We start from the raw sequence: 111,019 nt of genomic DNA on the forward strand, positions 1-111,019 counted from the left end.
TCTACTATAACAAATTTTGATAACTCAGGTATTCTTTCAGGAAGAGTAGGTATAAATATATCAAGCACTACTATAGATAATTTTAAAAACACTGGTACTATAGAAGGAACATCTGGAGCCAAACAATTATCAGGAGCAATATTCATTCAAAGTTGGCTTCAAACAAGCTCCACTATTAAAAATTTTGAAAACACAGGCCTAATCAAAAATCAAAACGGCAATGCTATCTTCATAGGTGATGGCAACAAGATAGAAACCCTTAAAAATAGTGGAACTATAGAAGCAGGCAACAATGGTATAACTTTTTATGCATTTGATACAAATAAAAAGCCCGTTAATATTGGTAAAATCACTATAGAAAGTGGTGGTGTTATTAAAGCAGGCAATGATGCAATCCATATAGATGGAAGTAAAAATGGTATTGAGGGTGAAGGTATTGAAGTTAAAGAAGGGGGTAGATTAGAAGGTGGTAATGCAGGTATTTATATAGGCGGTGGTAAGCAAGTAAATACTAGCATCAATGTATCTGGAACTATCCAAGGTGGTAATGGGGGTATTATAAATACTGGAACCATTGGAAAAGAAGGACAAGAAAAACAAGAATACGGAATCACTATTGAAAATGAAGGTCTTATTGCTTCGGCAAAAGGAAGCGGTATTTTAAATACTGACAATGGAATTATTTATGGTAATATTTTCAATAAAAGTAATAATAATTTAAGTTTAAAAAATGATTCTGATGCGACTATTACAAGTGGTATTAAAAATGAAGGTAGTGGAACCATCTTTGTTAATAACCAAGGAACCATAGATAAAGATAATAGTGGTAATCATTTAGTTAACAGCGGATCTGGTAGCATAGTCATAGAAGATTGGCTTGTTACTACAGATAAAGATACGGGTAAATTAGACACTATAGTTGTAGGTGGAAGCAATACGGATAATGTAAAAGTAGATAATATAACCGTTGATCAAGGCAATGCTGATCTAGATGGAATAGGAGATATAAATGATATCATCTCAGGGGTAAAACCAGATAATATTGGCAATATAGGAACCAATGGTAGCGGGGAAATTGATTTAATCTATGATCCAATAACAGGAAAAGTTCATAAAAGGTTTGATCTTAGTGCTTCCATATCTGGAGCAACCTTTAGATCTTTAATCTCTACTACTTCAAGAAGATCTACCTTTATAGACAATGTTATGGGTAATTCTATGCAAAGCTTTGCTTTAGCTTCTTCAAGTAAGTCTCAAAGCATTGCTATGTCTGAAAAGGGTAATTTATATGCAGATGCAAGTGATTATATAAAGAGTGATTTAAATAATGGAAGCTATGGTTCTAATAAAGAACATTCTTTATTCATCCTTCCTTATGCTTCTTCACAGAATGTTGAACTTTCTTTAAATGAAGAAAGCAAAGGACACACTAAAGGAACCATTATAGGTTATTCTACTTTAAAAGACAGTGGAATATATGGCGTGTATGCAGGTTATGAAGATACAAGAATGGGTTCAACTTATTTTGATATTAATAATAGAACCTATTATGCAGGTTTAAAATACTTTAATACCTTATTTACTACAGAAAAAGGTCAAGAAGTTTATATCAAAGCTCAAGGTAAAGCTGCTTTGATTAAAAATGATTTAACTAAAAAAATAGGAAATAATGAAGCTAAAGCTGAACCTAATTCTTATGCTTATGGAGTCAATACAGCCTTAGGTATGAATTTTATTTCTAATAAAGATATATTCTCCCCTGAAATAGGTCTTGCTTATGAAGGAGGTTATACTGAAGCTTTTTCTATGAAAGACACTATAGGACAAGCATCAGTTCAAGGTGGAGAAAGAACCTATGCAAACTATTTAAATCTTTTCTCTACTAAAACAAGTCTTACTTGGTTTAGAGATTGGTTGCCTAATTTAAAAACTTCAGTAGAACTTGGAGCTAAGTTTAATATCAATCCTAAAGTAGAAGCTGAGGCTAGATTTGGAAATATAAAAGTAAGTGATGAGTTTGATTTACCAAGAATACAAAAATTTGTAAGCACTTCTTTTATCGTTCCTGTTAATGAAGCTTTCTATTTTAGTTTAAACTATAATGGAATGTTTGATAAAGATGGCAATACCCATACAGGATTTGCTCAGTTTAATTATCTTTGGTAATCTTATAAAAGATCATACCTTAGTTTAATTAGTTTTTACTCTCCTACTTGTTAAAAATTTCATCCTGATAATTTTAAAATTATTAGGATGGATGTTTTTAAGGTTGTTAAACTCTTTTTAGATTGCAATCATTCTTTTAAAGTATTTTAAAAACTCAGCTAAGATTAACAATAAATCATTTTAAATCATTTTAAGACGATTAAAAAGAAGTGAAGAGGATTGAAGATTAATACATTTGGTTGCGAAGGGGAGATTTGAACTCCCGACCTTCGGGTTATGAGCCCGACGAGCTAACCACTGCTCTACTTCGCGGCATATAAGATATTTGAAATATAAAATAAGAAGTGGATGGGGTAAAGGGATTCGAACCCCTGAATGACAGGACCAAAACCTGTTGCCTTACCGCTTGGCGATACCCCAATAAATATTTTTTTAAAAGTGTAATTATAGTGAATTTTAATTTATTTGTCAAGCAATTTAAGTTATAATTTTAAAAATTTTAAGGAAATAAAAATGAAATTTGTTAGCGTAGAACAAGCGATTAGGGATTTACAAGCAGGGAAAATGCTTGTAATGGTAGATGCAGAAGATAGAGAAAATGAAGGCGATTTAATCTTTCCTGCGCAATTTAGCACTCAAGAAAAAGTAAATTTCATGATAAAAGAAGCTCGTGGTGTGGTTTGCGTAGCTTTAGATGAAACTTTGGCAAAAAAATTTGAACTTCCTTTAATGGTGCCTAAAAATACTTCAAACCACGAAACCGCTTTTACCATAACCGTAGATGCAAAAGATGCTACAACGGGAGTTAGTGCTTATGAAAGAAATATGACTATACAAATTTTTGCTGATGATAATGCTAAAGCGAGTGATTTTGTAAGACCAGGACATATCAATCCTTTAATCGCAAAAAAAGGCGGAGTTTTAGAACGCACAGGTCATACAGAAGGTACGGTTGATCTTTGTAAATTAGCAGGATTAAAAGGTGCTTGTGTGATTTGTGAAATCGTAAAAGATGATGGAGATATGGCAAGAAGAGAAGATCTAGAATTTTTTTGCCAAAAGCATGATTTAAACATGATAGCCGTAAGTGATCTTATAGAGTATCGCCTAAAACATGAAAGCCTTATTAAGCTTGAAGAAAAAAGTCAAAGTGTTTTAGCAGGCTTTAAAGCAGAAAAATTTATCTTTAGCGATCATAATCAAACCCAACACATAGCTTTTTGCTTTAAAGATATCAAAAAATGTGAAAATGTTAAATTTCATATCAGTGGTAGTGATTTTGAGCTTTTAACTTCAGATAAATTTTCAAAACTTTTAGAGCAAATCAAATTTCTTAGTGAAAATGGTGGCGTTATAGTTTTCATGCAAGGAGAAAAATCCAGTACCACTCAATACAAAAACTATGGTATAGGAGCGCAGATTTTAAGATATTTTGGTATAGAAGAAATTAAACTTTTATCTCAAAGTTGTGATAAAGACTATATAGGCTTAGAAGGTTTTGGTTTAAATCTTAAAGCTTGTAATTTTAACTAAAAAGGAAAAAAATGACTTTAAAAGAACAAATTTTAAACGATATCAAAGAGGCAATGAAACAAAAAGATGATTTTAAAAGAGATAGTTTAAGAACTTTAAATGCAGCTTTTAAGCAAATAGAAGTGGATGAAAGAATAGAATTAGATAATGAAAGAATTTATAAAATTATTGCAAGTGAAATCAAAAAACGTAAAGACGCAATCGAACTTTATCTTAAGGCAAATCGTGAAGATTTAGCACAAAAAGAACAAAATGAAATAAGTCTTTTTGAAATTTATCTGCCTAAACAACTAAGTGATGAGGAGTTAACTTTAGCCTTAAAACAACTTATAGAAGAATTGGGCGTAAGTTCACTAAAAGAACAAGGTTTGGTGATGAAAGAAGCTAAAATAAAATTAGGTGCGAGTGTTGATGGTAAAAGACTTAATTTAGCACTTAAAGAGCTTTTACAATAATTTTTTGGAGTGTTATTATGAAAGAGTTAAGCGGTTCAGCAATGATTTGCGAGGCTTTAAAAGAAGAAAATGTTAAAATTGTTTTTGGCTATCCTGGAGGCGCTGCGCTTAATATTTATGATGAAATTTACAATCAAAAGTATTTTAAACATATTTTAGTGCGTCATGAACAAGCGGCTTTGCATGCTGCTGATGCTTACGCAAGAATGAGCGGAGAAGTTGGCGTGGCTATAGTTACAAGCGGACCAGGTTTTACAAATACTATTACAGGCCTAGCTACGGCTTATAGTGATTCTATCCCTTTAATATTGATTTCAGGGCAGGTGGCAAATTCTCTTATTGGCACAGATGCTTTTCAAGAAATTGATGCAGTAGGTATTTCAAGACCTTGTGTAAAGCATAATTATTTAGTTACTTGCATAGAAGAGTTTCCACGCATTTTAAAAGAGGCTTTTTATATAGCAAGAAGTGGTAGACCTGGGCCTGTGCATATAGATGTGCCAAAAGATGTAAGTGCAACTTTGGGACTTTGGGAATATCCTAAAGAAATTTCTATGAAAACTTATAAGCCTGTTTATAAGGGTAACTCAAAACAAATTAAAAAATTTGCAGAGCTTTTAAAAGAAGCAAAAAGACCTTTATTTTACTTGGGTGGAGGTTGTATCAGTTCTAATGCAAGTGAGCAAATCAGAGAGCTTGTAAAATTTACAAAAATTCCAGCAGTTGAAACCTTGATGGCGCTTGGAACTTTAAGAAGTGATGATGTTTTTAATCTCAAAATGGCAGGCATGCATGGAAGCTATGCTGCTAATATGGCTTTAAGTGAGTGTGATTTGCTTGTGAGTGTAGGAGCGAGATTTGATGATAGGATTACAGGAAAAACAAGTGAATTTGCCAAACATGCGACTATAGTTCATGTTGATATTGATCCTAGTTCTATTTCAAAGATTATCAATGCGCATTATCCTATAGTAGGAGATATTAAAGAAGTTCTTAAAGAGCTTTTAGAAGAGCTTAAAAAGGAAAATTTCAACACAACTTTTAAAGAATGGCACGAAACTTTAAAGCGTTATAATGAACTTTATCCGCTTTCTTATGAAGATAGCAATGAGATTTTAAAACCGCAATGGGTGATTGAAGAATGTGCGAAAATGGCTCCAGATGCAAGGATTATTACCGATGTGGGTCAGCATCAAATGTGGGTAGCACAGTTTTATCCTTTTAATTATCCAAGACAGCTTGCAACAAGTGGAGGGCAAGGAACTATGGGATATTCTTTACCTGCTGCTTTGGGTGCAAAGCTTGCTGTGGATGAAGAAGTAGTGATTAATTTCGTAGGTGATGGATCGGTTTTAATGAATATCCAAGAGCTTATGACTGCTCATGAGTATGGTATAAAAACTATAAATATTATTTTAAATAATGCCTTTTTAGGTATGGTAAGACAATGGCAAAGTATGTTTTATAAAGAGCATTTTTCACAAACAGATTTAAGCGCTCAGCCTGATTTTATCAAAATTGCTCAAGGCTTTGGTTGCGAAGGTTATGAAATTTCAAACAAAGAAGAATTCATTCAAGCTTTTAGCCAAGCTTTAAAAAGCGATAAAACTTCTCTTTTAAATGTAAAAATTGATCGCTTTGAAGATGTTTTACCTATGGTGCCTGCAGGAGGTGCGATTTATAATATGATTTTACCAAAGGCAAAGGATAGACAATGAGAAGGGTTTTATCGGTAGTTGTTTTAAATGAGCATGGGGTTTTATCTCGTATAGTAGGACTTTTTTCAGGAAGAGGTTATAATATTGACTCGCTTACAGTAGCACCTTTGGAAAATAAAGAATTTTCGCGTATTAATATAGTTACTTCAGGAAATGAAAGAACTTTTGAGCAGATAGTCAAACAACTTCATAAGCTTATTCCTACTTATAAAGTGATAGAAAGTGAAGAATTTATTGACAAAGAAATGGCTTTGGTGAAAATTCCTTTAAATGAAAATTTAGGTGGACTTGATGCCGTTTTGAAAGCTTATAATGGTACTATTGCAAATAGCAATGAGAATTTTTTGTTTTTAATGGTTGCTGATGATGCAAATCGCATTGATAATTTTTTAAAAACAATTAAAAAATACAATCCTAGTGATATAGTTCGCAGTGGATCTGTTTTGATGGAGATTAAATGAAATTAAGTGAAATAGCAGAATTTTTAAGCTTAGAGTATAAAGGTGAGGATATAGAAATCAGTGCTTTAAATTCTTTATTGAAAGCAAATTTTACAGAGCTTACTTATTGTGATGGTGAGAAAAATACTAAAGATATACCTCACACAGGAGCTGCTGCTATTTTAGTATCTAAAGAATATGAAAATTTAGTACCTAAGGACACTAAAGCTTTGATTACTCAAAATCCACATTTGAATTTTGCTTTTTTAAGCAAGCTTTTTGCTAAGCCTTTGATAAGCACAGCTAAAGAAAAAGTGCAAAATATCGCAAAAAGCGCAAGAATTATGCCTAATGTCTATATAGGTGATAATGTAAATATAGGTGATAATGTAATCATTATGGCAGGAGCTTATATAGGCGATAATGTCAGCATTGGTGATGAGAGTATTATCCATCCTAATGTAGTGATTTATAATGACACTAAAATAGGTAAAAAATGTCATTTGCTTGCCAATTGTGTAATAGGAAGCGATGGTTTTGGTTATGCGCACAATAAAAACGGCGAACATTATAAAATTTATCATAATGGCAATGTGATTTTAGAAGATTTTGTAGAAGTGGGGGCTTGTACAACTATAGATAGAGCAGTTTTTGATAGTACTATTATCAAAGCAGGCACTAAGGTAGATAATCTAGTTCAAATCGGACATAATTGCAATATAGGTCAAAATTGTATCATTGTAGCACAAACTGGAATTTCAGGTTCAAGTGAGTTAGGACGCAATGTTATTATGGGTGGTCAAAGTGCAACGAGTGGACATTTAAAAATAGGTGATTTTAGTACTATAGCTGCAAGAGGCGGTGTGAGTAAAAATTTAGAAGGCGGGCGCGTTTATGGTGGTTTTCCTATCATGCTTCAAAAAGATTGGCTAAAACTTCAAGCTAAAATAGCAATAAATTTTAAAGAAAAATCACAAGATTAGCATCGCATCGCCATAAGAGTAAAAGCGATATTTTTCTTTTATGGCAAGTTCATAAAGTTTTAAACACTGTTCTCTACCGATAAAAGCTGAAACTAGCATGATAAGAGTAGATTTTGGTAAATGAAAATTGGTCAAAAGATGATTTTGTCTTATAGGTGGATTTTGCGGGTGTAAAAAAAGATCACAAAAACCATTTTTTGTTTTAGTTCTTGCGTAATATTCTATAGTTCTTGTTACCGTTGTTCCTACGCCTAAAATAGCTTGTTTTGAATCTATAATTTCACATGCTTGCTGCGGAATATTAAAAAATTCGCTATGCATTTTATGCTTTTGTATATTTTCACATTCCACGCTTTTAAAGGTTCCAGCTCCTACATGTAAGGTTAAATGATAAATTTCGTGTTTTTTTCTTAAATTTTCAAGCATAGTCTCACTAAAATGTAAACTTGCAGTTGGAGCAGCTACCGCGCCTAAATTTTTTGCAAAGATACTTTGATAATCTTTCAAATCACTTTTTTCATCCTCCCTTTTAATATAAGGAGGCAAGGGTATATGTCCTATCTTATCAAGCAGGTTGTAAAGATTTGAGGTGTCTAAGGTTTTATCATTTTGAAAAAATTGAACTTTTCGAAGACCATCATCTAAAAGTTCTACAACGCGTGCTTTTAAATCCTCCCTAAAATATAAGATTTCATCTTTTTTAACACGCCCTTTAATTTGAGCTAGAAAAAGTGGATTGTGAGAATTTAAAAAAGGTTGATGCAAGAAAAGCTCTATTTTTCCTCCGCTTGCTTTATTGCCATAAATTCTTGCTTTAATAACTTTAGTATCATTGAAAAAAATCGCGCAGTTGGGTAAAAAGTCTTGTAAATTTTTAAAAGTAGTGTGAAAAATTTCTTTGTTTTTGCGATCAAAAACCAAAAGCCTAGCATTTTCTTTTGGATTTGCAGGATAGTTAGCTATGAGTTCATTAGCTAGAGTGTAATCATAGCTTGAAAGAAGTAAGTCTTTATTCATCGCTTTCTTTATCTTTTGGGGCAGGATTTACCTTTTGAACAATTAAAATAGAAAGTCCATAAAGTCCGCAAAGTGGTCCTGCCATTAAAAATTGAGATAAAACATCAGGTGGAGTCATAAAGGCTGAAAAAACAAAAATAACTAAAACAGCTATGCGAAAATGGCGTTTTAAAAAACTATCATCTATAAGCCCGATTTTAGCAAAGAAAAAGGCAATTACAGGCATTTCAAAAGCTAAACCAAAAGCCACAACAACTTTTGTAAAAAAATCTACATAAGTTCCTATGGTAATCACAGGATTAAAATCTTCATTTAAACCAAAATTAATCAAAAATTTAAAAGCCAAAGGCACTACAACAAAATAGCAAAAACAAGCCCCTAAGGCGAACATAATGCTTGCAAAGCTAACAAAAGGCACCACAAGGCGTTTTTCATTATCATAAAGTCCTGGAGCTACAAATTTCCAAAATTGCCAAAAAATTACAGGTAAAGAAAAGATAAAGGCTGCAAAAAAACTAACTTTCATTGCAGTAAATAAGGCTTCTTGTACTTCAATTACATTCACATGTTTGGCTACTTCGGGCAAAACAGCTATAAGTGGAGCTTTTAGAATATCTAAGATATAGCTTCGTAGAGCAAAACATACAATAAACATAACTACAATGCAAGCAACGCTTATAAAAAGGCGTTTTCTAAGTTCTATTAAATGAGGTCTTAATTCTTCAAACATTTATTTTTCCGTTTTATCTTGTGTTTCTAATTTGCTAAGATTTGGTTTTTCTTCTGTATTTAAATTTTGTCCGCTAAGGTTATTTTTTGTGTTATCATCTCTGCTATCAAAGGTTAAATCTACCTTTGTTTTATCTAAAATATCTCTTTTAAGGTCATCAAATTCTTCAAAACTGAGTTTTTTGCGTATGTTTTCATTAGTGCTTGAAAATTCATCTTTGTATTTCTTAGCTTCTTCTTTTAAGTCATTGATGCGTATTTCTTTTTCTATGCTTGATTTTGCATCATCTATGTTGCGTTTTACAGCTTTTAGAATTTTTGCTATTTGTACTATAGCTTCTGGAAGTTTATCAGGCCCTAAGACTAAAATCGCTACAACTAAAATAACTATAATTTCACCAAAACTCATTAATCGTTACTCTTTGATTTGATATTTTAAATAAATATTTTACTTAAAAAACTTAAATTTAAGATGAGAGATATAAAGCAAGCTCATCGCTAATGAGAAAATTAGGATTGAAATATCTTTTATTTTTGTAAAAAAGTTTTTTTTCTTTTAATAATATATTTATTTTGTCTTTTTGCCATTGATTGAGTTTTGTTTCATCAATCCCCACTATACTTCTAAGTCCTAAAAATAGGTGTTCTAAATTCAAGTCTTTAAAACTTAGCTGCTCTATAGATCTAAAAGTGGGATTTTCTATGTAATTTTTTAAATTTTTTGCTGTATAAAAACGCTTGTTTTCATAAAATCCTACCGCACTTAATCCACAAGCTAGGTAGTTTTTTCCTTGCCAATAAGCAAGATTATGTTTGCAAATTTGGGCTTTGGTTTTTGAAAAATTACTGATTTCATATTGAAAAAAGTCAAGTTCTAGGAGTTGTTTGATGAAAAATTTCATTAAATTAGGAGCATTTTTTTTGAAATGTTCTTTTTTGGCAAAGGCTGTGTTTGATTCTATGGTTAAATTATAAGCACTAAGGTGTGTGATTAAAGCCTTGATTTGTTTTAAGTGTAAGAGTTCAAATTCAAGCATTTTTTTATTGTCTAATTTTGTATCATAAATAAGATCTAAATTGATATTTTTAAAACCTACTTTATTTGCGTTTTCTAATGCTTTGATAATCATTTCTTGATTGTGAATTCTTCCAAGAAAGTGAAGTTTTTTAGGATGAAAACTTTGAGCTCCAAAAGAAATGCGATTAACTCCTAGATTTTTCATATTTTTAAGCCAATTTAATGTTGCTGAGTTGGGATTAGCTTCGCATGAAATTTCTACATTTTTATCTAGTAAAGGATATAAAATTTTAAAAATATCTTCATAATTATACGCATCAACACAACTTGGTGTTCCTCCGCCTATGAATAAGGTTTTAATTTGATTTGATTGAATGTTAAATTGTTTTAATTGAAAAATAATATCTTCTTTTAAAGCCTTAAAATAGGCTTTTTCATAATCATTTTTTTTCAAACTTGTAAAAGCACAATAATTACATTTGCTTTCACAAAATGGAATATGGATATAAAAATGCATAAAAACCCTAAAATATTTTATTAAATTTTTTTAATGTATTTTAATAAAAATTTGATTTGATTTAGGTTAAAATTATTTCCTTTAAATTAAGGAAAAATATTGTGGAAAACGAGAAAAATTATAGACCAAATGTTGCAGCTGTTATTTTGTCAAGTTCTTATCCTTTTGAGTGTAAGATTTTTATAGCTAGAAGAAGTGATATGGATAATATTTGGCAATTTCCACAAGGAGGTATTGATAAAGGTGAAAGTGTCAAAAACGCTTTATTTAGAGAGCTAAAAGAAGAAATAGGCACCGATGAGGTTGAAATCATTGCTGAGTATCCAGAATGGTTGAGTTATGATTTTCCAAGTAAAATTGTTAAAAAAATGTATCCTTATGATGGACAGATTCAAAAATATTTTTTAGTGCGTTTAAAGCACAGTGCTACAATCAATATCAATACCAAGTATCCTGAATTTGATGATTATCAATTTGTGAGTGTTAAACAAATTTTTGAAATGATTAATCATTTCAAAAAAAATATTTATGTTAAAGTGATCAAATATTTTGAAGAGAAAGGTTATATCTAAAATGCTTATAGTTCAAAAATATGGTGGAACAAGCGTTGGAACACTTGAGCGTATCGAAGCAGTAGCCAATAGGGTTATTCAGAGTGCGCAACAGGGTAATCAACTTGTTGTTGTAGTATCTGCAATGAGTGGGGTGACAAATACTCTTATCGAGCAAGCTGAATATTTTAGTAAAACTCCTAATGGTAAAGATATGGATATGCTTTTAAGTAGCGGAGAGCGTGTAACAAGCGCTTTAGTTTCTATTGCTTTAAATGAAAAGGGTTATCCTGCTATATCATTTTCTGGGAGAAAAGCAGGAATTATTACAGATAGTGTTTTTACAAAGGCAAGAATTCATCATATTGATACAAAAGCGATAAAATCAGAACTTCAAAATGGTAAAATAGTTGTTATAGCGGGTTTTCAAGGTGTAGATGAGGAAGGTAATGTAACTACTTTAGGGCGTGGCGGAAGCGATTTAAGTGCTGTGGCAGTAGCAGGTGCCTTAAATGCGGATTTGTGTGAAATTTATACCGATGTTGATGGGGTCTATACAACAGATCCAAGAATTGAACCAAAGGCAAAGAAATTGGATAAAATTTCTTATGAAGAAATGCTTGAACTTGCAAGTTTGGGTGCAAAAGTTTTGCAAAATCGTTCTGTAGAGCTTGCAAAAAAATTAAATGTTAACTTAGTAACCAGAAGTAGTTTTAACAATAACGAAGGAACAATGATAACAAAGGAAGATGGAATGGAACAAGCTTTAGTAAGTGGTATTGCTTTAGATAAAAATCAAGCAAGAGTGACTTTAAGAAATGTAGAAGATAAACCTGGAATCGCAGCTGAAATTTTTTCTGTTTTAGCAAATGAAAATATTAATGTAGATATGATTATACAAAATGTTGGAGTTGATGGTGCTACAAATTTAGGTTTTACAGTTCCTCAAAATGAACTTGAATTAGTCAAAAATGCTATGCAAAAAATTTTAAGTCCAAAAACAACCATAGAAAGCGATAGCGCTGTGGTAAAAGTTTCCATAGTGGGTGTAGGTATGAAGTCGCATTCAGGGGTGGCAAGCAAGGCTTTTAAAGCTTTAGCTGATGAGGGTATTAATATCGGTATGATTTCTACTAGTGAAATAAAAATTTCGATGATAGTTCATGAAAAATACGGAGAACTTGCAGTTAGAGCGCTACATGAGTGCTATGGGCTTGATAAATAAATGAGTGATTTTTTAAGTTTTACTCTTGAAAATATCCGCAATGGCGGAGCTTTTATGGCATGGTTGGAGTCGCGTCGTTTAGAATGGGCTCCTTTGATGGCTGCAAGACTTAAATATCTTTTAGAAGGACGCACTTTTGTCTTAATGTGCGATGAGCAAAGATCTTGGTATGAAGAGTATTTTTTAAAAAATATAAATTCAAAAGCCGCTCGTCCTATGCTTCCTTTTGTGTCGTTAAATTCTTTATGCAAGAAGAAAGTACAAAGTTCAGAAGATATAGCTTTACTTAATGACTTGCTTGACATTTCTTTTCCTAATGGTTATGTGTATTTTTATATAGGAAGTGCTTCTGATAATAAATCTTTAATCGCTAAATCAAGAGATGATAGTTTATTGTGGCTTTTTGATGAGCAGTTACAAGATAGTTTTTATTTAAATTCTAAAGATAAAGACTTGGATATCAAGCTTATTAGTTTATATCAACTTTTTGATGTAAGTTTGGATGCAATATTATTTTCCAAGGTGCAATTAGGATAAATATTTTGTTTATTAGTAAGATTATTATCAGTGAAGATTTTTTAGGTATTAAAGAAGAAATGATTAATAATTTTGGTATTAAAAAATTAAGATTTTTTATGCCACAAAATGAATTTTTACTTGATGATGCAAGAGCAGTTGAAAAAGAAAGCTATATTGCAGAAACCGAAGAAAAAATTATTGTTTTAATGGCGGATTCTTATAGGATAGAAGCACAAAATTTTTTACTTAAACTTCTTGAAGAACCTCCAAAAAATATTAAATTTCTTATTGTGGTACCTTCTAAAAATTTACTTTTACCTACTATAAAATCACGTCTTATTTGTGAAAAAAGAAAAGTTGAAAAGGAAGTTAAAAAACTTGATTTAGATCTTAAAAGAATGGATTTAAGAATGCTTTTTGATTTTTTGCAAAAAAATGAAAATTTGGATAAAAATGAACTTATGGATCAAATCGCATTGCTTGCTAAAGAATGTGTGAAATATAAAGATTTTAACGCTGAAGAATTAGAGTTTTTTTATGAAAGTTATGAGCTTGCAAAATTAAATTCTAAAAGCGGGGTACTTTTGGCTACTCTTTTATTAAATTACTATACAAAGAAATAAAATGAAATTTTTTAAAATCAATCCAAATACCGATTTTAATTTACTTTGTTCTTTCATAAACCCTCATAAAATGGGGCAAAAGATTATGAGTAAAAAAACAAAAATTCATTTTATTTTTATCAAAGATATTTCTACTCCTGCAGCAAATATTTTAAAACAAGATGCCTTAAGAGTAGGAGCTGAGCTCATCACCCATAAAGAAATAATTACCGCAAAAATCACTCATTCAAATGCACTTTTAATGGCAAGTAAAGAACAAATTCAAAAACTTATTGCTAAAGAAAAACTTCAAGATTTTGGACTTAAAAATTTGGCTCTTTTTTTGCAAAAAGATTTTTTAAAACCAAAAAAAGCTGAGCTTATGGCAGTGATTAATGTCAATGAAGACAGTTTTAATGCAAAAAGTCGTGTGAGTGAAGAAGACTTTGAAAAAAGGCTTAATGATTTTCTTGCTTTAAAGCCTGAGTATATCGATATAGGTGCGGTTAGTTCGAGACCTGGGAGTGAGTATTGTGGCAAGGAAGAGGAATTTAAAAGACTAAAAAAAATACTTGACTTAATTTATGAGAAAAATTATCATGAAAAAGCGATTTTTAGTTTAGATAGTTTTGATGAATATTGCCTAGAATATGCTTTAAATAAGGGTTTTAAACTTATAAATGATATTACAAGTTTAAGAAATCTTAATCTGGCTAAACTTGCAAGTAAATATGAGGCAAAATATTGCTTAATGCACATGCAAAACAATCCGAATAACATGCAAGATAATCCTTTTTATGAAGATTTGCTCGATGAGATGACTTTGTTTTTTAAAGAAAAACTTGAACTTTTAGAAAGTTTTGGAGTAAAAGAAAGTATTTTAGATGTAGGTATTGGTTTTGGAAAGAGTGCGGAGCATAATATGATTTTAATCAAACACTTAGAGCATTTTTTGCAATTTAATAAACCTTTACTTATAGGTGCGAGTCGCAAAAGTGTGATTAATGCGTATTTTCAAAGCGAGATTAAAGATCGTTTAGCAGGAACTTTGTATTTGCATTTAAAGGCTTTTGAAAATGGTGCTAGTATTATAAGAGTGCATGATTTATACGAGCACAAACAACTTTTTGCTTTAGCACAAGCAATGGACAATATAGGAGTTTAGATGAAAAAAGAAGAGTATTTAGAAAAAGTTGCTTTAGCAAATTTGTGGATGAGGGCATATTATGAAAAAGATGAACCCTTGGCTAGCGATGAAGAATACGATGCTTTAATCAGAGAATTAAGAGTTTTTGAAGAACAAAACAAAGATGAAATTTCAAAAGACTCTCCAACGCAAAAAATAGCTCCTACTATACAAAGCGAGTTTAAAAAAATAGCTCATTTAAAGCGTATGTGGTCGATGGAAGATGTGTTTGATGAGAGTGAGCTTAGGGCTTGGGCAAAACGCACAAAATGTGAAAAAAACTTTTTTATAGAGCCTAAATTTGACGGAGCGAGTTTAAATTTACTTTATGAAAATGGTAAATTAGTAAGCGGTGCCACTAGGGGTGATGGCGAAGTGGGCGAGGATATAACGCTTAATGTTTTTGAGATAGAAAATATACCTAAAAATATAGCCTATAAAGAAAGGATAGAAATTCGTGGAGAAGTGGTGATTTTAAAAGATGATTTTGAGAAAATCAATGAAAAAAGAGCCCTTTTAAATCAAAGCTTATTTGCCAATCCACGCAATGCTGCAAGTGGGAGTTTAAGGCAGCTTGATACAAGCATCACTAAAGAAAGAAATTTGAAATTTTATCCTTGGGGAGTAGGGGAAAATACCTTAAATTTCACCAAGCATAGCGAGGTGATGCAATTTATCAGAGGGCTTGGTTTTTTAAAGGATGATTTTATTAAGCTTTGTGCTAATTTAGATGAGGTTTTAAAAGCTTATGATGAGCTTTTAGCTCTAAGAGAAAAAAAGCCTATGATGATGGACGGTATGGTGGTAAGAATTGATGATCTTGCACTTTGTGAAGAATTAGGCTATACGGTAAAATTTCCAAAATTTATGGCAGCTTTTAAATTTCCTGCACTTGAAAAAACCACGCGTTTAATAGGCGTAAATTTACAAGTAGGAAGAAGTGGGGTGATCACTCCTGTGGCGGTTTTAGAGCCTGTAAATTTAGATGGGGTTGTAGTAAAATCAGCCACCCTTCATAATTTTGATGAGATTGCAAGACTTGATGTTAAAATCAATGATTTTGTAAGCGTGATAAGAAGTGGCGATGTTATCCCTAAAATCACTAAGGTTTTTAAAGAGCGTAGAGAAGGTTTAGAGATGGAAATTTCACGCCCTAAGCTTTGTCCTACTTGCCAAAATGAGCTTTTGGATGAAGGAACTTTAATAAAATGTCAAAATATAGATTGTGAGGATAGACTTGTAAATTCTATCATTCATTTTGTTTCTAAAAAATGTCTTAATATCGACGGACTTGGAGAAAATATAGTAGAACTTTTATACAAGCACAAAAAAATCACTACACTTGAGAGTATTTTTCATTTAAAATTTAGTGATTTTGAAGGTTTGGAAGGCTTTAAGGAAAAGAAAATTAACAATCTTTTAAACGCCATAGAACAAGCAAGAAAATGTGAGCTTTTTCGTTTTATCACTGCTTTAGGAATAGAGCATATTGGCGAGGTTGCGGCTAAAAAATTAAGTTTAAGTTTTGGTAAAGAGTGGCACAAGCAAAGCTTTGAAACTTATGCCAATTTAGAAGGTTTTGGAGAGCAAATGACTTTAAGTCTTTGCGAATTTACGCGTGTTAATCGTACAAGAATTGATGAGTTTTACAAGCTTTTAAATTTGAAAATAGAAAAACTTGAAATTAAAAGTGATAGTGTGATTTTTGGTAAAACTTTTGTGATTACAGGCACTCTTTCACGTCCAAGAGATGAGTTTAAGGCTTTGATAGAAAAACTTGGGGGTAAGGTAAGTGGTTCGGTTTCTAAAAAGACTGACTATGTGCTTTTTGGAGAAGAGGCAGGTTCTAAGCTTAGCAAGGCTAAAGAGCTTGAAGTAAAATGTATAGATGAAAGTGCTTTTAATGAGCTTGTTAAAGAATAGTTCTTATATTTTAACGCTTTTAAGCCTTTTTGGCTTTTTGCTAACTTGGCAAAGGAGTGCTTTTTCTTTATTTTTTTTAATTCCTATTTTTTTAACACTTTTTTGGGAATTCTTTTTATTTTTAAAGCTTAGAAAAAATATTATAAAAGAAGCTACTTTGATTAAGGGAAGTTTGTTTTATCGTATTAGTATGGGGGATTTTTATCTTTATATTTTTAGTTTTTTCTTGGCGATTTTTGGACTTGTTTCTTTATTTTTAAATTTTTTAAATCTTGAAAAAATTGATTTTGTTTTTATATTTATAATTTTGCCTTTATTGATGATATTTTTAAAAAAAGAATTGCATTTGCAATTTGTAAATAATGCTTATAATGATTTTAGAATAGTTGTTATCGCTAGTTTTTTTACCGCTTTATTTTATGCATTTTATGGGCTTTTTTTTACTTGCAATGAGCTTTTAAATTTAGAACTTTTTTCTAGGAAAATCATCACTTATAAGAGTGCTTCTTTTGTTTATTTTGATTTTTTATCTGAATTTTTGTATTTTGTTTCAAATTTAAAACTTTTTATTTTTTCTCATTTTGGATATTTGAGCTTTAGAGCTTTAAATTTTATTTTTGATTTTTTTAATTTTTTTATGTTTTGCTCTCTTTTGGCTTTTGTTTTTAATTTTGTTTTGAAAATAAACATAAAAATAATTGTTTTATTTTTATGTTTTATCATGGTTTTAGGAAGTTATTTTTTAAAAGAGCAAAGAAATAATGCCTTAAAATCTGAACAAGAACAAATACTTTTATGGATGAATAATTTTAATTTTTTAAAAGATTATAATTTAAGTTTAATTCAAAAAGAAAAAGATCTTTTTGAAAAAGATCTTAAAGATCTTAGAGAAATTTTTAAAAAAAATGCTTTTGAAATAGGCATTTGGTGGTTTTCTAAAGAAAAAGAAGATTTAGAAAAAAGAATAAATGAGAGTTTAAAATGAGATTTGATTTTTTTGTTTCAAAGCGTTTAAATATCAGTAGAAATAAAGCCTTAGAGCTTATAGAAAATGAAGAGGTTTTACTTAATGGTAAAAGTTTTAAAGCTTCTTTTGATGTGAAAAATTTTTTAGAAAATTTAAAAAAAACGCAAGATTTAAATCCTGAAGATATACTTTTAGCCAATGAGTTAAAATTGGATCTTTTAAGTGAAATTTATGTTTCAAGAGCGGCTTTAAAATTAAAAAATTTCTTAGAAGAAAATGATATTGAAATAAAACAAAAAAATTGCCTTGATATAGGATCTAGCACGGGTGGTTTTGTGCAAATTTTACTTGAAAATCAGGCTTTAAAAATCACTGCTCTTGATGTAGGTAGCAATCAACTCCATTCAAATTTAAGAACAAATGAAAAAGTTATCTTGCATGAAAATACAGATCTTAGAGCCTTTAAAAGTGAAGGAAAATTTGAGTTTATTACTTGTGATGTGAGTTTTATTTCTCTTATTAATTTACTTTATTATATCGATAATTTAGCTTTAAAGGAAATTATTTTACTTTTTAAACCTCAGTTTGAAGTGGGAAAAAATATCAAAAGAGATAAAAAAGGTGTTTTAAAAGATGACAAGGCAATCTTAAAGGCAAGAATGGATTTTGAAAAAGCATGTGCTAAGTTAGGTTGGCTTTTAAAAAATACGCAAAAATCAAGCATTAAAGGAAAGGAAGGTAATGTTGAATATTTTTACTACTATATCAAAAATTAATATTACTTCTTTAGCTATAGGTTGTTTTGATGGTATACATTTAGGGCATCTAAAACTTGTAAAATGTTTAGATGAGAATGGGACTTTGTTAGTTATTAATAAATTTAAAGGTCAATTTCTTTGTTCAAATCGTCAAAAAGAAGAAATTTCAGGAAAAAAAGTTATAGAAGTGGATTTTGAAAGTATAAAATCTTTAGATGGTAAAGATTTTTTAAGCTTTTTGAAAAAAGAATTTATCAATTTGAAATTTATAGTAGTGGGATATGATTTTTCTTTCGGGAAAAATAGGGCTTATAGTGCTAAAGATATTGAGTCTTTAAGTGGGATAAAAACTATAATAGTTGATGAATTTAGTATAGGTGGAATAGGTGTTCATGCAAGTTTAATTAAGGATTTTTTATCAAAAGCAAATTTACAAAAAGCAAAAGAATTTTTAGGAAGAGATTATAGTATCAAAGGAAAGTTGATTAAAGGACAAGGTTTGGGTTCTAAAGAACTTTTTGCGACTATAAATTTAGATTGCGAAGGCTATTTTTTGCCTCAAAATGGTGTTTATGCTACTTTGTTAAAAAGCCAAAAAAATATTTATAAAAGTGTGAGTTTTTTAGGTGTAAGATCAAGCGATGAAAATTTTGCCATAGAAAGTCATATTTTAGAGGAATTGGGTGAAAATTTCACACAAGGGGAGTTTTTCGAACTTGAGTTTATATCTTTTCTAAGAGAGAATCAGAAATTTCAAGATCTAAAAAAACTTAAAAATCAAATTGCCAAAGACATAGAACAAGCTAGAGAATTATTAAGGAAAAATGATGAAAGATGAACTTTTTAAACAAAGCCCTAAAAAACAATTTGAATTTGATAAAAGCGTGGCTAGTGTTTTTGATGATATGATTAATCGTTCTGTACCATTTTATAGGGAAAATTTAAAACTTTGTGCTAATTTATTGGCTAAAATTTTACTTGCAAATGCAAGTATTTGTGATTTGGGCTGTTCAAGTGCTAATTTTTTGATTTTGTTGGCAAATCTAAGAAAGGATTTTAAACTTTTTGGCGTGGATAATTCTGCTTCTATGCTTGAAGTTGCAAAGTCAAAAACTAAAGCTTATGGACTTGATATAAGTTTTTTTGAAGCTAATTTATGCGAATTTGATTTTTTTACTTGCGATGTTTTTGTGGCAAATTATACCATGCAGTTTATTCGTCCTCCTAAAAGACAGGAATTGCTTGATAAAATTTATAAAAATTTAAATCCTAAAGGCATTTTGATTATGAGTGAAAAAATCCTTTATGAAGATGCTTTTTTGTCTAAAAATATCATAGAACTTTATGCAGACTACAAAGAAAAACAAGGTTATTCTAAATTTGAAATCGCAGCTAAAAGAGAGGCTTTAGAAAATGTTTTAATTCCTTATAGTCAAAAAGAAAATTTAAATATGCTAGAAAAGGCAGGTTTTAAAAAAATAGAAAGTATTTTTAAATGGGCAAATTTTGAAACTTTCATAGCTTTTAAGGATTAGAAATATTTTCATCTTCCCATTCATCTTTTGGAAAACCTACCTTATATGCATTAACACAATCTTGACTGATGATAGCTTTGTGCCTGCATTCTAAACTTCTTTTTTTTGCTTCTTCAGGGTGATTTTGATAATATTCTACACTTTTGGTTTGTTCGCATGCTGCAAAAAATATACCAATAAGGCTTAAAAAAAGAGTTATTTTCATGGTAATTTTTCCTGTGTTATATTAATATCATCACTAAAGATAGAACTTTGATTGTTTTCTGTTGTTTTGGAAGGATAAATTTCAGAAGGTGTTTCTGCTATAGGTGGTATTATAATACTTTCATTATTTTCTGAACTTTGGTTAATATCTTTTGTGATTTTTTCTTTTTTTAAATCATTTTGTTTTAAAGCTTCTAATATCTGATTATCAGATTTTTTTGGTGTGTTTGGACTGTATTTACTCTCTTCATTTGTTGGCTTAATACCAATTTCTAATGCATTAATACAATCTTCGCTAAGAGTTCCGCTTTCTTTGCATTCTTTTGCTTTTTCTTTTGCTTCGCTAGGATGATTTTTGTAGTAATTTTCTGTTTTGCTATCGCAAGCTGTTATATTAATAATTATTAAAATTGTAAGTAAAATACTTAGTCTTTGCATTTATCAATCTCCTAAAAATTTTTAGCATCTTAGCAAACTTGTATAAAGCAACGATAAATTATTTTTCTTCATTATAAGAAAAAATAGGTAAAGACCATTGATATTTGATAGCTAAAAGCCTTGCAATAACTCCTATAAAAAGAGTTAAAAGTGTGCAAACTAGAGCATTAAGCTCAAGCCACATTATTAGAGAATAATAGATTGCTCCTGCAATTATGGCAATTCCTGCATAAATTTCTTTTTGAAACACCAAAGGGATTCTCATACATAAAATATCTCTTAAAATTCCACCAAAAACACCCGTAATTACAGCAGCAGCAACGGCTATGATAAACCCATGATTTTGATCTATGGCTATTTGAGCTCCAAGTATGCTAAAAACAACAAGTCCTATAGCATCAAGAGTTAGAAATAAAGTTTCAAGTTTGGTTACTACACGTGGAATTTTTGTGGCTATAAGGGCGCAAAAACAGATTAAAATAATATATTCAGGATGTTTAACCCAAGTTAAAGGATAATGTCCTAAAAGCACATCTCGTATGCTTCCGCCTCCAATTGCTGTTACGAGAGCAATAAAAATAACTCCAAAAAGGTCCATTTTATAGCGTCCTGCAGCTAAAGCTCCTGTCATTCCTTCTGCGGAAATACCTATGATATAAAGAGTGGTTATTGTAAGAGCATTTATCTCCATAATTTATACCTTAAAATTTATCACAATTTATTTGATACTGTTTAATATTTTCATCATTTACTTCGTGGTTTGGTACTTGATAGCATTCTTTAAATTTCGGAGTTTTAATAATTTTTACATAAAAACTTGGTATAGCAATACGGTTTTTAATGTATTGTGGTTCTTTATCGTAAAGTACTAAATTTAAAACTTCAATACTTTGAAATTTTAAAGCCAAATTTCTTTCTCTTTGTTCGATTTCATTCCAAATTATATTATTTATTTGCGCATTTTGTGGGGTAATATTACTCATTAAAAATACTGAATTTTGGGCAGCTTTACTAAAGCTAAAAGAAGCATTGGGTGCAGTGTGTCCTCGCGTGTAGCCGCTGTTTTTATAATCACTCCAAGTAGTGCGGTATTTTTTAGGAATATTTGTATCATCTTCAAAGCGAGGGCGTTTTTTAATTTGTTTATTTTTTAAATTTGAAGCTTCTACTTTATAAGCAACGGCTTTTGTACCTTTGAGTTTATAATCATAGCAATTTAGATAAAAAAACTTATCTAAGATTTGCGAGCAATTTGTGTTGTTAAAATAAGAAGAAAAATCAGCACTAGGCTTGTAAGATTCTAAGGCGAAAATATTAAGAGATATAGCGAGTAAAAAGATGAAAATTTTCATTTAAGTTCCTTATCTTTACTTTTGCAAAGATGATTTAAAAAACATTCTTTACATAAAGGTTTTTTAGCTTTACAGGTGTAGCGTCCAAAAAGAACCATGGCTTGATGGAGATAGTTAAGATTATCTTTAAATATGCGTGTTAAATCTTCTTCTGTGGCTTCTGGAGTTTTTGCTTTACTAAGTCCTAAGCGGTGAGAAACTCTAAAAACATGAGTATCTACAGCCATGAAATTTGCTCCACACCATTCTATTAAAACCACATGGGCGGTTTTTTGTCCCACACCTGCTAAGGATTTTAAATTTTGTTCATCAAGGGGAATTTCTCCGTCAAAATTTTCACAAACTGATTTTGCCATTTTTATAAGATTTTGTGCTTTATTATTAAAAAATGAACAAGTTTGTATGTAGGTTTTAAGGCTTGATAAATTTGCATTTGCAAGGGATTTGATATCAGGATAAGCTTTAAAAAGATCAGGAGTGATGATATTAACTCTTTTATCAGTGCATTGGGCTGAAAGCATCACGCAGACTAATAGTTCGTATAAATTTGAAAATTTAAGTTCTGTTACAGGTTTTTCAAAATGTTTTAAAAAAAGCTCTTTGATTTCTAAATTTCTTTTCATTTTTTAATTTTAGTTAATTAGCTTTAAACCAAGTTTAGATATAATCGATTTTATATACATTTTATTAAAAAGGAAACCCAATGAAAAAAATTTCTTTAGTTGCAGCAGCTTTGATTGCAGGTGTAGCTTTAAATGTAAATGCAGCTACAGTAGCCACTGTTAATGGCAAGAGCATTAGTGATACAGAAGTAAGTGAATTTTTTGCCCCTATGCTTAGAGGACAGGATTTTAAAACTTTGCCAGATAATCAAAAAAAAGCTCTTATTCAGCAGTATATTATGCAAGACTTAATTTTGCAAGATGCTAAAAAACAAAATTTAGAAAAAGATCCTTTATACACAAAAGAACTTGATCGTGCAAAAGATGCAATACTTGTTAATGTTTATCAAGAGAAAATTTTAAATACAATTAAAATTGATGCGGCTAAAGTTAAAGCTTTTTATGATCAAAATAAAGACAAATACGTAAAACCTGCGAGAGTGCAAGCAAAACATATCTTAGTAGCGACAGAAAAAGAAGCTAAGGATATTATTAACGAACTTAAAGGTTTAAAAGGTAAAGAACTAGATGCTAAATTTAGTGAGCTTGCTAAAGAGAAATCAATTGATCCAGGTTCAAAAAACCAAGGTGGTGAGCTTGGTTGGTTTGATCAATCAACTATGGTAAAGCCTTTTACAGATGCTGCTTTTGCACTTAAAAATGGTACTATTACTACAACTCCAATAAAAACGAATTTTGGCTATCATGTAATCTTAAAAGAAAATTCGCAGGCTAAAGGTCAAATCAAATTTGATGAAGTAAAACAAGGTATTGAAAACGGACTTAAATTTGAAGAATTTAAAAAAGTTATCAATCAAAAAGGCCAAGATCTTTTAAATAGTGCTAAAGTGGAATATAAATAATGGGTGTTTTAGACATTGTAAAAGCAGGGGTGATTAGCGGAGATGAGCTTAATAAAGTTTATGACTATGCTAAAGCAGAGGGTTTTGCTATCCCTGCTGTTAATGTTGTAGGAACTGATTCTATTAATGCAGTTTTAGAAGCTGCAAAAAAAGTTAACTCTCCAGTTATTATCCAGTTTTCAAATGGTGGGGCAAAATTTTATGCAGGGAAAAATTGTCCTAATGGAGAAGTTTTAGGTGCAATTAGTGGGGCTAAACATGTACATTTACTTGCTAAAGCTTATGGTGTACCTGTGATTTTACACACTGATCATGCTGCAAGAAAACTTTTACCTTGGATTGATGGGCTTATTGAGGCAAATGCACAATATAAAAAAACCCATGGACAAGCTTTATTTAGTTCTCATATGCTTGATCTTAGCGAAGAAAGTTTAGAAGAAAATCTTAACACATGTGAAGTTTATCTTCAAAAACTTGATGCTTTAGATGTCGCGCTTGAAATAGAACTAGGTTGTACAGGTGGCGAAGAAGATGGAGTGGATAATACAGGCATTGATAATTCCAAGCTTTATACCCAACCAGAAGATGTAGCACTTGCATATGAAAGACTTGGAAAAATTAGTGATAAATTTTCAATCGCAGCAAGCTTTGGAAATGTACATGGAGTTTACAAGCCAGGAAATGTTAGCTTACAACCTGAAATTTTAAAAAATTCGCAAAAATTTGTCAAAGATAAATTTGCTTTAAATAGCGATAAGCCTATAAATTTTGTATTTCATGGTGGTAGCGGTAGCGAGCTAAAAGATATTAAAAATGCAGTAAGTTATGGCGTAATTAAGATGAATATTGACACAGATACCCAGTGGGCTTTTTGGGATGGGGTGCGTGAATATGAACTTAAAAATAGGGCTTATTTGCAAGGACAAATTGGAAATCCAGAAGGTGATGACAAGCCAAATAAAAAATACTATGATCCGCGTGTTTGGTTAAGAAGTGGTGAAGAAAGCATGATAAAGCGTCTTGAAGTCGCTTTTGAAGATTTAAACTGTATAAACAAAAACTAAGCATTTTAAAGGCTTAGTTTTATTTTGTTTTAAAAATTTTTATTAAATTTAGTAACAATCTTTAAAATAAAATTTAATGAGGTATTGGTTTCATGGATATTAAATCAGATGAAATTTCAGAACTTGTTTTGCCTGAAGGCAAAGATGCAAGAGGTTCTTTGGTTTATTTTAAAATTATTTTTATTCCAGCTTTTCTTTATATTTTGATTTTATCGGGTTATTTTAATGTAATTGATTTTAAGGTTGAATTACATACGGTTATTATGACAGGTGTGATTTTTTTTACAGCATTGATTTTTGCTAGACATAGTGCTGAGTATGCGTATAGTATTTTTGAACAACAAAAAGATGAATTTAAACAGGTTTTAAAAAGACATATTATGAGGCATTTTCTTGCCATAGGGAAAGACACAAAATCAAATGCCAATTTTGATGACTTTGCTTATGCATATATTAAAGGTGCAAGAAATGAGAACTTTGCTAGTATAGGTTCGGCAATTTTTCCAATGATGGGAATTTTAGGGACTTTTATCAGTATAGCTTTTTCAATGCCAAATTTTAGCTCTAGTGATACAGCCGCTTTAGAACAAGAAATTGCAGATTTGTTAAGTGGAGTGGGAACTGCTTTTTATGTTTCAATTTATGGAATTTTTCTTGCATTATGGTGGATATTTTTTGAAAAATATGGTAAAAGTAAAATAGATCGTTTGCTAAATCGTCAAAAAAATGCTACAAGTGGATTTTTTTGGACAAAAGAAGAGCTTGATCAAAGGTATTTAACTGAGAGTTTGCAGCATTTTGAAAAAATGGGAGCAATTTTTAAACAAGTTAGTAATGATGATTTTTTTGCAGAGCTTGATCATGCTATTGATAGAAAATTTGGTATTTTTCAAGATATGCTAAATGTAGAAGAAAAGGCTATTAGATTAAGTAGTGAACACATCAAACAAACCATGGGTGAGCTTAGTAAAGCACAAAGAGATCAACGCGATCTTGGAAAGCTTTATAGTGAAATGTTAAATGGCATAGGTTTGCTCAATCAAAATTTGAAAGAAATCAATATAAGAATGTCAGAACAATATAATCGCTTGCTCGATATCAGTAGTGATAAAATTCATCATCTTGATAAGACGCTAAGTGCATTCGATGAAAAAGTAGAGCGTTTTGGTAAAAATTTTGAACTTTATGAAAAAGCAATGTTGGAAAGTCAAGAAAAGGTTTTTGAGGGATTTAAAGCAAGCTTGTTTGAAGGTATGCATAAATTTAAGGAAGTATATGAAGAAGAAAAAAGTATCGATGCTAAAATCAAAATGATGGATGAGCTTAAAAAAGAAATGAAAGCACTTGATGAAGAAACAAGTCAAATGATGAGTAAGCTTTCTGGGGATGGAAATCAAAATAAAGAAAATGAAACCAAACAAATAGAAGATTTTTCAGAGTCTAAGACTGAAGAAAATCAAGATGAAATTCAAGCAAAAATATCTAAGCAAGAAAGCAATGATGAGCTAAAAAATGAAGATAAAGAAAATAAATGAAAAATGAGACAAAAGAAGATAGCAATTTTTGGATAGCTTATGCTGATTTAATGGCAGGATTGCTGTTTGTTTTTATTTTGCTAATAGGTGCTATTGTTGTAAAATATGTTTTAACTCAAAGTGATTTAAAAGAAATTAAAGACAATCTCAATAAACAAGAGGCACGCTTAGAGGAGAGTAAAGAAGAGCTTAGAAATAAAGAAGCCATAGTGTTTAAACTAAGTTCTGATTTAAACAATGCTTCTAGTGCTTTAAATCTTGCTAATTCTCAAAAAGCAGAATTAGAGGCTAATATTACAAATTACAAGCAGTTAAGCAAAGATTTAAACTCAACTTTAGATAATAAAGATAAGCAAATTTTGATTTTACTAGGTCAACTAGAGAAAAAAGATGAAGAGCTTAAAAATTTACAAGAAGATTTTCAAAAAGCTAAAGAAAAGGTGCAAAATCTTGGTTTGATTCGTGAAAATTTAAGCAAGGAATTACAAAGCAAACTTGATAATAATATCACTATAGATGAAAAGACAGGATCTATTTCTTTGCCTGCTGAAGTACTTTTTGATAAAGATTCTTATGTGTTAAAAAATGAGGCAAAGGCAAGTTTGAGAAAAATCTTAAGCGAATATTTTGATGCTATTCTTGAAGATCCAAAAATTTTTTCCAACATTGAAAATATCATTATTGAAGGACATACTGATAGTGATGGATCTTATATTTATAATTTAGATTTGTCGCAAAAAAGAGCTTATGAGGTGATGAATTTTATCTATACTTTTTATAAGAGTGATAAGCTTCAAAAGCTTTTAATGGCAAGTGGACGTTCTTTTTCAGATCCTGTGTTTGTCAACGGAGTTGAAGATAAGGATAAGAGTCGTCGCATAGAAATAAAATTTAGCATTAAAAATGATAATGCTTTAAAGGATGTAGAAAAATTCTTTGAATTTCATTAAAACAATTAGTCCTATACAAAAAATCAATTTTAACGGATTTGAATTTTATATTAAAAGAGATGATTTATTAGGAGAAATTAATGGAAATAAAGCTAGGAAACTTGCTTTTTATATCCATCAAAGATATCCTAAAAATCAATCTTTTGTAAGTTATGGAGGAAGCCAAAGTAATGCTTTGGCGGCATTAAGTATTTTTGCTAAACAAAGATCATATAAGCTTGTTTTTGCTTGTGAAAAAATTTCTACTTTTCTTAAGAATAATCCTTGTGGAAACTATGCTTTAGCTTTAGAAAATGGTGTTAATTTTGTAGAAAATATCCATTCTTTATCCTCCTTAAAGCAATTTGCCTTGTCTTTGTGTAAAAAAGATGATATTTTTATAGAACAAGGCATGGCTAATTTAGAAGCTCAATATGGCTATATGGAGCTTGCTCAAGAAATTCAAATGCAAAGTCAAAGTTTAAAGCTTGATTTTGATATTTTTTTACCTTCGGGTACAGGCACTTCGGCAGCTTTTTTGGCAAAGTATTCTAAATTTAAAGTATTTACTTGTGCTTGTGTAGGTGATATTAAATATCTTAAAAAACAAATTTTAACATTAGATCCAAGCTATGATTTTTCAAATTTAGAATTTTTAACAAGTGATAAAAAATATCACTTTGCTAAGCCGTATAAAGAATTTTATGAGCTTTATATGGATTTAAAGTTAAAGTGCAATATAGAATTTGACTTGTTGTATGATATTTTAGGATTAAGTATAGCATTAAAACAAGAGTGGAAAAAACCATTGCTTTATATACATCAAGGTGGAATTTTAGGAAATTCCACTATGTTAGAGAGATATAAATTTAAAAAATTAGTTTAAAATTCCATAGATAAAAATGATTAAAATAATCAAAGGTACTATATATTTTACATAATAAAACCAAATTCCAAACCATGAACTTTTAAGTGTATTGTTATTGCTAAGTTCTTTTAGACTTTCTTGTTTGCCTAAAATCCAACCTACATAAATGCAGCAAAAAAATGCAGTTAAAACAAACAAAATATTTCCACTAATGAAATCAAAACTATCAAAAATGTTTTTTCCTTTGATGATAACAATATCACGCCAAGGCCCATAAGTTAGAATACAAGGAAGATTGCCAAGTATGAAGATAAACCCTAGAGTTAGGTTAATAGAAAGATTTTTAGAATATTTAAATTTTTCTTCTAATACGCTAATAATAACTTGATAAATTGGCAAGCTTGTGGTTAAAGCTGCAATCAAGAGTAAGATAAAAAATAAAATACACACAATGGTGCCAAAATGGATATGAGAAAATGCTATAGGTAAAGTTTCAAAAACCAAAGAAGGCCCGCTATCTGGAGCAAGTCCCGCTGAGAAAAGTGCTGGAAAAATCATAAAACCAGCCAAAACAGCTATGATAGTATTTAAAACCCCTGTATAAATAGCGGTTTTTGCCATATTTTCATTTTTATTAAGATGAGATGAAAGTGTTATCATCACCCCAAAACCTAGGGATAAAGCAAAAAAAACTTGCCCTAAAACATCGATTAAAAGTTTTGGTGATAAAATTTTACTAAAATCAGGTTCAAGATAAAATTTAACTCCAGCTATAGCTCCATCAAGGGTTAAATTGCGTCCTACAACAATAATAAGACAGATAAATAATAAGGGCATTAAAAATTTTACAGATTTTTCTATACCATCTATAATGCCTCTTTTTAAAATAATGTAATTAATAATTACAAAAACAGTGGTAAAAATACCGACCCCCAAAGGATTGAAGGCTATCTTGTCGTTAAAAAACTGATGAGTAAATTCTTTGCTTACTACATTGGCAAGGCTAAAATTCCCTAGGGTTAATTCCCAAATATAAACTAAAACCCATCCTCCAAGTACCATGTAGTAAGCCATTATGCCAAAGCTTCCTAAAAGTCCCATGTATCCAATACTTTGCCATTTTTGTTTAAAAGCATCTACGCTATTTGTCATCGCTTTTCTGCCTATGACATTTTCAACTAAAATAACAGGAATGCCTATGATAATCATGGCTATACAAAAAACTAATACATAAGCGCCGCCGCCATTTTCTCCTACAAGATAGGGAAAACGCCAAGTTGCTCCAAATCCTATGGTTGCTCCAGCAACTGTTAGAATATAAGTTAGTGTGCTACTCCATGTTTGTCTTTGCATGATTATCCTTTCAAAAAAGGATTATTTTATCTAAAAATAACTTTAAAAACTTATAAGCTATCCATATAGCTTGTATCGTAAGTATTTTTTAAGCGTTTGTGTATCGTTTCGTGCCAATTTTGAGATATGAGAGAGTTTAATTTTTCTAATTTATCTAATTAAATTTGGATTTTTCTTAAGAATTTGATGTGGGGAGTAAAAAAGTTGATTGAGTTTAAATATACTAAGTGAAGTAGATTTTTTTTCTAAAATTTTAATGTTTTCATACTTTCGTATTTGTTCAACTTGTAAAACTTTATAATACCATCCACTCAAGCCCATTTTAAAAATTTCATGTGTAAAATTTGAATTATTGTGAATTCTAGAAATTTTTACACAAGGTTTTCTAGGTTCGCTTACTTGCAGTTTTGCATTTGAAATTTGATGTATATCATCTATGCAAACATTTTGTTCATAAAGCCCATCGATGCTCAAATTTTCACTCATTGAGCCAAAATTTAGCTTTTTATTAAGAAATCTTTCTCATATAGGATAGTTTTGACAAGAGTTGGCAAAAATACCTTATGGTAGCCTCCGTGATGAATTTTATTAGCTATTTGATCATCTAAAATACCCAGAAAATCAATCTATGTTTTTTCTAGGTAAATATCTTTAATAAATGCGTTTTGGAAATTTTTATGGTTTTTTTAATTTTCCCTATTTGCAAACTTTGAATTTTCATGGTTCTAGTTTTTTTAATAAATCATCAGCACTGATAAAACCCGTGATTTTTAATTTTTCTTTTCCATTTTCAAAGAAAATTAAAACAGGTGGGCCAAAAACATTAAATTCTTTCATGGTTTTAATTTGTTCATTATTATTTTCGCTTACATCAACTTTGATAAGTTTGTAATTTTGCATTTTTTGTATGATTCTTTCATTGCTAAAGGTTAATTCATCTAAAAGTTTGCAATTTTCACACCAAGATGCAGTAAAATCAAGCATTATGGGCTTTGTATTTGTTTGTATTTCTTGCTTTAATTGTTCAAAATTACTGATATAATCATAGCTTAGAGCAGGTTTTGAGGTAGATGTAGTATTGAAATTTAAAGGATTTAAGAAATTTTTAACCCCAAAAATTCCCCCTAGGAAAATGCTTAGAGAATAAGCTAAAATAAGAATTAAAATACTTTTTTTAATTTTAGAAATTATCGTAAAACTTTTTTCAAAAATTCCCATAAAAACACTAAAAAATACACCTAAAATTCCATAGGCAATTAAAATGTAATTTTCTTCAATAATTCTAGAAAGTATCCAAATAGCCATAGCCAACATAACAAAAGCAAAGAAAATTTTTACTTTTTCCATCCAAAAACCAGGCTTAATAAAACCTAATCCTAAGCCTATGAAAAGCAAAGGTATACCCATGCCAAAACTCATGATAAAAAGTGCACTACCACCTAATAAAGCATTGCCTGTATTGGCTATATAAATTAAAGCACCTGCTAAAGGGGCTGCTACGCAAGGACCTACTATTAAAGCAGATAAAAATCCCATAATAGCTATACCTACAACTCCCTTTCCTTTTTCGCTTTTTTTATGTATAAAGGTTTGAAATCTTAATGGTAATTCGAAACGAAAAGCTCCAAACATAGCAAAAGCAAAAGCTATGAAAATTAGAGCAAAAAGAATTAAAATAATAGGTTTTTGTAAAATTCCTTGAATACTTGCTCCTAGAAAACTTGCTATAACTCCAGCAATAGCATAGGCTAAAGACATGAAAAAAACATAGATAAAAGAGAGAAAAAAACTATATTTTTTTGAAAATTTAGCATTACTTTTTGCTACGATAAGAGAAGATAAAATCGGAATCATAGGTAAAATACAAGGCGTTAAGGAGAGTAAAAGTCCATAGCCAAAAAAACTTAGCAAAATCCAAAAAAAGTTATCTGTTGCTAAAAAATTTGCTATAGAGCTTTCTTCAGATTCAATTTTAGTTTTTTTATCTGTTTTTTGAGCTTTATAAGGTTTTGAAATTTCAAAAGTATCTTTTTTAGAAATGAGATCAAAGTACCAAGTTTGAGGATTATAACACAAGCCTTGTTCAGAACAACCTTGAAATTCGAGTTTGATTAAATTTGTAGTATTTTTTGCAAAGCGCTCTAGTAGTAAATTTGGCAAAGCTAAATTTAATTTTTGATAATAAACATTTTCATTGCCTCTTGTAGAGCTTTGAGGTAAATTAATCAAAGAACTTATATCTTTTTCATTTATATATAATTTAAGTTTATTAGAATAAAGATAAATATCTTTTCCAAGTTCAATATCAATTGAGATAGAGTTATTATAAGAGTTTGATTTTACATTAAAAGCTTCATTTAAAGACAATATAGAAGCAAAACATAAACAAAAACTTAATAAAATAATACCAAAAATACGCATAAATTTCCTAAAAACTTATTTTTCCTTTATCTTTAGCTTCAATTATAATTTATTATGGTAAATTTGCTTTAAATACTTTATAAAGGTTTGAAAATGCAAGAAAATAATTCTCTAAAAACACAAGGGGCTGTTAAAAAGAATGAAATTTATATTTCCGTTAAAAGAAAGAAAAGTACAATAGAATATGAAAAAGATTTAAAGAATTTGCAAATTGAACTTTTGAAATTTCAAAATCATGTTAAAGCCAAGGGTTTAAAGGTTCTTATACTTATAGAAGGACGCGATGCAGCTGGAAAAGGTGGGGCGATTAAACGTTTGATTGAGCATTTAAACCCGCGTGGTTGCCGCGTTGTGGCTCTTGAAAAACCTAGCGATGTGGAAAAAACACAGTGGTATTTTCAGCGTTATATAGCACATTTGCCCTCAGCCGGTGAGATTGTGATTTTTGACAGATCTTGGTATAATCGTGCAGGAGTAGAACCGGTGATGGGTTTTTGCACACCGCAACAACATAAAGATTTTTTAAGAGAAGTACCTTTGTTTGAAAATATGATTTCAAATAGTGATATTACTTTTTTTAAATTTTATTTTTCGGTATCAAAAGATGAGCAAAAAAAACGTTTTGAAAAACGCCGAAGTGATCCACTTAAACAATATAAATTATCTCCTGTAGATCAAAAATCGCAAGAATTATGGGATAAATATACTTTAGCTAAATACTCTATGCTTTTAGCATCTAATACCCCAACTTGTCCTTGGACTATTATTTCTTCTGATGATAAGAAAAAAGCAAGATTAAATTTATTGCGTTTTATACTTTCTAAGGTAGAATATCCAAATAAAAAAACTGGAGATTTTTCCAAAATTGATGCAAAATTAGTGCGTAGTGGAGAAGAAGAAATACGAAAAATGGAGGCGAATTTGGAAAAACTTGACAGTAAAAAAGCAGATGAAAAAATAAAAGATTTAGATTAAGGAAAAGAATGCATAAGCTGGTTGAAAATTTAGCACTAAAGTACTATGATAAAGTAGTTGATTTAAGACATCAAATTCATATGCATCCTGAGCTTGAATTTGAAGAAGAAAATACAGCTCATTTAGTGTGTAAAATTTTAGATGAGTTTGGCATTAAATATCAAAAAAATATTGCAAAAACAGGAATTTTAGCTATTATAGAAGGAAAAAAGAAGAGTCAGAAAAAACCAAAATGCGTTCTTTTAAGAGCGGATATGGATGCTTTGCCTGTACAAGAAAAAACTAATCTAAGTTATGCTTCAAAAATTGATGGTAAGATGCACGCATGTGGACATGATGGACATACAGCAGGACTTTTGGGAGCTGCTTTGATATTAAATGAGCTCAAAGATGAATTTTGTGGCACGATTAAATTTATGTTTCAGCCCGCAGAAGAGGGAAGCGGTGGAGCTAAACCTATGATAGAATCAGGTGTATTGGAAAATCCTTATGTTGATGCAGTTTTTGGTTGTCATTTATGGGGGCCTTTGCTTGAAAATACTGCTCAAATTGTAAGTGGTGAAATGATGGCTGGAACGGATATTTTTGATTTGGAATTTATTGGCAGAGGAGGACATGGAGCTCATCCGCACACTTGTATAGATCCTATAATTATGGCAACGCAATTTGTAAATAATATACAAAGTGTTGTTTCTAGGCGTTTAGCCCCTTATGAAGCAGGGGTAATTACTGTAGGTCAAATTTGTGCAGGAACTACTTATAATGTTATTCCTGCAAATGCTTATTTAAAAGGAACTGTACGCTTTTTAAATGATAAAACACAAGATATTTTAAAAAGTTCTCTAGAAGAAGTGGCTGCTGCTACAGCAAAATCTAATAGTGGAGATTATAAGCTTAAATATACTAAAGAATTTCCTCCATTGATTAATGATGAAAAAGCTGCTTTAATAGCAAGAAAAGCTTTTGCAAAGGTCTTAGGAGAAGAAAATATCATTGTTTCTTCTAAACCTGACATGGGGGCTGAAGATTTTGCTTTTTTAACACGAGAAAGAATGGGAGCTTATGTATTTGTTGGAATTTCAAAGGATTTAAATCACCCAGCTTTGCACCATAGTTCTACTTTTTGTTGGGATGATGAAAATTTAAAAGTTTTAATGCAGGGTGATGTGATGATGGCTTTAGAATTTTTAAATTTATAAAATAGAATTAAAAATTCACAAAAAATTCACAAAAAATGAGTAAAATTTAATCTTGATTTTTCTTTAGGATTTGTTATTATGAAAAAGAAGATTGTTTTAATCATTTTAATTGCAATGCTTGGAAGTGTTGGGGCTTATTTTATTTTTTTTAATAATGATGAAAAAATCAGCTATTTAACTCAAAAAATACAAAAAAAAGATATATCTCAAACCATAGAGGCAGTAGGAAAGGTATATGCCAAAGATCAAGTCGATGTGGGTGCTCAAGTTAGCGGACAAATTATAAAACTTTATGTGGATGTGGGAACTCATGTAAAGCAAGGTGATTTGATCGCTCAAATTGACAAAGATAAACAACAAAACGATTTAGATATTACAAAAGCTCAGCTTGAAAGCGCTAAGGCTAATTTAGAGAGTAAAAAAGTTGCTCTTGAGATTGCGAGTAAGCAGTATCAAAGAGAGCAAAAACTTTATGCAGCTAAAGCAAGTTCTCTTGAAAATTTAGAAACTCAAAAAAATAATTATTATACTTTAAAAGCTAATGTTGTAGAGCTTAATGCTCAAGTAGTTCAGCTTGAAATCACTCTTAAAAATGCGCAAAAAGATTTAGGTTATACAACCATTACTGCTCCTATGGATGGTGTTGTGATTAATGTAGCTGTAGATGAAGGACAAACAGTTAATGCTAATCAAAACACCCCTACTATAGTCCGTATAGCTAATTTAGACGAAATGGAAGTAAGAATGGAAATAGCAGAGGCTGATGTGAGTAAGATAAAAGTAGGAACAGAGCTTGATTTTTCTTTGCTTAATGATCCTCAAAAAACTTATCATGCTAAGATTGCAAGTATAGATCCAGCTGATACTGAAGTAAGTGATTCTAGTGCAAGCTCAAACTCATCAAGTTCGAGTTCTTCAAGCTCAAGCTCATCAAATGCTATTTATTATTACGCAAAATTTTATGTAGCCAATAAAGATGATTTTTTGCGTATTGGTATGAGTATACAAAATGAAATTGTTGTAGCAAGTGCAAAGGCTGTTTTAGCAGTGCCAACTTATGCAATTAAAAGCGATTCAAAAGGCTATTATGTTGAAATTTTGGAAAATCAAAAAGCTGTTAAAAAATATGTCAAACTTGGCATTAAAGATTCTATCAATACTCAAATTTTAGAAGGTGTAAATGAAAATGAAGAATTGATAGTAAGCTCAAGTGCTGATGGCTTAGCTCCTAAAATGAAGTTGAGATTTTAATGATTTTTCTTAAAAATATTTGCAAAAATATAGGCGAAAATACCATTTTAAAAAATGTAAGTTTAAGTATAGAAAAAGGTGAATTTGTTGCTATTATAGGACAAAGTGGAAGTGGTAAAACTTCACTTTTAAATATCATAGGAACATTAGATACGCCAAGTAGTGGAACTTATATTTTTGATGAATATGAAGTCACTAAACTTAATAACGATGAAAAAGCAAGATTAAGGCGTGAAAAAATAGGTTTTATATTTCAAAGATATAATCTTTTAAGCTTGCTGAGTGCTAAAGAAAATGTCTCTTTACCTGCAGTTTATGCGGGAAAAAATTTACAAGAAAGAAGTCAAAACGCTAAAAAACTTTTAAATGATTTAGAATTAGCCCATAAATTAGATTCTAAGCCGAATGAATTAAGCGGAGGGCAGCAACAACGCGTTTCTATAGCGAGAGCTTTAATGAATGGTGGAGAGCTTATTTTGGCTGATGAGCCAACGGGAGCTTTGGATAGTAAAAGTGGTATTATGGTGCTTGAAATTTTACAAAAACTTAACGAGCAAGGTCATACTATAGTCTTAGTAACTCATGATCCAAAAATTGCAGCACAAGCTAAAAGGGTTATAGAGATTAAAGATGGGGAAATTTTAAGCGATACTAAAAAGGAAAAAGCTCAAGAAAAGCTCACTTTAAAAACAATGCCTAAAGAGAAAAAAACATTTACTTTGCTTAAAAATCAAGCCTTTGAGTGTTTTAAGATAGCTTATTCTTCCATACTTGCACACAAACTTCGTTCTGTTTTAACTATGCTTGGAATCATCATAGGTATTGCTTCTGTAGTTTGTGTTGTAGCTTTAGGATTGGGCTCTCAAGCTAAAGTGCTTGAGTCTATTGCAAGACTTGGAACAAATACTATTGAAATTCGCCCTGGAAAAGGATTTGGGGATTTGCGTTCGGGTAAAACAAGGCTTAATTTTAGTGATTTAGAAACGTTAAGATCTTTAGAATATTTAGAAGCAGTTGATGCTCATTCAAATACTTCAGGAGTAGCAACTTATACCAATATTTCTTTAAGCGCAAGAGCTGAAGGAGTTGGGACAAACAATTTTGCTATAGAAGGTTTAAGGATAGATGCGGGAAGAATTTTAAATAATGATGATGTAAAAAATAGTACCAATGTTGCTGTGCTAGATTTTAATGCTAAAAAAAATCTTTTTCCTGATGAAAAAAGTGAAAATATTTTAGGTCGTGTGGTGCTTTTTAATTCTCAACCTTTTAAGATAATAGGAGTTTTACAAAAAGATACAGACAAGCCTATAGAAGATAATGTAGTGCGTCTTTATATACCCTATACAACACTGATGAATAAGCTTACAGGAGATAGAAATTTGCGTGAAATCATAGTTAAGGTTAAAGATGATGTGAGTTCAACTTTGGCTGAAAATGCTATTATAAGAATTTTAGAAATTAAACGTGGACAAAAGGATTTTTTTACTTTTAATTCTGACACTTTTAAACAAGCTATTACAGCAAATAAACGTACTACAACCATACTTACCGCTTGTGTGGCTGTGATTGCTTTGATTGTTGGGGGTATAGGAGTGATGAATATCATGCTTGTTTCTGTAAGCGAAAGAACAAGAGAAATAGGCATACGTATGGCTATAGGAGCTAGAAGAGAAGATATTATGATGCAGTTTTTAATCGAAGCGGTTATGATTTGTACCATAGGGGCGATTTTGGGTGTGATTTTATCGATTTTTATTATTTTTGCTTTTAATACCTTAAGTACGGATTTTCCTATGATTTTAAATGCCTATTCTGTGCTTTTGGGGCTTTTAAGTTCTATGTTTATCGGTGTGGTTTTTGGTTTTTTCCCTGCAAGAAATGCAGCAAATTTAAATCCTATTAGTGCATTATCAAAGGAATGATATGAAAATAATACTTAGCATTTTTTTAGCATTTTTCTTGAGTGCTTGTGGTGCAAAACTTAGCTTGCCTAAAGAAGTTGATTTAACTCAAGAACAAATGAAAGATTTAAATCTCACTTATGATTGGTATAGATCTTATGATAATGCAAAATTAAATGAATTTCTAAATTTTGTTTTATTAAATAATAGTGATATTAATATTGCTAGAAAAACTTTGCTTTCAGCTTTGGCTAGAGCCGATTTGATTGATTATGATTTATATCCGACTTTAAGTGGAAATTTGGGTTTTGACGCGGATAAAGATTTAAATTCAGGCAAACAAAGTAAAAATTTCAATAATTCTTTAAATTTAAGCTATGAGCTTGATATTTATGGCAAATTAAGAGATAGCGCAAGTGCGAGTGAATTTAGTGCGAAAGCAAGTGCTTATGATCTTGAAAATTTAAAAATAAGCATGATCAATACAGCTTTAAATAATGTGTTTGAGCTGGCTTATTTTAACGATGTAGATAAATTGCTTCGAGTCTATCTTTCAAATTTAGAACAAATGAAAGAGCTTTATAGCTATAAATACAAGCTTGGAAAAATAGAAGAATTAGATCTTTTAAACATAGAACAAAGCTTATTAAGAGCTAAACAAAATTTATTAAGCAATGATAAAAATCGTAATTTACTCATAAAAAATTTACAAGATTTATTGGCAAAGCAAGAAGGTTTTGCCTATATAGAGTATTTTAAAACTTTATCTTTAAATGATTTTAAAACCTTAAGTCCTGATTTTAACATACCTTTAAAAGCCTTAGCATACCGTGCAGATGTGAGATCTAAACTTAATAGCTTAAAATCAGCTTTTAAGGATTATTCTTCCATGCAAAAATCTATTTTGCCTAGCATTTCTTTAGGTGGAGCATTAAGCGGAAGTGATAAAAAAATCGATGATAGTTTTAAATTTGAAATTTTAAGTGGCAGTGTTAAGATTTCTTTACCTTTCTTAGATTATGGTAGAGTAAAGCAAAATATCAAAATTTCACAATTTACTTATGAGCAACTTTTAATTTCTTATGAACAGGCTTTGCAAAGTGCGATGAATGAATTTGCATTGAATTATAAAGACTATCAAAGCGACACCTTGCTTTTGCAAAATTTGCAAAATATTAACATTAAACAAGAACTTATCGCTAAGGCGTATTATGAAAAATATATTTTAGGAAAAAGTGAATTAAAAGATTATTTGGATGCAAATAATACTTTAAATTCTACTCAGCAAGAATTTTTAAGAGCTAGATTTAATCTTTTAAAAACCATTAATTCTTACTATCAAATCACAGCTTTAAGTTTTAATGATGAAAACTTAGAATTTCCTAAGTATTAAATTTAATAATCGATGATATTTTTTAAATCCTCGAGTAACTTTTTAGCCATCAGCTCATAGCCTTTTATAGTAAGATGTACATCATTGAGCGAAAGCTTTTGTTCTATCCATTTGTTTTTTCCCCCACTATCTTGCATAAACTGATGCATATCAAAGATAAGAGTTTTTTCTTCTTTAGCAACTTCATATAATGCTTTGCGTATGGTAAAAAAATCAGGAGCAAGCTTGTAGTTTTTACCTTGTTTTTGAACTACGGTTGGTGGAGAGATTAGCATGATAACAGCGTTTTTATTGTAAGTTTTTAAAATGCTAATCCATTTTTTTAAATTATTTTTGAATTTTTGTTTTTCAAACCCTTTAAAGAGTGCATCATTAGAACCATAGGCAAGAATAATTAAATCATTGTGTAAAAGTTCTAGTTCTTTTTTTACAACTGCTTGATTCCAAGAGAGCCATAAATCACTTTTGGCACCATTGATTGCAATGGTATCTAAGAAAACATTATTATTTTTATTTGTGATGAAATATCCTCCTAGCTCAGCATCCTTTTGTAAGGCTGAAATTTGCAAAGGAAGATCAAGTTCTAGTTCTTTATAAGACCATTTGTTAATTTGTGTAGTTCTTAACTCATAGCTTTGATTTTTTGCATCTTTGATGCTAAAAGCATTGGTGCTTTGCTTGGCTTTAAATAAAAATCCTATTTTGAAATTTTTTTTATCTAAGGTTGTATCAAGGTTGATTTTTGCACCTTTGGTTTTTGCTTTGGCTATTATTCCACCTAGTGGAAAATTATGTCCAGCATTAGCAGGATTTCTTGAGTTTAAAATTTCAAAGTTTTTATAAGAATAAAAAAGATTAAGATTTTGTTGATATTTAGGCTGTAGAGGATAGGCAAAACCTATAGAGTTAGAGCGGATTAAATATCCTCTTATGACACGCGGAAAGAAATCAGCTGCCATATGAGAATCCCCATAAATTCTAATTCCTATGTTTTGATTTTTTTCTAATTTTTTTTCTAGATTTTTAAGATCTTTTTTTGATACATAATTTGTTAAAGCAGGGTGATTTTTGTTTTGATTGAGTATGGAATCTATTGTGTCATTTGTATTTAAATTTTGTGCATAAGAGCTAGTAAAAATAATAAAAAACAATAAGATAATTTTAAATTTATTTACTAGCATTTTCTTCCTTAAGTTTTATGTGTTCTAATAAAAGTTTAGACATTTCTCTTGCACCACTTGGGGTAAAGTGAATCCCATCATCTGTTCTTACTTTTATACTTCTATTGTTTTCATCTTTTATATAAGCTGAGTATTCATCATTGACACTAAAAAATAGTTTAGTGTTGATAAAAATTTCTTTATTTTTAAGAATTTCATTGCTGTAAATTTTATTGAGCACTTGTATTTTTTTGTTCAAATCTTCTTTTTTTACAGGAGGGATTTCAAACCAAAAAACTTTGGCTTTATGTTTTTTAGCGATTTTAATGATTTCATCTACACGATTTGTATAAATATCTATCCAAGAAGGAGAGCCAAAACGATGGTAATTTCCTCCTTTTTTAATATCCCAAGGATCATTAGCACCAAGAAGAACAACAAGATATTTAATATTTGAGTTTTTAATAAAAGCTTCATTGGTGGCTTTTGACCAGTTAAAATAGGATTTATAAGAAAGGCCTGTATTTTGTTTACTAAGATCGGTTACCTTAAGACTTAAATTTCTTAAATCTCTATTTAAAGCTATTGCAACACCTTGCATTAAAGAATCTCCGATAAATAAAAACTCATCTCCATTTTGTAGCTCTAATTTGGTATTGTCGATAAAACTAATATTTGCATCTTGGATTAAGGTTAGATTTGTTTCTTTATGAGAAGTGTTTTCATCATTTTCTAAAGTGTTTAAAACTTTATCTATTTTACTTAAGTTTTCATCTGTTGATTTACTTTCTTGATTTGTATCTTCTTCATTGGTTTGAGGCAAGGGTTCGTTGCTTAAAATTGCACGAATTTGTTCCAATTTAATTTTGAAGCCATTGGCTTCTTTTAAAAGATCATTATGAGGATAGAATGCAAAATGATATTTTTGTTCTATATAAGAGCTAATGCTCTGATTCATAACTACAACAACCAAGCCAAGCACTATAATCAAAATGAAGAAAAATCTAACTGCACTCATCTAAAAACTCGAATAAATAAAATCAGGAATTCCATCTGGCATAAAAGCAAAAACCAAAAGTAAAATAAAAGCTATAATAAAAGGTTTTAGTAAAAATGGAGTAAGGTTTAAAATCTTAATGCAATATTCTTTAAAATTAATAAATAAAGGATAGATCATAAAAAGAACCCCAAAAGCAACCAACATATAAATATCATTATAAGATGGAATTTGGAAGAAATTATAATAACAAGCTTTAAAATATTCTATTGCATCTTCTAGATTTTTGCTATAGTAAAAGAAAATCCAAGTAAAACATACAAATTGAAAGGTTAAAAATCTTCCTAAAGCTGGAATTTTTTGTAAACTAAATTTGCTTAAAGCTAGCAAATGTATAAAAACTATGCCAATACCATGCAATAAACCCCAAACAATAAAAGCAAGTGTATTACCATGCCACATACCTGAAAGTATAAAAGCGATGAGTATGTTAACTATAGTGCGTGGCATTCCTTTTCTATTGCCCCCTAAAGGTATATAGATATAATCTCTTATAAAGGTTGAAAGACTGATATGCCATCTAGTCCAAAAATCTTTTAGGTTTTTTGCAAGATAAGGCATGTTAAAGTTAGGTGGAAGGGTAAAACCTAACATTAAAGCAAAAGCACAAACTAAATTAACATATCCGCTAAAATCGCAGTATATTTGAATCGCATAGGCGTAAATTGCGCTTAAAAGTTGTATGAAATTATAAGATTGTGGAAAGTCTAAAATACTTTTAGCATAAATTCCAAGGTAATTGGCTATTAAAACTTTTTTAACTATACCAAAAACAAGCAAGATGATGATTAAATTTGCATGTTTAAATTCGCGTTTTTGATAGGCTTGTTCAAAGAAAAAAGAACTTCGCATAATAGGCCCTGAAAGTAGTGTTGGAAAAAATGATAAGAAGGTTGCTAAATTTAAAAAGCTTTCTAAACGGCGTTTTTGGTAAACTTCTACAAGATAAGTGATAGAAGTAAAGGTATAAAAACTAATTCCTATTGGAAATACTAAATCAATATTTAAAAATTCTAAACCGAAAAAATCTAATATCTCATCAATACTTCCTTTGATGCTAGGAAAGTATTTAAAAAAACATAAATTTAAAACAATAAAAGCCATACAAGTAGCGAAAATATAACGCTTGCGACGCACAAAAATAAGCAAGGCAAAATAGTGTATAAAAAAGGTGTATATAAATAAAACCAAGGCGAAATAAGGATTGATTAAAATATAAATAATATAAGAGAAAATTAAAATTAAAATATTTTGTATTTTGTAATCATTTTTAAAAGTCCAATAAATAGCAAAAAAAGCTATCATTAAGATACTAAATTCTAAAGAAAAATAAGTCATACCTTATAATCCAAAGCGAGATTTGCCCATAGTAGGGCAAAGATTATTTTTTTCTGCTTAATGCAATATTTTTGATGTATTGATCAGCTAAATAAAGTCCATTTCCGTGTTCTCCGATTAATTTAATCTTGTCAACTATACCACGGAAAAGTGCTTCTTCTTCGTGTTGTTCGCTTACATACCATTGTAAGAAATTAAAAGTAGAATAGTCTTTATGTGTTAGCATGTGTTCAACTAAAGTATTGATTGATTTTGTGATAAATTGCTCATGTTCATAGGTTTTTTCAAAAACATCAAGCAAGGATTTGAAATTTTGTTCAGGCTGTTTTACTTCTTGAAGTTCTACATGAGAATCTGTCTCATTAAGATAAGTGATAAGCTTTTTAGCATGATCGCTTTCTTCGCTTGCATGTGCAAACAAGAAGGCTCCAGCTCCATCAAGACTGTTTTCATAGCACCAAGAGCTCATGCTAAGATATAAGTTTGCCGCATACATTTCTTTGTTTATTTGTTCATTGAGTAATTTTACAACTTCTTTAGAAAGCATTCCTATCTCCTTATTAAAATTTAAATAATGTTTCATAATGATATATTATTTTTTTAAAAACAAGCTAAATTTTTGATAGTTAAAAATTATATTTGAGAAAAATATAAAATAAAAAATGTTTCCAAAATGTTTCCAAGTTTTTTTAAACTTCCATTACTTTTTTAAAGTTAAGGAGAAAAAATGAAAAAAATTCTATCTTTAAGTGTGGCAAGTCTTGTACTTTGTGGTGCTTTAAATGCAGCAGATTTAAAAATCGCAGGTTCATCGACTGTGTATCCTTTTACTTCTTTTGTAGCTGAAGAATATGCTTCGATTAAAAATACAAAAACTCCTATAGTAGAGAGCTTGGGAACAGGGGGTGGATTTAAGGTATTTTGTGAAGGAACTACTGATATTTCTAATGCTTCAAGACCTATGAAATTAAGCGAATTTGAAACTTGCAAAAAAGCAGGAGTAACTGACATAGTAGGGATTATGATAGGTTATGATGGTATAGTTTTAGCTCAAAATAAAACCAATGCTCCATTAAATATCACAAAAAAAGAACTTTTCTTAGCATTGGCAAAAGAAATTCCACAAAATGGAAAACTTATACCAAATCCTTATACAAACTGGAATCAAATCAATAAAAATTTACCAAATCGTAAAATTAGTGTTTATGGTCCACCATCAAGTTCGGGAACAAGAGATACTATAGAAGAGCTTGTTATGAGTGATGTGTCTAAAAAAATTCCTGAGTATAAAGGCGAGTATAAAACTTTGCGTCAAGATGGTGCTTATATCCCAAGCGGTGAAAATGATAATCTAATCGTTTCAAAACTTACTATTGATAAAGATGCTTTTGGAATTTTTGGTTATAGCTTTTTAGTGAGTAACTCAGATAAAATCAATGTCGCTACTATTGATGGTGTTGCACCAAGTGAAGAAAATATTGCGGATGAAAAATACGAACTTGCAAGAAGTTTGTTTATTTATATCAATGCTAAGAAAAATCCAAAAGAAGCCTTTGAATTTGCAAAAATTTACATGAGTGATGATTTGGCAAAAAGTGGCGGAGAACTTGAAAAAATAGGACTTGTTCCTTTAAGCGATGATAAATTAAAAGCTTCTCAAAAACATATAGAAGATAGAAAAATTTTAAATGATGAGCTTGTAAAAGCTGGAAAAGTTTTTTAAGGAAAAACTTTGCTAAAAGAAAAAATAATCAAATTTGCACTTTTTTTATGTGCTTTTGTAAGCGTGATAGTAAGCTTTGCTATCATGCTTACAATTTTAATTGAAGCTTTAAAATTCTTTCAAAAAGAAAGTGTTGTTACCTTTTTATTCTCAAGTCAGTGGGCAGCTGATGCAGCTTTTATGAATGCAGATGGCACGAGCAAACAAGGTGTTTTTGGGGCACTATCGCTTTTTTGGGGAACTTTTTATATTTCATTGATTGCTATGCTAACGGCTTTACCTTTAGGGGTTATGTGTGCTATATATTTAGGTGTTTTTGCTGGCAAAAAATCTAAAAATTACTTAAAACCTATTTTAGAAATCATTGCAGGGATTCCTACTGTTGTTTTTGGATTTTTTGCGGCTATAGTTGTAGCGCCTTTTATAGTGTGGTTTTTTTCTTTATTTGGCATACAAGCAAGTTTTCAAAGTGCTTTAGGCGCAGGTTTTATCATGGGGATCATGATAGTGCCTATAGTAGCTTCTTTATCTCAAGATTGCATTGAAGCAGTAAGCGAGAAAAGGATTAATGGTGCTTATGCTTTAGGCATGACAAAAAAAGAAGTGGTTTTTGCTGTGATTTTACCTGAGGCTATTCCTGGTATAGTTGCAGCTTGTCTTTTAGGACTTTCAAGAGCCTTAGGTGAAACCATGATAGTGGTAATGGCAGCTTCTTTGCGTCCAAATTTAACGATGAATTTTTTAGAAGATATGACAACAGTAACGGTAAAAATTGTAGAAGCTTTAAGTGGAGATCAAGCTTTTGATAGTTCTTTAGCTTTGAGTGCTTTTTCTTTAGGTTTGGTGCTTTTTATCATCACTTTAATCATCAATATGTTTAGCGTTTATCTCATCAATCGCTTTCACAAAAGGAAAAATTTATGAAAAAACTTTTTAAAAAAAGACAAAAAGCTTCAAAGTCTTTTAAAAGACTTTGCAAAATGGGGCTTTATATTAATTTAATTTTTCTTTGTATCTTTTTAGGAAGTGTGGGTTATCTTGGAATTGGAGCTTTTAAGCAAACTTATATTTTTGTAGAGGCTAATAGAAATTCTCCTGTTTATGATCTTTTATCTCGTGCTGAGCAAAGAAAAATAAGAACAGGGCAAATCACTGAAAAAACTTGGCTTTTGGCAAATTCAGAAGTGGATCAATATATGAAGCAAAAATATAATCGCCTTAGTGAAAAACAAAGAACTTTAGTCGATGATCTTGTGCAAAAAGGCGAGATAGAGCTTAAATTTAATAGCAATTTCTTTTTAAATGGGGACTCAAAATCTCCTGAAAATTCAGGAATTTTATCTTCAGTTGTAGGGACTTTGCTTGTTATGCTTGTTTGTATGGTTGTGAGTGTTCCTATAGGCGTTGCAGCAGCAATTTATTTAGAAGAATTTGCACCGCAAAATTTATTTACACATTTTATAGAAGTGTGTATTAACAACCTTGCAAGTATTCCAAGTATCTTGTTTGGACTTTTAGGACTTGGAGTGTTTATCAATCTTTTTGGAATGCCTCGATCAAGTGCTTTAGTGGGTGGGCTTACTTTGGCGATCATGAGTTTACCTATTATCATTGTTTCAACCAAAGCGGCTTTAAAAAGTGTGGACATTAACATGAAAAATGCCGCTTATGCCTTAGGTATGACAAAGGTTCAAATGGTAAAAGGCATTATGTTACCTTTAGCTATGCCTATGATTTTAACAGGTTCTATTTTGACTTTAGCTGGGGCTATAGGAGAGACTGCACCTTTGATGATTATCGGTATGATAGCATTTATTCCTGATGTAGCTAGTTCTATTTTTGATCCAACTAGCGTTTTGCCTGCTCAAATTTACTCATGGTCAGCTATGCCAGAGCGTGCATTTTTAGAAAGAACTGCAGCAGGTATTATCGTGCTTTTAGGACTTTTAGTCGTGTTAAATCTTAGTGCGATATTATTAAGAAAATATTTTCAAGGAAAATTAAAGTGATAGCAAAAACAACAAATTTAAATTTATTTTATGGAAAAAAACAAGCTTTATTTGATATCAATATGCAAATAGAACAAAACAAAATTACCGCACTCATCGGTGCTTCTGGATGTGGTAAATCCACTTTTTTGCGTTGTTTTAACAGAATGAATGATAAAATTGCAAAAATCGGTGGTTTAGTAGAAATTGAAGGAAAGGATGTTAAAAATCAAGATGTAGTAGTCTTGCGTAAAAATGTAGGCATGGTTTTTCAACAACCTAATGTTTTTGTAAAAAGCATTTATGAAAATATCTCTTATGCACCAAAACTTCACGGCATGATTAAAAACAAAGATGAAGAAGAAGCTTTGGTGGTGGATTGTTTGCAAAAAGTAGGGCTTTTTGAAGAGGTTAAAGATAAATTAAAGCAAAATGCTCTAGCTCTTTCAGGCGGACAACAACAACGCCTTTGTATCGCAAGAGCTTTAGCAATAAAACCTAAGCTCTTGCTTTTAGATGAGCCAACTTCCGCACTTGATCCTATTAGCTCAGGTGTTATAGAAGAGCTCTTAAAAGAGCTAAGTCATAATCTTTCTATGATCATGGTTACGCATAATATGCAACAAGGTAAACGCGTGGCTGATTATACTGCATTTTTTCACCTAGGTGAGCTTATAGAATTTGGTGAAAGTAAAGAATTTTTTGAAAATCCAAAACAAGAAAAAACCAAAGCTTACTTAAGCGGTGCTTTTGGGTGAGATTTATACAAAAACAAGTATCTTTGTATTAAAATTATATCCTTAAAAAAGAATTTCATAAGGATATAGTTTTGTTTGAAACACTTTTAAAACTTAGCGAAGAGCCTTTAAAAAGCAAGATTAAGGATTTGTATTTTTCTAAGTTTAATTATGTAGGTACTAAGATTGATTTTTGTATCACTCAAAATTTAGGACTTTTAGGCGAAGTTAATTTACTTTGGGCTGAAGCCAAACAAGGAAAAAGCGAGCTTAAAAAGTCTTTTGTTCAGCTTGTGCTTACCATAGGAAAGTATAAATTTTATACAGAGCAAACTCCAAATTTACTTTGTGCTTTTGACGCTGAAAAGATAGCCTTTTTACCTTTTTCTTCTTTGCAAGAAATTTTTTATCAAAGTGATATAGACTTTAGTGTAACACCTAGCAATCATAAAAGTGAGCAGTTTTTAAAACTTCTAAAAGAACTAGATAGCATTTTAAATACAGCACAAATTTTTTATTATGAAAAAAATGATGAAGAATTAAAAAATTTCATAAAAGAAAATCTTACGAGTGAAAATATAAGCAAATTTAAAATCGATAAAAACAATTTTGTAAGTATTTATCACAAATGGAACAAAATGGTTAAAGATACCATCAGTATTGATTGGAATTTGGCTAAAGAAAGTGGGATCATAGATGCTGATTTTTATTTGGCTGATTTGCTTTCAAATGAAAATGAAACCATCAGTCAAAATTTATTTGCTATTCTTAAAAAAGATTATTATGAGTTTAATAAAACAAAAAGTGATTTAGGCTCTATCATTAACGAACGCACTTCTTTTAAAGATAATCAAAAAGCTCATCATGAATTTTGGGCGATTTACGAGCGTCCTCCAAGAAAAGAATTTTGGGATTATATTATAAAACGCAGAGATTTATTAGTAGATCAAGATATAAGAGAGCGAAAAGGAGCGTTTTTTACTCCTAGAATTTGGGTGGATAAGGCTTGTGAGTATCTTTCTAAAACTTTTGGTGAAAATTATGAAGAGGAGTATTATATATGGGATTTAGCGGGTGGAACAGGAAATTTACTGGCCAATTTTACCAATGCAAAAAATATCTTTTGTTCTACTCTTGATAAAGCCGATATAGATGTGATACATGAGCGTATAAAAAATGGTGCGAATTTGTTTGAAAATCATATTTTTGAGTTTGACTTTTTAAATGATGAATTTTTTGATGAGGTAGATGATAAGGGTAAAATCATCCAAAAATCAAAATTACCTTTAAATTTACAAGAGATTTTAAAAGATGAAAACAAACGCAAAAAACTAATAATCTTTATCAATCCACCTTATGCGGAAGCTAGCAATTCAAAAACTGCTAGTGGTACTGGAAATCATAAAAGTAAAGTAGCAAGAGAAAATAAAATTTGTGAAAAATACAAAGATATTTTAGGTAAGGCAAACAATGAGCTTTTTGCACAGTTTTTTATCAGAATTTATTGTGAGATAGAAGATTGTTTAATGGCTAGTTTTTCGACTTTAAAATATGTAAATTCTACCAATTTTATAAAATTTAGAGAGAGTTTTAAGGCTAAGTTTTTAAAAGGTTTTATGGTGCCTGCTGATACCTTCGATAATGTAAAAGGAAATTTTCCTATAGGATTTTTGATATGGGATATGAGTAAAAAAGAAGAAATTAAAAAAATAAAACTTGATGTATTTAATGAAAATGGAAATTTCTTAGGAGTGAAGTATTTTTATAATGATAAAAAAGAAAGTATCAATAAATGGCTTAGAACATTTAATAAAAAAGATGGCAATAATATAGGTGTATTAATGGCTGATGCACCTGATTTTCAACAAAATAATCATATTGCAATTTTAAATAAAAAAAGAAATGTGCATTTAATTTTTCAAGATATCAATGAAAATATCATTAATATAGCTATATATTTCTCAGTGCGTCATATAATAGAGCATACTTATATAAATCATAATGATCAATTTTTGTATCCTAATGATTTATATAAAAATGATAATGAGTTTAAAAGTGATTGTTTATCTTTTATGCTTTTTCATGGTAAAAATCGCATAAGTGCAAAAGAGGGGATAAATCATTTTATACCTTTTAGCGAAAAAGAACTAGGTATCACAAAAGAAGCTTTTAAGAGTGATTTTATGTATAAATTTATAAAGGGCAATATAAAAGATGAAAACTCGCTTTTTGATGATGAGTTAGCCAAGATAGAATTTAGCCCCCAAGCAAATAAACTTTTAAAAGCTGGAAAAGAACTTTTTAAGTATTATCATACTCATAGTGAAGATAAAAACTATCTAGCCAATGCTTCGCTTTATGATATCAAAGAATTTTTTCAAGGCAGGGATGAAAAAGGCAGGATGAAGCTTCCTAGCCAAGCAAAAGACGAGCATTATAAAGCTTTACTGAGTGATTTAAAATGCAAATTTAAAAATTTTAGCTAAAAAGTTAGAGCCAAAAATTTATGAATACGGCTTTTTAAAAGAATGATCATGGCAAAAAAACAACTCTCTTTAACAAGGCTTAGTTTTCCTATATTTTGGGACTTGCTTTCTAAGTATTTAACTGTGATTATCAATACCGCTATGGTGTCGCATTATTCTAATTTTCTTGTCGGTGCTATGGGGGCTGGAAATCAAATTTTAGATCTTTTTATCACTATTTTTTCATTTTTAAGTGTGGGTTGTAGCGTGGTGATAGCTCAAGCTATTGGTGCAAAAGATTATGTTTTAGCAAGAAAAGTGATTCATCAAAGTTTATTTTTAAATGCACTTTTAGGCTTTGTATGTGGTGCGCTTATTTTATGGCATGGGGAGTATTTGCTTTATCTTTTAAAAATCCCACAAGAATTGCTTAAAGACAGCAAAATTTACTTGCATATGCTTGCAATTTGTTTGTTTTTTGATGCCATAGGTATTGTTTTAGCGGCTATTGTAAGGGTTTATAATATGGCTTATTGGGTTATGCTTATAGGCTTTTTGATGGATATAGTGGTGATTTGTGGAAATTATTATGTTTTGCATTATACAAAATCAGAACTTTTTGGAGTAGGGCTTAGTAATATTTTTGCCCGTATTGTTGCTATAGTGGCTTTACTTATGATACTTTTTTATAAACTTAAAATTCATCTTAAAATCAAAGAAATGATAAAACTTGAAAAAGAGGTATTAAAAAAGGTTTTAAATATAGGTGGGTTTTCAGCAGGAGAAAATCTTTTGTGGATAGTTCAATACACTATAGCTTTTGCTTTTGTAGCAAGCTTAGGTGAAGCAAGTTTGAGTGTGCAAACGATTTATTTTCAAATTTCAATGCTTATCATGCTTATAGGACAAGCTACGAGCATAGCTAATGAAATCATAGTAGGTAAATTAGTCGGTGCTAGATATGAAAATATCGCTTATAAACATGCTTGGCGTGCTTTGTATTTTAGCGTGATAGCGAGTGCTTTAGTGGCACTTTTAAATTATCTTTGTCAAGATTTTACTATGCAAATTTTAGGGCTTAAAGAAGAGTTAAAAAATTTAATGATACCTTTATTTGCTCTTTCAATCTTTCTTGAAATTTCACGCACCTTTAATATAGTTATGGTTAATTCCTTGCGTGCAAGTGGTGATGCCAAGTTTCCATTTTTTAGCGGACTTATTTTTATGATGGGAGTATCTTTGCCTGTGGGTTATGTGCTTTGTTTTCATTTTAATCTTGGAATTTTAGGGGTTTGGATAGGATTTTGTGCGGATGAGTTTTTGCGTGGAATGGTAAATTCATACAGATGGAAAAGTAAAAAATGGCAAGGCAAAGCTCTAGTTTAAAATCATTTATTTATAAAGATGAGTGCTATTTTTATTCTAAAAAACGCATAAAAACTTTAAGATTAAGGCTCAATGAAAGGGGTGAATTTGTTCTTAGTATTCCTTATTTTTACACCTTTAAAAGTGTTTATGAGTTTTTAGATAAATCAAGTTCTTGGATGAATGAGGCAAAAAAAAGATTTGAAAAAAAAGTTTTAAAAGATGATGAATTAATCTTTTTAGCTAAAAAATATAAAATTATTTTTGATGAAAATGTCAAAAAAACTTATTTTGATAAAGATAAAATTCTTTGTCAAAATAAAGCAAAATTAGATTTATTTTTAAGAGAAAATGCTAAAAAGATTTTTACTTTTTATCTTAAAAAATGGAGTCAAAAAACAGGTTTATTTTATACGCATTTAAGCATTAAAAATATGAAAACGCGTTGGGGTTCATGTAATCATAATAAAGCTTATATTAATTTAAATTTAAAACTCATTCAAAAGAGTTTAAAGGCTATTGAATATGTGATTTTGCATGAAATCAGCCACTTGAAATTCCCTAATCACAGCAAAGAATTTTACGCTTTTATGGAGCATTTTATGAGCGATTTTAGACAAAGAGAGAAAGAATTTTTAAGTTAAAAATGTTATATTTATAGTTTATTTTTCAAAAAAGGCATAATATGACTTTGGATTTTGATTTTATTTATAATGCGGATAATGATATTTTTGAATATTTATTGCGTTTTTATGCGAAAAATTATAACTACACCCTTAGTAAAGAAGAAAATATTTATCATTTTTCTATTAATGCAGATGAAGAAAATTTAAAGACTTTTTGTGATTCTTTAAACTTTATGAGTCATAGTGTTTTTTTGAAAAAATTTGATGTAAAAGCGGGACAGGATTTTAACCCTTGTATGCCAGAAGATAAAGAATTTTCAAAATTTTCTTATATTACTCATTTAAATTCTAATGCCTATCAAGAAAAAAAACTTTTAAACAAAAACGAATGGGGCGTGTTTTGTGAGTGTGAATTTTCAAGCAATTTATCAGAATTTGAAAAAATCAATGAAGAAAATTTCAATACTTTTTTAAATCTTGCCTTTGATTTGTTAAGTCAAGAAAAAAAGATTTATTTAAAAGATAAAAATGGCGTTTATGAATTTTCTTTGTTTAAGAACGAATTTATAGGAGATTTTTTACTTCCTTGTGATATTAAGGCTATAAATTCAGTTTTTGTTTGTTCAAATGAAAATTTAAAACTTCTTGCAAGTTTAGAAAAACCTTTGATGAAGCTAAGACTTAATGCCATGTTTAGAAAAAATCACAATCTTGATTTTAATGATTTTAAAATCAGACTTGCTAGAGATTTGTTTTGCTTTGCTTTAGGTTTAAAACTTTTTGAAAATGAATATAAATTTTTAAGCGTAAAAAAGATAGAAGAATATCAAAAAGATTTTTATATCAGTGCTTTAGATGAGCAAGTGGTGGTTTTGGAAGGCTTTGAATTTATGAATGCCAAGGCAAGAGAGCTTATTTTTTCTAAAGAAGATAAAAATATGGCAAGAATTTCTTATCTTGTAAGCCGTTATAAAGAAAATGCTTTTATTTTAGAGCTAAGTAAAGATGATGAAGATATTTTGCTTATCAACAAAGAGCTTAATTTACTTAAACTTTGCTTACCAAAACACAGCAAAGAGCTTTATGAAGAGATTAAAAAAGATGAAATTGGTGCAAGGCTTTTAGAAAATTTTAGCAAGGAATTTCCTCTTTTAGATGAAAGTTTTGAACTTCAAAACAATTTTTATTCCTTGCTTGGCTTGGTAGGCAGAGTGCTAAATTTGGGTAAAAATTTACAAGAGAGTGCTAGTGAGCTTTTAAAAATTGCTGATGAGTCAAAAATGCCTCGTGGAGTAAAGATTGATTATCGTTTGAAAGAAGATAAAAGTTTTGATTATACAAGAACTTTAAGATCTACTATGAGTTTTATGTTAGCAGGTGTAGATAGTACTAATATCGCTTATGGAGCGGTTGAGAGTTTGGCTTATTTCTTACGTGATACTTATGATGAATTAAGAGAGAAAAAGCAAAGCGACTTAGCGCTTATAAGTGGCTCTTTGTTTGAACATAAATCTTTACTTAAAAATACTTTAAAACATCTTAAAAATTGTCAGTTAAGCGATGTGCCACTTAGGATATAAGATCAAAATTTCAGGTCTAGTTCAAGGGGTGGGTTTTCGCCCTTTAGTTTATGAACTAGCTTTGAAATCAAAGCTTTTTGGAGAGGTAAGAAATGATGGTTTTGGGGTAGAAATCATCCTTGCTTGTACTCAAAAAGAATGTGAAAATTTCATAGAGAATTTAAAAAATCATCTCCCACCTTTAGCAAGAATAGACAAGCTTATAATCACGCAAATTTCTATTTCAAACTATGAAAATTTTAGTATCACTCCTTCTTTAAAGAACACAAAAAGCACACCTATGTTAAGTGATTTTGCGCTTTGTAAGGAATGTAAAAAAGAATTTTTTGATGAAAAAAATCCACGCTTTTTATATCCTTTTATCACTTGCACACATTGTGGGCCACGCTTTAGTATTATAAAAAGTCTTCCTTATGATAGAGCCCATACTTCCATGCAAGAATTATTGATGTGTGAGTTTTGCAAAAGCGAATACGAAGATCCTAAAAATAGGCGTTTTCATGCCCAGCCTATTAGTTGTCCTAAGTGTAAAATCAATGTTTTTCTTAAAAATTCAAAGGGTGAAATTTTAGCCAAAGATCAAGAAGCTTTTATGCAAAGTTCGAAGTTTTTAAAGGAAGGTAAAATTTTAGCCATTAAAGGCATGGGCGGTTTTCATCTCATGTGTGATGCTTTTAATGAAGAAGCTTTAAAAACTCTAAGACTTAGAAAAAATCGCCCCAAAAAACCCTTTGCTTTAATGTGTAAAGATTTACAAAGTGCTAAAGAACTTGCCTTTATAGATGAAAAAGAAGAAGCTTTGCTTGGTGGGGTTTTAGCTCCTATTGTGATTTTAAAGGCAAAAAAAGCCTTTTCTTTAATCGCACCTGATGTTGATAAAATCGGTATTATGCTAGCTTATACGCCTTTACATCTTTTGCTTTTTGAGTATTTTAAAGGAAGTCTTGTGGCAACGAGTGCGAATTTAAGCGGAGAAAGTATCATTAAAGATGAGTTTAATTTGTGTCAAAAACTTGGTAAAGTTTTTGATTTTTATTTGGATTATGATAGAGAAATTATCAACGCAAGTGATGATAGCATAGCTCAAGTGGTAAATGGTAAAACTATGTTTTTGCGTACTTCAAGGGGTTTAAATCCTTTTTATTTGGAAAGAAATTTTAATAAAAAAGGCACTTTTTTAGCTTTGGGCGCGGAGCTTAAAAATGAATTTGTGATTTTTTATGAAAATAAACTTTTAATTTCTCCTTATATAGGGGATTTGAAAAGTCTTGATGTGCATGAGAGATTTTTTAAACTTTTAGAATTTTTTAAACAAAATTATGATTTGAAATTTGATACGATTTTGTGCGATAAACACCCGCATTTTAGCTATGCAAAAGAATTTGAAGAAAGGATTAAAATTTCTCATCATTATGCGCATTTTTGTGCGGCTTATTTTGAATACGAAGAAAATTTTGCAAAAGATGAAAAGGCTTTAGCTTTTATTTGTGATGGAACAGGTTATGGCGAAGATGGCAAAATTTGGGGTGGAGAAGTTTTTGTAGGAAATTTAAAAGAATATGAAAGAATTGCACATTTTGAAAATTTCACTCTTATAAATAGTGATATTAAAAATATACAAAATTTAGCTCTAAGTCTTATTTTTCATTATGATTTAGAAGATAAGGCTAAGGAGTTTTTAGCAAAAATTCCAAAAATTAAACTTGAAAATCTTAAAAAAATTTATTCACATTCTAACTTACAAACAAGTTCCTTAGGACGCATTATCGATGCTTTTGGAAGTATTGTTTTTAACTTAGAAAAAAGCTCTTATGAGGCTCAAGTTGGCTTGATGTGTGAAGCTTTTTATGATAAAAATCTTGATTTTTCTTATAAGCTTTTTGTAGAAAAAGGGCAGGTTAATTTTAAAAATTTAATTTTAGGGGCTTTGCAAGATGAAAAAACTAAGGCAATTACAGGTATGTTTAATGCTTTGGCAAATTTTATCATAGATTTTAGCAAAGATTATGATTTAAAAGTGCTTTTAAGTGGAGGAGTTTTTCAAAACAAAACCTTACTTGAAATTTTAAAAGCTAAAAATTTTGATTTTTTTGTACCTTTAAAATACCCTTGCAATGATAGTTCCATAGCTTTAGGGCAGATGGTATATTTTTTAAATTTGGAAAAATAAAGCAAATATTCTAAAAACTCATAATTTTTTAATGCTTTTAAGGTTAAAATGAAACAAAAAATATAAAAGGAAAGAAAATGTGTAAAGATTGCGGCTGTTCTATAAATTCAACCCATACACACGATCATCACGATCACCATCATGAAAATCCAAGCTTAAAAGAAAGCAAAACCATAGAAGTGATTTCTAAAATTTTAAGCAAAAATGATGAAGAAGCTAAGCACAATAGGGCACATTTTAATGAAGCTAACACGCTTTGTATTAATTTAATGAGTTCTCCAGGTAGTGGAAAAACCACGCTTTTAGAAAGCACGATTAAGGCTTTGAAAAATGAGCTTAAAATCGCTGTGATTGAAGGGGATTTAGAAACCAATAATGACGCTCTAAGAGTAAAAAATGCCGGAGCTTTGGCATATCAAATCACTACAGGGCAAAGCTGTCATTTGGATGCTTTTATGGTGCATGAAGCTTTGCATCATTTAGCGATTGATGATGTGGATTTGCTTTTTATAGAAAATGTTGGAAATTTAGTTTGTCCTGCAAGCTATGATTTAGGAGAGCATTTAAATGTGGTTTTGCTTTCGGTAACCGAAGGAAGTGATAAACCGCAAAAATACCCTGTGATGTTCAAAAAGGCTGATATAGTTTTAATCACAAAGGCAGATTTGGCTCATCATTTTGATTTTGATGTTAAAGAGGCGACTAGGTTGATTAAAGAATTAAATCCTAGAGCAGATATTATCACTCTTGATGCAAAAAATGGCACCAATATGGAGCTTTGGTATAAGGTGCTTAAACTTAAAAAGGAGCTTTTTTAATGTGTTTATCTATACCTTCTGAAATTTTAGAAATCGATGAGTTAAACAATGCTTTAGTGCAAACTTTAGGTGTGAAAAGAAAAGTTAATTTAGATTTGATTGATGAGCCTTTAAAACAAGGCGATTATGTCTTAATCCATGTAGGCGTTGCTATGGAAAAAATCGACAAAGAAGCTGCACTAGAAAGCATTAAAACCTATCAAGAAATAGTAGAAAAAATGAATAGCGGAGAGATAAAAAGCGATGAGGGAGATTTGGGTTTAAATGAATTTCATCGATGAATTTAGAGATAAAGAAAGCATTTTAGCTTTAAAAAAACTCATAGAACAAGAACTTAAAAATCCTATTAACATCATGGAAATTTGCGGTGGGCATACACATAGTATTATGAAATATGCCCTACCTTCTATTTTGCCAAAAGAAATTAACTTCATCCATGGACCAGGATGTCCTGTTTGTGTTATGCCAAGAGTTCGCATTGATACAGCTATCAAGTTAGCCTCCATGAAAGATACGATTTTTTGTACTTTAGGAGATCTTTTAAGAGTGCCTGGAAGTGAAATTTCTCTTCTTGATTTAAGAGCTAAAGGGGCTGATGTTAGAGCACTTTATTCTCCACTTGAGGTTTTAGAAATCGCTAAGCAAAATTTAAACAAAAATATCATCTTTTTTGCTATAGGCTTTGAAACCACTACGCCTATGAGTGCTTTACTTCTTCAAAAGGTTATAGAAGAGAAAATAAATAATGTCTTTTTTCATATCAATCATATCACAGTTCCAGCACCTGTAGAAGCGATTATGAATGATGAAAATGTAAAAATCAATGCTTTTTTAGGCCCTTCTCATGTGAGTGTGATTACAGGTTATGGTATTTATGAGCCTTTAGCAGCAAAGTTTAAAACCCCTATAGCAGTGAGTGGTTTTGAGCCAGTTGATATTTTAGAGAGTGTGTTAAATATTATAAAACAAAGCAATGAAGGCACTTTTAAAGTGTACAATCAATACAAAAGAGCCGTAAGCAAAGAAGGTAATGTTAAAGCGCAAAATTTAGTAAAAAAATACTTTAGAGTGTGTGATTTTGAATTTCGTGGTTTAGGGCTTATTAAAGATGGGGGTTTGGAGCTAAAAGAAGAATTTAGCACCTATGATGCGAGTAAAAAATTTGATTGCGCGGTGCAAAGTAAAAATGAAAGCAAAGCCTGTATTTGTGGGCAAATTTTAAGAGGTTTGGCCAAGCCTTATGATTGTAAAGTTTTTGGTAAGGCTTGTACGCCAAGAAGTCCTATAGGAAGTTGTATGGTTTCTGGTGAGGGTGCTTGTGCGGCGTATTATAAATACTCAAAGGTGAATGTATGAAAAATATTTCCTTAGCCCACGGAGGTGGTGGAGAAGAGATGAATGAGCTTTTAACTAAGCTTTTTAAGATCTTTGATAATAAAATTTTAAACGCAAATAATGATGCAGCGATTTTAGGAAATTTGGCTTTAAGCACGGATTCTTTTGTTTTAAGTCCGATTTTTTTAGATGAAGAGGTCAATATAGGAAAACTTTGTGTTTGTGGTTCTATTAACGATGTTTTGATGGTGGGTGCTAAGCCAAAATATCTAAGCTTAGGACTTATCTTAGAAGAAGGTTTTGAGCTAGAAAAACTAGAACACATTTTAAAAAGCATTAAAGAAGAATGTGAAAAATGCGGAGTTATGTTAGTTTGTGGCGATACTAAAGTCGTTCCTAAGGGTAAGGCAGATGAAATTTATATCAACACTACAGCCTTAGGTGAAATTATTTCTAAAAAAGAAAGTAAAAATATCAAAGCAGGGCTTAGCATACTTCTTTCAGGTGATATAGGAAGGCATGGAGCTAGTGTTTTAATCAAAAGAAATGAGTTAGAAGCTGATATTAAAAGTGATTGTAAGGCTTTAGATAAAGAGGTTTTAGAGCTTTTAGAAAAAGATATAAAGGTTGTAGCTATGAGAGATGCTACTCGTGGGGGACTTAGTGCGGTTTTAAATGAGTGGGCAAAGCAAAGCGGAAATGATCTTTTGATCTTTGAAGAAAAAATCATCGTTCAAGATGAGGTTTTAGGACTTTGCGAGCTTTTTGGTTATGAAGCTTATGAACTTGCAAATGAAGGCACTTTTATACTTTGTGTGGAAAAAGAAGATGAGTTAAAAGCCTTGGAAATTCTAAAAAAATACAATGCAAATGCGAGTATTATAGGAGAAGTTTTAGAAGAGAAAAAAGCACGCGTGATCTTACAAAACGCTTATGGGGCAAAACGCTTTTTAGAAAGCCCTAAAGGCGAACTTTTACCAAGAATTTGCTAATGCACGAATTAAGTATAGTAGAATCTTTAATCGAACTTTGCGAAGAAAATGCCTTAAACAATAAGGCTTGTAATGTACAAGAAATTTATGTAAAAATTGGGCGTTTAAGCGGTATAGAAGTTGATCTTTTTAAGCGTTGTTTTGAAACTTTTAAAGAAAACTCAAATATTTGCAAAAATGCTAAACTTTTTATAGAACCTGCTCCACTTGAAATTTTATGCTTAAAATGTGATCAAACAAGTATTTTAGAAGAAAATGTTTTTAAGTGTCCTAAATGTCAAAGCATAGAATATAAAATCACACAAGGCGAGGACTTGCATCTTATGCGACTTGTGATGGAGTGAGTCAAAAAATTGATTTTTTTTACAAAATGATAATATGATATTGTTTATGAGATTTGTTTGGGCTAAGTTTTATTAAATGTTATTGGAGTTTAAAATGGAAGTATATGCAAGATATTTTGATACACAAGATTATTCTTTTAGAATGGATACTTTATTATGTTTTGGCCAAAGTGCTGAGCTTTTAGGAAGTGCTGTTTTGCTAAACCCTGGTTCTTCAAAATGTAAAGAAGAAAGTCTTACATGTGATGAATTAAATAAAATACGAGAATTTTATAAGGATAAAAAAGATGTAGGAGATTTTGATTCTTGGAAAAAATTTTCTCCTGATAGTACAATGAGAGAAATTGAAAGAATTTTTAATGGCCAACATATAGATAAAAAAACAGAATTGAATGGAATTATTCAAATTTTTAATTTATTTAATTTGAAAAATTCTGATTCCGATAGTGCAATTAAAGAAATGTGTCAAATTGAAAATCAGTATTTATTTAGTAATGATATTCATCTTAGATTTTATAATAAAATTGTTTATTTTGGTTTTGGTAAAAAAATGCTTAAATACGATATTTTAAGAAAGAGGGCATGTGACATTTTTAAAAATGCTCCTATTACAAGTAAAGAAAATTATGAAGTATTGTTTGAAAAAAATGATTTTTATCATCCAATGTATATTCTTAGAACTTCAAGCAAACATAAAGATTTTTTAGAGAAATTTTATAAGAAATTTAAAGAGCAAAATAAGAAATGAAGCTAGCTTTTTAAAATCCTTGCAAGTTTAAGCAAATTTGAAATCAAAAATTCTTTTTTTACGAGCTTAGAATTGATTTTAAGCTCGTATTCGCTTTTAAGTAAAAGAGTGAAAATTTCTTTATATTGTTCGATTTTTAAACTAAAGGCTTGAGAGCTTAAATTTTGTCCCACTTGAGGGGGTGGAGTGTAGCCTAAAAGCTCTTTAAAATCAATTTTGCCATTGACTTTAACATAAAGTGCGATTTTAAATAAACGATAAAAAGAATTATATAAAGAGTTGATTAAAGCAATTTCATTAAAATTATCTAAAATTTTTTCAAGTTCGCTTTTAAAGTCTTGTTTTTTTAAAATTTTATCAAAAAAGCTTTCAAAACTTCCTGTATTTAAACTATAGCAGTATTGTTCTATGGTTTTTTCATCTACTCTTAAACCGCTAAATTTATTAAGTTCGCTTGCAGCAAGATACAAGTTTTCATCAAAACTTGTAAAAAGAGTAAATAAAGCATTTTGAGTGATTTCAACCCTTAGTTGTTTTGCTTTTATGCTTAAAAGTTCCACGCCTTCTTTAGCTCCGTTAGCTTTAAAAAATCTTACAAAATGAGGAGAGAAAATTTTTTCTATGTCGCTTTGCTTTGAACTTTCATCATAAAATTCTAAAAGAAAGAAATTGTCCGCATTGTTTTTACAAAGATCTACTAAAATTTTAAGATCTTTTATTGCAATTTTTTTAGAAGTTTTGATTTCTAGTAATTTTTTTTCACTAAAAAGCGATCCTGCGCTTAAAAAATCACTCGCACGAGCGAAGTTGTATTCTTCAAAAAAAAGCTTTAAAGTTTCATCGGGCTTATATTTTTCTTTTATAAATTCAGCATAAAGTTCGCTTTGAAAATTATCTGCTCCATAAAGAAAGAAAAAATTAGGTATTGAATCTTTAGAAAGCAGGGTTTGGAGCTCTTTTCTATACATTTTCTTCCTTTATAAGTCTTTGGGTGATTTTAGCATAAATTTTTGCCATAACTATATCTGCTTCCATGATTTGCACTTCAACACTTTCTAGCAAATTCACACGCGTATCATAAAGGATTATATCCGCTCCTTTGATTTCATCATCTAGTTTGGCTATGCAAACTCCATCATTTTGCACAACTAAAGCTTTAAATTTTTTGTCTATATTTTTGGCTGCCCATCTAGCAAATTTTCTATCCATAAAATCAAAAGCAACCTTATCCGCCTCTCTTTCAAGCGTACTAAGACTCTCGCAAGTGCTTTCTATGTTTAAAAGCAGATAATTAAAAAGTTTTTCATCGTTTTTTTGTTTGGCTTTTAAAAGTCTGTGTAAAATAAGATCAGAATACCTTCTTATAGGGCTTGTAAAATGTGAGTATTTATCAAAACCTAAGCCAAAATGTCCCGCATTTACGCTAGAGTATTCCGCTTTTTTTTGTGCTTTGATGATGAGTTTATCTACTTCTGCTCTTAAATTTAATTCATCAGCTAAAGCTTGTATGTCTCGTATGAGTTCAGGAAGATTGGGCTTAAAATTTACATCGATTCCGAGTTCGCGTAATTCATTTAAAAGTTTATCGATTTTTCTTGTATCAGCACTTAAGTGATTTCTAAAAATACCTATATCTATGAGTTTTGCTGCGGCTTTATTGGCTAAAAGCATACAATCTTCGATCAAATTATGCGAAGGCGTGTCTTTTTCAAAAACTGTGCTTTTTAGACTTAAATTTTCATCTAAATTCATTCTTAATTCTTCGGTGCGAAATTCAAAGGCATTTTTAAGACGCATTTTGCGTAAATTTTTTGTGATTTCAAAAAGCTCATAAAGCCATGAAAGTTCTTTTAAATCAGGTTTTTGTACCAAAATTTCATCAACTTCATCGTAATTAAAATGGCGTTTTGAGTTGATAATACCTTCAAAAAGTTCTTCTTTGATGACTTTATTTTCATGATTGAGCGTGATTTTAAAACAATACGCTAAGCGATCTAAATGAGGTTTTAAAGAACAGATATTTTCACTTAAAGGACGAGGCAGCATGGGTATAGCAATGTGCGGAAAATAAATAGAAAATCCACGATTTCTTGCTTCTTTATCTATAGCGCTATAAGCATAAACATATTCGCTAACATCAGCAATAGCTACATAAATTTCTCGTTTTTGAGTGTCAAAATAAATCGCATCATCAAAATCTTTTGCATGTATAGGATCTATAGTGCAAAAAGGCAAGGCTCTTAAATCCATGCGATTTTCATACATACTCGCATCAACACTATCGCCGTTTGCTAGGGCTTCTTTGATACAAGCGTCGCTAAATTCGTTATTTTTATTAAAAAGAGCTAAGGAGATTTTTTCATCTATACTTTCATCATCAATATGTCCTAAAACTTCTATGATATTGTTATTTTCATTTTCTATTTTTAAAACTGTTCCTAAAGGTAGTGCTTTTAAGGATTTTTGAGAAGCTTTTAAGGCAGTGCTTAATCCTGTTTTGATATTCATTCCAAGCACAGCTTCGCCGTACCTTTTGGTGATCACTAAAGAGGTTTCATTGGCTCTTTTTAGAACTAAAATCACCTTTGCACTGGGGCGTTTTTTCTTTAAAGGTAGAAGTTTTACTGCGACTATATCTTTATAGTTTGCACCTTTTAGGTTTTTGTTTTCTATCAAAAGATCTTTTTTGAAACTTTCATCAAAGCATTGTAAAAAACCTGTGCCTTTGCTCGAAATATCAAGCACCCCAAAGGCAAAACCATTGTTAAGATAGTATTTGTTTTTGTGTTCTTTGATGATGTGATTGGCTAAAAGCTCTCTTAAAATTTGTTTAAATTCATTGCTTACTTCGTGAGAGCTAATGCCATAACTAAGACTGTTTAAAAATTCTTTCACTTTTAATACTTTATGATTTTTTGTAAAATTCTTACATAAAGTTTATAAAAAAAATATGAAATTTATACTTTAATTGCTATAATAATACCTTTAATTTTTGAATTTTTAAGGAGTGAATATGGCTATTACAGTATATTATGATAAAGATTGTGATTTAAATTTAATCAAATCAAAAAAAGTAGCAATTATAGGCTTTGGCTCTCAAGGGCACGCTCATGCGATGAATTTAAGAGATAATGGCGTAAATGTAATTATCGGACTTCGCGAAGGTAGTGTAAGTGCTGTTAAAGCAAAAAATGCTGGTTTTGAAGTAATGAGTGTAAGTGAGGCTTCTAAAACAGCAGATGTGATTATGATTTTAGCTCCTGATGAAATTCAAGCAGATATTTTTAATGTCGAAATAAAACCAAATTTAAGTGAAGGTAAGGCTATAGCTTTTGCACACGGTTTTAATATCCACTATGGTCAAATTGTTGTTCCAAAAGGTGTAGATGTTATCATGATAGCACCTAAAGCACCAGGACATACAGTAAGAAATGAATTTACTTTAGGAGGTGGAACCCCTTGTTTAATAGCTATCCATCAAGATGAAAGTAAAAATGCTAAAAATTTAGCCTTAAGTTATGCAAGTGCGATTGGGGGTGGACGCACAGGTATTATAGAAACAACCTTTAAAGCCGAAACAGAAACAGATCTTTTTGGTGAACAAGCCGTGCTTTGTGGTGGGCTTAGTGCTTTGATTCAAGCAGGTTTTGAGACTTTGGTTGAAGCAGGTTATGAACCTGAAATGGCTTATTTTGAGTGTTTGCATGAAATGAAACTCATTGTGGATTTGATTTATCAAGGTGGTATTGCAGATATGCGTTATTCTATCTCAAATACTGCAGAATACGGCGATTACATTACAGGGCCAAAGATTATCACTGAAGAGACTAAAAAAGCGATGAAAGGTGTTTTAAAAGATATACAAAATGGTGTTTTTGCAAAAGATTTTATCTTAGAACGCCGTGCAGGTTTTGCTAGAATGCATGCAGAACGCAAAAATATGAATGATTCTTTGATAGAAAAAACAGGGCGTAATTTGCGTGCTATGATGCCTTGGATCAGTGCTAAAAAATTAGTAGATAAAGATAAGAACTAAACATTGTCAAAGAAAAAATTAGTTCAAATTCAGCGTTATTTAATCATAGCTATACTTTTTTTACTTTGTATAGCTTTAGCTTTGGGAATTTTAGTAAAATATCAAAATTCCCAAGATGTTTCTTCTGTTAAGCCGGATTATTTTATTGATAAACAAGAAGATTTAATTTCATCAAACAAAGATCATTATGAAATTGGTATTTTTCAAGAGAATGAGTTTGATAATAATAAATCTGTAAGTATTTTAGAGCAAAAAATTCAAGAAATTGATGATTTAAATACAAGTTTAAATGAGCAAAATTTAAGCAGCGTGGAGCAGAATTTAAGTTTAGAGCAAAATCAGAGTTTAGAACAAAATTTTATTCCAAAAGATATAAATTTAACCCAAGATCAAAATTTAACTTTTGATGAAGATATTCATTTAAATAAAATTTCTAAAAAACCAAAACTTGCTATTATTATCGATGATATGGCAAATGCAAGTCAGGTTAGAGGTTTAAAAGCTTTAAATTTAAAGTTAAATCCTTCTTTTTTCCCGCCAGATAAAAACCATAACGAAACGCCAAAACTTGCTTTAAAATTTGATTTTTATATGGTGCATTTACCTTTAGCAGCAATTAATTACAATAAACCTGAGCTTGATACTTTAAATCCAAATGATAGTAAAGAAAGAATTTTTAAAAAAATCAAGCAAATTAAAAAAGATTTTAAGGATTTAAGATATATCAATAATCACACAGGAAGTTTATTTACAAGCAATGAAGAAGCTATGAGAAAGCTTTACGAGGCTTTAAAAAATCAAAATATATTTTTTGTAGATTCTAAAACTATAGGAAATTCTAAGGCAAATAAAATCGCTAAAGAACTCAGTATGCCTTATATACAAAGAGATGTGTTTTTGGATAATGAAGATGATGTTAATTATGTTAAAAAACAACTCGAAAGCGCAGTAAAACTTGCACAAAAAAAAGGTTTTGTTATAGCCATAGGACATCCTAGGAAAAATACTTTTAAAGCCTTAGAGCAAAGTAAGGATTTGTTAAAAGGCGTTGATCTTGTGTATTTGAGTGAAATTTATGGCAAGTGAAATTTTGCCTGATGAATTTTTGAAACTTTTTAAAGATTTAAAAAAGTCTCCTAAAAAATTACACTACAAAGGAAATTTATCTTTATTAAAACAAGATAAAATCGCTATTATAGGTTCAAGGCGTATGAGTGTTTATACGAAAAATTGTGTTTTTTCCTTAGCGAGTATGCTTAAAAATACCCATCTTTGTGTGGTAAGTGGCGGTGCTTTGGGTGTGGATATCACTGCAAGTATGGCAGCTATGCCAAATACTATAGGTATTTTTGCTAATGGTTTAGATCAAATTTATCCAAGAACTAATGAAAAAATCATTAAACAAATTTATGAAAATGCTTTAGCTTTAAGCGAATACGAAGATGATTATTTGCCAAAAAATTATGACTTTTTACTAAGAAATCGTTTGGTTATTGCTTTAAGTAAGGCTGTTGTGGTTGCACAAGCAGATATAAAAAGTGGTTCTATGCAAAGTGCAAGGCTTGCTTTAGAACTTAATAAGCCTTTATATGTTTTACCGCAAAGACTAGGAGAAAGTACAGGGACTAATTTGCTTTTAAAGGAAAATAAAGCAAAGTTAATCTGTGATTTTAAAGAATTTGTAAGTGAGTTTGCAAGTATAGATACAAATCAAGATGAATTTTTAGAGTTTTGTAAAAAAGGTGTGAGTGTTGATGAGGCTTTAAAAATTTATGGACAAAAAGTTTATGAATACGAACTTGAGGGAAAAATTTCCATAGAAGGGCTTTTTATAAGGGTTTTAGTATGAGAGCTTTGGCTTTAGATGTAGGTTTAAAACGCATAGGTGTAGCGCTTTGCGTAGATAAAAAGATCGCTTTGCCTTTAGATGCAGTTTTAAGAAAAAATCGCAATCAAGCCGCTAATGAAATTAAAAATTTACTTAAAATACATGAGATTTCTTTACTTATTGTAGGCATTCCTAAGGGTGGGTCAAGTGAAGAAGAAATGACAAGACGCATTAAGCATTTTGTTTCTTTGCTTGAATTTGATAAAGAAATTTGCTTTGTAGATGAAAGCGGAACAAGTAAAGAAGCTTTAGGATACGGCATAGCAAATACACGTAAAAAAGATGGTAAATTAGACTCTTTGGCTGCTTTTATCATGATAAAGGATTATTTTGCTCTCTAGAATAGAAAAACTTTATACCAAAGATGAAATGCAAAATATTTTATCTTCTTTTACTCAAGAAAAAAATGTTTGTGTATTTGCAAATACTTTAAAAATTAGCACTGAAGAATTAGAAAAAGAATTTTTAAAACAAAATTTAAAATTTAAAAAGATCAATGCTTATTGTTATTTGTTTGACGCTAAAGATAAAGCCATCTTAAGTTCTATGAAAGTTTTTAATGAGGGGTGCTTTTATATACAAAATTATTCTTCTTATTTGTGTGCTTTAAATTTAGAAGTCAAAGCAGGGCAAAGTGTTCTTGATATGTGTGCAGCTCCGGGTGGCAAAAGTATCAATCTTGCAAATTTTATGCAAAATACAGGTTATTTAGCTTGCAATGAGATGAGTAGGGATAGATTTTTTATTCTGCAAAAAAATCTTAAAAATTACGGCGTGAATGCTAAAGTTTTTATGAAAGATGGTAAAAATATAGGCAATTTGTGTCCTTTAAAATTTGATAAAATCTTACTTGATGCGCCTTGTTCAACTTTTGCTAAAATAGGTTTTGATTTGGAAAAAAGTTATAAAGAAATCAAAAATATTGCAAAAACTCAAAAAAAACTTCTACATTCTGCTTTAAAGGCATTAAAAATAGGTGGAGAGCTTGTATATAGTACTTGTACCTTTACCAAGGAAGAAAATGAAGAAGTGATAGAGAATGCTTTAAAAAGCGAGTTTAAATTAGAGCTTTTAGATATTGATTTGGAAAATGTTGAGGCTAAAGCAGGGCAAAGTGAAGAATTTGCTGAAATTTCAAAATGCAGACGGATTTTACCAAGCTTGGACTATGATGGATTTTTTATAGCTAAACTTAGGAAATTATGTTAATTAATAAAATTATTCACATTTAAATACAAATTCATAAAAAAACTTAAAAAACAATAAATAATTTTTTCTTTATTTTAAAGCTTAAAGTTCTATTTTTAAGTACTTTGAAAGAAAATCACAGCGTGAAAAGGCTGTGAATAAAGTTGAAATTTTTTTAACCTTAAAAAGATGAAATTAGTCTGATTGTATTTTTTGCAGTTTTGGAGCTATTACAGCTTGACAATATCCTTGATTGGGATTATTTATAAAATAATGTTGATGATAGTTTTCAGCTTTGTAGTAAGTTTGCAATCTTGAAATTTTAGTAACTATTTTTTTGCTAAATATTTTTTGCTGTTCTTTGATGAAATTTTGAGCTAAAATTTTATCTTCTTCATTTTCGTAAAAGATTATTGAGCGATATTGCATACCAATATCTCCACCTTGTTTATCTATACTTGTTGGATCATGAATTTTAAAAAAGAGCGTTAAGATTTCAAGAAGAGAGATTTGTTTTTCATCGTAATTTATTTTGACAACTTCTATGTTACCATCACCATTACACACGCTTTCATAGCTAGGATTTGGATTTCCTCCGCTATATCCAACTTCAGTATCAATTACACCTTTTAGGCGTTCAAATACAGCTTCAACACACCAAAAACAACCACCACCTAAAACGATATTTTTCATTATGAGTTTTCCTTGAGTTTAGCCCTTTGAAGGGCTGGGATTATTTGTAGTTTTTGATTGCTTTTTCTAAAATTTCAATTGCAGCTTTTTCATCTTTAAAATCTTGTACTTTAACCCATTTGTTTGGCTCTAAAATTTTATAAGTTTCAAAGAAATTTTTGATTTTATTTAAAGTTGCTTGTGGTAAATCTGTGTAAGTTTTTATATTATCATATCTTGCATCTATTTTTGAATTTGGAACCGCAAGAAGTTTTTCATCCATTCCGCTTTCATCTTCCATGATTAAAACACCGATTAAGCGGCAAGGAATCACGGCTCCAGCTTGGATAGGATATTCATTAAGCACTAAAATATCCACAGGATCACCATCATCAGCCAAAGTATTGGCAATAAAACCATAGTTTGCTGGGTAAAACATCGCACTAGCCATAACGCGATCTACCATGATAGCACCACTATCTTTATCGATTTCATATTTTATGTTTGAGCCGTATGGAATTTCGATTACGGCATTGATTTTATTTGGAATATCTCCGATTTTGATTTTGCTTAAATCCATTTTTTCTCCTTATATACTTTGAATTTTTTTAATCAGTTCTTTCATGTCTGCAACGATAGGTTCGATAGTGCGTTCCCCATCGATAATAAAATGAAGTTTTTTCTTTTGATAAAAATCTAAAATTTCATTTAAAGGTTCTGTATAAACTTTCATTCTATTGTAAAATACTTCTTCATTATCATCTGCACCACGATTTCTGCCTAAAACTCTTTCTTTGGCAACTTCTTCGCTTACTCTTACTTCTATGACACCTTTAAGACAAATTTCATTTTGCTCACTTAAAACCTTGTCAAATTCCATCATTTGTTCTACGCTTCTTGGATAGCCATCGATGATGATAGTTTTAGTTGGAGCAGCTTTTAGTGCGCAAACTATAGTATTTACAACAACATCTAAAGGAACAAGATTGCCTTTGGATATAAAACTATCTATAGTTTTTCCAAGTTCACTCCCGCTTGCTACTTCAGCTCTTAAAAGATCGCCTGTTGAATAGTGTGTGATATTTGTCGCATCTGCTTGTGCGATTAAACTAGCATCGGTAGTTTTTCCACTACCTGGTGCACCTATGATTAAAAACAATTCTTTCATTTTATATTCTCCCTTAATTTGATTCCTAATTCTCTCATTGCTTCATTGTTAGCAGGTGATGGTGCATCTGTCATTAAGCATTGCGCTCTTTGGGTTTTTGGAAAGGCTATAACCTCTCTTATGCTGTTTGCTCCTGTAACTAGCATGATGAGTCTATCAAGTCCTATAGCAATACCTCCATGTGGTGGAGCACCAAAACTTAAAGCATCAAGCAAGAAACCAAATTTTTCTTTTTGTTGTTCTTCATCTATATTTAAAAGTTTAAATACTTTTTGCTGAATATCGTTTTTATGGATTCTTATACTACCTCCACCTAGCTCAACGCCGTTTAGTACTACATCATAAGCGATAGATGAAATTTCTTCTAAATCAGCTTCATTGATATTTTTTGGCATGGTAAAAGGATGGTGCATCGCAGAATAACTTCCGTCATCATTTTGCTCAAACATAGGAAAATCAACAACCCATAAGAATTCTAAGGCATTTGGATCTATAAGATTTAACTCGTTGGCTAAGAAAATTCTAAATCTTCCCATATAATCAAGCACGGTTTTTTTAGCTCCTGCACCGAAAAATACCACATCTCCTATTCCAAGCTCACAGCGTTTGCTGAGTTCATTTAAATCTTCTTCGCTAAAGAATTTGCAAAGTGGACCTTTAAGCCCATCTTCTTTAACTTGTATAAAAGCTAAGCCTTGGGCACCAAATTTACGCACAAATTCTTCAAATCTTTGCATTTGTCTTTTTGAAAAAATAGTATCGCCTTTTGGAACGCGTATGGCTTTGATGCGATTTTTCTTTGTATCTTTGGCGATATTTGCAAAAATTTCATTATTTGACTTAGCGAAAATATCAATAACATCAATAAATTTAAGATCGAATCTTAAATCCGGCTTATCAGAGCCATAATTCTCCATAGCGTCTTTGTATTGTATTTGTCTAAAAGGGGTTTGAATTTCTTTGCCGCAAGCTTTGAAAATATCTTTTAAAAAAGTTTCGGCTACATTGATCACATCTTTTTGTTCGCAAAAACTCATTTCAACATCAATTTGTGTGAATTCAGGTTGGCGATCAGCTCTTAAATCTTCATCTCTAAAACATTTTGCGATTTGAAAATAACGATCAAAACCGCTACACATTAAAAGTTGTTTGAAAAGCTGAGGGCTTTGTGGAAGAGCGTAAAATTCACCCTGATGTACACGAGAAGGTACGAGATAATCTCTTGCGCCTTCAGGAGTAGCTTTGGTAAGAATAGGGGTTTCAACTTCTAAAAATCCCATATTTGCCAAAGAATTTCTAGCTGCTATACAAGCTTTAGAACGCAGGGCAAAATTTTCATAAAGTTTAGGATTTCTTAAATCTAAAAAGCGATATTTTAAACGTAATTCTTCATTTACACTTTCATCAGCGATAGCAAAAGGAGGCACGGCACTTTCATTTTCTATGGTAAGTTTAGAAACAACTACTTCGATTTCTCCTGTTTTTAATTTAGGATTTACAAGTCCTTCGCCACGCGGACGAATAGCACCTTCTGCAATAAGTACAAATTCATTTCTTGCATTGGAAGCGATTTCATGAGCTTCTTTACTATCATTTGGATCGCAAACAAGTTGGATAATACCACTTCTATCTCTTAAATCTATAAAAATAACTCCACCATGATCGCGGTAGCTATTTACCCAACCGCAAAGTTTAACGCTTTGACCAACATGGGAAATTCCCAAGTCTGTATTATAATGACTTCGCAAATTTATTCCTTGAAAAAGATTTTTTAAGATAATGAGCAAAATTATAGTATTTTTATTCTTTTGCTTTGCTAAGATTTGATATAATTTTTTATGCAAAATAAAATAGATCATAAAAATATTAAAAAAATTGGACTTGTTACACGACCCAATGTGAGTTTAGATAAGGAAATTTTAAAACTTCAATCGATTTTATCTATATATAAAGTTGAACTTGTATTGTTTAAAGAAAGTTCTGAAATTTTAGATTTGCCAAAGTATGGATTGGATGATTTGTTTAAAATATCTGATTTTGTTATTTCTTTAGGTGGAGATGGGACTTTGATTTCTTTATGCCGTAAAGCTTGTGAATACGATAAAGCAGTTTTAGGAATTCATGCTGGACATTTAGGTTTTTTAACAGATTTTAAAGTTGATGAAGCTGAAAATTTTTTTCAAGCTTTTTTTCAAGGAGAATTTAGAATAGAAAAGCCTTATTTGTTAAGTGTTTTTTTAGAAGATAAGCAAGGAAAAAATTTAGAAAAATTGGCTTTTAATGATGTGGTTATTAGTAAAAATAATCAAGCTTCTATGGCTCATATAGAAGTTTTTAGAAAAGAAAAGAAATTTAATGAATATTTTGGAGATGGGCTTATTGTTGCAACTCCTGCGGGTTCAACAGCTTATAATTTAAGTGCAAATGGGCCCATAGTTTATACTTTAGCTCAAGCTTTTATCTTAACTCCTGTTTGTTCTCATTCTTTAACACAACGCCCTATTGTCTTACCAAAAGGTTTTGAAATAGAGATTATGGCAAAGGATTGCATACTTTGTATTGATGGGCAAGAAAATTATAAAATGAATAATTTTAAAAGTATAAAAGTGGGTTTAAGTGATAAAAATGTGGCTTTAATTCACCCAAAAAATAGAGATTATTTTCAAATTTTAAAAGAAAAATTACACTGGGGAAATTGATGATAAATAGAATTTTTATGAAAGAAAATCTTGGTTTTAAAAAGGCTGAGCTTGAAATTTCTAAAGGACTTACTGTTTTTACAGGGTTAAGTGGAGCTGGAAAATCGGTCTTGTTTAAAGGAATTTTATCCGCATTTTCTTTGAGTGAAAGTGAGGCTAAAATTGTCGAAATAGAACTAGATGATAAATTAGATTTAGAAAGTTTTGGCATAGAAAGCGAAGAGGAGAATGTTTTTAAGCTTTTAAAAGAAAAAAACACAAAATATTTTATTAACAATCAAAGCATAGCGAAAAAAAGTTTGCAAAATTTAAGTAAAACTTTTATTAAGTATTTAAGCGCAAAGGAAAATAACGAATTTGGAAATGAAAAATTTTTAAATCTCTTAGATGCCTTGGAAACGCAAGAAAATACAAATTTTGTTTCCTTTTTAGAAGATTTTAAAAAAGATTTTAATGCTTATAGTCAAATTTCTAATGAGCTTAATGCAATTTTAGAAGAAGAAAAAAAAGTAGAAGAATTAAAAGAATTAGCTAGAGTACAAATTGAAAAAATTTCAAGCATTAATCCTAAAATAGGCGAGTATGAAGAGCTTTTAATACTTAAAAAGAAGCTTTCTAAAAAAGATAAATTAGAAGAAGCTTGGAGTAAGGCAGAGCGTATTTTTGAACTTGAAAAAGTTGTTATTGAAGCTTTAAATTTAAGCGAAGTTGATGCGAGTTTTTTTAGTGAATGTTTAAATGAATTGCGTGTGATTTGTGAAAATCAAAAAATGGAAGATTTGGATTTTGATGTGGAGACACTTTTAGATCGCATTGAAAATTTATCCTATCTCATCAAGCGTTATGAAAGCATAGAAAATGCTTTAGAAGTTTTAAAACAAAAAAAACATGAACTAGAACATTATGAAAATTTAAGTTTTGAAAAAAAAGAACTTGAAAAAAAATTTCAAGAATCAAAACAAAAATTAGAAGAAAAAGCACAAATTTTAACTCAAACAAGAAAGAAAAACCTTAAAAAATTAGAAAAATGTTTAAATAATTATCTTAAAGAACTTTATATGAAAGATGCAAGTTTGACGCTTAAAGAAAGTGGGAAAATTTCAATTTTAGGCAAAGATGAGATAATGCTAGATATTAATTTAGCTCATTTAAAAAATTTAAGTTCGGGTGAATTAAATCGCTTAAGACTTGCTTTTATAGCCACAGAATGTAAAATTTTAAATGCAGGTAAAGGGATATTATTTTTAGATGAAATCGATGCAAATTTAAGTGGAAAAGAGGCTATGAGTATAGCTAAGGTTTTAGAGGAGCTTTCTAAGTTTTATCAAATTTTTGCTATTTCTCATTTACCCCAACTTTCCTCTAAGGCACATAATCATTTTTTAGTTGAAAAAAATGGCGAAGAAAGTAAGGTAAAAAAGCTTGATCAAAAAGAAAGAATTAAAGAGCTTGCTAGGATGGTAAGTGGAGAGCTTGTTAGTGATGAAGCAATCGAATTTGCTAAGACCTTGTTTAAGAATTAAGCGGATTTTTTATTTTACTATGTTAAAATATATAACTATAAAATTTCCTTTCTTTTGAAATAAATATATTAAAAATTTTAGATATAAAGGTATTTTACGCACTATGAATAAGAAAATTTTAATTATTGATGATAATAAAATGCTCGGCAAACTTTTAGCTAAAAAAATTCAAATGACTTTAGATTATGAGGTAGATATTGCTTTTGGTTTTGCTGAAGCTAAGGAGTTAATGAACAATAATTATTTTTTAGCTTTTGTGGATTTATGTTTGCCAGATGCCCCAAATGGTGAAGTTGTGGATTATGTTATAGAAAAGAAAATTCCTGCTATTGTTCTTACGGCTAGTGGTGATAAGGCTACTAAAGAAAAATTTATGGATAAAGATATATTAGATTATATTTTTAAAGAAAGTGAAACTTGCATTGATGAGATTATTAGTTCTATTATAAAACTTAATCAATATGCAAAAACTAAAGTGATTTTAGCTATGAGCAAGCTACCTGAACGTAATGAAATTAAAAAAATACTTACTCAAAGACAATTTAATGTTTTAGCTGCAGCTCATGGTGAAGAAGCAATGAGTTATTTAAATGATAATAATGATGTTAAGCTTATTATAGCAGATGTCAATATGCCAGTAATTAGTGGTTTTGAGCTTTTAACTCAAGTAAGAGAGCGTTTTAGTGATGATGAATTAGGTGTGATTCTTTTGGGGGATCATAATGATTCATTTGAAGCGAATTCTTTTAAAAATGGAGTTAATGAGTATTTGTTCAAGCCTTTAAGCAAAGAAAGCTTTAATTGCCGCTTAGATCGTTGTTTATCTTATATGGATGATAAAAAATTTTTAAGCACTTATAATGTTTTAGATCCTGTATCTGGGGTTAAAAATTATAATGCCTTAATCGATGGAATAGATGATTATTTTAACGAAATAGCGACAAAAGACGAGGAATTTGCTTTTGCTTTCTTAGATATAGATAATCTTCAAATGATTAACGATGAATACGGCCGTGAAGTTGGCGATGAAGTAATTAAAATCTGCGCTAATGAAATAGTTAATGAAACTAAAGGAAGAGATCTTGTAGGTAGATATAGTGCAGAAAAAATTTGTATTTTACTTAAAAATATATCCCAAGAAAGAGCGATTAAAATCTTTTCTCGTATACGAGTAAATATAAAAAAGGCTGGTGTTTTGGTTAATTTAGATGAAATCTTTTTTACAGCTTCTATAGGCGTGGTTTTTGGAAAAAGTGGAGATAAGATTGATTCTTTGGTTGATAAAGCAAGTAAAATATTGTCTCAAGCAAAAGATAATGGCAAGGATAGAGTTGAAGTATGTTCTTAAATCTTGATTTTCAAGATGGTTTAAGGATTGTTGATACGCATTGCCATCTAGACAGTGAAGCATTTAAAGATGATTTAGATGAAACTTTAAATCGTGCTTTTAAAAATGGTATAGAGAAAATCATCATACCTGGTGCTGATATAAAAGATTTACCCTATGCAGCTACAATTGCTCATAAATATAAAAATATTTTTTTTGCAGCAGGGGTGCATCCTTATGAAATTGATAATTATGATGAGAAAATTTTAAGGCAGTATTTATGCGATGAAAAGTGTGTAGCTGTAGGTGAATGTGGGCTTGATTATTTTCGTTTTAAAAGTGATCTTGCTGAAGAAATTCAAAAAGAAAAAGAAAATCAAAAAAAGATTTTTATCGCACAGCTTGAACTTGCTATTGAATTTAAAAAACCTGTTATCATCCACTCAAGAGAAGCAAATCATGATACTTATGAGATTTTACATGGGTATTCTAAGGATCTTGTAGGAGGAGTTTTACACTGCTTTAATGCAAGCGAGCATTTGCTAACTCTTTTTGAAGAGGGATTTTATTTTGGTATTGGAGGAGTTTTAACTTTTAAAAATGCTAAGAAATTAGTTGAAATTTTACCTAAAATTCCAAAAGATAGACTGCTACTTGAAACTGATGCTCCATATCTTACTCCAGAGCCTTATCGCGGTAAAAGAAATGAACCTTTGTTAACTCAATTTGTAGCAAACAAAATGTGTGAAGTATTGAAATTATCAAGAAAAGAGCTTTTAGAAATTTGTTTTAATAATTCTGAAAAATTATTTTTTAAAGGTTATTGATGAAAAAAATTTTATTGTGTTTTTTAATATGTTTTAATTTTCTTTTTGCACAAATTAATACTCCTGAATTTTATGAAAGACAAATGAATGTTTTAAGAAATTTGGATATTAATCCAAGTTTTATTAGTGATTTGATTTTTGTGCAAACTCAACAAGATATAAAATCAAAACACGCTCAAACTTTAATAGATAGTATGCAAAATTTTTCAAAAGTTACTCCTATGATAAGAAAAATTTTAGCCCAGCAGGAAGTTCCTGATGAGATTTTGTATCTAGCTATGGTTGAATCAGGCTTGAAAACTCATAGTGTTTCTAATGCCAAGGCTGTAGGGGTTTGGCAATTTATGCAACCAACAGCTAGAAATTTGGGTTTAAGAATCGATGCTTATGTTGATGAAAGGCGTGATCCGGTCAAATCAACTTATGCCGCTACAAATTATTTAAAAGAGTTAAAAGAAGAATTTGGCAAATGGTATTTAGCGCTTTTAGCTTATAATTGTGGAAATGGTAAACTAAGACAAGCTATCAAGCAAGCAGGAAGTGATGATTTAAGTGTTTTATTGAACCCTGATAAGAAATATCTTTCTTTAGAAACTAGAAATTTTATAAGAAAAATTTTAACGCTTGCTTTTTTAGCCAATGATAGGGATTTTTTACTAGATAAAGATGCGTCTTTAATGAATTATGCTTTAAGCAACGAATTCGCAAAAGTTGATGTGCCTTCTTCTGCATCTTTAAAAGAAATAGCTAAAAATTTAAATATGGATCTTGCAACTTTTAAGAAATATAATCCACAATTTAAACATAATTTTACGCCTCCTGGTAAAGGGTATTATATGTATATACCACTTAATAAAGTAGCATTTTTTGATAAAAATTTTAAAGCAGAAAAACTTGCGAAGGTTGATACAACTATACCTATGACAAGAACTTATATTGTTAAGTCTGGTGACTCTTTATATAAAATAGCAAAAAATTATAATATAAGTGTTGATGAAATTCGAGAATTCAATAAAATAGCAAAAAATCATCTTAGTATTAATCAAAAATTAATTATACCAATCAAGGAGAATAAAAATGCAAATAAAAACAATTACACTAAAGTTGTCAGCCGTTAGTTTAGGGGCTTTATTTTTTAGTGGTTGTTTAGGCACTAGTTTTTTTTCTAGCTTGGATAATGCTCAAGTGTATTATCCTTCAAATGATTTTAAAAGCAGTCCTAGTTCTTCAGGGACTAAAGGAACGATGAAGCCTTATACTATCAATGGTAAAACTTATTATCCTACTGTTGTAGCAGTAGGCGAAACTGCTGATGGTATTGCGAGTTGGTATGGGCCAGGCTTTCACGGCAAGAAAACCTCTAATGGCGAAACCTATAATCAAAATGCTTTAACCGCGGCTCATAAAACTTTACCTATGAATACCATCTTAAAAGTAACCAATCTAAATAACAATCGTCAAGTTACCGTTCGTGTGAATGATAGAGGTCCTTTTGTGAATAATCGTATTATAGATTTATCAAAAGGAGCTGCTAGTCAAATTGATATGATTGCTTCAGGAACAGCTCCAGTAAGGCTTGAGGTTATAGGGTTTGGATCAAGTAATTCGGGTAATAATATTGTACATTCTAATGTAAACTATGGAAATAGTGGAGAGATTGCAAATAATGGACAAATTTATGAAGGTGGAAATTTCATGGTTCAAATTGGAGCCTTTAAAAACCCAGCTGGGGCACAAACGATAGCAGCAAAATATAAAACTTATAGAACTTATAGCTCTACTATACGCACAAGCTCAGTGGATGGATTAAATCGCGTTTTCTTAACAGGCTTTAGAAGTGAAGATGAAGCAAGGGATTTTGCTGCAAGTGGTGCATTTGCAGGTGCATTTGTTGTAAGAGAGTAGAAATTATGACAGAATTGATTTTTTTGGATGTAGATGGCTGTTTAACTGATGGGAAGATTATTTATACTTCTAATGGAGAATTTATTAAAGAATTTGATGTAAAAGATGGAGCGGCTATCGAGGCTTGGCTAAAGCTTGGTAAAAAAATTGCTATTATTACAGGTAGAAATTGTCCTTGTGTTGAAAAAAGAGCTAAAGATTTAAAAATAGAAATTTTATATCAAGGCATCAAGGATAAGTTAGCTTGTGCAAAAGAAATTTTACAAAAACTTAATTTAGATTTTTCTCAGTGTGCGGCTATTGGGGATTATTTTAACGATAAGGCTTTGCTTGAAAGTGTAGGACTTAGTTTTAAGCCAAAAGATGGTCATAAAGATTTAAATGTAGACATAGTGCTTAGCAAAAAAGGTGGTAAGGCTGCTGTAGCACAGATGATAGAAATTTTAGTAGAAAAAAATCATCTAGAAGAAGAATGGAATAATCTTTGGCTATAAAAATTTTTGGAATTTTAATTGCTCTTTTTACAATTACTTTTACGATTTTAAGTTTGCAAGATCCGTATTCTTTGAATTTGCAAACTAATGCTTTAAATTTTAAAAATATTGAGGCTAAAAATTTGAAAGCTTATGAGAGTAATGCTAGTACAATTAAGGCATATTATAAGGCAAATTCTTGGGTGAGATATGCAGATAGAGATGAATTTAATGATTTTATTACTTTAAATTTAGATTTTAATCTTAGTGCGAATCGTTTAGAGTTTTTCAATAAAGATATGGGCAAGGTTTTGTTTAAAGGAAATGTTACTTATATAGGTTCTAATAATGTCAAAATTATTTCTCAAGAGGTAGAATACCAACCTAAGGATAAAATTTTACACACAAATACTAATTTTAAAGCTCTAATTAATGGAAGTATTATTAATGGAAATACTTTAAACTATGATACAAAAAACAAAATTTTAAATATCCAAGGAGTAAACGCGTGGTTGCAAGACAAATAATTTTATTGTTAGTTTGTGTAAGTGTAACTTGGGCAACTCAAATTGAAGTAAAAGCTTTAAATTTTTACTCAGATGAAAATAAGGGTGAAAGTATTCTTAGTGGAAATGTAGAAGTAATTAGGGGTGATGATATTTTAAATTCTGAAAAATTGATTATTTATACGGATAAAAATCGCAAACCTATTCGTTATGAAGCAATGCAAAATGCTACGTTTAAGATTGTTTTAAAGGGTAAAACTTATAAAGGTAGTGGAGATAAATTTATTTATAATGTTATTAAAGATACTTACGAGATTAATGGTCATGCTTATATAAATGAGCTTGGAAGCAATCAAAAACTTTTTGGTGATAAAATAATAGTCGATAGAAAAGCTAATATTTATCGAGTGGAGAGCAAGGATCAAAAACCTGCTCGTTTTGTGTTTGATCTTAAAGACAAATGATAATTAGTGCTAAATTTATCACTTCTTTAGTGAAATTTGATGAGAAATTGAGCTCAAATTTTAGTGAAGTAGCATTTTTGGGGCGTTCCAATGTCGGAAAAAGTTCTTTAATCAATTCTTTGTGTAAACAAAAAAATTTAGCCAAAAGTTCGGCAACTCCTGGAAAAACTCAGCTTATAAATTTTTTCGAAGTAACTTGCAAAAGAAATGAAGAAAAATTTAATATCAATTTTATCGATTTGCCAGGGTTTGGTTATGCAAAGGTTTCTAAAAATTTAAAAGAAATATGGAATCAAAACTTAGATGAATTTTTAAAATTAAGAACCTCGATAAAGTTATTTATACATTTAATCGACTCAAGACATACTCATTTAGAGATCGATGTAAATTTAAATGACTATTTGAAAAGATTTTTACGACCTGATCAAAAAATTTTAAAAGTTTTTACCAAATGCGATAAATTAAATCAAAGTGAAAAAGCTAAGTTAAAAAATGAATTTAAAGACTCTATTTTAGTTTCAAATTTGAATAAATTTGGCCTTGATTCTTTAGAAGATATTATTATCAATCAAACTTTAGGTCTTGATAAATGAGAAGAAATTTAAGTGCTTATAAAGCAAAATTTAATGGAGCTTATGTCTTTTTAGGATTTTTTTTTCTAATCTATCAGATTCTTGGTTCGACTTTTATATATGCTCCGTTACTTTATGGGATTTTTTTCTGTTATATGTTTTGCTTACTAGAAGAGAGAGAAAGAACTTTTTCAAAGCTTGATTTTAGATGGTATTTTTCTTTATTTTTTTTATTTTTTACTGATATAACTTATAATTTTTTTATTTTTTCATCTTGGTTGGCATTTTTTATTTTTTATTATCTTTGTGCAGATTGGATTAAGACAAATTTAAAAATTGGTAAATTTATCCCTGTTGTTTTTGTGCTTTGTGCTTACGGCATTATTTTGTTTTTGGATATGATATTGTCTTATATTGGAGATGAAAAAATTAAAATTTTAGGATGGGCGTATATTGTTTCAGTTTTTATAGAATGTTGTTTAGCTTATGTGTTTTTTAAAGGTAAAATTTAAATGAGAATGCGTTTAGTTGTTGGATTTATACTATTGTTTTTTATATTTTTATTAAGTCGTGTGTATTATTTGAGTATAAAATCAAATGTATATTATGAAGAACTTGCTAAACAAAATGCCATAAAAACTGAATTTTTAGCACCTGTTAGGGGTCAAATTACAGATAGAAATGGAACTTTATTGGCTATTAATGATTTGGGTTTTAGTATTTCTATTAAACCTTATTTAAGTATTAAAAAGTCAAATAAAGGAATTCTAGATAAAGAACTATCTGAACTTGCAAATTTATTTCCTGATTTAAACGCTAGTAAATTAGCAGAAATTTATAGGAGAAATGATTCTTACTATAATCAAGATTTTATTAAAGTTGTAGATTTTATACCCTACGATGAGATTATTCCGCATTATTCAGAGTTAAATCTTAATAAAACAATAAAAATAGATCCTGTTGTAAAAAGAAAATATCCTTTTGGAAAATTGGCTTCGCATATTATTGGGTATGTAGGTAAGGCAAATTTGCAAGATGTTCAAGAAAATGAAATAGCAAAACTTTCTAACTATACGGGAAAAAGCGGTATAGAACGCTATTATAATGATATTTTACAAGGAGAAAAAGGAACTAGGGTTTATAAGGTTAATGCCTTAAATCAAGAAGTAGAACAGCTTTCTTACACTCCTGCTATGTCTAATGATATAGAACTTACGATAGATATAGAGCTTCAGTCTTATTTAACTTTATTGTTTGAAGGGAATGCTGGAGCTGCTATAATTATGAATGTAAATGATGGATCTATTTTAGCTGCAGGGAGTTTCCCTGAATATGATCTTAATCCTTTTGTAACAGGGATCTCTTTTAAGGATTGGGACGAGCTTTCAAATAGTCTTGATCATCCTTTTGCAAATAAACTTATAAATGGATATTATCCTCCAGGTTCTGTTGTAAAAATGGGAGTAGGGCTTTCTTTTTTAAATTCTAAAAATATTAGCCCGTCGACTCAATATGTTTGCAATGGAAGCATTGAGCTTGGAGGTAGGTTTTTTAGATGTTGGAATCGATCAGGCCATGGACCTGTGGATTTAAAACATGCGATAAAATATAGTTGTGATGTTTATTTTTATAATGGCAGTTTGCAAGTTGGAATCGATCAAATAAGTGAAACTTTATCTCGCATTGGCTTTGGAGCGAAAACAGGGGTAGATTTACCTAGTGAATTTGTAGGGACTTTACCAAGCAAAGAATGGAAGATGCAAAGATATAGACAATCTTGGTTTCAAGGTGATACTTTAAATACAGCTATAGGTCAAGGTAATTTTCTTGCAACACCTATGCAAATTGCTAGATATACAGCTCAAATCGCAAAAGGTGGAGAGGTTATACCTCATTTTTTAAAAAGTATAGAAAATAATAATACAACTATAGAAAATCAAATGGATGAAAATAAAAAAGAAATTTTTACTTTATTTGAAAAGAGTCAATTGCCTTATATAAGAGATGCAATGTATGCCGTTGCCAATGAGCAAGGAGGAACCTCTTATCGTTATTTGCATAATCTTGATGTGAAAGTTGCAGCAAAAACAGGAACTGCTCAGGTTGTGGGATTTTCACAAACAGATAAAAATAGGGTCGATGAAAAACAATTTGAGTATTATACTAGATCTCATGCGTGGCTTACTTCTTATGCTCCTTATTCTAAGCCAAAATATGTAGTTACCGTTCTTTTGGAGCATGGTGGGAGAAATATTACTTCAGGGGCAACTGTAGCTAAAATTTATCAAAAAATGATTGAACTTGGATATTTTAAATAATTTTTAGTTGTAAATTGAGTTTTTCAAAAAAAAACTTTTTTAGCAATTGGTTTAAAAACCTTGTATTAAATAAATTATAAGTTTAATACAAGGAAAATTTATCTATATTAACAAAAGTATCTTAAAAGATGGCTTTTGTTCTTTTTTCAAGCCAAACTAGAGCTTTTGGATAATCACCTAGCTTAGGAGAAAGTTTTTCAAATACTTCTTTGTGGTAATTGTTTAACCACTCTTTTTCTTTTTCATCTAACATTTTTGTATCAATACAAGATATTTCAAAAGGACAAAGAGTAACAGGTTTAAAGTATAAAAACTCTCCAAAATCTTTATTTTTAGGATTTTCTACTTTGGTATGAATAACTAAATTTTCAAGTCTTATACCCCATTTACCTACTTTATAAATACCTGGCTCTATGGAGGTTAGCATACCTTCTTTGACTTTTGTTTTTTCAAGCACAGGGGATAGATAAGATAAAACTTGTGGACCTTCATGGACATTTAAAAAATATCCCACGCCATGTCCTGTGCCGTGTATATAGTCAATTTGTTCTTTCCATAAAGGTGCGCGTGTAATTGCATCAAGTAAGGGCATAGCTATATCTTTTGGAAAAATTGCACTGGAAATGGCAATATGTGCTTTTAAAACCAAGGTATAGTCATGAATTTGTTCTGCATTAGCCTTTCCTATTGGTACAACGCGTGTAATATCTGTTGTGCCGTTTTTATATTGTCCACCAGAATCAATAAGTAAAAGCCCATCTTTTTTAAGATAAGCAAAACTCTCTTTTGTGGCTTTATAATGTGGATATGCTGCGTTTTCGTTAAAGCCTGCTATAGTGGCAAAACTATCACTTATGTAGTGCTTGCTTTGTGCTCTAAATTCGCTTGCTTTAGCATCTATGTCTAATTCGCTTATTAATTCTTTATTTTCTATCGCTTCTTCAAGCCATGCAAAAAATTTACATAAAGCCACTCCATCTTCTATCATAGCATCTTGTATATGCGCTATTTCTTTTGTATTTTTAACTGCTTTTAAGTGAGTGCTTGGATTAATTTCTTGAATGATTTTTACGCTTTTATCTAAAGAATTTATGAGTAAAGCGGTCATTTTTGAAGGTTCAATAAGCAAATTTGTATTTGCAAGTTTTTCAAGCTCCATGATGATTTCATCATAATTTTTAAGCCAAAGCCCATCTAAATTTAATTTTTTTTCAAGTTCTGAATTTACTTTTTTCTGATCAACAAAAAGCAAAGCTTTGTCTTCCAAGATTAGCAAATGACTTAAAAATACAGGATTATAATTTACATCATTCCCTCTTAAATTTGTAAGCCAAGCTATATCATCAAGGCTGGAGATTAAATGAGAAGTAGCATTTAAATTTTTCATTTTTTGACGCACTAATGCTAATTTTTCTTTTCTTGAGTAAGAGCAGTATTCTAATTCGTGTTCATAAATTTTTTCTTGTGGTAAAGTGGGACGATCTTTCCAAAGTGGACTTATCAAATCTATATGTTTTAAATTTGCCTTGCAATTAATCTTTAAATCTTTTTGCAAAGATAAAGGTAAAAGTGCAAAATCGATGCCTAAAATTTGATCTTCGCTTAAATTTTTTTCCAACCATTTGGTAAAAGTATTTTTAGCATCTTGCTTTTGTAAAAGTATGCCACTACCTTCTAATTCCTTTTGTGCTTGAAGCCAATATCTTCCATCTACCCACAAAAAGCCCTCTTCTTGTGTGATAAGAACTGTTCCAACAGAACCCTTAAAGCCACTGATAAAGACTCTGTTTTTGTAATATTCTGGTAAATATTCGCTCAAATGCGGATCCGCGCTTAAGATGAGATAGGCGTCAATATTATTTTCTTTCATTAATCTTCTAAGTTCTAATACTCTTTGTTTGTAAATACTCATATTTTCTCCTTAATATTAATTTTTTAGTATTTTATTGATAGGTTTTTTGAGTATAAGTAAAATTATAACAGCACCAAGTAATATCCACATACATTGGTAAAATAAATTTGGCAAATAAGCTATATTTTCTTCACTTGCTTTACCACCTATGAATCCAGCTAAAGCATTGCCTAATGCACTTGCTACAAACCAAAGTCCCATGACTTGATTTTTGATTAAATCAGGGGCAACCTTAGCCATTATAGAGAGTCCAACAGGAGACACGCATAATTCCCCAAGTGTTAAAAAGAATATACTTATGATAATCCAAGCCATGGATATTGGCAAACCATTGTTGTTTATTAGATTTTGTGAAGCAAAGGTCATCATCATAAAACCAATGCCGGCAAATAATATTCCTAAAGTAAATTTTCCAATGGAAGAAAAATATATATTTTTTTTCTCTAAAAATATCCAAATATAACTTGCTATAGGAGCAAGTATGATGATAAAAATTGGATTAAAAGATTGAAACCAGTTTGTTGGAATTTTCCAATCAAAAATATTTCTATTTGTAAAATCTTGCGCAAAAAGATTATAAGCGGTAGGTTTTTGTTCAAAAGTGCTCCAAAAAAAAGTGGCTACAAAGAATAAAACAATTAAAATTGTTAATTGCTGTTTTTCTCTTTTATTTAAGGTTTTAAAAACAAAAAGATATATGAAATAAATTACCAAACATAGTAAAATTACAATTAGAAGTTTTTTTGATAGTATTATGGGATTAATATCTGCAAGATTAATAAAAATTAGAAAAAATCCAATAATACTTAACAAGCTTATACTTAGTATAGGAGTTAAATTTTTACTTTTTTTAAATGGTTGTTCCCAGTTTTGCCTTAAAGTACAATTTTTATGAAATTCTTCAAGTTCAGGGATAGCTTTAAAATATAAAATAAGCAAAGAGATTAGCATACCTAAACCTCCTATGCCAAATCCTAAATGATAATTCCATTTTGCTTGAACAAAACCACATATAAGAGGAGCAATGAATGCTCCAATGTTAATTCCTATATAAAAAATCGTATAGCCAGTATCGCATCTTGTATCATTTTGTTTATATAACATTCCAACTGTTACAGAAGCACTAGTTTTAAAAAATCCAGTACCAATAACGATAAAAGTAAGTCCTAGGAAAAATATAGGTGTGCTTAGAATAGATAAGGCTATGCTAATATGTCCTAAAGCTATAATAAAAGAACCTAGAAATAAAGCCTTTTTTTGCCCTAAATAATTATCAGTAATCCAGCCTCCAGGAAGTGCTGCTAAATACAAGCATCCTGCAAAAATGCCATAAATTGCCGAGGCGTATTCAGTGCTTATTCCAAGTCCACCTTTGCTTATGGTTGTTGCCATGAAAAGCACAAGTAAAGATCGTATGCCATAAAAAGCAAATCTTTCCCAAAGTTCTACCATTGATAGAGAGAATAAAGGCTTGGGATGACCTAGGAAATTTGCATCGAGTTTTTGTATTTCTTGTTTAGTCACTTCTCAATACCTTTCTTTTTTATGCTTAAAATATTTTAACTAATAGTAATAGAAAAATAATTAAATTACAATATTTTTAAATATTTTTTTTATAATAATATTTAAAAATATAACATTTTAATATTATTATAAATTAACAAATTTAAACATTAAATCAAGCTTTAATTTTAAACCCTGTGTATTGTATAGTTTTATTTTATCAATTTTTAAAGCTATAGGAAGATTTTCTAAATTTTGTATAAAATTGAGCAAGTCTTTAAAGTTGCCATTTAAACTTAGAGAAACATAATTATAGTGGATAAAATTTTTGTTTTCTTGGGAAAATTTTATTTCATTAATGGTTAAATTTTTGGATAAATTATTGATTTTTTTATTGAAAAAATCTTTATCATAAGAAAATAAATGCAATTTTTCTTTATAGTATTTTAATTTTTCTTCCTCTGTTTTTATCTGTTTTGTTAGCTTTGTTTCTATTTCTTTAAGATGTGAATTTTCTATTTTTGCTTCATTTAATGCAAGGTAATTATGCTCTACTAATGTTTTTTGAAAAATATCTTCCAAAAAGTGATCGTGAATTTTAAAAGCTAAAAACAAAGCACAAAGACAGATAAAAGAAATAAAAAGAAATTTTTCCCTAGGATTTAAATTCTGCAAAAATACTTCTATTTTATTCATGTATGACTTCTAATATGATATTCAATGTTTCTTCATTTTTATCAAGAATTTTAAAAGCAGAATTTAGATTTTCTAATGCTCTTTTAAAGTGGTTTTCATCGATAAAAGAAAGAATGATTTTTGTTTGTTTAAATTCAAGATTTGTGATTTTAAGTTCATTGGAGTTAAGCCATGATATGATTTGATTTAGAATGATTGCTTTATTTTTGTCTAAATTGATTTCTTTTGTTATGGTGGATAAAATATGAAATTGTTGTTGTGTAGATGATATTTTATTAGAAAGAGTAAAGTTTAAATCTTGTATGTTTGTTAATAATTTTTGCTTATCTTGTTTTAGTTTAGAAATTTCTTCTTGTATGATAAAATTTTTATTTTGAATTTCCTTATTTTGTTTGTATTCTATAAAATCTTTAAATAATAAAATCATCATACTAAGACTAAAGCTAAAAATAAATATTAATATAATTTTAAAAGAAATAGATATTTTTATTTTATTATGCTTGATAAAATTACAATTTTGATCTAGATTTTTTATACTATATGAACTTAATTTCAATAAACTATTTTTATCAAGAATATCATTTAGATTTAAACATTTTATTTGAGATGAGAAGTAATGTTTGATTGTATCCAAATCCTGATAAAGTAGCAATTTGCTTTCATAGTGTTTTAAAAGTTCTATAAATCGATTTTGTTTAAAAAATAAATCCATATTACTTGGGTTGAAATTTTCGATTTTTTTAAGATTGATAAATTTTCCCTCTTGGTAAAAATATAAATATAAAGTTTGATCATATAAATTTAAAACACAATAATCACTTTCCTCAATAAATCTTTCATCAAACAAAGCTTGAAAAATTAAAGGCTCAGGAAAGCAAAAACGACTTTTTTTCAATTTGTAAACAGGCGCTAAAAAACAATGATAAATTTCATTATGTTTAAAAAAAGCTATTTGGTAGTCAAAGGGTTTGCTTAGCTTAAAATCTGCAGTTAAATTGTTAAAAAGTTCATCTTCTTTGGATATTCCTGTTCTTTGAGCATAAAGCAAATCTGTAGATTTTATAAAATTTATTTTATTTAATGAATTAATTTTCATCATTTAAAAGTTTTTTTAAAAATTCTTCATCTTTTTGCCAGTTTTTTTTCACTGTTACGAAAAGCTTTAAAAGTACTTTTTTTTGTGCAAGTTTTGAAATTTTAAAGCGTGCATCTTTGCCTATTCTTTTTAAAGTTGCCCCTTCTTTTCCTATAAGCATACCCTTGTGAGAGTTTGTATCTGTGATGATATTGGCTTCTAGGATTAAAAGATTAGGCGTGTCTTTGGTGCGATTGATAAGCACTTCGCTACTATAGGGAAGCTCATCGCTTAAATTTTCATAAATACTTTCAAGTATGAAATCTCTATAAAGTTCTTTTTCGCTACTCGCACTTAAAAATTCAGGATCATAAAAATATTCATGTTCGTCAAGATATTTTACTATCTCATCTAACAAGCCTTTTTTATAGCTTTTTTTCTTAGAAGAATAAGGAATGATAGCTTTAAAATGTTGGCTAAATTTTGCATATTCGCTAAGTTTTTTTAAAAGTGTAGCATTGTCGGTTAAATCTACTTTATTTAAAGCGATGATATGTGGTACTTGTGGGTTTAGACTAAGAAAATTTTCATAGTCTTTTGTACTATCAAAAACACTCGCCACAAATAAAATCACATCACAATCCCCTATAGATTTAATAGCACTTTGGACAAGCAGTTGATTAAGCGTAGTACCGCTTTCGTGAAGTCCTGGGGTATCGATGAAAATGATTTGATTTTTTTCATGCATCACTATGGCTTTGATTTTACGTCTTGTGGCGTTTTGTTTGTGAGAAACTAGGGCGATTTTTTCTTCTAATAAGGAATTGATTAAAGTACTTTTTCCTGCATTAGTACGCCCTATGATACTAACAAAGCCACTTTTCACAAAATATACCTTGCAAGATCTTTATTTTCTATGATATCTCCGAGTTTTTCTTCTACCATTTTTTTATCCACTACGAATTTTTTACCTGCATACTCATCAGCTTCAAAGCTTAAATCTTCAAGTAATTTTTCTATCACAGTATGCAAGCGTCTAGCACCTATATCTTGCATTTCTTCATTGGCTCTTGAAGCTATTTTTGCTATTTCTTTAATGGCTTCATCATCAAATTCAAGTTCTAAATTTTCAGTTTTTAAAAGCTGAGAGTATTGTTTTAAAAGTGAATTTTTAGGGCGTGTTAAAATTTCATAAAGAGCTTTGTCATCAAGACTATCTAATTCCACTCTTAAAGGAAAGCGTCCCTGAAGTTCAGGGATAAGATCACTTGGTTTGCTAAGATGAAAAGCCCCTGCAGCGATAAAAAGAATATGATCGGTTTTTAAAGTACCTATTTTTGTTTGTACATTTGATCCCTCGACTATAGGAAGTAAGTCTCTTTGCACCCCTTCTTTACTTGGATCTTGGCGGTTTGAATTCCCGCTTGAAACAGCGATTTTATCGATTTCATCAATAAAAATAATACCTTCATTTTCCGCTCTTTTTAAGGCTTCGCTTTTGATACTTTCTTGATCTAGGATTTTTTCTCCTGCTTCGTTTTTTAAAGCATTTTTAGCGTCTTTGATTTTCATTTCTTTTTTGACTTTTTTACTGCCAACGCCTATAACCTTAACTATATCTTGCATTGCACCCATTTCAGGAGGTAGGTTAGGATTGGTATCAAACATATTTTGTGAAATTTCTATCTCTATGGTGCTTTCATCAAGATCGCCATTTCTTAGTTTAGTTCTCATTTTTTCAAGACTGTTTTTATATTCTTCTTGTTTTTCATCGCTGATACCCTTTGGTAAAGGTGGTAAAAGTTTTTCTAAAATTTTATTTTCTATAAATTCATCGATTTTATCTTTGTTTTTTTCTCTTTGCTCATTTTTTACCAAATTTAAAGCTGCATTGGCAAGATCTCTTACCATGCTTTCCACATCACGACCTACAAAACCTACTTCAGTATATTTACTCGCTTCGATTTTGATGAAAGGAAAGCCCATCATTTTAGCTAAACGCCTAGCGATTTCTGTTTTTCCCACACCTGTAGAACCTATCATTAAGATATTTTTAGGCACGATATCATCTTGCAACTCAGGGCTAAGTTGCATTCTGCGGTAGCGATTTCTTAAAGCTATAGCTATGATTTTTTTAGCTTTTTTTTGTCCTATAACATAATCATCTAAAAATTTAACAATTTCTTTTGGAGTTAGATTCATTTCTCATCCTCGATTACATAAGTTTTGATATTGGTATTAGTATAAATGCAAATTTCACCTGCGATTTGAAGGCTTGATTTTACAAGTTCTTCTTCATCTAAATTGGCATGTTTTGCTAAGGCTCTAGCAGCTGAAAGTGCATAGTTTCCACCACTTCCTATAGCTGCGATTTGCCCATCTTCAGGTTCGACCACATCGCCTGTACCAGAAAGTAGAAAAATGTGATTTCTATCAAGTACAAGCATCATGGCTTCAAGTTTTCTTAGGTATTTGTCTTTTCTCCATTCTTTAGAAAAGTCAATCGCTGCTTTTAAAAGATCGCCTTTAGAACTTTGAAGGAGATTTTCAAACATATCAAAAAGATTAAAAGCATCAGCTGTTGATCCTGCAAAACCTGCTAAAACTTTTCCATTATTAAGTTTTCTAATCTTTACAGCATTGCCTTTTAGCACCGTATTTCCAAAGCTTACTTGTCCATCTCCGCCGATTACGGATTTATTTTTACCTTTGTAAGCTAAAATCGTTGTTGCGTGAAACATTATTCTGCCTTTATATTTATGTTAAATTTAGCATGGATTGCGTGTCCAAGTTTTACGCTTACTTCGTGGATTCCTAAGCTTTTTAAGGTGTCGCATTCTAAGCTTTTTTTATCGATTTCTATATGGCTTTGTTCTTTTAGGGCGTGAGCGATTTCATCTTTGGTTACGCCACCAAACAAACTTCCATTTGCACCTACGGGTTTTGAAATTTCAAGAGTGATTTTGCCAAGTTCTTCTTTGAGTTTTTCTAAATTTGCGATTTCAAAGCGTAAATTTTCAGCCTCTTTTTTCTTGTCGCTTTCGTATTTTCTTAAAACTTCATTAGTAGCTGCTTTAGCAAAGCCTTTAGCGATTAAGAAATTTTGTCCGTAGCCGTCTTTTACTTCTTTTACTTCTCCTGCTTTTCCAAGTGCTTTTACATCTTTGATTAATAATACTTTCATTTTATTCCTTTATTAAAATTTTCTTCCATTTTTTCCTGCAATGATAAAACGCAAAGCATTAAGCTTAATAAAGCCTGCTGCGTCTTTTTGATTATACACTTCATCTTCTTCAAAAGTACAATAAGCTGCGTTAAACAAGCTATCATTTGCACTTTCGCGTCCTATAACCATCACATTGCCTTTATAAAGCTCGAGTTTTACTCTACCATTGGCATGAATTTGAGACTCATCGATTAAGGCTTGAAGCATCATTCTTTCAGGCGAGAACCAATAGCCATTATAAATTAAACTTGCGTATTTTGGCATGAGTTCATCTTTTAAGTGTGCTGCTTCTTTATCAAGCGTGATGCTTTCAAGAGCTCTGTGTGCTTTTAAAAGTATAGTACCGCCTGGAGTTTCGTAACAACCACGACTTTTCATTCCTATATAGCGATTTTCTACTATATCAAGGCGTCCTATACCATGTTTGCAGCCTAGTTCGTTAAGTTTGGTTAAAAGTCCTGCAGGACTTAGTTTTTCTCCATTTATCGCTACTAAATCTCCTTTTTGGAAATCAAGTTCTATAATTTCACTTTCATTTGGAGCGTCTTTTGGGCTTTTACTCCATCTCCACATATCTTCTTGGGGTGCGTGTGCAGGATCTTCTAAAACAAGTCCTTCATAAGAAATATGAAGTAAATTTGCGTCCATAGAATAAGGAGATTTTCCTTTTTTCTTAGAAATATCAATACCGTGTTTTTGTGCATAAGCAAGGAGTTTTTCGCGACTGTTTAAATCCCACTCACGCCATGGAGCGATGATTTTTAAATCGGGATTAAAAGCAAGATAACCAAGTTCAAAACGCACTTGATCATTTCCTTTGCCTGTGGCACCATGACTTACCGCATCAGCACCTGTTTGCAGGGCAATTTGTGCTTGAGTTTTTGCTATAAGTGGTCTTGCTATACTTGTTCCTAAAAGATATTCTCCTTCATAAATCGCATTGGCTCTAAACATAGGAAATACATAATCTTTAACAAATTCATCTCTTAAATCTTTAATGAAAATATTTTCTTCTTTTATACCTAAAGAAAGGGCTTTTTTTCTTGCAGGTTCGAGTTCTTCGCCTTGACCAATATCTGCTGTAAAAGTTACAACTTCACAATTAAACTCATCTTGAAGCCATTTTAAAATGATGCTCGTATCAAGCCCCCCAGAATACGCTAAAACTACTTTTTTTACTTCATTTTTCATAAGATATCCTTTGCTAAAATAGATTTGAAAATTGTAAAATTGTATCCAAATTTCATTAAAGAAAAGTTTTTACTTGCTATTTTCTTAAAAAATAAAGCAAAGGCGTAAGCAAATTTTGTTCCAAAAATTGATTTTTTTTGCTAAAATTGCTTTTATGAGAGTAGATAAATTTTTAAATGTAGTTAATATCACGAAAAGAAGAGCTATTTCTGAAGATATGTGTAAAAGTGGCATAGTGGGGATTAATGGCGTTATTGTTAAAGCGAGTAAAGAGATTAAGGTGGGTGATATTATCACTTTACATTTTATTGAATACACTCAAAAATATAAAGTCCTAGCTATACCTAGCACGAAAAGCATTCCTAAAAATGCACAAAATGAATATGTGGTAAAATTATGAAAGAATTTATTTTAGCAAAAGATGAGATCAAAACGATGCTTCAAATAATGCCTAAAGAAGGTGTTGTTTTGCTTCAAGGAGATTTGGCTAGCGGAAAAACAAGCTTGGTGCAAGCTTGGGTTAAATTTCTTGGTCTTGATGCAAGGGTAGATTCTCCAACTTTTTCCACTATGCAAAAATATGAAAATCATGATATTTGCATTTATCATTATGATATTTATCAAGAAGGTTTAGAAGGACTTTTAGCGAATGGTTTATTTGAAAATTTTTTTGAAAAAGGTTTACATTTGGTTGAATGGGGCGGTGAAAATTTGAAAAAAACTTTAATGAAATTTGGAATTTCTACTATCCAGATTAAAATTAGCATTAAAGATAATAAAAGAAAGTATGAAATTTATGAGTAAATTAGAAATTGTAAATTTAGAAAAAATTATTAAAAAAACTAAGATTATACATGGAATTTCTTTAGAGGTTAATAGCGGAGAAGTTGTAGGACTTTTAGGGCCAAATGGCGCAGGAAAAACAACAACTTTTTATATGATATGTGGACTTATTTCTCCAAGTAGTGGAAAAGTTCTTTTAGATGGTTTGGATGTAACAAAAGATCCTTTAAACAAAAGAGCTAGATCAGGGATAGGTTATCTACCTCAAGAAAGTAGTATTTTTAAGGATTTAAGTGTAGAAGATAACCTGCTTTTAGCGGCTCAGATTTTTTATAAAGATAAAAAAATTTTACATGATAAAGTTGAGCAAATGCTTGAACTTTTAAGTATAGAACCTATTCGTTTAAGGAAAGGTTTAAGTTTAAGTGGAGGTGAAAGAAGGCGTTGCGAGATCGCTAGAAGCTTGATGTGCGAACCTAAGTTTTTGCTTCTTGATGAGCCTTTTGCAGGTGTTGATCCTATAGCAGTGGCTGAAATTCAAACTTTAATTAAAGAGCTTAAAAGATTAGGGATTGGGGTTTTAATTACTGATCATAATGTGCGTGAGACTTTGGCTATTTGTGATAGAGCTTATGTTATAAGATCAGGTTCTTTACTTGCTAGTGGGAATGCTGATGAAATTGCAACCAATAAAGACGTGAAAAAGTATTATTTAGGAGCGGAGTTTAAACTCCTTGATTGATGTTAAAGCAAAAAATCACTCAAGCACCCAAGACTAAAATTTCTCAAACTTTACGCTCTTGGTTGCCGATTTTACAAGCAAACATAGAGGATTTAAAAGAAAATTTAGATAAATTTGCTGAGGATAATCCTTTCTTAAATGTTCAAGATTCGATACAAACTCATGATAAGGGTAAGAATTATTTTGATTCATTTTATAAACATAATGTAAATTCGGCTTTTGTGGATAGTAAAGGACTTGCCAAAAAAAGTGTTTATGAGCTTTTAAATGAACAGATTCTTCCTCCTTTGTTTCCTACAAACAAATCTCAAGAACTTGCAAAAAAAATTATAGAATGCTTAAATGAGGAAGGATATTTTGAATACGATGAAGAATTTTTAAAAGAGTATTCTTTGGAAGAAATTGAGCGAGTAAGAGCAAGATTTAAATTTTTAGATCCTGTAGGAGTGGGAGCTAAAGATTATAAAGAAGCATTTTTATTTGCTCTTGAAAATATGGAGTTAGATGAAGATATTGATGAATTTTGTAGAATGTTGATTATGGATTTTGAAAATATACAAAACTATACCAAAGAGCCTTTATATAAAGAAGCATTAGCTGTACTTAAGCGTTTTAGCACTCCTCCTTTTTTGGAATATTTTGAAGATTCTCGTATAATTGTTCCTGATATTTTTGTTTATAAAGAAAATGGTGAAATTAAAGTAAAAATCAATGATGATTATTATCCTGAAATTTCAATCCAAACTGATGGTTTAGAGTATGATTTTTTAAATCATTACATCAAAGAAGCAAAAAATTTAGTTGATGCTTTAGCGATGAGAAAAGCTACTCTTTATAAAATAGGGCTTATGATAGTAGAATATCAATATGATTTTTTCATGGGAAAAGAGATAAAACCTATGACTTTTAAGGATTTAGCACTTGATTTAGAACGTAATGCTTCGACTATATCAAGAGCTGTGGCAAATAAATATTTAAGTTGTGAAAGAGGACTTATTCCCTTGCGTGATTTTTTTGCTTTTGCTCTTGATGAAGAGGGAGAGACTTCAAATGTAGGTGTTAAAGAATTTGTGGCAAATTTAGTAAAGAATGAAGATCGCAATAAACCTTTAAGCGATAGTAAAATTTTAGAATTAATCAAAGAAGAATTTAAGGTCGATATAGGACGAAGAACTATTACAAAATATCGCAAACATCTTAATATAGCAAGCTCTACAGATAGAAAAAAAATATATGAACTTGAAGGATAAAATTCTATACAATCTGTCAAACCCATTACGCTTGTGTTTTATATTTAAATTTAATTTAAATAATTTAAAAAATTGTTATTTTTATTTTTATAAATATTATTCTTTAATTTAAAAATGTGATACAATAATAACTGTTTTTAAATATCAATTTTCAAAGGAGTTAAAATGGACTTTTTAACAAGCCTTAGTGAGGGAGGGCAATTTGCAGTCCAAATCATTATCGTTTTAATTTGTCTTTTTTACGGTGCAAAAAAAGGCGGTATAGCGCTTGGTTTGCTTGGTGGTATAGGTATTTTAATGCTTGTATTTGCTTTTCATATAAAGCCTGGAAAACCAGCTATAGATGTTATGCTTACAATTTTAGCGGTGGTGGTTGCGAGTGCAACTTTGCAAGCGAGTGGTGGTTTAGATGTTATGCTTCAAATAGCAGAAAGAATTTTAAGACGCAATCCTAAGTTTTTAACAATACTAGCACCTTTTGTAACCTGCTTTTTGACTATACTTTGTGGAACAGGACATGTGGTTTATACTATTATGCCTATTATTTATGATATAGCGATTAAAAATGGTATTCGCCCTGAGCGTCCAATGGCAGCAGCTTCTATATCATCACAAATGGGTATTATTGCATCTCCTGTATCTGTGGCTGTTGTGAGTTTGACTGCTTTGCTTTTAAATGCTAATCATAAATTAGCAGGTTTTGATGGTTATATCAATCTTCTTCAAATTACTATACCTAGTACATTATTTGGTGTATTGTGTATAGGAATTTTTTCTTGGTTTAGAGGAAAAGATTTGGATAAAGATGAAGTATTTCAAGAAAAACTTAAAGATCCTGAATTTAAAAAATATGTTTATGGGGATTCTAAAACACTTTTAGGTGTTAAACTTCCAAAAAGCAATTGGGTTGCAATGTGGATTTTCTTAGGAGCTATTGCTTTAGTAGCTTTATTGGGTGTATTTGATTTTTTGCGTCCAAACTGGGGACAAGTTGTAAAAAATGGCATTCCTCAAGTAGATGCTTTAGGTAACCCTAAAATGGATGTTTTATCCATGGTTTCAGTTATTCAGATGTTTATGCTTTTAGCAGGTTCTTTGATTATCATCTTTACTAAAACAGATGCAAAGAAAATCGGCTCTAATGAAATTTTTAAATCAGGTATGATAGCGCTTGTTGCGGTTTTTGGAATTTCTTGGATGGCTGATACTATGTTTGCAGTTCACACTCCTATGATGAAAGCAGCACTTGGAGATATAGTAAAAGAGCATCCTTGGACTTATGCTGTAATGCTTCTTTTAATTTCAAAATTTGTAAACTCTCAAGCAGCAGCTATTTCGGCTTTTGTTCCTTTGGCTTTAGGAATTGGTGTTGAACCTGGTGTAATTGTTGCCTTTGCGGCTGCTTGTTATGGGTATTATATTTTACCAACCTATCCAAGCGATTTAGCTACTATACAATTTGATAGATCAGGTACTACTCACATTGGTAAATTTGTTATCAATCATAGTTTTATTTTACCAGGTCTTATAGGTGTAATCACTTCTTGTATAGCAGGATATTTTATCGCTATGGCAGCGGGTTATCTTTAACAATTTTTAGCAGGATTTTTCCTGCTAAATTTTTCATTTGTCTTTTTATTTAATATAGATAAAAATTATAAATAAATCATAAAATTAGTATTAATCAAAATATAAGCTTAACAAGGATAGAATAAATCCTATTTTGAATCAATGAGAAAGGGCTATCCTATGGATGTTATCTTTGCTTTGCTTCTGCTTTTAGCTTTTGGTAGTTTATGGTTTTTTATCCGTTTTTGTGAAATTCAAACTAGGACACGCGGATGATATTTTTACTAGTTTTAAGCTTAATACTTGCTCTTTATTTATTTTATGCTCTATTATATCCTGAAAAATTTTAAAGGAAAAATATGCTAGAAATTTTAATAACACTGATTATAGCTTTTATATTGGCTTTAATTTTTGGAAATTATCTTTATAAAATTGCAAGCTGTAAAAAAACTATTTTTGATTTTATTTTTAATCCAATTGATAATTTAATTTATAAAATTTGTGCAATTGATAGAAAAAATATGACTTGGCAAAAATATTCTTTGCATTTAATTGCTTTTAATGCCTTAGTGGCTATTTTTTCTTTCGTGATTTTTTATTTGCAAGATAAACTTTTTTTAAATCCCAATTCGATAAATTCTATGAAAGGGGATTTGAATTTAAATACTGTAATTAGTTTTATTACAAATACAAACCTTCAGCATTATAGTGGAGAGAGTGCTTTAAGTTTGCTTTCGCAAAATACAGGCATTTTACTTGCTATGTTTGTTTCAAGTGCAAGTGGATATTCTGCTTGTATGGCTTTTTGTCGTGCTTTATGTGGCATGCAAATGGGAAATTTTTATGAAGATTTTACGCGTATTATTACGCGTTTGATGTTGCCTTTAAGTTTTATTTTGGCTGTAATTTTTATCTCTGAAGGCGTAGTGCAAAACTATCACGCAAATTTTAGCGTGCTTACTTTAGAAAATAAATTTCAAAGTATTGCCACAGGTCCTGTTGCAGCTCTTGAGTCTATAAAACATTTAGGGACAAATGGGGGTGGTTTTTTTGGTGCTAATTCAAGTATGCCTTTTGAAAATTCTACTTCACTTACAAATTTTTTACAAATTTTATCTATGATGCTTATTCCTAGCGCCTGTGTTGTAGCTTTTGGATTGATGGTTTATCATAGAAAAGAAAGACAAGGTTTTGCTCTTATGGGAAAAGAAGGGGGAGTTATTTTTGGTGCAATGGGGATTATTTTTATCATTTCTTTGCTTTTAATTTATTTTAGCGAAAAAATGTCAAATCCAAATTTGGATTCTTTTGGTTTAAATGCAAATTTGGGAAATTTAGAAGGTAAAGAAATAAGATTTGGCACAGATGGTTCGAGTTTATTTAGTGCTGTAACTACTGCTTTTACTACAGGAAGCGTCAATAATATGCACGATAGTTTAAATCCTTTAAGCATCAGTGCTACTTTGTTAAATATGATGTTAAATGTAGCTTTTGGTGGCGAAGGAGTAGGGCTTATGAATATGATTATTTATGTGCTTTTAACCGTGTTTATTTGTGCATTAATGATAGGCAGAACTCCAGAATTCTTGGGTAAAAAAATAGAAAGCGCACAAATGAAGCTTATAGCTTTGGTAATTCTTATCCATCCTTTATTAATCCTTGTTTTAAGTGCATTAGCTGTTGTTTTTGCAAAAGATAGTATAAGCAATCCTAGCTTTCATGGCTTGGCTCAAATTTTGTATGAATTTAGTTCTTCGGCAGCAAATAATGGTTCAGGACTTGAAGGTTTAAAAGATGATAATTTATTTTGGAATTTAAGTACAGCTTTTGCTATGTTTTGTGGGCGTTATTTGGTTTTAATAGCTCAGCTTGCTATAGCTGGATCGCTTTTGGCTAAAAATACACAAGAAAATACTGCAAATTCTTTAAAAACGGATAATTTAACTTTTATGTTTGTGCTTGTTTGTATTATATATATTTTTGCTGCACTTACTTTTTTTCCAGTGCTTACTTTATCAAGCGTTGCAGAATATTTATCTTTATGGCATTAAGGAGAGTCAATGTCTAAAAAACAAAATAAACTCATTACAAAAGAAATTTTAAATAATGCCATAAAAGGAGCATTTTTAAAATTTGATCCACGTTTTATGATAAAAAATCCTGTTATGTTTATGGTGGAAGTTGGATTGATTCTTACTTTGATTTTAAGTATTTTTCCTACTTTGTTTAATGGAAATTCTGATGAAAGAATTTATAACATCTTAATCACTTTTATTTTATTTGTAACCTTGCTTTTTGCAAATTTTGCAGAAAGTATTGCAGAAGGAAGGGGTAAAGCCCAAGCAGCTACCTTAAGACAAAGTAAAAAGGATTCTAAAGCTAGACGCATAAAAAGTGATGGCAGTGAAGAAATGCTTAATTCTAGCGAGTTAAAAATAGGTGATATAGTTTTAGTTAAAGCAGGTGAACTTATACCTAATGATGGAGAAATTATAGAAGGTGCTGCAAGTGTTGATGAATCAGCTATTACAGGTGAAAGTGCTCCTGTTATGCGTGAAGCGGGCGGTGATTTTTCTTCTGTTACAGGTGGGACTACGGTTTTAACTGATTTTTTAAAGATTAAAATTTTAGTTGGAGCTGGGGAAAGTTTTTTAGATAAAATGATCAATCTTGTAGAAGGTGCTGCGCGTCAAAAAACTCCAAATGAAATTGCTCTTAATACTCTTTTAATTGTGCTTAGTTTGAGTTTTCTAGTAGTGGTTGTAAGTTTATATCCTTTTATGCAATTTTTAGGCGTGAGCTTGCCTATTTCGTGGTTAGTAGCATTGCTTGTATGTCTTATTCCTACAACTATAGGGGGGCTTTTATCAGCTATAGGAATAGCAGGTATGGACAGGGTAACGCGTTTTAATGTGATCGCACTTTCAGGCAAGGCTGTTGAAAGTTGTGGTGATGTTGATACTATGATTTTGGATAAAACAGGAACGATTACTTTTGGAAACCGTTTGGCAAATGAATTTTATGAAGTTCAAGGTATAAGCAAAGACGAAATGATTAAAGCTTGTGTTTTATCCTCTTTAAAAGATGAAACTCCAGAAGGCAAAAGCATAGTTGCATTGGCTCAAAAAATGGGTTATGAATTAAAAGGTAATGATATTAAAGAATTTATCGAATTTAGCGCTCAAAATAGAATGAGTGGTGTGGATTTGCAAGATAATACAAAAATTCGCAAAGGTGCTTTCGATGCTATAAGAGCTTATATAAGCGAAATGAATGGAAAAATTCCTAGCGATTTAGAAACTAAGGTAATGGAAATTTCAAATCTTGGTGGCACTCCTTTGGTAGTGTGTAAAAATGAAAAAATTTTAGGAGTGATTTATTTAAAGGATACAGTAAAACCAGGACTTAAAGAGCGCTTTGATGAGCTTAGAAAAATGGGCATAAAAACTTTAATGTGTACTGGAGACAATCCTTTAACAGCAGCTACTATAGCCAAAGAAGCAGGGCTTGATGGATTTATAGCAGAATGCAAGCCTGAAGATAAAATAGAAGCCATTAAAAAAGAACAAGCCCAAGGTAAGATAGTAGCCATGACAGGAGATGGAACCAATGATGCTCCAGCTCTTGCACAAGCTGATGTAGGTATAGCTATGAACTCAGGAACTCAAGCAGCCAAAGAAGCAGCCAATATGATAGATCTTGATTCTAATCCTACTAAAATTTTAGAAGTGGTTGAAATAGGAAAAGGTTTGCTTATTACTAGAGGCAGTCTTACAACTTTTAGTATGGCAAATGATATTGCTAAGTATTTTGCTATTTTACCTGCTATGTTTAGTGTGGTTTTACCTCAAATGCAAATTTTAAATATTATGCATTTGGCTACCCCGCAAAGTGCTATTTTATCAGCACTTATTTTTAATGCTATTATTATACCTTTGCTCATACCTATTGCTATGCGTGGAGTTAAATTTAAGCCTATGAAAAGTGAGTATTTGCTTTTAAGAAATTTGAGTATTTATGGTTTAGGTGGTATGATAGCACCTTTTATAGGGATAAAAATAATTGATATTCCTACAGCTTGGATACTTAGAATTTTAGGAGTGTGATATGCTTAGAACTTTGCTTAGTTTTTTTGTGGTAATGCTAATATTGTGTACTCTTATTTATCCTTTTGCTTTAAATACAGTTGCAAAATTTATTTTTCCTTATCAATCAAGTGGAAGTTTAGTGGATAAAGAAGGTCGTCCGACTTTGGATATAAGCAAAGCGGTAGGTTCAAAGCTTTTGGGTCAAGATTTTAATAAGCCTTATTTTCTACATTCAAGAACATCTGTGTCAAATTACAATACAAGTGATACAAATGAAAGCAGTGTAAGTTCAGGTGGATTTAATTATGCTATGTCAAATCCTGCTTTGAAAGAGCGTGTGCAAAAAGATTTGCAAAAATTTTTAGATGAAAATCCGCAAATTACAAAAGAACAAATTCCTTTGGATTTGTTAAGCGCTTCAGGATCAGGTCTTGATCCTCATATCAGTCTTCAAGCAGCCCTAGTGCAAATTCCTAGGATAAGTCAATCTTCAAAAATCACCAAAGAAGAATTAGAAAAAATCATTCAAGAAAATACAGAGTCTAAATTTTTAGGGATTTTTGGGGAAGAAAAAGTTAATGTTTTAGCCGTTAATATAGCTATTGCTAAAGCCATGAAAAAAGAATAAACATGCAAAGACAAAGTCCTGAACAAATTCTTAAAAAACTTGAGGTTAAAGCCAAGGAAGAAGAAAAAAACAAACTTGCAAAATTAAAAATCTTCTTAGGTTATGCTGCAGGTTCTGGAAAAACTTATGCTATGTTAAGTGAAGCTAGAACTTTAAGGGATAATGGAGTTGATGTTGTTTTAGGCTATATAGAGCCTCACGATAGACCTGAAACAATGGCTTTAACACAAGGTTTTGAAAGTATAGCTAATCTTGAAATTCCTTATAAAAATATAGTATTAAAAGAATTTGATTTAGACGCTACCCTTAAGAGAAAACCTGCTTTGGTTTTAGTAGATGAGCTTGCACACACTAATGCTAAAGGTTTGCGTAATGAAAAGCGTTTTCAAGATATAGAAGAACTTCTAAAAGCAGGTATTGATGTTTATACTACTTTAAATATACAACATTTAGAAAGTTTAAATGATTTAGTCGCTAATATCAGTAAGATAGAAGTTAAAGAGCGTATTCCTGATCGTATTTTTGATGATGCTGATCAGGTTGAACTTGTTGATATTGAACCCAATAAGCTTTTAAAAAGAATGCAAGATGGCAAAATTTATAAGGAAAAACAAGCTAAACTAGCACTTGAAAATTTCTTTCGCCAAGAAAGACTTATAGCTTTGCGTGAGATTGCCTTAAGAAGACTTGCTTCAAGAGTGAATTTAAGAGCAAGTGAACAAAGGCTTATTAATGATGATTTAGCTTATCATACTGGAGAGCATATTTTAGTTTGTATTAATGCTTCAAATGCAAAGGTTATTCGTGCAGCTGCAAGACTTGCTTTAGCTTTTCATGCTAAATTGAGTGCGCTTTATATAAAAAATCCCAATATTAAAGAAGAAAAAGCCTTAGAAGAAAATATAGAACTAGCTAAAAGTTTTGATGCTGAAATCATTAGCGTATATGATGATGATATAGCAAGACAAATTGCAGAGTATTCAAGCCTTAGCAATGTTTCTAAAATTGTTTTAGGTAAAAATAAAGATAAAAAAAAGTTTAAAGAAGAGATTTTTGAAGCCGTTGCTAAAAAAGCACCCAATATTGATTTATATCTTGTTAATGAAAATCAAATTTCTACTCCTAAAATACGAAGTAAAAAAGGTTTTGATTTTTTAGGTTTTTTAAAAATCACAGGAGTTTTGCTTTTAGCAACTTTTATAGCTTTTGTATTTCATAAATTTAATACTCAGCCAAGTAATATAGTTATGATTTTTATTTTAGCAGTTTTTGCTTCTTCTTTTATTTCTGATAATAAAATTTTCGCCTTTTATTCTTCTTTGGTAAGTGTCTTGATTTATAATTTTTTCTTTTTAGAACCTATTTTTAGTCTTAAAGTTCATGATAGTGGAAATATTATTACTTTTACAACTATGTTTATAGTTGGATTTTTAACAGCTGTTTTTACTAGAAGATTAAAATTGCAATCTAAAGAACTCACTAAAAGAGCTTATAGAACAGCTATTTTGCTTGAAAATAGTGAAAAGTTAGCAAGAGTAAAAAGCAAACAAGAGCTTTGGGAACAACTTGGAAATCAAGCTTTAAAATTATTAAATTTACCTATTATTATTTATCCTATAAATAAAAACAATATTTTATCGAAACCTTTGTTGTTTTTTAACGATGATAAGCAAATGTTAAAAAATTGTTTTAGTGCTGATGAGATTGCTATTGCTCAATGGGTTGCAACAAATAAAGAAAGAGCAGGTGTTTGCACAAATACCCTGCCTAATGCCAATGCTATGTATTTACCTATAGAAGATGGAGAAAAAACTAAAGGGGTCATAGGTATAGTTTTAAAAGAAAAACGTCCCTTACAAGACTTTCAGTATGAAATTTTAAGTGCTTTACTTAATGAGGCAGGAGTTAGAACAAGGGATATATTTTTATTATAAATCCCTTAATTTATTAATCTCATCTCTAATAGCAGCAGCTTTTTCAAACTCAAGTGCTTTTGCTGCTTCAAGCATTTGCTTTCTTAATTCTTTGACAAGTTTTGCTCTTTCGCTAGCAGGCATTTTTTCTAGTTTTTTACCTTTGCGATAAATTTCGCCTAAATCCTCTTCATTTTTCAAGCTTTCTTCAATATGGCGTTTGACTGAAGCTGGCGTGATATTATATTTTTTATTATAAGCCATTTGAAGTTTGCGACGTTCATTGGTGGTATCCATAGCTTCTTGCATGGATTTTGTAATCTTTTTGCAAAAAAGCAAAACCTTACCATTAACATTTCTAGCTGCTCTTCCCATGGTTTGGATTAAACTTGTTGTACTTCTTAAAAAGCCTTCCTTATCTGCATCCATAATGGCAATGAGTGAAACTTCAGGTAGGTCTAGTCCTTCTCTAAGTAAGTTAATGCCAATTAGCATATCAAAAGCACCGCTTCTTAAACCTCTTATGATTTCATTGCGTTCTATAGCATCGATGTCTGAGTGCATGTATTTGACTTTTATACCAAGCTCTAAATAATACCTTGTAAGTTCTTCAGCGAGTTTTTTAGTCAGCACGGTTACTAAAACTCGTTCGTTCCTTTGTATGACTTTTTTAGCCTCATCAAATAAAATTTCAACCTGATTATCACTATCTTTTAACTCTATCAAAGGATCAAGCAGTCCTGTAGGACGCATGATTTGATGAAAGATGTTTTCTTTGCTAAGTTCAAGTTCTAAAGGTGCGGGTGTAGCTGAAACAAAAAGAAATTGACAATTTTTATGGATAAATTCATCAAACATTAAAGGACGGTTATCCAAGGCTGAAGGCAAACGAAAACCATAATCTACCAAGGTTTGCTTTCTGCTTCTATCTCCTGAAAACATACCTCTAAATTGTGGTAAAGATACATGGCTTTCATCAATTATAACAAGAAATTTTCTATCTTTAATCGCAAAATAATCAAAAAGCGTATAAGGAGTATCACCTTCTTTAAGTCCTGTTAAATGCCTTGCATAATTTTCAACGCCTTTACACATTCCTGTGCTTGTAAGCATTTCAAGATCAAATTCAACCCTTTGTTTAAGGCGTTGATATTCTACGAGTTTATTTTCATGTTCAAAATAAGCAAGGCGTTCGTTAAGTTCTGTTTTTATGTCTTTTATTGCTTGTTTTAATCTTGTTTCGCCCACGCTAAACTGGCTTGTAGGATAGAGTATGAAGCGTTTTAAATCTTTGCCTTTTTTATTTTCTAAAACATTGTAATGATACATAGCATCAAGCTCATCGCCAAAAAATTCAAGTCTTACTACTTCATCTTCATAATAAGCTGGATAAATGTCTATAATATCTCCTTGAACTCTAAAATCTGCACGATCAAAAAAATTATCATTTCTTTTATAACCCATATCTACAAGTTTTTTTAAAAGTTCTTTTTGTGAAATTTGCATACCTAGTTCAAAGATTAAAACCATGCCTATGTATTCATTTGGATTACCAAGTCCATAATTTGCCGAAACACTAGCTATGCAAACTACATCTTCATAACTTAAAAGAGAAGCAGTAGCGCTCAGTCTTAAACGCTCTAAGTCTTCATTGGTTGAGCTGTCTTTTTCTATGAAAACATCAGTGCGTGGGATATAGGCTTCAGGTTGATAATAATCATAATAAGATATAAAATATTCCACATGATTTTTAGAAAAAAAGCCTTTAAATTCGCTATAAAGTTGTGCACAAAGGCTTTTGTTGTGACTCATGATAAGAGTAGGTATATTAAGTTCTTTAATGATATTTGCCATGGTAAAGGTTTTTCCACTTCCTGTAACTCCTAGTAAGGTTTGATATTTGTTGCCTTTTTTTATACTTTTTACTATGCCTTTTATGGCTTCTTGTTGATCAGGACTGGGTTTAAATTCGCTGGTAAGTTCTAACATTTTTCTACTTTATTTTTATTTTTGAAAAAATTTTAAAAGAAAATGCTTTAATTAAAAATTAATTGACAATAAAAACCTAAATTTAAATTTTTTTCTGCTACAATATCAAATAATATTTTCCATAAATTACAAATTTCTTAAGAAGGCAAAAATATGTTTGATGAAAAAATAATCAATACTATGACAGATAAAGTAAATGAATTAATTGAAAAGTATAACGAAGTTTGCGAAGCCAATGAGGCTTTAAGAAATGAGCTTGTAAGCGTTAAAGCACAAAATGAAGCAAAAAGTAATCAAATCATGCGTTTAGAAGAAGAACTTAAATCTCGCAATATAGAAAGCGAAGATATTTATAAGAAAATAGAGGCTGTTCTTGGCAGATAATCTAAAACAAGTCATTGTTAATGTTAATGCAAAAGATTTCATTGTTAAGTGTAGTGAAGAATTTGCAAATTTTTTAGAAGATGATATCGCTTTGATTTCTGGCGGTACTAAAAAAATAGAACTTAAACGCTTTGTAGATGCGTTTGTTAAAAAAAGTTATGAAAATTATATTTTAGAAAGAGAACTTAAGAAACTAATAAAAGCAATCAATGAAGAACTCCCGACAAAATGAATAAAGCTTTTACTCTGCTTGAGCTTGTTTTTGTGATTTTGATTTTGGGAATTTTATCAAGCTTATCTTTATCTTTTACCAATACTACAAAAGATGAGGTTAAAATTTTAAAATTAAAAATGGACTATGAAATGCTAAGCTCAGCTCTTGCTTTAATGCGTAGTCAAATGAGACTTAAAAATTTAAATTTTCCAGAAATTTTAGATAATGCGCAAAACAATCAAGCCAAAGAAAAACTCTTTTATTGTTTAAATGATTGTGATTATTCTTTGCTTGATACACCTATTTACTCTGATTTTAAATCTTGGATAAAAATAGGTAAAAATCACTATAGATTTGCATTAAATGCCAAAGAGATGGTTGAATTTATTTATGATTCTAAAGAAGGTTTGTTAAAGTGTATAGGAAGTTCTAGATGCAAAGATCTGATATAAGATATTATGAACTTGCAATTTGTGGTTTGTATTTGGATAATTTAACTTTTCATAGTTTTGATGAAATCAAACCTTTAACACAAGTATTAGTGGATTTAAAAACTAAAAAAAACCTTAAAGCCATCGTGCTTAAAGAATGTCAAAAACCTGATTTTAAAACCGTAGAAATTAAAGAAATTACAGGATATTTTCTAACTCCTTTGCAGTTTGAATTGGCAAATTTTATTGTTTATTATTATGCTTCAAAACTTGGTTTTGTTTTGGGATTTTTTGAAACTAGTCCTAAGTATGAATGTCAAAAAATGTTTTTTAAAGATACCCCTAAGCTAAGCAATCAACAACAAAATGCCTTAAGTTTTCTTCAAAAAGAAAATAATTCCTTGCTTTTTGCTGATACGGGTAGTGGCAAGACTGAAATTTATATTTCTTTGATAAAAGAGTGTTTAGAACAGGGTAAGCAAGCTTTGCTTTTGATGCCAGAAATCGCACTTACTCCACAAATGAAAAAGCGTTTGGAAGTGTATTTTAAGGATAATTTTTTCCTGTGGCATTCTAAAATTTCAAAGAAAAAAAAGCAAGAATATTTAGAGCGTTTTTGCAAGGGAGAAGTGCTTTTAGTAGCGGGTGCAAGATCGGCTTTGTTTTTGCCTTTTAGAAATTTAGGACTTATTGTAGTAGATGAAGAACATGATCATTCTTACAAGGCTTCTAATCAGCCTTTTATCAATGCAAGAGATTTAGCACTTTTTTTGGGTCAAAAAAATAATATTAAAGTGGTTTTAGGTTCTGCAACCCCATCTTTAACGAGTTTTTACAAACAAAAAAGTTTTAGACTAAAAGGAACTTTTTTTGAGAGTAAAAAGCATTTTTTATATGATGAAAATGAGCTTGGTATAACGCCTATGCTTTTAAGTGAATTAGAAAAAAGTTTAAAACATCAAAAACAAGCTATAGTGTTTTTACCTACAAGGGCTAATTTTAGGCAAATCATTTGCAAGGATTGTGGGGAAACGATAAAATGTCCTTTTTGTTCTATTGCTATGAGTATGCATAAAAAGAAAAATGTTTTAAAATGTCATTATTGTAATTATACTTCTTTAATAGAGCAAAATTGTCCAAGTTGCAAAGGAGAAATGTTAGAAGCTAGAAAAATGGGGACTGCTGAACTTTTAGAGCTTTTGCAAAATGCTTTGCCTTTAGCAAAAATAGCAAAATTTGATAGCGATGAAATCACAAGCGTTAAAAAGCTTAATACTATTTTAAAAGACTTTAATGAAAATAAGATCGATATACTTATTGGCACCTCTATGCTTGCTAAAGGGCATGATTATCATAGTGTGGATTTGAGTGTGATTTTAGGGCTTGATGAGTATTTGTTGCGTCCTAGTTTTAGAGCGAGTGAAGAAACTTTAGCTTTAGCTATGCAAGTTGCTGGTAGAGCAGGGCGTAAAGGCGAAGCAAGAGTACTTTTGCAAACAAAAAATAGAGCTTTTTTTGAAAGGTATATAGAGGATTATGATGCTTTTTTGAAAGATGAATTAGAAAATAGAAAAGATCTTTATCCTCCATTTAAACGCCTTTTAAGAGTTCTTATAGAAGATAAAGATCAGCAATCCTCGAAAAATCTTTGTGAAAAATTTGTTTCTCAATTTAGAAATATCAAACAGGTAGAATTGGTAGGCTATGGAATTTGTGGAGTTGAAATGCTACATGGAAAATATCGTTTTTATTTATTACTTAGAAGTGAAAATCATAAAGTTTTAGTGGCAATTGAAAATTATATTTTGCAATTTAAAAATGTAAGCGCGGATATTGACCCTATTGATTTTATATGAAATTAATTTTTAAATCACTCATAAAATCAATTTCACACCAATTGCCATCAATTTCCACTGCTTTTGCATTATTGTATTTTTCAATTAAAACCTGCAAAAAACTTGTCATATACATATTTTCAAAATTTTTATTATCATATAAAATATCTCGGTCGAGCATTTCATAAAAAGCAATAACTTCAGAAAGAAATTGATAAGAAAATTTAAAAAGTCCTATATATTGAGCTTCTATCTCATCATAGACATTAGCTTTTTTTCCAAGTTCTATAATATAACCATTTGCCATCTTTAATGTTTCAGCATCTTCTAAAGGATTTGCAAAGCGTTTGCTCCAAAGCTTACGCCAAGACTTATCAACCACTATAGCAAGTTCTTCTTTGGCATTTATAAGCTTTTGCACGCAATCTTGAAAATAAACAATATCCGCATAAGAAATAATCAAATCTTGTTTTTCTTCGATGCATTTTAACATAAAATCTTTAGCGCAAAAAAAAGTATGAACCATATTGGTTTTATCATATTTTGAATTAATAAAAAAATGCTCAATATCATATTTATTAAGATAATTTTTTAGCACATCGTTTAAATATCCACCCACAACAGCTATTTCGTTTATACCTGCTGATTTTAAAGCTTCGATTTCATAATCTATTATTTTTTTATTTTTATACTCAACCATACACTTTGGTTGATCTTTTGTTAAAGGCATCAGCCTTGATCCAAAACCTGCTGCTAAGATAATTGCATTCATATTATTCCTTGATTAAACTAAACCACTCTTTTAAAATTTGAATATTATTAAGTCCATTTTCTCTTTCAATATGCCACATTATACCAAAAATATTTTCATATTTATGTTTAAAAGCTTCTATAGTATTATCTTTTGCTAAGCAAAGTTCTACAAGATCTTCACCTAATTTTTCAATAGCAAAATTATGAAAAGAATTGCTTATAAATTTTTCTTTTGAGAAAAATATTTTATGTTTGCCTATATGATTTTCACAAGGACTTATATGGCTGTTAAAATAATGAGCTATCATCTGAGCTCCTCTGCAAATTCCTAAAAGTGGTATTTTTTCTTTTAAACAAATTTCTATAACTTGCTTTTCGTATAAATCTCTCTTTTTAGATAAAACATTAGGACTATAAAAGCTTAAATCATTGCCACCGCTTAATATCACAGCTTTTACTAGATGTTTATAATGAGAAAAATCTATTTCATAGCTAAGAGGAAGAGGAGTAAAATTTTTAAATAAATCTTTATTAAATAATTTTCCCCAATCCAAAGCCAAACATTCTCTTTCTTCATGATAACTTTCGTTGCAAATAAGTCTTTGAGTAATACCTATAAACAAAATATTTGCTCACTTTCACATTCTATATTTATTTTTTTAGCTTTTAAATATTTTTCAAAATTTTCTTCTCCAACTCCTATAACAGCAGGCATTCCAAGTTCTGAGGCACGAATGGCCATATGTGAATTAGCACCCCCATAACATGTAATAAGTCCTGCTATATTTTTTGTAAATAAATAATCATATCCAGGATCTGCTGCATAAATTAAAACAATCTTTCCTTCTAAATCTTTATCATTTTCCTTCGCCGTAAATGCAGTAATGCTCTTTTGTGTAATAAAATTTGGAATAATACTATGATTATAAAAAGAAAAAATTTCATCGGCATTGCAAAGCAAAGAAGGAAGTTTTATAGCTTGTGTAAGTTCATATTCTTTTTTATTGCGATTAATTTCTTCTACAAACTGCTCTTTTGGATTTATAGAATAAAGACTAGAATAAAGATTTAAAATGCTTTTTATATCAAGATGAGCCAAATCTTCTTTTTCAATGCCATAATATTTGCCTAATTCTTCTATATAAACTATAGCTTTAGAAAGCAATCTAGTGAATTCAAATTTAACGAGCTCTCTACCCTCGATAGCCTGCTTTAAAAAATCAAAAAATTCACAAGCATTAATCTCTAATCCATGCTCTCTAAGTAAAGCATTTAAAGCTTTTGTCTTTTCTTTTGAAAAAACAAAAACTTTATCTTGTAAATAAACTTTACTATCTTTTTGATCCACATCAAAATAAAGTTCAAAATCTTCATCATATCTTGGAGATAAAATATTATAAGTTCCTGCTCTTAAGTGTCCAAAATCTTTCAAAAATTGATCTTTGTTGTGAAAATTAAGATGGTTTGTTTGTTTGCTTAAATTTTTACTCACTGTATTGAGTGAATTTAAAAAATCATCTTTTTCCTCTTTGGTTATAAAATCAATCTCAACTAAAGAATTTAAAAGTTGCATTGCTACAAATGCAGCCCTAGCCACCCCCGCAAAAGGCAAGGTTCCATAACGCTTGCATTCCTCAATAAGCCAATAAATTTTATCAATTAAAGAAAAATTAGAATTAATAATGCCATCATATCTTTCTTTTAGCTTGTATGCTTTTTGTATATCTTTTAAATAAAGCCCTGATCTAGAATTAATAATCTTATTTGTAAGTTCTAATAATGAAAATTCTAATCTTTTGATTTCATTTTCATTAAAACCATGATTTAAAAGTTCTTCTAATTTTTTAGAACTATTAAAATCATAGCAAGAATAAACAATATTAAATTCAATCTTATCGTGCAATTCATGATTTTTATTAAGCTTATCTAAGTAAAAATTGACAAGTTTTTGTGCGATATTTTCATCTAATTTTTTTGGTATAAAAGAATTAAAAGATAATCTTACATCCACATAAGGAATGCCTAAAAAAGAATGAATTAAAGGATGGGATCTTAAATCTCTATAGCCATAATTATCTCTTTGATACGCCCAGATATTATCCGTAATGATTTCTTTATATAAACTAAAAGCTAAACGCTTAGGCCTTAACCCTATGATTTCAGCTGGATTCCAATCAGGCATTATCCCAAAAATAGCTTTATCTCCCAAAACTCTAGATCTTGATTCTTTTAAAGACTCAAAACGTTTATAAAATCTATATAAAGCTTCTTTTGGTAAAGAATGAAATAAATTATTTTTTTCATGCATAACCAAAGGACGCACTTGCAAGCAAAAAAGTTCTTCCTTATCATCTTGAATAGCAAATGCAAATTCAACATCTAAAAAACAACAGTCATATAAAACTTCTAATTCTTTTATAAGTTCTATAATTTTTTGAAGTCTAATATCTTTAAATTCTAAATAATCTCTGTAATGATAGTAAGTTTTTGCACTCTTACTACTTCCATCTGTAATAGAGCTATTTGAACCATTTTCATCATATTGAAGACAAAAATAAGGGGAAAAATTATCCTTATCAACACTAAAACCAACTCCACAAAGAGTAATGTTTTCAAGCATAGGTTGAACTAAAATTTCATCGCTTTTTGATGGCATAGAATTGGCAACTTCATATAAAGCTTTTAATAACTCATCTTTAGAATCAGCTTTAATATTTGCCAAAGAAAGAAAAGCACCTGCATTGGAGTTTTTCATACTATCTTCACTTAAAGAAGAACTTCTTATAATGAGTCTATTAGCCTTTAAAGTTTGAATATTCCGTAAAACTTTATCTTCATTTGATATTAATTTTTCAAGCGAAGTTAAAACCAAAGGTAGAACTTTTGCTTTTTTTAATTTTGTTTGTAAATTTTTTAAATTTTGTGCTTTGGTTTTAAAATTTAACTCCGCCATATTTTTCCTTAGTTTTATATTTTTTTAGCACTCCAACAACGAGTGGTATATTTTATGCTAAATTCCTTAGGAAGTCTTTGTGAAATTTTATCACTAATTTTATTAAAAAGTTCATTTCCTTCATCAGTCTCCAAATCCCAATAAGGATTTTTAACACTTTTCCATGCATTAATATAATTTTCAATGCTTTGATGAAAATAAAAATCCTCTTCAATATAAACAATATTATCAAAAAGATCCTTTCGACTCTCTATAATTGGTCTTTGATCTTCTCTTCTTGTTCCCCTTGTATAATTTGGTACAAATTCTACAATAGTATCTTCAGCTATTTTTTGCACAGGATCGTTTAAATCCCTGTGATTCCACATACAAGAAAAATATCCCTCTGATTTTAATAAGCGATGTGCTTCCTCTAAGGCTTCATTTCTATCCATTACATTAAAACTGCTACCAAAAGTCACCCAATCAAATTCACTATTTTGGAGTGTTGAGTTTAAGCCTGTTGCTCTAACCCAGTCAATCTTCTCACCTTTAGTTCTTTCTATCCCGATCTCACGCATCGCATCATTTGGTTCTACAGATACTACCTTACATCCTCTTTCTAAAAGCATAATGCTTAAATTTCCAGTTCCTGCACCGATATCAGCCACTTTGATATCTTTTTTTCCAATAAGACTAATTAGCATATCTATAGTTTTTGGAGCATAATTTGGTCTATAGCTATAAAATTTAGCATGCTTGGTATAATCCCACACTTGTTCTACTAGTTTTTGCATTTTATTTCCTTTTTTCATTTTGACAAGCTTAATGAAAAAAAAGGAGGTATTTTATATGCTTTTCTAGCTGTCCATGCTCTTATTTTATAAGGAATCTCTATACTTTGCATATGAGAAATTTTAGCTTCTATCATCTCTAAAATTTCCTGCCATCTTTTTTCACCTGCTTGTGCTTGTATATCATTTACAGAATGCCAAGCTCCAAGATAACGCTCTTTATCCCAAAACTCTTTATAGTCACACTCCATAAAAAAGCAGTCTATGAAATCTCCTGTTGAAACAAGAATTTCTTCCCATTTTTTAACATTTTGTACCCCACTGCTTACACGAGCAAGCTCTGGAACAATATGTTTAATCTCCTTTTCGATCTCATCAAAAACCGAACCCTCTACAATGTGGCGAGGATTCCAAATCGCAGTGAAATACCCCCCCTGTCAATATACGATTAAATTCTGGGAGAGATTTTTTAGGATCTGTCCAATGAAAAGAACTAGCCATGATGACCCAATCAGCTTGATTATTGCTCATGCAGGTTTCTTCACCACTTCCTTTGTGCCAAGAAATATTTGATAAATTTTGTGTAAATTTTTGCCCTTCTTTACGCATATTATCATTTGGCTCCACAGCACTAATTTGGCATCCAAACATTTCTCCCAGCATCTTAGTAAGTTTTCCAGTTCCAGCTCCTACTTCAACAATATTTAAATCTTTTAAATTTTTATTTTTATCATTGATACAAGATACAAGTTTTTCAAGTAAAAATGGACTATAAGCAGGTCTATTATGATAATGCTTTGCAACCTCTGTAAAATCTCCTTGTTTCATATTGATTCCTTTCTCTAA

The 111,019-nt window shown here is 30.3% G+C and carries 105 protein-coding genes, 2 tRNA genes and 4 pseudogenes; 72 read left to right on the top strand and 39 right to left on the bottom strand.

The features are described 5' to 3' along the window. The coding region (locus AJ930_RS04610) for an autotransporter outer membrane beta-barrel domain-containing protein (protein WP_261659494.1) at positions 1–2,166 on the top strand (2,166 nt) is incomplete at its 5' end. Between the two features lie 236 nt (positions 2,167–2,402). On the opposite strand, the gene AJ930_RS04615 is transcribed toward AJ930_RS04610, so the two are convergent. After that, positions 2,403–2,478 (bottom strand) — tRNA-Met (locus AJ930_RS04615). A 33-nt stretch (positions 2,479–2,511) separates the two neighbouring features. After that, positions 2,512–2,586: transfer RNA gene (locus AJ930_RS04620), tRNA-Gln, on the bottom strand. Between the two features lie 93 nt (positions 2,587–2,679). Between AJ930_RS04620 and AJ930_RS04625 the strand changes: the two genes are divergently transcribed. The 5 genes from AJ930_RS04625 to lpxD are packed head-to-tail and all read left to right on the top strand — an operon-like array spanning position 2,680 to position 7,295. Beyond that, positions 2,680–3,699: a bifunctional 3,4-dihydroxy-2-butanone 4-phosphate synthase/GTP cyclohydrolase II gene (locus tag AJ930_RS04625; protein ID WP_070261641.1), complete on the top strand. Its 1,020-nt coding sequence runs from the start codon at positions 2,680–2,682 to the stop codon at positions 3,697–3,699. Between the two features lie 11 nt (positions 3,700–3,710). Continuing rightward, the gene (locus AJ930_RS04630) at positions 3,711–4,154 is read left to right on the top strand and encodes a GatB/YqeY domain-containing protein (protein WP_002852081.1); all 444 of its coding nucleotides are present in this window, start codon (positions 3,711–3,713) and stop codon (positions 4,152–4,154) included. Between the two features lie 17 nt (positions 4,155–4,171). Next, positions 4,172–5,872 carry an acetolactate synthase large subunit gene (locus tag AJ930_RS04635; RefSeq protein WP_053872441.1) on the top strand — a complete coding sequence of 567 codons (1,701 nt, stop codon included), beginning with the start codon at positions 4,172–4,174 and terminating at the stop codon, positions 5,870–5,872. Continuing rightward, the gene (ilvN, locus tag AJ930_RS04640) at positions 5,869–6,333 is read left to right on the top strand and encodes an acetolactate synthase small subunit (RefSeq protein WP_044779994.1); all 465 of its coding nucleotides are present in this window, start codon (positions 5,869–5,871) and stop codon (positions 6,331–6,333) included. Before AJ930_RS04635 ends, ilvN begins: the two co-directional genes overlap by 4 nt. Then, entirely contained in the window at positions 6,330–7,295 is a 966-nt protein-coding gene (lpxD, locus tag AJ930_RS04645) for a UDP-3-O-(3-hydroxymyristoyl)glucosamine N-acyltransferase (RefSeq protein WP_002861284.1), read from the top strand. Before ilvN ends, lpxD begins: the two co-directional genes overlap by 4 nt. On the opposite strand, the gene queA is transcribed toward lpxD, so the two are convergent. The 4 genes and pseudogenes from queA to hemW all read right to left on the bottom strand — a co-directional run bounded on the left by queA (position 7,284) and on the right by hemW (position 10,576). After that, on the bottom strand, positions 7,284–8,312 hold the full coding sequence (gene queA, locus AJ930_RS04650) for a tRNA preQ1(34) S-adenosylmethionine ribosyltransferase-isomerase QueA (protein WP_044794066.1): 1,029 nt from the start codon (positions 8,310–8,312) through the stop codon (positions 7,284–7,286). The genes lpxD and queA overlap by 12 nt on opposite strands. After that, positions 8,305–9,042: a twin-arginine translocase subunit TatC gene (tatC, locus tag AJ930_RS04655; RefSeq protein ID WP_002856930.1), complete on the bottom strand. Its 738-nt coding sequence runs from the start codon at positions 9,040–9,042 to the stop codon at positions 8,305–8,307. Before tatC ends, queA begins: the two co-directional genes overlap by 8 nt. Then, positions 9,035–9,450, bottom strand: a pseudogene (gene tatB, locus AJ930_RS04660) (Sec-independent protein translocase protein TatB). Before tatB ends, tatC begins: the two are co-directional and overlap by 8 nt. A 58-nt stretch (positions 9,451–9,508) precedes the next feature. After that, the gene (hemW, locus tag AJ930_RS04665) at positions 9,509–10,576 is read right to left on the bottom strand and encodes a radical SAM family heme chaperone HemW (RefSeq protein ID WP_044779996.1); all 1,068 of its coding nucleotides are present in this window, start codon (positions 10,574–10,576) and stop codon (positions 9,509–9,511) included. Positions 10,577–10,677: 101 nt separating this feature from the next. Here hemW and AJ930_RS04670 point away from each other — a divergent pair, with 101 nt between their 5' ends. Genes AJ930_RS04670 through cmoA form a run of 10 tightly spaced genes read left to right on the top strand, consistent with a single transcriptional unit; the run spans position 10,678 to position 19,842 of the window. Then, complete coding sequence (locus tag AJ930_RS04670) at positions 10,678–11,148, top strand: RNA pyrophosphohydrolase (RefSeq protein WP_044779342.1); 471 nt, start codon at positions 10,678–10,680, stop codon at positions 11,146–11,148. Between the two features lies 1 nt (position 11,149). After that, a complete protein-coding gene (locus AJ930_RS04675; RefSeq protein ID WP_044779997.1) occupies positions 11,150–12,352 on the top strand; it encodes an aspartate kinase in 1,203 nt (400 codons plus the stop codon). Then, positions 12,353–12,889, top strand: coding sequence for a HobA family DNA replication regulator (locus AJ930_RS04680; RefSeq protein ID WP_002861289.1), 537 nt, complete (start codon positions 12,353–12,355; stop codon positions 12,887–12,889). A gap of 5 nt (positions 12,890–12,894) precedes the next feature. Beyond that, positions 12,895–13,494: a DNA polymerase III subunit delta' gene (locus AJ930_RS04685; RefSeq protein WP_002921223.1), complete on the top strand. Its 600-nt coding sequence runs from the start codon at positions 12,895–12,897 to the stop codon at positions 13,492–13,494. Position 13,495: 1 nt separating this feature from the next. Beyond that, positions 13,496–14,638 carry a dihydropteroate synthase gene (folP, locus tag AJ930_RS04690; RefSeq protein ID WP_070274909.1) on the top strand — a complete coding sequence of 381 codons (1,143 nt, stop codon included), beginning with the start codon at positions 13,496–13,498 and terminating at the stop codon, positions 14,636–14,638. After that, on the top strand, positions 14,639–16,582 hold the full coding sequence (gene ligA, locus AJ930_RS04695; RefSeq protein WP_070274910.1) for an NAD-dependent DNA ligase LigA: 1,944 nt from the start codon (positions 14,639–14,641) through the stop codon (positions 16,580–16,582). It begins immediately after the preceding gene. After that, positions 16,563–17,567 (top strand): hypothetical protein, encoded by a 1,005-nt coding sequence (locus tag AJ930_RS04700; protein ID WP_083263158.1) that lies wholly within the window; start codon positions 16,563–16,565, stop codon positions 17,565–17,567. Before ligA ends, AJ930_RS04700 begins: the two co-directional genes overlap by 20 nt. Further along, positions 17,564–18,325 (top strand): 23S rRNA (cytidine-2'-O)-methyltransferase TlyA, encoded by a 762-nt coding sequence (gene tlyA / locus AJ930_RS04705; RefSeq protein WP_053872450.1) that lies wholly within the window; start codon positions 17,564–17,566, stop codon positions 18,323–18,325. The genes AJ930_RS04700 and tlyA overlap by 4 nt, the downstream gene beginning before the upstream one ends. After that, the gene (locus AJ930_RS04710) at positions 18,291–19,145 is read left to right on the top strand and encodes a bifunctional riboflavin kinase/FAD synthetase (RefSeq protein WP_053872449.1); all 855 of its coding nucleotides are present in this window, start codon (positions 18,291–18,293) and stop codon (positions 19,143–19,145) included. The genes tlyA and AJ930_RS04710 overlap by 35 nt, the downstream gene beginning before the upstream one ends. Continuing rightward, positions 19,132–19,842 (top strand): carboxy-S-adenosyl-L-methionine synthase CmoA, encoded by a 711-nt coding sequence (cmoA, locus tag AJ930_RS04715; RefSeq protein ID WP_079728971.1) that lies wholly within the window; start codon positions 19,132–19,134, stop codon positions 19,840–19,842. The genes AJ930_RS04710 and cmoA overlap by 14 nt, the downstream gene beginning before the upstream one ends. Here the strand turns inward: cmoA and AJ930_RS04720 are convergent. Genes AJ930_RS04720 through nth form a run of 5 tightly spaced genes read right to left on the bottom strand, consistent with a single transcriptional unit; the run spans position 19,832 to position 22,459 of the window. Then, on the bottom strand, positions 19,832–20,053 hold the full coding sequence (locus tag AJ930_RS04720) for an EexN family lipoprotein (RefSeq protein ID WP_079005306.1): 222 nt from the start codon (positions 20,051–20,053) through the stop codon (positions 19,832–19,834). The two genes, cmoA and AJ930_RS04720, sit on opposite strands and share 11 nt — an antisense overlap. Beyond that, positions 20,044–20,484, bottom strand: coding sequence for an EexN family lipoprotein (locus tag AJ930_RS04725; protein ID WP_044780001.1), 441 nt, complete (start codon positions 20,482–20,484; stop codon positions 20,044–20,046). The genes AJ930_RS04720 and AJ930_RS04725 overlap by 10 nt, the downstream gene beginning before the upstream one ends. 58 nt (positions 20,485–20,542) lie before the next feature. Further along, on the bottom strand, positions 20,543–21,175 hold the full coding sequence (locus AJ930_RS04730; protein WP_070274912.1) for a trimeric intracellular cation channel family protein: 633 nt from the start codon (positions 21,173–21,175) through the stop codon (positions 20,543–20,545). A 10-nt stretch (positions 21,176–21,185) separates the two neighbouring features. Next, a complete protein-coding gene (locus AJ930_RS04735) occupies positions 21,186–21,836 on the bottom strand; it encodes a DNA/RNA non-specific endonuclease (RefSeq protein ID WP_070274913.1) in 651 nt (216 codons plus the stop codon). Continuing rightward, positions 21,833–22,459: an endonuclease III gene (gene nth / locus AJ930_RS04740; RefSeq protein ID WP_070274914.1), complete on the bottom strand. Its 627-nt coding sequence runs from the start codon at positions 22,457–22,459 to the stop codon at positions 21,833–21,835. The genes AJ930_RS04735 and nth overlap by 4 nt, the downstream gene beginning before the upstream one ends. Before the next feature lie 80 nt (positions 22,460–22,539). On the opposite strand from nth, the gene peb4 reads away from it, so the two are divergent. The 5 genes from peb4 (at position 22,540) to AJ930_RS04765 (ending at position 27,775) form a co-directional block, all read left to right on the top strand. After that, positions 22,540–23,361: a peptidylprolyl isomerase PEB4 gene (peb4, locus tag AJ930_RS04745; RefSeq protein ID WP_002931939.1), complete on the top strand. Its 822-nt coding sequence runs from the start codon at positions 22,540–22,542 to the stop codon at positions 23,359–23,361. Further along, positions 23,361–24,425 (top strand): class II fructose-bisphosphate aldolase, encoded by a 1,065-nt coding sequence (fbaA, locus tag AJ930_RS04750; RefSeq protein WP_070274915.1) that lies wholly within the window; start codon positions 23,361–23,363, stop codon positions 24,423–24,425. Before peb4 ends, fbaA begins: the two co-directional genes overlap by 1 nt. Before the next feature lie 92 nt (positions 24,426–24,517). Continuing rightward, positions 24,518–25,960, top strand: a complete 1,443-nt coding sequence (locus tag AJ930_RS04755; RefSeq protein ID WP_070274916.1) for a MotA/TolQ/ExbB proton channel family protein — start codon at positions 24,518–24,520, stop codon at positions 25,958–25,960. Continuing rightward, a complete protein-coding gene (locus AJ930_RS04760) occupies positions 25,957–26,910 on the top strand; it encodes an OmpA family protein (RefSeq protein WP_070274917.1) in 954 nt (317 codons plus the stop codon). Before AJ930_RS04755 ends, AJ930_RS04760 begins: the two co-directional genes overlap by 4 nt. Beyond that, positions 26,897–27,775, top strand: a complete 879-nt coding sequence (locus AJ930_RS04765) for a 1-aminocyclopropane-1-carboxylate deaminase/D-cysteine desulfhydrase (RefSeq protein WP_070274918.1) — start codon at positions 26,897–26,899, stop codon at positions 27,773–27,775. Before AJ930_RS04760 ends, AJ930_RS04765 begins: the two co-directional genes overlap by 14 nt. On the opposite strand, the gene AJ930_RS04770 is transcribed toward AJ930_RS04765, so the two are convergent. The 3 genes and pseudogenes from AJ930_RS04770 to dsbD all read right to left on the bottom strand — a co-directional run bounded on the left by AJ930_RS04770 (position 27,767) and on the right by dsbD (position 31,531). Then, complete coding sequence (locus AJ930_RS04770; protein WP_070274919.1) at positions 27,767–29,110, bottom strand: sodium-dependent transporter; 1,344 nt, start codon at positions 29,108–29,110, stop codon at positions 27,767–27,769. The genes AJ930_RS04765 and AJ930_RS04770 overlap by 9 nt on opposite strands. Positions 29,111–29,160: 50 nt before the next feature. Further along, positions 29,161–29,831, bottom strand: a pseudogene (locus AJ930_RS04775) (MOSC domain-containing protein). Further along, positions 29,828–31,531 (bottom strand): protein-disulfide reductase DsbD, encoded by a 1,704-nt coding sequence (gene dsbD, locus AJ930_RS04780; RefSeq protein WP_070274920.1) that lies wholly within the window; start codon positions 31,529–31,531, stop codon positions 29,828–29,830. The pseudogene AJ930_RS04775 and the gene dsbD overlap by 4 nt, the downstream one beginning before the upstream one ends. Positions 31,532–31,624: 93 nt before the next feature. On the opposite strand from dsbD, the gene ppk2 reads away from it, so the two are divergent. The 5 genes from ppk2 (at position 31,625) to AJ930_RS04805 (ending at position 38,253) form a co-directional block, all read left to right on the top strand. Further along, the gene (gene ppk2, locus AJ930_RS04785) at positions 31,625–32,506 is read left to right on the top strand and encodes a polyphosphate kinase 2 (protein WP_070233268.1); all 882 of its coding nucleotides are present in this window, start codon (positions 31,625–31,627) and stop codon (positions 32,504–32,506) included. A gap of 8 nt (positions 32,507–32,514) precedes the next feature. Next, the gene (locus AJ930_RS04790) at positions 32,515–33,705 is read left to right on the top strand and encodes a M20 metallopeptidase family protein (protein WP_070274921.1); all 1,191 of its coding nucleotides are present in this window, start codon (positions 32,515–32,517) and stop codon (positions 33,703–33,705) included. Between the two features lie 78 nt (positions 33,706–33,783). After that, entirely contained in the window at positions 33,784–34,956 is a 1,173-nt protein-coding gene (locus tag AJ930_RS04795) for an efflux RND transporter periplasmic adaptor subunit (protein WP_070274922.1), read from the top strand. Beyond that, entirely contained in the window at positions 34,956–36,881 is a 1,926-nt protein-coding gene (locus tag AJ930_RS04800; protein WP_070274923.1) for an ABC transporter permease, read from the top strand. Before AJ930_RS04795 ends, AJ930_RS04800 begins: the two co-directional genes overlap by 1 nt. A gap of 1 nt (position 36,882) precedes the next feature. Continuing rightward, a complete protein-coding gene (locus AJ930_RS04805) occupies positions 36,883–38,253 on the top strand; it encodes a TolC family protein (RefSeq protein ID WP_070274924.1) in 1,371 nt (456 codons plus the stop codon). Between the two features lie 2 nt (positions 38,254–38,255). On the opposite strand, the gene AJ930_RS04810 is transcribed toward AJ930_RS04805, so the two are convergent. From AJ930_RS04810 to ctf, 4 genes are read right to left on the bottom strand one after another with little or no spacing between them, the layout of a single operon-like run. Then, positions 38,256–39,434, bottom strand: coding sequence for an SGNH/GDSL hydrolase family protein (locus tag AJ930_RS04810; protein WP_070239707.1), 1,179 nt, complete (start codon positions 39,432–39,434; stop codon positions 38,256–38,258). After that, positions 39,421–40,431 (bottom strand): SGNH/GDSL hydrolase family protein, encoded by a 1,011-nt coding sequence (locus AJ930_RS04815; protein WP_070239705.1) that lies wholly within the window; start codon positions 40,429–40,431, stop codon positions 39,421–39,423. The genes AJ930_RS04810 and AJ930_RS04815 overlap by 14 nt, the downstream gene beginning before the upstream one ends. Next, positions 40,432–41,808, bottom strand: coding sequence for an MBOAT family O-acyltransferase (locus AJ930_RS04820; RefSeq protein ID WP_070274925.1), 1,377 nt, complete (start codon positions 41,806–41,808; stop codon positions 40,432–40,434). A gap of 43 nt (positions 41,809–41,851) precedes the next feature. After that, on the bottom strand, positions 41,852–42,355 hold the full coding sequence (ctf, locus tag AJ930_RS04825) for a non-heme ferritin (protein WP_002852256.1): 504 nt from the start codon (positions 42,353–42,355) through the stop codon (positions 41,852–41,854). Between the two features lie 180 nt (positions 42,356–42,535). Here ctf and AJ930_RS04830 point away from each other — a divergent pair, with 180 nt between their 5' ends. From AJ930_RS04830 to AJ930_RS04900, 15 genes are all read left to right on the top strand, one after another. Next, on the top strand, positions 42,536–43,531 hold the full coding sequence (locus AJ930_RS04830; protein ID WP_070239701.1) for a substrate-binding domain-containing protein: 996 nt from the start codon (positions 42,536–42,538) through the stop codon (positions 43,529–43,531). Between the two features lie 9 nt (positions 43,532–43,540). Continuing rightward, complete coding sequence (gene pstC / locus AJ930_RS04835) at positions 43,541–44,455, top strand: phosphate ABC transporter permease subunit PstC (RefSeq protein WP_002784291.1); 915 nt, start codon at positions 43,541–43,543, stop codon at positions 44,453–44,455. Further along, a complete protein-coding gene (gene pstA / locus AJ930_RS04840) occupies positions 44,452–45,540 on the top strand; it encodes a phosphate ABC transporter permease PstA (protein ID WP_070274926.1) in 1,089 nt (362 codons plus the stop codon). The genes pstC and pstA overlap by 4 nt, the downstream gene beginning before the upstream one ends. Beyond that, entirely contained in the window at positions 45,537–46,277 is a 741-nt protein-coding gene (pstB, locus tag AJ930_RS04845; protein ID WP_070252525.1) for a phosphate ABC transporter ATP-binding protein PstB, read from the top strand. Before pstA ends, pstB begins: the two co-directional genes overlap by 4 nt. Before the next feature lie 71 nt (positions 46,278–46,348). After that, complete coding sequence (locus AJ930_RS04850; RefSeq protein WP_442857192.1) at positions 46,349–48,742, top strand: hypothetical protein; 2,394 nt, start codon at positions 46,349–46,351, stop codon at positions 48,740–48,742. Between the two features lie 48 nt (positions 48,743–48,790). After that, complete coding sequence (locus AJ930_RS04855; RefSeq protein WP_070274927.1) at positions 48,791–50,107, top strand: MATE family efflux transporter; 1,317 nt, start codon at positions 48,791–48,793, stop codon at positions 50,105–50,107. Then, positions 50,083–50,730 carry a M48 family metallopeptidase gene (locus tag AJ930_RS04860; RefSeq protein WP_070274928.1) on the top strand — a complete coding sequence of 216 codons (648 nt, stop codon included), beginning with the start codon at positions 50,083–50,085 and terminating at the stop codon, positions 50,728–50,730. Before AJ930_RS04855 ends, AJ930_RS04860 begins: the two co-directional genes overlap by 25 nt. A gap of 41 nt (positions 50,731–50,771) precedes the next feature. Continuing rightward, complete coding sequence (locus AJ930_RS04865; RefSeq protein ID WP_070274929.1) at positions 50,772–52,292, top strand: hypothetical protein; 1,521 nt, start codon at positions 50,772–50,774, stop codon at positions 52,290–52,292. Beyond that, positions 52,273–54,462, top strand: coding sequence for a carbamoyltransferase HypF (gene hypF / locus AJ930_RS04870; protein WP_070274930.1), 2,190 nt, complete (start codon positions 52,273–52,275; stop codon positions 54,460–54,462). Before AJ930_RS04865 ends, hypF begins: the two co-directional genes overlap by 20 nt. Positions 54,463–54,539: 77 nt before the next feature. Further along, positions 54,540–55,280 carry a hydrogenase nickel incorporation protein HypB gene (gene hypB / locus AJ930_RS04875; RefSeq protein ID WP_070274931.1) on the top strand — a complete coding sequence of 247 codons (741 nt, stop codon included), beginning with the start codon at positions 54,540–54,542 and terminating at the stop codon, positions 55,278–55,280. Continuing rightward, positions 55,280–55,561, top strand: coding sequence for a HypC/HybG/HupF family hydrogenase formation chaperone (locus AJ930_RS04880; RefSeq protein ID WP_002776342.1), 282 nt, complete (start codon positions 55,280–55,282; stop codon positions 55,559–55,561). The genes hypB and AJ930_RS04880 overlap by 1 nt, the downstream gene beginning before the upstream one ends. Continuing rightward, complete coding sequence (gene hypD, locus AJ930_RS04885; protein ID WP_070274932.1) at positions 55,545–56,636, top strand: hydrogenase formation protein HypD; 1,092 nt, start codon at positions 55,545–55,547, stop codon at positions 56,634–56,636. Before AJ930_RS04880 ends, hypD begins: the two co-directional genes overlap by 17 nt. After that, on the top strand, positions 56,633–57,607 hold the full coding sequence (gene hypE / locus AJ930_RS04890; protein WP_070274933.1) for a hydrogenase expression/formation protein HypE: 975 nt from the start codon (positions 56,633–56,635) through the stop codon (positions 57,605–57,607). The genes hypD and hypE overlap by 4 nt, the downstream gene beginning before the upstream one ends. Further along, positions 57,607–57,951 (top strand): hydrogenase maturation nickel metallochaperone HypA, encoded by a 345-nt coding sequence (gene hypA, locus AJ930_RS04895; RefSeq protein WP_070274934.1) that lies wholly within the window; start codon positions 57,607–57,609, stop codon positions 57,949–57,951. Before hypE ends, hypA begins: the two co-directional genes overlap by 1 nt. Before the next feature lie 94 nt (positions 57,952–58,045). Continuing rightward, a complete protein-coding gene (locus tag AJ930_RS04900; protein ID WP_058000800.1) occupies positions 58,046–58,699 on the top strand; it encodes a hypothetical protein in 654 nt (217 codons plus the stop codon). 2 nt (positions 58,700–58,701) lie between these two features. On the opposite strand, the gene AJ930_RS04905 is transcribed toward AJ930_RS04900, so the two are convergent. Both AJ930_RS04905 and AJ930_RS04910 read right to left on the bottom strand, forming a co-directional pair. Then, positions 58,702–59,667 (bottom strand): DNA polymerase III subunit delta, encoded by a 966-nt coding sequence (locus tag AJ930_RS04905; protein WP_052949627.1) that lies wholly within the window; start codon positions 59,665–59,667, stop codon positions 58,702–58,704. Beyond that, complete coding sequence (locus AJ930_RS04910; protein WP_070274935.1) at positions 59,660–61,594, bottom strand: RNB domain-containing ribonuclease; 1,935 nt, start codon at positions 61,592–61,594, stop codon at positions 59,660–59,662. The genes AJ930_RS04905 and AJ930_RS04910 overlap by 8 nt, the downstream gene beginning before the upstream one ends. Before the next feature lie 118 nt (positions 61,595–61,712). On the opposite strand from AJ930_RS04910, the gene ilvC reads away from it, so the two are divergent. The 5 genes from ilvC to AJ930_RS04935 are packed head-to-tail and all read left to right on the top strand — an operon-like array spanning position 61,713 to position 65,832. Next, the gene (ilvC, locus tag AJ930_RS04915; RefSeq protein ID WP_002871355.1) at positions 61,713–62,735 is read left to right on the top strand and encodes a ketol-acid reductoisomerase; all 1,023 of its coding nucleotides are present in this window, start codon (positions 61,713–61,715) and stop codon (positions 62,733–62,735) included. Positions 62,736–62,738: 3 nt separating this feature from the next. Continuing rightward, positions 62,739–63,821 carry a divergent polysaccharide deacetylase family protein gene (locus AJ930_RS04920; protein WP_070274936.1) on the top strand — a complete coding sequence of 361 codons (1,083 nt, stop codon included), beginning with the start codon at positions 62,739–62,741 and terminating at the stop codon, positions 63,819–63,821. Continuing rightward, positions 63,811–64,584 (top strand): DNA-processing protein DprA, encoded by a 774-nt coding sequence (locus AJ930_RS04925; RefSeq protein ID WP_070274937.1) that lies wholly within the window; start codon positions 63,811–63,813, stop codon positions 64,582–64,584. The genes AJ930_RS04920 and AJ930_RS04925 overlap by 11 nt, the downstream gene beginning before the upstream one ends. Continuing rightward, positions 64,581–64,964 carry a Holliday junction resolvase RuvX gene (gene ruvX, locus AJ930_RS04930; protein ID WP_044794336.1) on the top strand — a complete coding sequence of 128 codons (384 nt, stop codon included), beginning with the start codon at positions 64,581–64,583 and terminating at the stop codon, positions 64,962–64,964. Before AJ930_RS04925 ends, ruvX begins: the two co-directional genes overlap by 4 nt. A gap of 28 nt (positions 64,965–64,992) precedes the next feature. Next, a complete protein-coding gene (locus AJ930_RS04935) occupies positions 64,993–65,832 on the top strand; it encodes an RsmB/NOP family class I SAM-dependent RNA methyltransferase (protein ID WP_079396361.1) in 840 nt (279 codons plus the stop codon). A 174-nt stretch (positions 65,833–66,006) separates the two neighbouring features. On the opposite strand, the gene msrA is transcribed toward AJ930_RS04935, so the two are convergent. From msrA to aspS, 4 genes are read right to left on the bottom strand one after another with little or no spacing between them, the layout of a single operon-like run. Next, positions 66,007–66,504, bottom strand: coding sequence for a peptide-methionine (S)-S-oxide reductase MsrA (gene msrA, locus AJ930_RS04940; protein WP_070274938.1), 498 nt, complete (start codon positions 66,502–66,504; stop codon positions 66,007–66,009). A 40-nt stretch (positions 66,505–66,544) separates the two neighbouring features. Further along, a complete protein-coding gene (gene ppa / locus AJ930_RS04945; RefSeq protein ID WP_002871349.1) occupies positions 66,545–67,063 on the bottom strand; it encodes an inorganic diphosphatase in 519 nt (172 codons plus the stop codon). Positions 67,064–67,072: 9 nt separating this feature from the next. Beyond that, positions 67,073–67,651, bottom strand: coding sequence for an adenylate kinase (locus tag AJ930_RS04950; RefSeq protein ID WP_002855137.1), 579 nt, complete (start codon positions 67,649–67,651; stop codon positions 67,073–67,075). Then, positions 67,648–69,399, bottom strand: coding sequence for an aspartate--tRNA ligase (gene aspS / locus AJ930_RS04955; protein WP_070274953.1), 1,752 nt, complete (start codon positions 69,397–69,399; stop codon positions 67,648–67,650). Before aspS ends, AJ930_RS04950 begins: the two co-directional genes overlap by 4 nt. 90 nt (positions 69,400–69,489) lie before the next feature. Here aspS and AJ930_RS04960 point away from each other — a divergent pair, with 90 nt between their 5' ends. The 12 genes from AJ930_RS04960 to mrdA all read left to right on the top strand — a co-directional run bounded on the left by AJ930_RS04960 (position 69,490) and on the right by mrdA (position 80,265). Further along, entirely contained in the window at positions 69,490–70,350 is an 861-nt protein-coding gene (locus tag AJ930_RS04960) for an NAD(+) kinase (protein WP_004305482.1), read from the top strand. Further along, positions 70,350–71,873 (top strand): AAA family ATPase, encoded by a 1,524-nt coding sequence (locus AJ930_RS04965; protein ID WP_070274939.1) that lies wholly within the window; start codon positions 70,350–70,352, stop codon positions 71,871–71,873. Before AJ930_RS04960 ends, AJ930_RS04965 begins: the two co-directional genes overlap by 1 nt. A 103-nt stretch (positions 71,874–71,976) precedes the next feature. Continuing rightward, positions 71,977–73,221, top strand: coding sequence for a bile resistance response regulator CbrR (gene cbrR / locus AJ930_RS04970; RefSeq protein WP_044780550.1), 1,245 nt, complete (start codon positions 71,977–71,979; stop codon positions 73,219–73,221). Next, on the top strand, positions 73,212–74,027 hold the full coding sequence (locus AJ930_RS04975; protein ID WP_002871344.1) for a TatD family hydrolase: 816 nt from the start codon (positions 73,212–73,214) through the stop codon (positions 74,025–74,027). The genes cbrR and AJ930_RS04975 overlap by 10 nt, the downstream gene beginning before the upstream one ends. After that, positions 74,027–75,145: a lytic transglycosylase domain-containing protein gene (locus AJ930_RS04980; RefSeq protein WP_052858977.1), complete on the top strand. Its 1,119-nt coding sequence runs from the start codon at positions 74,027–74,029 to the stop codon at positions 75,143–75,145. Before AJ930_RS04975 ends, AJ930_RS04980 begins: the two co-directional genes overlap by 1 nt. Continuing rightward, positions 75,105–75,932 carry a septal ring lytic transglycosylase RlpA family protein gene (locus AJ930_RS04985; protein WP_070274940.1) on the top strand — a complete coding sequence of 276 codons (828 nt, stop codon included), beginning with the start codon at positions 75,105–75,107 and terminating at the stop codon, positions 75,930–75,932. Before AJ930_RS04980 ends, AJ930_RS04985 begins: the two co-directional genes overlap by 41 nt. Positions 75,933–75,937: 5 nt before the next feature. Further along, on the top strand, positions 75,938–76,426 hold the full coding sequence (locus tag AJ930_RS04990; protein ID WP_070274941.1) for an HAD-IIIA family hydrolase: 489 nt from the start codon (positions 75,938–75,940) through the stop codon (positions 76,424–76,426). Continuing rightward, a complete protein-coding gene (locus AJ930_RS04995) occupies positions 76,417–76,932 on the top strand; it encodes a hypothetical protein (protein WP_070274942.1) in 516 nt (171 codons plus the stop codon). The genes AJ930_RS04990 and AJ930_RS04995 overlap by 10 nt, the downstream gene beginning before the upstream one ends. Further along, entirely contained in the window at positions 76,914–77,375 is a 462-nt protein-coding gene (locus tag AJ930_RS05000; protein ID WP_070274943.1) for an LptA/OstA family protein, read from the top strand. The genes AJ930_RS04995 and AJ930_RS05000 overlap by 19 nt, the downstream gene beginning before the upstream one ends. Beyond that, the gene (yihA, locus tag AJ930_RS05005; protein ID WP_052858983.1) at positions 77,372–77,968 is read left to right on the top strand and encodes a ribosome biogenesis GTP-binding protein YihA/YsxC; all 597 of its coding nucleotides are present in this window, start codon (positions 77,372–77,374) and stop codon (positions 77,966–77,968) included. The genes AJ930_RS05000 and yihA overlap by 4 nt, the downstream gene beginning before the upstream one ends. Beyond that, positions 77,965–78,459 carry a membrane protein gene (locus tag AJ930_RS05010; protein WP_002855248.1) on the top strand — a complete coding sequence of 165 codons (495 nt, stop codon included), beginning with the start codon at positions 77,965–77,967 and terminating at the stop codon, positions 78,457–78,459. Before yihA ends, AJ930_RS05010 begins: the two co-directional genes overlap by 4 nt. After that, positions 78,460–80,265, top strand: coding sequence for a penicillin-binding protein 2 (gene mrdA, locus AJ930_RS05015; RefSeq protein ID WP_070274944.1), 1,806 nt, complete (start codon positions 78,460–78,462; stop codon positions 80,263–80,265). A gap of 121 nt (positions 80,266–80,386) precedes the next feature. Here mrdA and AJ930_RS05020 read toward each other — a convergent pair whose 3' ends face one another. The 9 genes from AJ930_RS05020 to AJ930_RS05060 form a co-directional block, all read right to left on the bottom strand. Then, positions 80,387–82,177 carry an aminopeptidase P family protein gene (locus AJ930_RS05020; protein WP_032589467.1) on the bottom strand — a complete coding sequence of 597 codons (1,791 nt, stop codon included), beginning with the start codon at positions 82,175–82,177 and terminating at the stop codon, positions 80,387–80,389. A 15-nt stretch (positions 82,178–82,192) separates the two neighbouring features. Further along, positions 82,193–83,701, bottom strand: a complete 1,509-nt coding sequence (locus tag AJ930_RS05025; protein ID WP_070274945.1) for a peptide MFS transporter — start codon at positions 83,699–83,701, stop codon at positions 82,193–82,195. Positions 83,702–83,827: 126 nt separating this feature from the next. Further along, complete coding sequence (locus AJ930_RS05030) at positions 83,828–84,376, bottom strand: hypothetical protein (RefSeq protein ID WP_002855032.1); 549 nt, start codon at positions 84,374–84,376, stop codon at positions 83,828–83,830. Next, a complete protein-coding gene (locus AJ930_RS05035) occupies positions 84,369–85,475 on the bottom strand; it encodes a hypothetical protein (RefSeq protein ID WP_074468912.1) in 1,107 nt (368 codons plus the stop codon). Before AJ930_RS05035 ends, AJ930_RS05030 begins: the two co-directional genes overlap by 8 nt. Further along, entirely contained in the window at positions 85,462–86,337 is an 876-nt protein-coding gene (era, locus tag AJ930_RS05040; RefSeq protein WP_070274946.1) for a GTPase Era, read from the bottom strand. Before era ends, AJ930_RS05035 begins: the two co-directional genes overlap by 14 nt. Next, positions 86,334–87,653: an ATP-dependent protease ATPase subunit HslU gene (gene hslU, locus AJ930_RS05045; RefSeq protein ID WP_002852226.1), complete on the bottom strand. Its 1,320-nt coding sequence runs from the start codon at positions 87,651–87,653 to the stop codon at positions 86,334–86,336. Before hslU ends, era begins: the two co-directional genes overlap by 4 nt. After that, positions 87,650–88,192, bottom strand: a complete 543-nt coding sequence (gene hslV / locus AJ930_RS05050) for an ATP-dependent protease subunit HslV (RefSeq protein WP_002776411.1) — start codon at positions 88,190–88,192, stop codon at positions 87,650–87,652. The genes hslU and hslV overlap by 4 nt, the downstream gene beginning before the upstream one ends. Further along, positions 88,192–88,635 (bottom strand): 50S ribosomal protein L9, encoded by a 444-nt coding sequence (gene rplI, locus AJ930_RS05055; protein ID WP_070210743.1) that lies wholly within the window; start codon positions 88,633–88,635, stop codon positions 88,192–88,194. Before rplI ends, hslV begins: the two co-directional genes overlap by 1 nt. Positions 88,636–88,647: 12 nt before the next feature. Continuing rightward, positions 88,648–89,868 (bottom strand): argininosuccinate synthase, encoded by a 1,221-nt coding sequence (locus AJ930_RS05060; RefSeq protein ID WP_070274947.1) that lies wholly within the window; start codon positions 89,866–89,868, stop codon positions 88,648–88,650. A gap of 154 nt (positions 89,869–90,022) precedes the next feature. Here AJ930_RS05060 and AJ930_RS05065 point away from each other — a divergent pair, with 154 nt between their 5' ends. From AJ930_RS05065 to AJ930_RS05105, 10 genes and pseudogenes are all read left to right on the top strand, one after another. Beyond that, a complete protein-coding gene (locus tag AJ930_RS05065; protein WP_070210754.1) occupies positions 90,023–90,268 on the top strand; it encodes an RNA-binding S4 domain-containing protein in 246 nt (81 codons plus the stop codon). Next, positions 90,265–90,672, top strand: coding sequence for a tRNA (adenosine(37)-N6)-threonylcarbamoyltransferase complex ATPase subunit type 1 TsaE (gene tsaE / locus AJ930_RS05070; RefSeq protein WP_044778954.1), 408 nt, complete (start codon positions 90,265–90,267; stop codon positions 90,670–90,672). Before AJ930_RS05065 ends, tsaE begins: the two co-directional genes overlap by 4 nt. After that, positions 90,665–91,393 (top strand): LPS export ABC transporter ATP-binding protein, encoded by a 729-nt coding sequence (lptB, locus tag AJ930_RS05075; protein WP_002855252.1) that lies wholly within the window; start codon positions 90,665–90,667, stop codon positions 91,391–91,393. Before tsaE ends, lptB begins: the two co-directional genes overlap by 8 nt. Further along, positions 91,393–92,643, top strand: coding sequence for an RNA polymerase factor sigma-54 (locus AJ930_RS05080; protein ID WP_070274948.1), 1,251 nt, complete (start codon positions 91,393–91,395; stop codon positions 92,641–92,643). Before lptB ends, AJ930_RS05080 begins: the two co-directional genes overlap by 1 nt. Positions 92,644–92,808: 165 nt before the next feature. Beyond that, positions 92,809–94,233, top strand: a complete 1,425-nt coding sequence (locus AJ930_RS05085) for an anaerobic C4-dicarboxylate transporter (protein ID WP_002871326.1) — start codon at positions 92,809–92,811, stop codon at positions 94,231–94,233. Between the two features lie 141 nt (positions 94,234–94,374). Next, positions 94,375–94,562 (top strand): annotated as a pseudogene (gene kdpF / locus AJ930_RS10005) (K(+)-transporting ATPase subunit F). A gap of 9 nt (positions 94,563–94,571) precedes the next feature. After that, complete coding sequence (kdpA, locus tag AJ930_RS05090) at positions 94,572–96,263, top strand: potassium-transporting ATPase subunit KdpA (RefSeq protein WP_070274949.1); 1,692 nt, start codon at positions 94,572–94,574, stop codon at positions 96,261–96,263. 9 nt (positions 96,264–96,272) lie between these two features. Then, positions 96,273–98,318, top strand: a complete 2,046-nt coding sequence (gene kdpB, locus AJ930_RS05095; RefSeq protein ID WP_070274950.1) for a potassium-transporting ATPase subunit KdpB — start codon at positions 96,273–96,275, stop codon at positions 98,316–98,318. Position 98,319: 1 nt separating this feature from the next. Continuing rightward, a complete protein-coding gene (gene kdpC / locus AJ930_RS05100; protein WP_002861367.1) occupies positions 98,320–98,928 on the top strand; it encodes a potassium-transporting ATPase subunit KdpC in 609 nt (202 codons plus the stop codon). Between the two features lie 2 nt (positions 98,929–98,930). Then, a complete protein-coding gene (locus tag AJ930_RS05105; protein ID WP_002871322.1) occupies positions 98,931–100,862 on the top strand; it encodes a sensor histidine kinase in 1,932 nt (643 codons plus the stop codon). Here the strand turns inward: AJ930_RS05105 and uvrB are convergent. After that, positions 100,857–102,830: an excinuclease ABC subunit UvrB gene (gene uvrB / locus AJ930_RS05110; RefSeq protein ID WP_070274951.1), complete on the bottom strand. Its 1,974-nt coding sequence runs from the start codon at positions 102,828–102,830 to the stop codon at positions 100,857–100,859. The genes AJ930_RS05105 and uvrB overlap by 6 nt on opposite strands. A gap of 153 nt (positions 102,831–102,983) precedes the next feature. Here uvrB and AJ930_RS05115 point away from each other — a divergent pair, with 153 nt between their 5' ends. The 4 genes from AJ930_RS05115 to AJ930_RS05130 are packed head-to-tail and all read left to right on the top strand — an operon-like array spanning position 102,984 to position 105,715. Then, positions 102,984–103,214, top strand: coding sequence for a hypothetical protein (locus tag AJ930_RS05115; RefSeq protein ID WP_002852327.1), 231 nt, complete (start codon positions 102,984–102,986; stop codon positions 103,212–103,214). Continuing rightward, complete coding sequence (locus AJ930_RS05120; RefSeq protein ID WP_002854947.1) at positions 103,204–103,446, top strand: hypothetical protein; 243 nt, start codon at positions 103,204–103,206, stop codon at positions 103,444–103,446. Before AJ930_RS05115 ends, AJ930_RS05120 begins: the two co-directional genes overlap by 11 nt. Then, positions 103,443–103,880 carry a prepilin-type N-terminal cleavage/methylation domain-containing protein gene (locus AJ930_RS05125; RefSeq protein WP_052859007.1) on the top strand — a complete coding sequence of 146 codons (438 nt, stop codon included), beginning with the start codon at positions 103,443–103,445 and terminating at the stop codon, positions 103,878–103,880. The genes AJ930_RS05120 and AJ930_RS05125 overlap by 4 nt, the downstream gene beginning before the upstream one ends. Beyond that, on the top strand, positions 103,862–105,715 hold the full coding sequence (locus AJ930_RS05130) for a primosomal protein N' (RefSeq protein ID WP_083263156.1): 1,854 nt from the start codon (positions 103,862–103,864) through the stop codon (positions 105,713–105,715). The genes AJ930_RS05125 and AJ930_RS05130 overlap by 19 nt, the downstream gene beginning before the upstream one ends. Here AJ930_RS05130 and AJ930_RS05135 read toward each other — a convergent pair. The 5 genes and pseudogenes from AJ930_RS05135 to AJ930_RS05155 form a co-directional block, all read right to left on the bottom strand. After that, the gene (locus AJ930_RS05135; protein WP_070274952.1) at positions 105,708–106,466 is read right to left on the bottom strand and encodes a CTP:phosphoglutamine cytidylyltransferase; all 759 of its coding nucleotides are present in this window, start codon (positions 106,464–106,466) and stop codon (positions 105,708–105,710) included. The genes AJ930_RS05130 and AJ930_RS05135 overlap by 8 nt on opposite strands. A gap of 1 nt (position 106,467) precedes the next feature. Beyond that, entirely contained in the window at positions 106,468–107,070 is a 603-nt protein-coding gene (locus tag AJ930_RS05140) for a gamma-glutamyl-CDP-amidate hydrolase (RefSeq protein ID WP_070274696.1), read from the bottom strand. After that, entirely contained in the window at positions 107,061–109,400 is a 2,340-nt protein-coding gene (locus AJ930_RS05145; RefSeq protein WP_070274695.1) for a PEP-utilizing enzyme, read from the bottom strand. The genes AJ930_RS05140 and AJ930_RS05145 overlap by 10 nt, the downstream gene beginning before the upstream one ends. 14 nt (positions 109,401–109,414) lie before the next feature. Then, on the bottom strand, positions 109,415–110,176 hold the full coding sequence (locus AJ930_RS05150) for a class I SAM-dependent methyltransferase (RefSeq protein ID WP_002936407.1): 762 nt from the start codon (positions 110,174–110,176) through the stop codon (positions 109,415–109,417). 14 nt (positions 110,177–110,190) lie between these two features. Then, a pseudogene (locus tag AJ930_RS05155) lies at positions 110,191–111,001 on the bottom strand (class I SAM-dependent methyltransferase). Positions 111,002–111,019 lie beyond the last annotated feature (18 nt).

It is taken from the genome of Campylobacter sp. BCW_6871 (genome assembly GCF_001762325.1).
Lineage (GTDB): Bacteria > Campylobacterota > Campylobacteria > Campylobacterales > Campylobacteraceae > Campylobacter_D > Campylobacter_D jejuni.

Bases quoted from the DNA above. Each gene is read 5' to 3' on its own strand.
- AJ930_RS04625 (WP_070261641.1), top strand. From the start codon at position 2,680: ATGAAATTTGTTAGCGTAGAACAAGCGATTAGGGATTTACAAGCAGGG.
- AJ930_RS04630 (WP_002852081.1), top strand. From the start codon at position 3,711: ATGACTTTAAAAGAACAAATTTTAAACGATATCAAAGAGGCAATGAAA.
- AJ930_RS04635 (WP_053872441.1), top strand. From the start codon at position 4,172: ATGAAAGAGTTAAGCGGTTCAGCAATGATTTGCGAGGCTTTAAAAGAA.
- ilvN (WP_044779994.1), top strand. From the start codon at position 5,869: ATGAGAAGGGTTTTATCGGTAGTTGTTTTAAATGAGCATGGGGTTTTA.
- lpxD (WP_002861284.1), top strand. From the start codon at position 6,330: ATGAAATTAAGTGAAATAGCAGAATTTTTAAGCTTAGAGTATAAAGGT.
- queA (WP_044794066.1), bottom strand. From the start codon at position 8,312: ATGAATAAAGACTTACTTCTTTCAAGCTATGATTACACTCTAGCTAAT.
- tatC (WP_002856930.1), bottom strand. From the start codon at position 9,042: ATGTTTGAAGAATTAAGACCTCATTTAATAGAACTTAGAAAACGCCTT.
- hemW (WP_044779996.1), bottom strand. From the start codon at position 10,576: ATGCATTTTTATATCCATATTCCATTTTGTGAAAGCAAATGTAATTAT.
- AJ930_RS04675 (WP_044779997.1), top strand. From the start codon at position 11,150: ATGCTTATAGTTCAAAAATATGGTGGAACAAGCGTTGGAACACTTGAG.
- AJ930_RS04680 (WP_002861289.1), top strand. From the start codon at position 12,353: ATGAGTGATTTTTTAAGTTTTACTCTTGAAAATATCCGCAATGGCGGA.
- folP (WP_070274909.1), top strand. From the start codon at position 13,496: ATGAAATTTTTTAAAATCAATCCAAATACCGATTTTAATTTACTTTGT.
- ligA (WP_070274910.1), top strand. From the start codon at position 14,639: ATGAAAAAAGAAGAGTATTTAGAAAAAGTTGCTTTAGCAAATTTGTGG.
- AJ930_RS04700 (WP_083263158.1), top strand. From the start codon at position 16,563: ATGAGCTTGTTAAAGAATAGTTCTTATATTTTAACGCTTTTAAGCCTT.
- tlyA (WP_053872450.1), top strand. From the start codon at position 17,564: ATGAGATTTGATTTTTTTGTTTCAAAGCGTTTAAATATCAGTAGAAAT.
- AJ930_RS04710 (WP_053872449.1), top strand. From the start codon at position 18,291: ATGTTGAATATTTTTACTACTATATCAAAAATTAATATTACTTCTTTA.
- cmoA (WP_079728971.1), top strand. From the start codon at position 19,132: ATGATGAAAGATGAACTTTTTAAACAAAGCCCTAAAAAACAATTTGAA.
- AJ930_RS04725 (WP_044780001.1), bottom strand. From the start codon at position 20,484: ATGCAAAGACTAAGTATTTTACTTACAATTTTAATAATTATTAATATA.
- AJ930_RS04730 (WP_070274912.1), bottom strand. From the start codon at position 21,175: ATGGAGATAAATGCTCTTACAATAACCACTCTTTATATCATAGGTATT.
- AJ930_RS04735 (WP_070274913.1), bottom strand. From the start codon at position 21,836: ATGAAAATTTTCATCTTTTTACTCGCTATATCTCTTAATATTTTCGCC.
- nth (WP_070274914.1), bottom strand. From the start codon at position 22,459: ATGAAAAGAAATTTAGAAATCAAAGAGCTTTTTTTAAAACATTTTGAA.
- peb4 (WP_002931939.1), top strand. From the start codon at position 22,540: ATGAAAAAAATTTCTTTAGTTGCAGCAGCTTTGATTGCAGGTGTAGCT.
- fbaA (WP_070274915.1), top strand. From the start codon at position 23,361: ATGGGTGTTTTAGACATTGTAAAAGCAGGGGTGATTAGCGGAGATGAG.
- AJ930_RS04755 (WP_070274916.1), top strand. From the start codon at position 24,518: ATGGATATTAAATCAGATGAAATTTCAGAACTTGTTTTGCCTGAAGGC.
- AJ930_RS04760 (WP_070274917.1), top strand. From the start codon at position 25,957: ATGAAAAATGAGACAAAAGAAGATAGCAATTTTTGGATAGCTTATGCT.
- AJ930_RS04770 (WP_070274919.1), bottom strand. From the start codon at position 29,110: ATGCAAAGACAAACATGGAGTAGCACACTAACTTATATTCTAACAGTT.
- dsbD (WP_070274920.1), bottom strand. From the start codon at position 31,531: ATGCGTATTTTTGGTATTATTTTATTAAGTTTTTGTTTATGTTTTGCT.
- ppk2 (WP_070233268.1), top strand. From the start codon at position 31,625: ATGCAAGAAAATAATTCTCTAAAAACACAAGGGGCTGTTAAAAAGAAT.
- AJ930_RS04790 (WP_070274921.1), top strand. From the start codon at position 32,515: ATGCATAAGCTGGTTGAAAATTTAGCACTAAAGTACTATGATAAAGTA.
- AJ930_RS04795 (WP_070274922.1), top strand. From the start codon at position 33,784: ATGAAAAAGAAGATTGTTTTAATCATTTTAATTGCAATGCTTGGAAGT.
- AJ930_RS04800 (WP_070274923.1), top strand. From the start codon at position 34,956: ATGATTTTTCTTAAAAATATTTGCAAAAATATAGGCGAAAATACCATT.
- AJ930_RS04805 (WP_070274924.1), top strand. From the start codon at position 36,883: ATGAAAATAATACTTAGCATTTTTTTAGCATTTTTCTTGAGTGCTTGT.
- AJ930_RS04810 (WP_070239707.1), bottom strand. From the start codon at position 39,434: ATGCTAGTAAATAAATTTAAAATTATCTTATTGTTTTTTATTATTTTT.
- AJ930_RS04815 (WP_070239705.1), bottom strand. From the start codon at position 40,431: ATGAGTGCAGTTAGATTTTTCTTCATTTTGATTATAGTGCTTGGCTTG.
- AJ930_RS04820 (WP_070274925.1), bottom strand. From the start codon at position 41,808: ATGACTTATTTTTCTTTAGAATTTAGTATCTTAATGATAGCTTTTTTT.
- ctf (WP_002852256.1), bottom strand. From the start codon at position 42,355: ATGCTTTCTAAAGAAGTTGTAAAATTACTCAATGAACAAATAAACAAA.
- AJ930_RS04830 (WP_070239701.1), top strand. From the start codon at position 42,536: ATGAAAAAAATTCTATCTTTAAGTGTGGCAAGTCTTGTACTTTGTGGT.
- pstA (WP_070274926.1), top strand. From the start codon at position 44,452: ATGAAAAAACTTTTTAAAAAAAGACAAAAAGCTTCAAAGTCTTTTAAA.
- AJ930_RS04855 (WP_070274927.1), top strand. From the start codon at position 48,791: ATGGCAAAAAAACAACTCTCTTTAACAAGGCTTAGTTTTCCTATATTT.
- AJ930_RS04860 (WP_070274928.1), top strand. From the start codon at position 50,083: ATGGCAAGGCAAAGCTCTAGTTTAAAATCATTTATTTATAAAGATGAG.
- AJ930_RS04865 (WP_070274929.1), top strand. From the start codon at position 50,772: ATGACTTTGGATTTTGATTTTATTTATAATGCGGATAATGATATTTTT.
- hypF (WP_070274930.1), top strand. From the start codon at position 52,273: ATGTGCCACTTAGGATATAAGATCAAAATTTCAGGTCTAGTTCAAGGG.
- hypB (WP_070274931.1), top strand. From the start codon at position 54,540: ATGTGTAAAGATTGCGGCTGTTCTATAAATTCAACCCATACACACGAT.
- AJ930_RS04880 (WP_002776342.1), top strand. From the start codon at position 55,280: ATGTGTTTATCTATACCTTCTGAAATTTTAGAAATCGATGAGTTAAAC.
- hypD (WP_070274932.1), top strand. From the start codon at position 55,545: ATGAATTTCATCGATGAATTTAGAGATAAAGAAAGCATTTTAGCTTTA.
- hypE (WP_070274933.1), top strand. From the start codon at position 56,633: ATGAAAAATATTTCCTTAGCCCACGGAGGTGGTGGAGAAGAGATGAAT.
- hypA (WP_070274934.1), top strand. From the start codon at position 57,607: ATGCACGAATTAAGTATAGTAGAATCTTTAATCGAACTTTGCGAAGAA.
- AJ930_RS04900 (WP_058000800.1), top strand. From the start codon at position 58,046: ATGGAAGTATATGCAAGATATTTTGATACACAAGATTATTCTTTTAGA.
- AJ930_RS04905 (WP_052949627.1), bottom strand. From the start codon at position 59,667: ATGTATAGAAAAGAGCTCCAAACCCTGCTTTCTAAAGATTCAATACCT.
- ilvC (WP_002871355.1), top strand. From the start codon at position 61,713: ATGGCTATTACAGTATATTATGATAAAGATTGTGATTTAAATTTAATC.
- AJ930_RS04925 (WP_070274937.1), top strand. From the start codon at position 63,811: ATGGCAAGTGAAATTTTGCCTGATGAATTTTTGAAACTTTTTAAAGAT.
- ruvX (WP_044794336.1), top strand. From the start codon at position 64,581: ATGAGAGCTTTGGCTTTAGATGTAGGTTTAAAACGCATAGGTGTAGCG.
- AJ930_RS04935 (WP_079396361.1), top strand. From the start codon at position 64,993: ATGCAAAATATTTTATCTTCTTTTACTCAAGAAAAAAATGTTTGTGTA.
- msrA (WP_070274938.1), bottom strand. From the start codon at position 66,504: ATGAAAAATATCGTTTTAGGTGGTGGTTGTTTTTGGTGTGTTGAAGCT.
- ppa (WP_002871349.1), bottom strand. From the start codon at position 67,063: ATGGATTTAAGCAAAATCAAAATCGGAGATATTCCAAATAAAATCAAT.
- AJ930_RS04950 (WP_002855137.1), bottom strand. From the start codon at position 67,651: ATGAAAGAATTGTTTTTAATCATAGGTGCACCAGGTAGTGGAAAAACT.
- AJ930_RS04960 (WP_004305482.1), top strand. From the start codon at position 69,490: ATGCAAAATAAAATAGATCATAAAAATATTAAAAAAATTGGACTTGTT.
- AJ930_RS04965 (WP_070274939.1), top strand. From the start codon at position 70,350: ATGATAAATAGAATTTTTATGAAAGAAAATCTTGGTTTTAAAAAGGCT.
- cbrR (WP_044780550.1), top strand. From the start codon at position 71,977: ATGAATAAGAAAATTTTAATTATTGATGATAATAAAATGCTCGGCAAA.
- AJ930_RS04975 (WP_002871344.1), top strand. From the start codon at position 73,212: ATGTTCTTAAATCTTGATTTTCAAGATGGTTTAAGGATTGTTGATACG.
- AJ930_RS04980 (WP_052858977.1), top strand. From the start codon at position 74,027: ATGAAAAAAATTTTATTGTGTTTTTTAATATGTTTTAATTTTCTTTTT.
- AJ930_RS04985 (WP_070274940.1), top strand. From the start codon at position 75,105: ATGCAAATAAAAACAATTACACTAAAGTTGTCAGCCGTTAGTTTAGGG.
- AJ930_RS04990 (WP_070274941.1), top strand. From the start codon at position 75,938: ATGACAGAATTGATTTTTTTGGATGTAGATGGCTGTTTAACTGATGGG.
- yihA (WP_052858983.1), top strand. From the start codon at position 77,372: ATGATAATTAGTGCTAAATTTATCACTTCTTTAGTGAAATTTGATGAG.
- AJ930_RS05010 (WP_002855248.1), top strand. From the start codon at position 77,965: ATGAGAAGAAATTTAAGTGCTTATAAAGCAAAATTTAATGGAGCTTAT.
- mrdA (WP_070274944.1), top strand. From the start codon at position 78,460: ATGAGAATGCGTTTAGTTGTTGGATTTATACTATTGTTTTTTATATTT.
- AJ930_RS05020 (WP_032589467.1), bottom strand. From the start codon at position 82,177: ATGAGTATTTACAAACAAAGAGTATTAGAACTTAGAAGATTAATGAAA.
- AJ930_RS05030 (WP_002855032.1), bottom strand. From the start codon at position 84,376: ATGAATAAAATAGAAGTATTTTTGCAGAATTTAAATCCTAGGGAAAAA.
- AJ930_RS05035 (WP_074468912.1), bottom strand. From the start codon at position 85,475: ATGATGAAAATTAATTCATTAAATAAAATAAATTTTATAAAATCTACA.
- hslU (WP_002852226.1), bottom strand. From the start codon at position 87,653: ATGAATCTAACTCCAAAAGAAATTGTTAAATTTTTAGATGATTATGTT.
- hslV (WP_002776411.1), bottom strand. From the start codon at position 88,192: ATGTTTCACGCAACAACGATTTTAGCTTACAAAGGTAAAAATAAATCC.
- rplI (WP_070210743.1), bottom strand. From the start codon at position 88,635: ATGAAAGTATTATTAATCAAAGATGTAAAAGCACTTGGAAAAGCAGGA.
- AJ930_RS05060 (WP_070274947.1), bottom strand. From the start codon at position 89,868: ATGAAAAATGAAGTAAAAAAAGTAGTTTTAGCGTATTCTGGGGGGCTT.
- AJ930_RS05065 (WP_070210754.1), top strand. From the start codon at position 90,023: ATGAGAGTAGATAAATTTTTAAATGTAGTTAATATCACGAAAAGAAGA.
- tsaE (WP_044778954.1), top strand. From the start codon at position 90,265: ATGAAAGAATTTATTTTAGCAAAAGATGAGATCAAAACGATGCTTCAA.
- lptB (WP_002855252.1), top strand. From the start codon at position 90,665: ATGAGTAAATTAGAAATTGTAAATTTAGAAAAAATTATTAAAAAAACT.
- AJ930_RS05080 (WP_070274948.1), top strand. From the start codon at position 91,393: ATGTTAAAGCAAAAAATCACTCAAGCACCCAAGACTAAAATTTCTCAA.
- AJ930_RS05085 (WP_002871326.1), top strand. From the start codon at position 92,809: ATGGACTTTTTAACAAGCCTTAGTGAGGGAGGGCAATTTGCAGTCCAA.
- kdpA (WP_070274949.1), top strand. From the start codon at position 94,572: ATGCTAGAAATTTTAATAACACTGATTATAGCTTTTATATTGGCTTTA.
- kdpB (WP_070274950.1), top strand. From the start codon at position 96,273: ATGTCTAAAAAACAAAATAAACTCATTACAAAAGAAATTTTAAATAAT.
- kdpC (WP_002861367.1), top strand. From the start codon at position 98,320: ATGCTTAGAACTTTGCTTAGTTTTTTTGTGGTAATGCTAATATTGTGT.
- AJ930_RS05105 (WP_002871322.1), top strand. From the start codon at position 98,931: ATGCAAAGACAAAGTCCTGAACAAATTCTTAAAAAACTTGAGGTTAAA.
- uvrB (WP_070274951.1), bottom strand. From the start codon at position 102,830: ATGTTAGAACTTACCAGCGAATTTAAACCCAGTCCTGATCAACAAGAA.
- AJ930_RS05115 (WP_002852327.1), top strand. From the start codon at position 102,984: ATGTTTGATGAAAAAATAATCAATACTATGACAGATAAAGTAAATGAA.
- AJ930_RS05125 (WP_052859007.1), top strand. From the start codon at position 103,443: ATGAATAAAGCTTTTACTCTGCTTGAGCTTGTTTTTGTGATTTTGATT.
- AJ930_RS05130 (WP_083263156.1), top strand. From the start codon at position 103,862: ATGCAAAGATCTGATATAAGATATTATGAACTTGCAATTTGTGGTTTG.
- AJ930_RS05135 (WP_070274952.1), bottom strand. From the start codon at position 106,466: ATGAATGCAATTATCTTAGCAGCAGGTTTTGGATCAAGGCTGATGCCT.
- AJ930_RS05145 (WP_070274695.1), bottom strand. From the start codon at position 109,400: ATGGCGGAGTTAAATTTTAAAACCAAAGCACAAAATTTAAAAAATTTA.
- AJ930_RS05150 (WP_002936407.1), bottom strand. From the start codon at position 110,176: ATGCAAAAACTAGTAGAACAAGTGTGGGATTATACCAAGCATGCTAAA.